Source organism: Providencia sp. PROV261, from assembly GCF_028477945.1.
In the GTDB taxonomy this organism is placed as follows: Bacteria; Pseudomonadota; Gammaproteobacteria; order Enterobacterales; family Enterobacteriaceae; genus Providencia; species Providencia stuartii.
The window spans coordinates 1-103,237 of the sequence record NZ_JAMPMC010000002.1; the positions used below are offsets into that span (position 1 = coordinate 1).

88 protein-coding genes, 4 tRNA genes and 5 pseudogenes are annotated in these 103,237 nt (G+C 39.5%); 45 read left to right on the forward strand and 52 right to left on the reverse strand.

Translation table 11 applies throughout. The features are described 5' to 3' along the window. Positions 1-443: pseudogene (locus PR675_RS00020) on the forward strand (RHS repeat-associated core domain-containing protein); the annotation flags it as partial. A 413-nt stretch (positions 444-856) separates the two neighbouring features. After that, entirely contained in the window at positions 857-1,351 is a 495-nt protein-coding gene (locus PR675_RS00025; RefSeq protein WP_104873386.1) for a hypothetical protein, read from the forward strand. Between the two features lie 160 nt (positions 1,352-1,511). Here the strand turns inward: PR675_RS00025 and PR675_RS00030 are convergent, their stop codons facing one another. The 11 genes from PR675_RS00030 to PR675_RS00080 all read right to left on the reverse strand — a co-directional run bounded on the left by PR675_RS00030 (position 1,512) and on the right by PR675_RS00080 (position 11,379). Continuing rightward, entirely contained in the window at positions 1,512-1,700 is a 189-nt protein-coding gene (locus PR675_RS00030) for a SymE family type I addiction module toxin (protein WP_272582647.1), read from the reverse strand. Positions 1,701-2,419: 719 nt separating this feature from the next. Next, entirely contained in the window at positions 2,420-2,752 is a 333-nt protein-coding gene (locus PR675_RS00035; RefSeq protein WP_004918538.1) for a helix-turn-helix domain-containing protein, read from the reverse strand. Between the two features lie 969 nt (positions 2,753-3,721). Further along, the gene (locus PR675_RS00040; protein ID WP_004918537.1) at positions 3,722-4,495 is read right to left on the reverse strand and encodes a DeoR/GlpR family DNA-binding transcription regulator; all 774 of its coding nucleotides are present in this window, start codon (positions 4,493-4,495) and stop codon (positions 3,722-3,724) included. A gap of 19 nt (positions 4,496-4,514) precedes the next feature. Beyond that, positions 4,515-5,144 carry an epimerase gene (locus PR675_RS00045; protein WP_014658027.1) on the reverse strand — a complete coding sequence of 210 codons (630 nt, stop codon included), beginning with the start codon at positions 5,142-5,144 and terminating at the stop codon, positions 4,515-4,517. 21 nt (positions 5,145-5,165) lie between these two features. Further along, positions 5,166-5,600: a PTS sugar transporter subunit IIA gene (locus tag PR675_RS00050; protein WP_141173464.1), complete on the reverse strand. Its 435-nt coding sequence runs from the start codon at positions 5,598-5,600 to the stop codon at positions 5,166-5,168. Positions 5,601-5,723: 123 nt separating this feature from the next. Next, positions 5,724-6,530 carry a BtpA/SgcQ family protein gene (locus tag PR675_RS00055; RefSeq protein WP_004918534.1) on the reverse strand — a complete coding sequence of 269 codons (807 nt, stop codon included), beginning with the start codon at positions 6,528-6,530 and terminating at the stop codon, positions 5,724-5,726. Between the two features lie 11 nt (positions 6,531-6,541). Beyond that, positions 6,542-7,855, reverse strand: a complete 1,314-nt coding sequence (sgcC, locus tag PR675_RS00060) for a PTS sugar transporter subunit IIC SgcC (protein WP_004918533.1) — start codon at positions 7,853-7,855, stop codon at positions 6,542-6,544. Between the two features lie 17 nt (positions 7,856-7,872). Next, positions 7,873-8,151, reverse strand: coding sequence for a PTS sugar transporter subunit IIB SgcB (gene sgcB, locus PR675_RS00065; RefSeq protein ID WP_004918532.1), 279 nt, complete (start codon positions 8,149-8,151; stop codon positions 7,873-7,875). Then, positions 8,148-9,269, reverse strand: a complete 1,122-nt coding sequence (locus PR675_RS00070; protein WP_004918530.1) for a M42 family metallopeptidase — start codon at positions 9,267-9,269, stop codon at positions 8,148-8,150. Before PR675_RS00070 ends, sgcB begins: the two co-directional genes overlap by 4 nt. 1,266 nt (positions 9,270-10,535) lie before the next feature. Further along, the gene (locus PR675_RS00075) at positions 10,536-10,910 is read right to left on the reverse strand and encodes a hypothetical protein (RefSeq protein WP_225829581.1); all 375 of its coding nucleotides are present in this window, start codon (positions 10,908-10,910) and stop codon (positions 10,536-10,538) included. A 396-nt stretch (positions 10,911-11,306) separates the two neighbouring features. Next, positions 11,307-11,379: transfer RNA gene (locus tag PR675_RS00080), tRNA-Lys, on the reverse strand. Positions 11,380-11,629: 250 nt separating this feature from the next. Between PR675_RS00080 and cycA the strand changes: the two genes are divergently transcribed. Both cycA and PR675_RS00090 read left to right on the forward strand, forming a co-directional pair. After that, positions 11,630-13,033, forward strand: a complete 1,404-nt coding sequence (cycA, locus tag PR675_RS00085; RefSeq protein WP_076914412.1) for a D-serine/D-alanine/glycine transporter — start codon at positions 11,630-11,632, stop codon at positions 13,031-13,033. Positions 13,034-13,452: 419 nt separating this feature from the next. Further along, positions 13,453-14,199, forward strand: coding sequence for a glutathione S-transferase family protein (locus PR675_RS00090; protein WP_272582642.1), 747 nt, complete (start codon positions 13,453-13,455; stop codon positions 14,197-14,199). 269 nt (positions 14,200-14,468) lie between these two features. On the opposite strand, the gene putP is transcribed toward PR675_RS00090, so the two are convergent. Continuing rightward, positions 14,469-15,953, reverse strand: coding sequence for a sodium/proline symporter PutP (gene putP, locus PR675_RS00095; protein ID WP_014658023.1), 1,485 nt, complete (start codon positions 15,951-15,953; stop codon positions 14,469-14,471). A 472-nt stretch (positions 15,954-16,425) separates the two neighbouring features. On the opposite strand from putP, the gene putA reads away from it, so the two are divergent. Beyond that, positions 16,426-20,391 (forward strand): trifunctional transcriptional regulator/proline dehydrogenase/L-glutamate gamma-semialdehyde dehydrogenase, encoded by a 3,966-nt coding sequence (gene putA, locus PR675_RS00100; RefSeq protein ID WP_404823888.1) that lies wholly within the window; start codon positions 16,426-16,428, stop codon positions 20,389-20,391. Positions 20,392-20,798: 407 nt separating this feature from the next. Here the strand turns inward: putA and fliZ are convergent, their stop codons facing one another. Further along, positions 20,799-21,311 carry a flagella biosynthesis regulatory protein FliZ gene (gene fliZ, locus PR675_RS00105; protein WP_004918523.1) on the reverse strand — a complete coding sequence of 171 codons (513 nt, stop codon included), beginning with the start codon at positions 21,309-21,311 and terminating at the stop codon, positions 20,799-20,801. A gap of 1,189 nt (positions 21,312-22,500) precedes the next feature. On the opposite strand from fliZ, the gene PR675_RS00110 reads away from it, so the two are divergent. Together PR675_RS00110 and PR675_RS00115 are read left to right on the forward strand one after the other, a co-directional pair. Then, a complete protein-coding gene (locus PR675_RS00110; RefSeq protein WP_004918520.1) occupies positions 22,501-22,815 on the forward strand; it encodes a DUF5339 domain-containing protein in 315 nt (104 codons plus the stop codon). 298 nt (positions 22,816-23,113) lie between these two features. Next, complete coding sequence (locus PR675_RS00115) at positions 23,114-23,908, forward strand: hypothetical protein (protein WP_239686473.1); 795 nt, start codon at positions 23,114-23,116, stop codon at positions 23,906-23,908. A 59-nt stretch (positions 23,909-23,967) separates the two neighbouring features. Here PR675_RS00115 and mgtA read toward each other — a convergent pair whose 3' ends face one another. The 4 genes from mgtA to cspE all read right to left on the reverse strand — a co-directional run bounded on the left by mgtA (position 23,968) and on the right by cspE (position 28,564). Continuing rightward, positions 23,968-26,679 (reverse strand): magnesium-translocating P-type ATPase, encoded by a 2,712-nt coding sequence (gene mgtA, locus PR675_RS00120; protein WP_040132993.1) that lies wholly within the window; start codon positions 26,677-26,679, stop codon positions 23,968-23,970. Between the two features lie 153 nt (positions 26,680-26,832). Next, positions 26,833-27,531, reverse strand: coding sequence for an MgtC family protein (locus tag PR675_RS00125; RefSeq protein ID WP_004918513.1), 699 nt, complete (start codon positions 27,529-27,531; stop codon positions 26,833-26,835). A 520-nt stretch (positions 27,532-28,051) separates the two neighbouring features. Further along, the gene (gene dsrB / locus PR675_RS00130; protein ID WP_004918512.1) at positions 28,052-28,243 is read right to left on the reverse strand and encodes a protein DsrB; all 192 of its coding nucleotides are present in this window, start codon (positions 28,241-28,243) and stop codon (positions 28,052-28,054) included. Between the two features lie 108 nt (positions 28,244-28,351). Next, the gene (cspE, locus tag PR675_RS00135) at positions 28,352-28,564 is read right to left on the reverse strand and encodes a transcription antiterminator/RNA stability regulator CspE (protein WP_008911725.1); all 213 of its coding nucleotides are present in this window, start codon (positions 28,562-28,564) and stop codon (positions 28,352-28,354) included. A gap of 471 nt (positions 28,565-29,035) precedes the next feature. Here cspE and PR675_RS00140 point away from each other — a divergent pair, with 471 nt between their 5' ends. Together PR675_RS00140 and PR675_RS00145 are read left to right on the forward strand one after the other, a co-directional pair. Then, positions 29,036-29,554, forward strand: coding sequence for a YlaC family protein (locus tag PR675_RS00140; protein WP_060561353.1), 519 nt, complete (start codon positions 29,036-29,038; stop codon positions 29,552-29,554). A gap of 122 nt (positions 29,555-29,676) precedes the next feature. After that, positions 29,677-29,752, forward strand: a tRNA-Asn gene (locus PR675_RS00145). Positions 29,753-29,789: 37 nt separating this feature from the next. Here PR675_RS00145 and PR675_RS00150 read toward each other — a convergent pair. Together PR675_RS00150 and PR675_RS00155 are read right to left on the reverse strand one after the other, a co-directional pair. Then, positions 29,790-30,977, reverse strand: a complete 1,188-nt coding sequence (locus PR675_RS00150; protein ID WP_004918509.1) for an anaerobic sulfatase maturase — start codon at positions 30,975-30,977, stop codon at positions 29,790-29,792. Positions 30,978-30,989: 12 nt separating this feature from the next. Next, positions 30,990-32,705, reverse strand: a complete 1,716-nt coding sequence (locus tag PR675_RS00155; protein WP_272582643.1) for an arylsulfatase — start codon at positions 32,703-32,705, stop codon at positions 30,990-30,992. Positions 32,706-32,923: 218 nt separating this feature from the next. Between PR675_RS00155 and PR675_RS00160 the strand changes: the two genes are divergently transcribed. Further along, positions 32,924-32,999 (forward strand) — tRNA-Asn (locus PR675_RS00160). 125 nt (positions 33,000-33,124) lie between these two features. Here the strand turns inward: PR675_RS00160 and PR675_RS00165 are convergent. From PR675_RS00165 to PR675_RS00175, 3 genes are read right to left on the reverse strand one after another with little or no spacing between them, the layout of a single operon-like run. Next, on the reverse strand, positions 33,125-33,409 hold the full coding sequence (locus PR675_RS00165; RefSeq protein WP_004918506.1) for a hypothetical protein: 285 nt from the start codon (positions 33,407-33,409) through the stop codon (positions 33,125-33,127). Positions 33,410-33,413: 4 nt separating this feature from the next. Further along, positions 33,414-34,001, reverse strand: a complete 588-nt coding sequence (locus PR675_RS00170) for a hypothetical protein (RefSeq protein WP_060561355.1) — start codon at positions 33,999-34,001, stop codon at positions 33,414-33,416. Positions 34,002-34,009: 8 nt separating this feature from the next. Next, positions 34,010-34,375: a hypothetical protein gene (locus PR675_RS00175; protein ID WP_060561356.1), complete on the reverse strand. Its 366-nt coding sequence runs from the start codon at positions 34,373-34,375 to the stop codon at positions 34,010-34,012. A gap of 297 nt (positions 34,376-34,672) precedes the next feature. Here PR675_RS00175 and PR675_RS00180 point away from each other — a divergent pair. The 4 genes from PR675_RS00180 (at position 34,673) to PR675_RS00195 (ending at position 37,293) form a co-directional block, all read left to right on the forward strand. Continuing rightward, positions 34,673-34,748, forward strand: a tRNA-Asn gene (locus tag PR675_RS00180). Positions 34,749-34,943: 195 nt separating this feature from the next. Beyond that, positions 34,944-35,993: a dihydroorotase gene (gene pyrC, locus PR675_RS00185; protein WP_060561357.1), complete on the forward strand. Its 1,050-nt coding sequence runs from the start codon at positions 34,944-34,946 to the stop codon at positions 35,991-35,993. A gap of 210 nt (positions 35,994-36,203) precedes the next feature. Continuing rightward, entirely contained in the window at positions 36,204-36,458 is a 255-nt protein-coding gene (gene bssS / locus PR675_RS00190; protein ID WP_004918503.1) for a biofilm formation regulator BssS, read from the forward strand. Between the two features lie 241 nt (positions 36,459-36,699). After that, positions 36,700-37,293, forward strand: a complete 594-nt coding sequence (locus tag PR675_RS00195) for a LuxR C-terminal-related transcriptional regulator (RefSeq protein WP_014658016.1) — start codon at positions 36,700-36,702, stop codon at positions 37,291-37,293. 33 nt (positions 37,294-37,326) lie between these two features. On the opposite strand, the gene trhO is transcribed toward PR675_RS00195, so the two are convergent. Beyond that, positions 37,327-38,373, reverse strand: coding sequence for an oxygen-dependent tRNA uridine(34) hydroxylase TrhO (gene trhO, locus PR675_RS00200; RefSeq protein ID WP_060561358.1), 1,047 nt, complete (start codon positions 38,371-38,373; stop codon positions 37,327-37,329). 259 nt (positions 38,374-38,632) lie between these two features. Here trhO and PR675_RS00205 point away from each other — a divergent pair, with 259 nt between their 5' ends. Together PR675_RS00205 and PR675_RS00210 are read left to right on the forward strand one after the other, a co-directional pair. Continuing rightward, the gene (locus tag PR675_RS00205; protein ID WP_060561359.1) at positions 38,633-39,265 is read left to right on the forward strand and encodes a DUF1007 family protein; all 633 of its coding nucleotides are present in this window, start codon (positions 38,633-38,635) and stop codon (positions 39,263-39,265) included. After that, entirely contained in the window at positions 39,256-40,281 is a 1,026-nt protein-coding gene (locus PR675_RS00210; protein WP_060561360.1) for a nickel/cobalt transporter, read from the forward strand. Before PR675_RS00205 ends, PR675_RS00210 begins: the two co-directional genes overlap by 10 nt. Positions 40,282-40,419: 138 nt before the next feature. On the opposite strand, the gene ttrA is transcribed toward PR675_RS00210, so the two are convergent. The 3 genes from ttrA to ttrB are packed head-to-tail and all read right to left on the reverse strand — an operon-like array spanning position 40,420 to position 45,264. Further along, entirely contained in the window at positions 40,420-43,506 is a 3,087-nt protein-coding gene (gene ttrA / locus PR675_RS00215) for a tetrathionate reductase subunit TtrA (RefSeq protein WP_060561361.1), read from the reverse strand. Then, a complete protein-coding gene (gene ttrC / locus PR675_RS00220; RefSeq protein ID WP_192840896.1) occupies positions 43,499-44,527 on the reverse strand; it encodes a tetrathionate reductase subunit TtrC in 1,029 nt (342 codons plus the stop codon). Before ttrC ends, ttrA begins: the two co-directional genes overlap by 8 nt. After that, entirely contained in the window at positions 44,527-45,264 is a 738-nt protein-coding gene (ttrB, locus tag PR675_RS00225) for a tetrathionate reductase subunit TtrB (RefSeq protein ID WP_004918495.1), read from the reverse strand. The genes ttrC and ttrB overlap by 1 nt, the downstream gene beginning before the upstream one ends. A 264-nt stretch (positions 45,265-45,528) precedes the next feature. Here ttrB and ttrS point away from each other — a divergent pair, with 264 nt between their 5' ends. The 13 genes from ttrS (at position 45,529) to PR675_RS00290 (ending at position 59,643) form a co-directional block, all read left to right on the forward strand. Then, entirely contained in the window at positions 45,529-47,274 is a 1,746-nt protein-coding gene (gene ttrS / locus PR675_RS00230; RefSeq protein WP_081045585.1) for a tetrathionate respiration histidine kinase TtrS, read from the forward strand. A gap of 128 nt (positions 47,275-47,402) precedes the next feature. Next, a complete protein-coding gene (ttrR, locus tag PR675_RS00235; RefSeq protein WP_004918493.1) occupies positions 47,403-47,999 on the forward strand; it encodes a tetrathionate respiration response regulator TtrR in 597 nt (198 codons plus the stop codon). A gap of 268 nt (positions 48,000-48,267) precedes the next feature. Then, entirely contained in the window at positions 48,268-49,212 is a 945-nt protein-coding gene (locus tag PR675_RS00240; protein WP_004918492.1) for a Kdo(2)-lipid IV(A) acyltransferase, read from the forward strand. A 71-nt stretch (positions 49,213-49,283) separates the two neighbouring features. Then, entirely contained in the window at positions 49,284-50,504 is a 1,221-nt protein-coding gene (mdtG, locus tag PR675_RS00245; protein WP_004918491.1) for a multidrug efflux MFS transporter MdtG, read from the forward strand. Between the two features lie 443 nt (positions 50,505-50,947). Further along, positions 50,948-52,480 (forward strand): peptide MFS transporter, encoded by a 1,533-nt coding sequence (locus PR675_RS00250; RefSeq protein ID WP_004918490.1) that lies wholly within the window; start codon positions 50,948-50,950, stop codon positions 52,478-52,480. 142 nt (positions 52,481-52,622) lie between these two features. Next, on the forward strand, positions 52,623-53,414 hold the full coding sequence (locus PR675_RS00255; protein ID WP_036943694.1) for a PhzF family phenazine biosynthesis protein: 792 nt from the start codon (positions 52,623-52,625) through the stop codon (positions 53,412-53,414). A 212-nt stretch (positions 53,415-53,626) separates the two neighbouring features. Continuing rightward, positions 53,627-54,037: an acyl-CoA thioesterase gene (locus PR675_RS00260; protein ID WP_014658007.1), complete on the forward strand. Its 411-nt coding sequence runs from the start codon at positions 53,627-53,629 to the stop codon at positions 54,035-54,037. A 265-nt stretch (positions 54,038-54,302) separates the two neighbouring features. Then, entirely contained in the window at positions 54,303-54,758 is a 456-nt protein-coding gene (locus tag PR675_RS00265; protein ID WP_014658006.1) for a DUF1097 domain-containing protein, read from the forward strand. A 435-nt stretch (positions 54,759-55,193) separates the two neighbouring features. Next, positions 55,194-56,240 (forward strand): aliphatic amidase, encoded by a 1,047-nt coding sequence (locus tag PR675_RS00270; RefSeq protein ID WP_004918358.1) that lies wholly within the window; start codon positions 55,194-55,196, stop codon positions 56,238-56,240. Between the two features lie 145 nt (positions 56,241-56,385). After that, positions 56,386-57,399, forward strand: coding sequence for an AAA family ATPase (locus PR675_RS00275; protein ID WP_060560717.1), 1,014 nt, complete (start codon positions 56,386-56,388; stop codon positions 57,397-57,399). Positions 57,400-57,402: 3 nt separating this feature from the next. Further along, complete coding sequence (locus PR675_RS00280; protein WP_272582644.1) at positions 57,403-57,888, forward strand: AmiS/UreI family transporter; 486 nt, start codon at positions 57,403-57,405, stop codon at positions 57,886-57,888. 563 nt (positions 57,889-58,451) lie between these two features. Then, positions 58,452-59,018: a tetratricopeptide repeat protein gene (locus tag PR675_RS00285; protein WP_004918352.1), complete on the forward strand. Its 567-nt coding sequence runs from the start codon at positions 58,452-58,454 to the stop codon at positions 59,016-59,018. A gap of 187 nt (positions 59,019-59,205) precedes the next feature. After that, positions 59,206-59,643 carry a universal stress protein gene (locus tag PR675_RS00290; protein WP_004918350.1) on the forward strand — a complete coding sequence of 146 codons (438 nt, stop codon included), beginning with the start codon at positions 59,206-59,208 and terminating at the stop codon, positions 59,641-59,643. Between the two features lie 183 nt (positions 59,644-59,826). Here the strand turns inward: PR675_RS00290 and PR675_RS00295 are convergent, their stop codons facing one another. Further along, complete coding sequence (locus PR675_RS00295) at positions 59,827-60,318, reverse strand: GNAT family N-acetyltransferase (protein WP_014658003.1); 492 nt, start codon at positions 60,316-60,318, stop codon at positions 59,827-59,829. A 153-nt stretch (positions 60,319-60,471) separates the two neighbouring features. Beyond that, positions 60,472-61,731: a bifunctional glucose-1-phosphatase/inositol phosphatase gene (gene agp, locus PR675_RS00300; RefSeq protein WP_004918346.1), complete on the reverse strand. Its 1,260-nt coding sequence runs from the start codon at positions 61,729-61,731 to the stop codon at positions 60,472-60,474. 289 nt (positions 61,732-62,020) lie between these two features. Here agp and PR675_RS00305 point away from each other — a divergent pair, with 289 nt between their 5' ends. Beyond that, positions 62,021-62,461, forward strand: coding sequence for a GNAT family N-acetyltransferase (locus tag PR675_RS00305; RefSeq protein WP_004918344.1), 441 nt, complete (start codon positions 62,021-62,023; stop codon positions 62,459-62,461). A 13-nt stretch (positions 62,462-62,474) separates the two neighbouring features. Then, the gene (locus tag PR675_RS00310; RefSeq protein WP_004918342.1) at positions 62,475-63,023 is read left to right on the forward strand and encodes a GNAT family N-acetyltransferase; all 549 of its coding nucleotides are present in this window, start codon (positions 62,475-62,477) and stop codon (positions 63,021-63,023) included. 10 nt (positions 63,024-63,033) lie between these two features. Here the strand turns inward: PR675_RS00310 and PR675_RS00315 are convergent, their stop codons facing one another. From PR675_RS00315 to PR675_RS00345, 7 genes are all read right to left on the reverse strand, one after another. Further along, on the reverse strand, positions 63,034-63,492 hold the full coding sequence (locus PR675_RS00315; RefSeq protein ID WP_036943686.1) for a YbaK/EbsC family protein: 459 nt from the start codon (positions 63,490-63,492) through the stop codon (positions 63,034-63,036). 127 nt (positions 63,493-63,619) lie between these two features. After that, the gene (locus tag PR675_RS00320) at positions 63,620-64,300 is read right to left on the reverse strand and encodes a hypothetical protein (RefSeq protein WP_014657999.1); all 681 of its coding nucleotides are present in this window, start codon (positions 64,298-64,300) and stop codon (positions 63,620-63,622) included. A 104-nt stretch (positions 64,301-64,404) separates the two neighbouring features. Continuing rightward, positions 64,405-65,058 (reverse strand): formate dehydrogenase-N subunit gamma, encoded by a 654-nt coding sequence (gene fdnI / locus PR675_RS00325; protein WP_004918336.1) that lies wholly within the window; start codon positions 65,056-65,058, stop codon positions 64,405-64,407. Further along, entirely contained in the window at positions 65,051-65,932 is an 882-nt protein-coding gene (gene fdxH, locus PR675_RS00330; RefSeq protein ID WP_004918334.1) for a formate dehydrogenase subunit beta, read from the reverse strand. Before fdxH ends, fdnI begins: the two co-directional genes overlap by 8 nt. A gap of 12 nt (positions 65,933-65,944) precedes the next feature. Continuing rightward, complete coding sequence (fdnG, locus tag PR675_RS00335; protein WP_102780659.1) at positions 65,945-68,992, reverse strand: formate dehydrogenase-N subunit alpha; 3,048 nt, start codon at positions 68,990-68,992, stop codon at positions 65,945-65,947. A gap of 533 nt (positions 68,993-69,525) precedes the next feature. Then, positions 69,526-69,849, reverse strand: a complete 324-nt coding sequence (locus PR675_RS00340) for a YnfA family protein (protein WP_014657996.1) — start codon at positions 69,847-69,849, stop codon at positions 69,526-69,528. Positions 69,850-69,877: 28 nt separating this feature from the next. Then, positions 69,878-70,783, reverse strand: coding sequence for a LysR family transcriptional regulator (locus tag PR675_RS00345; RefSeq protein ID WP_004918324.1), 906 nt, complete (start codon positions 70,781-70,783; stop codon positions 69,878-69,880). Positions 70,784-70,880: 97 nt separating this feature from the next. On the opposite strand from PR675_RS00345, the gene PR675_RS00350 reads away from it, so the two are divergent. Next, positions 70,881-71,321, forward strand: a complete 441-nt coding sequence (locus PR675_RS00350) for a PACE efflux transporter (protein ID WP_004918323.1) — start codon at positions 70,881-70,883, stop codon at positions 71,319-71,321. 464 nt (positions 71,322-71,785) lie between these two features. Here the strand turns inward: PR675_RS00350 and PR675_RS00355 are convergent, their stop codons facing one another. Further along, the gene (locus tag PR675_RS00355; protein ID WP_060560715.1) at positions 71,786-73,216 is read right to left on the reverse strand and encodes a 6-phospho-beta-glucosidase; all 1,431 of its coding nucleotides are present in this window, start codon (positions 73,214-73,216) and stop codon (positions 71,786-71,788) included. Between the two features lie 43 nt (positions 73,217-73,259). Next, positions 73,260-74,699 (reverse strand): PTS cellobiose/arbutin/salicin transporter subunit IIBC, encoded by a 1,440-nt coding sequence (gene ascF / locus PR675_RS00360; RefSeq protein ID WP_036943678.1) that lies wholly within the window; start codon positions 74,697-74,699, stop codon positions 73,260-73,262. Between the two features lie 356 nt (positions 74,700-75,055). Here ascF and PR675_RS00365 point away from each other — a divergent pair, with 356 nt between their 5' ends. Next, positions 75,056-76,069: a LacI family DNA-binding transcriptional regulator gene (locus tag PR675_RS00365; protein WP_014657993.1), complete on the forward strand. Its 1,014-nt coding sequence runs from the start codon at positions 75,056-75,058 to the stop codon at positions 76,067-76,069. A 220-nt stretch (positions 76,070-76,289) separates the two neighbouring features. Here the strand turns inward: PR675_RS00365 and PR675_RS00370 are convergent, their stop codons facing one another. From PR675_RS00370 to PR675_RS00390, 5 genes are all read right to left on the reverse strand, one after another. Next, positions 76,290-76,553, reverse strand: coding sequence for a DUF2798 domain-containing protein (locus PR675_RS00370; RefSeq protein WP_014657992.1), 264 nt, complete (start codon positions 76,551-76,553; stop codon positions 76,290-76,292). Positions 76,554-76,796: 243 nt separating this feature from the next. Continuing rightward, positions 76,797-77,333 carry an aminoglycoside N-acetyltransferase AAC(2')-Ia gene (aac(2')-Ia, locus tag PR675_RS00375; RefSeq protein ID WP_004918308.1) on the reverse strand — a complete coding sequence of 179 codons (537 nt, stop codon included), beginning with the start codon at positions 77,331-77,333 and terminating at the stop codon, positions 76,797-76,799. A gap of 102 nt (positions 77,334-77,435) precedes the next feature. Next, positions 77,436-78,023 (reverse strand): YcxB family protein, encoded by a 588-nt coding sequence (locus tag PR675_RS00380; protein ID WP_232074397.1) that lies wholly within the window; start codon positions 78,021-78,023, stop codon positions 77,436-77,438. 166 nt (positions 78,024-78,189) lie between these two features. Further along, positions 78,190-79,203 carry a LacI family DNA-binding transcriptional regulator gene (locus tag PR675_RS00385; RefSeq protein WP_004918303.1) on the reverse strand — a complete coding sequence of 338 codons (1,014 nt, stop codon included), beginning with the start codon at positions 79,201-79,203 and terminating at the stop codon, positions 78,190-78,192. A 75-nt stretch (positions 79,204-79,278) separates the two neighbouring features. Next, a complete protein-coding gene (locus PR675_RS00390) occupies positions 79,279-79,830 on the reverse strand; it encodes a D-lyxose/D-mannose family sugar isomerase (RefSeq protein WP_004918301.1) in 552 nt (183 codons plus the stop codon). Positions 79,831-80,041: 211 nt separating this feature from the next. Here PR675_RS00390 and PR675_RS00395 point away from each other — a divergent pair, with 211 nt between their 5' ends. The 5 genes from PR675_RS00395 to PR675_RS00415 all read left to right on the forward strand — a co-directional run bounded on the left by PR675_RS00395 (position 80,042) and on the right by PR675_RS00415 (position 86,219). Further along, entirely contained in the window at positions 80,042-81,079 is a 1,038-nt protein-coding gene (locus PR675_RS00395; RefSeq protein WP_040132983.1) for an NAD(P)-dependent alcohol dehydrogenase, read from the forward strand. A gap of 3 nt (positions 81,080-81,082) precedes the next feature. After that, positions 81,083-82,594, forward strand: a complete 1,512-nt coding sequence (gene xylB / locus PR675_RS00400) for a xylulokinase (protein WP_004918297.1) — start codon at positions 81,083-81,085, stop codon at positions 82,592-82,594. Further along, positions 82,591-84,093: a sugar ABC transporter ATP-binding protein gene (locus tag PR675_RS00405; protein WP_060560713.1), complete on the forward strand. Its 1,503-nt coding sequence runs from the start codon at positions 82,591-82,593 to the stop codon at positions 84,091-84,093. The genes xylB and PR675_RS00405 overlap by 4 nt, the downstream gene beginning before the upstream one ends. A gap of 42 nt (positions 84,094-84,135) precedes the next feature. Next, complete coding sequence (locus PR675_RS00410) at positions 84,136-85,176, forward strand: ABC transporter permease (protein WP_036943664.1); 1,041 nt, start codon at positions 84,136-84,138, stop codon at positions 85,174-85,176. Between the two features lie 83 nt (positions 85,177-85,259). Then, positions 85,260-86,219, forward strand: a complete 960-nt coding sequence (locus PR675_RS00415; RefSeq protein ID WP_376738367.1) for a substrate-binding domain-containing protein — start codon at positions 85,260-85,262, stop codon at positions 86,217-86,219. Between the two features lie 38 nt (positions 86,220-86,257). Here PR675_RS00415 and PR675_RS00420 read toward each other — a convergent pair whose 3' ends face one another. Continuing rightward, positions 86,258-86,623, reverse strand: coding sequence for a hypothetical protein (locus PR675_RS00420; RefSeq protein WP_004918288.1), 366 nt, complete (start codon positions 86,621-86,623; stop codon positions 86,258-86,260). 284 nt (positions 86,624-86,907) lie between these two features. Beyond that, positions 86,908-88,269 (reverse strand): alanine/glycine:cation symporter family protein, encoded by a 1,362-nt coding sequence (locus PR675_RS00425; RefSeq protein ID WP_004918286.1) that lies wholly within the window; start codon positions 88,267-88,269, stop codon positions 86,908-86,910. Between the two features lie 462 nt (positions 88,270-88,731). Between PR675_RS00425 and PR675_RS00430 the strand changes: the two genes are divergently transcribed. Further along, positions 88,732-89,922: a TPM domain-containing protein gene (locus PR675_RS00430; protein WP_060560712.1), complete on the forward strand. Its 1,191-nt coding sequence runs from the start codon at positions 88,732-88,734 to the stop codon at positions 89,920-89,922. A gap of 184 nt (positions 89,923-90,106) precedes the next feature. On the opposite strand, the gene PR675_RS00435 is transcribed toward PR675_RS00430, so the two are convergent. Next, the gene (locus PR675_RS00435; RefSeq protein ID WP_004918281.1) at positions 90,107-90,865 is read right to left on the reverse strand and encodes a YnfC family lipoprotein; all 759 of its coding nucleotides are present in this window, start codon (positions 90,863-90,865) and stop codon (positions 90,107-90,109) included. Between the two features lie 955 nt (positions 90,866-91,820). Between PR675_RS00435 and PR675_RS00440 the strand changes: the two genes are divergently transcribed. Further along, positions 91,821-92,201, forward strand: a complete 381-nt coding sequence (locus tag PR675_RS00440) for a nitrogen fixation protein NifS (protein ID WP_072197195.1) — start codon at positions 91,821-91,823, stop codon at positions 92,199-92,201. A 165-nt stretch (positions 92,202-92,366) separates the two neighbouring features. Here PR675_RS00440 and PR675_RS00445 read toward each other — a convergent pair whose 3' ends face one another. Together PR675_RS00445 and PR675_RS00450 are read right to left on the reverse strand one after the other, a co-directional pair. Further along, entirely contained in the window at positions 92,367-92,819 is a 453-nt protein-coding gene (locus PR675_RS00445) for a hypothetical protein (protein ID WP_014657982.1), read from the reverse strand. A 750-nt stretch (positions 92,820-93,569) separates the two neighbouring features. Next, a complete protein-coding gene (locus PR675_RS00450) occupies positions 93,570-94,238 on the reverse strand; it encodes a hypothetical protein (protein ID WP_014657981.1) in 669 nt (222 codons plus the stop codon). A 639-nt stretch (positions 94,239-94,877) separates the two neighbouring features. Between PR675_RS00450 and PR675_RS00455 the strand changes: the two genes are divergently transcribed. The 4 genes and pseudogenes from PR675_RS00455 (at position 94,878) to PR675_RS00465 (ending at position 97,762) form a co-directional block, all read left to right on the forward strand. Beyond that, complete coding sequence (locus tag PR675_RS00455; RefSeq protein WP_060560711.1) at positions 94,878-95,765, forward strand: PhzF family phenazine biosynthesis protein; 888 nt, start codon at positions 94,878-94,880, stop codon at positions 95,763-95,765. A 284-nt stretch (positions 95,766-96,049) separates the two neighbouring features. Further along, on the forward strand, positions 96,050-96,454 hold the full coding sequence (locus PR675_RS00460) for a DUF2251 domain-containing protein (protein ID WP_004918269.1): 405 nt from the start codon (positions 96,050-96,052) through the stop codon (positions 96,452-96,454). Positions 96,455-96,653: 199 nt separating this feature from the next. Beyond that, positions 96,654-96,853 (forward strand): annotated as a pseudogene (locus PR675_RS20945) (IS3 family transposase); the annotation flags it as partial. Between the two features lie 504 nt (positions 96,854-97,357). Continuing rightward, positions 97,358-97,762 (forward strand): hypothetical protein, encoded by a 405-nt coding sequence (locus PR675_RS00465; RefSeq protein WP_014657971.1) that lies wholly within the window; start codon positions 97,358-97,360, stop codon positions 97,760-97,762. Here PR675_RS00465 and PR675_RS00470 read toward each other — a convergent pair. The 3 genes and pseudogenes from PR675_RS00470 to PR675_RS00480 all read right to left on the reverse strand — a co-directional run. After that, positions 97,688-98,090: pseudogene (locus tag PR675_RS00470) on the reverse strand (tyrosine-type recombinase/integrase); the annotation flags it as partial. The gene PR675_RS00465 and the pseudogene PR675_RS00470 overlap by 75 nt on opposite strands. A 1,314-nt stretch (positions 98,091-99,404) precedes the next feature. Beyond that, a complete protein-coding gene (locus PR675_RS00475) occupies positions 99,405-99,692 on the reverse strand; it encodes a hypothetical protein (RefSeq protein WP_272582645.1) in 288 nt (95 codons plus the stop codon). Positions 99,693-100,426: 734 nt separating this feature from the next. Then, a complete protein-coding gene (locus tag PR675_RS00480; protein WP_036960459.1) occupies positions 100,427-100,615 on the reverse strand; it encodes a hypothetical protein in 189 nt (62 codons plus the stop codon). A 1,096-nt stretch (positions 100,616-101,711) separates the two neighbouring features. Here PR675_RS00480 and PR675_RS00485 point away from each other — a divergent pair. Next, positions 101,712-102,150, forward strand: a pseudogene (locus PR675_RS00485) (hypothetical protein). 71 nt (positions 102,151-102,221) lie between these two features. Here PR675_RS00485 and PR675_RS00490 read toward each other — a convergent pair. After that, a complete protein-coding gene (locus PR675_RS00490; RefSeq protein ID WP_060560708.1) occupies positions 102,222-102,689 on the reverse strand; it encodes a GyrI-like domain-containing protein in 468 nt (155 codons plus the stop codon). 348 nt (positions 102,690-103,037) lie between these two features. Next, positions 103,038-103,237 (reverse strand): annotated as a pseudogene (locus tag PR675_RS00495) (IS256 family transposase); the annotation flags it as partial.

Consider the following 103,237-nt stretch of genomic DNA (forward strand, 5'->3'; position numbering starts at 1 on the left):
CTCCCGTCTATGCCGACGGTACTGTGGCATATGATGCGGGTATTCAATGGCTTTATCAGCCGGTGGGCATCACCCCTACCGCTCGCTATCAAAAGGGGTAATTGCACTCTATAGTCACAGACCATCAAGGTACACCTCGAGAGATTTTTACTGAAAAAGGGATAGCCAGTTGGGCAGGACGCCTCAATACGTGGGAGAAAATGGCGTTTTGGCAGTCTCACGACAGTCGAGCCGACAATGACCCAAATTATACCGAATGCCATTTTCGTTTTGCCGGGCAATATGAAGACCGCGAAACGGGCTTGTATTATAACCGCTTTCGGTACTATGATAAGGACAGCGGGCAGTCTATTTCACCAGACCCGATAGGGCTACTGGGCGGGTTGAATCCGTATGGGTATGTGCACTGTCCGACAGGGTTTATAGACCCGTTTGGGTTGGCTGGTTATTGCTGTAATGAGTTACTAAAAGAAGATAGATTTAGAAGACATCATTCAAGTTCAGCTATATATCTTGAACACACCAAAGCTAAAACTCAGGAAGAAGCAATGATGTTTTCTAGTGGAGGAAAACCTGCTCAATATTGGGATATAGACGCCCCCAATGGCAAAGTAACCGGTAGTTCAATGACCAGTTTTAGAAATAAAACAGAGAAAGAAGCCTTACTAAATGGAGTATATTCTCCTCAAAAAGGTGGCTCCGATTATTATATATATGATGCAGGTAGAACAATTGGCTTTAATAATGGTCAACCTACACAATACATGAGAGTTGAAGTTACAAAATCTACTAATGAGTTTCATGTGCATCCAATCAGTAACCAAACTTACAATGACTACATGAGAAAGGTTGAGTAATGGATAACTTATATAAAAAATATTCACCTTTACTTGGATTATATGTTCCGAGTGACTGGTTAGTTGTTAAAAATAATATGTATGATGTTGCACCTGAGATATTAAACTTACCTCATACTGAAGATGAATTATTTTTAATAAAAGATACTTTCTTTGAAAATGATATTTTTATATCAAGATCAAACCTACCAATATCAACAAAAAAAAGAGCAATATCAATAGTATCCATATTTGCTAGATTGCAAGAAAATTTTAATGATAAGAATCATATTTATTGTATTTATGATATAGAGTTATCATTGATCTTAGATGATAAGGAGTTTTCATTCACTAATGAAAATGGTGCAACAAATCGATTTGATGCAGCCAAAATAGCTTCTGAATATATGATTATCTTTACACAATATATTATGCCAAATTTAATTTTAGGTAAAAAACTCACCCAAAATCTATTTGAATCATATATTAGAAAAGCTTATGAAGAAAGAAATTAAGTTTTAGGTTAATTTTAATAACCAGAAGATCTTCAAATCTTCTGGCTTCTTTGTTTTTAAGAGCTGCTCAGTTTACCCTTTAGCGGCTAATATACTCCACCATCCGCTCATGCATGATGTGGCGTACTGCATTCAACTACCCTTGCTGTTGTTGATTTTGTTACTTAATGACTCGAATGTCTTCGCTGTCGGGTATCAACACCAAACAACCGTTTAAAATCTTCACCGTGAACGTGAAACCGGTCTCAAAACCCGCGTCCTTCAACCAATCCCCTGTTAAGTGGATTGCCGACAGTGGGTTGGTTTTGCTGCCACTCAGGGCATACCCTACCGTGTAATAATGTTCTATTTTTTGAGATTTAAGGGCTACATTAGCCCCAGTTTTGGTGCATCAACACGGCTATCGCCCTAAAGAGTGGCGATATCACTGGAATATCTAACACCAATTGATGGCCTGTTTCTCTCCCCCTTCCCCGCTGTATAGAAGGAGTTTACTAACGTTTAGGTATTAATAATGACTGAAAACTTACCATTTAACACCGGTTTTATATAAAAATTAAATGAGTATGCATGAATGTTGATATCAGTTTTACTACAGCGATAAAAGCAGATTTAGAGAATATAAAAATACTGAATAGAAGTAATAATCACTAGCTTAATTTTTACTAAAAGAGAAAAAGATGAGTTTAGAATGGCTCTTGGGGACACTATTTAGTTACAGATATACCAATAAATTATCATAATAGGTTATTATTTTTATCGCTCAAATAAAACTCACACTCTAAATAAAAATGGAGGTCTGAGGTCTGAGTGCTTAGTGAAATTGAAGTATATTTAATATATTACTACTATTTATATGCTCTTTATGTACAAAATCACTTATCTGGTATCCCCCATATAAATACCACGAATACCTCCCCATCATGATCACTTAACATGATGGGGAAATTTAAAAATAACAATTAAACTCTACTTTATAACTTAAAGTAAAAATATAAAATACTTAAACATGCTAATAAGACTAAAAAATCATTAGATGAGTTTTATTTCAGGAGCACTTATGATTATTCAATGAGAAATAAAAACATTATAGTATTTATCTTGAACCATATTCATATCTATATCAAAAGCATTTAGATAAACCCCTTTAAAAAACTCAAACAGTGTAATTTTAAAAAAACCTAAAATTATAATCAAAACATCAGTAGGGATCGCACAAACACCGCACTCATATCTAGATATTTGCTGCTGAGATACATTCATAATCCCAGCTAATTCCCTACCACTTAAAGAATAACTTTTCCTCAATTTTCTTAATTCTATTCCTACAGCTTTAATAAACACTTCCCTATGGCTCAAATCTAATTCAATTTGTTCAAATTCTAAATTACTAATTTTCATTTTTATTTAACCCCGAGTACAGAACGAAACATAAAGTCTGAATCATTCAATATTTCTTCGGTAATTTAATCAATTATCCTGATTAAATCAAATTATCCTAAAACAATATCCATTGATTATAGAAACCCAAAAAACAACAAATAAGTGTAAAAACTAATGGATTCTCTTGAACTTATAAGCCTTAATAGCTCTTAATCCAAAAAAGACCATCATTATTGAATAGTAATAAAAACCAAAAGAAAACTCAGGAGGGAATATATTCAGATTAAATATTCTATTTTTACAAAAAAAAGCATTTAAATTTAATTGATAAAGTATATATTACAAAAAAAGGTAAAAATCATTAAGATTTATTCAATATCTTATAAATTAGGTTAAAAAACAGTCTACGGTGTAATACTTATATTAAAAAACGAAATATTACGAAACACTCAGCATCAAACTGACATAATACAGGCAGTTTACTCCCCTCTACGGCTTATTCAAAAATCTGATTTAGACATTCTCATTTATATTACTTTACTCATTTTATTAGATACATTTTTCTCTTGAAAAGAGTATTTCATCTCTTCATCAAATAAAATTTCAGCAACTCAGTTAGAGCAGAGCTTACTTCAAAATCAATATATATAAATTGTATTTTTTACCTCATAATAAAAAATGAAGGTACTTAAATTCAATTAGAAGATATATAATAAAATAAAAACCAAGTAAACTCGAAAACAATAAAATAGATATTGATCATCGAAAAAATTAAATCATGCTATATCTCAATGCTAACTGAGCGCATCATGATGATAGCTGAAAATTAATAATCATCTAAAATAATACTATAAATCTGAAATTATTCACTTACTACTTATCCTAAAATAAGACAGCGACAACTAGATTCACCCTATCCTTTTAAGTGATCATATGAACAGCAATTTTACGGAAACATATAGCCGTAATAAATACGCCTATTATTCCCTAATAACCACATTTTAATTCACAGCCTGCTTGGCGATACCGTTGCTGAGTTTCACTCGATAGCCCACTATCGCTAATAATTGTTTTAATACAAGATAGGGTTGCAACAGCATGAGGTTCGAACATATCAAACTTTGTGTGATCCGCTAGCAAAATAACCTCTGGTGAACGCGCTATTAGTTTGCGTTTAACTCCCACCTCAAACATAGTAGCATTCGTTATTCCCATCTCAATCGATAATGCATCACAAGACATAAAGACACGATCAACGGCAAAAGCATTTAACGTCTCTAATGCTAGGCTTTCACCTACCGTAAAATAACCAGGCCTGATTAACCCCCCAATGATATAACTTTCTACATTTGGAAACATTCCAAGTTGGTTAGCTATTTTGATGTCATTACAAATGACTTTAACGCTAATATCCCCCAGACACTTCGCTAATTCTAAACAAGTAGAGCCTGAGTCAAGAAAAAAACAGTCGCCTTCATGAATTAATTTGCGAGCAATGAGTGCGATTTCACGTTTAGATGCACAATTTAAAGAGCGTCTGACATCAAATTGAGACTCTTTATCTGTCGTACTGTCGTCGAAATTTAAGTGCCCATGAGTTCGCGTCATACCAGGATAATGTTCAGCGATATATTGAAAATCGCGACGAATTGTCGCTTCTGCACAACCAAACAACTCCACCGCTTGTTGTGTTGAAAGCTCTCGACATTTCCAAAGATAGTGCAGCATCTGTTGGATCCGATCAGATTTATACAGACTCATAAGCGACTTCTCTCCGAATTTAATTGCTAAGTTGTTTTATCGTATTTTCATAATCGTCAGTCGAAAACAGTGCTCTTCCTATGACAAGATTATTAATACCAACCTTTTTTAATGACTGAATTTTATCTGCACTGATCCCACCATCAGCCCAATACTCCAGTTGGCTAAAGAGTGGTGGTATTTGCTGAATTTTATCCACTATTGATGGTATAAATTGCTGATTTTCACCATCCGGCTCGCTAGTCATCAACATCAAAGCATCTAATTTATTAATGAGGTATTGATAAGGAGCAACTGGTGTACTTGGATTTAATGCTATGCCTGCTTTTGCCTTTATCTTTTTTATTTCAGCAATAATTTCTGAAGGGTTTTGCACCGCCTCAGGATGAAAGAAGATCCATTTGGGGCTAAAAGGAGCAAGCTCCCTTATCCAAAATAACGGTTGAGACACCATTAAATGAATAGATAATGCATGTTCTGTAGCTTGTGCAACTGCTTTTACCAACTTAATACCAAAAGTAATATTGTTGATAAAATTGCCATCTTCAATGTCCAGATGTAATGACCCAATATTCTGATTAGCCAGTTTATTAATAATTGAACCCAGCCAAAGTGGGTCAGCAGAAGCCAAAGACGGGTGTAATATCATCATCACTCCTTCATGGATAAATCAATATGAATTTAGCAACCGCAAAACATCATCATTGGTTTTAGCACAACGAATTTCATCAAGTAATAATGGATTATCAATAAGTTCAGCGATGTACTGTATGAGTCGAATATGATCATCACTTTGAGTTGCGCAAACAGTCATTAATAACCATACAGGGTCACAATCTTCATGACCGAATACAACGGGCTGTTTTAAGGTTGTGAGAGTAATTTGGTTATAGATAGCCCCTTGTTCCGGACGTGCATGTGGCATAGCAATGCCCGGAGCAATTAAATAATAAGGCCCCCAACTTTGGGTGTTTTTAATGATGCCTTGTAAATAGTTAGGCTCAGCAGCACCATGAATAATTAAAGGCGTACAAGCTATGCTAAGCGCTTCTTTCCAATCGGCTGCAACTTGATTTATTTGGATCCATTTAGCATCATCAATCATTGTATATTGACTCCTTTAAGGTTCGGTATATGCTTGATTATTGAGTCCTCGCCTAACTTTTGGCGAAGCTTGCGAGGACTCTTAGTATCACGAGGGAGATAAGTATTTTGCTTATCTCCTTTCTTATTGCCTTATGCTATGCACTTTCTCCATAAATCTTTCCACTCGAGTTTGATCAACAAAGTTGGCAAAAATGCCATCTTTTTTAAAAGTCGTCGCGGTGACACAGCCATCAGCAATACTCAGCTGCTCTTCAACGTTTTCGAGGCAAACCCCAGTGTTGGCAAAGACCACAGTATTCGGCACCGTATCTTTCACTTGTTTCAAAATTGCACTATCTGTTTTTGCTCCAGCAGTTAATCCCGAAACACATAGTGCATCTGGTTTATTATTAAAAACGGTAGACTTTGCTATTGAGCAGATATCTCGTCCACCTAGATATACCGCGGCTTCAGGTACAATATTAAAAAGCGTTTTTACATCCCCTGCCCCAATACGATGTTGATGGCGAATAGTTTCACCAACATTGGTATTCCATACGCCAAAATCACTTGCATAGGCACCCGTAAATATTTCTCGGATAAATTTCGCTCCTGTCGCCATCGCTAAATCGAACGAAGCGATCGGATCCCAAAGAACATTTACACCAAATGGTATACGGATCTCACTCATTAATTGACCAATGATCCGTGCCATTGCCGCAGTTGTCTCCGGCTTCACTTTAGTGAGATAAGGCAGGCTAAATTCATTTGAAAACATAACTGCATCAACACCGCCATTTTGTAATGCCATTAAATCCTCATATGCCCTATCAATTACCCATTGCATACTATGCTGCGCATTAAAATCAGGATCACCAGGTAATGCACGTAAATGGCACATAGCAATGACTGCTTTTTCTGTTCCAATAACATCCTTCAACCAACTCATTTCTATACTCCTTATTCAGGTAATTCACGATTACGTAAGAAAATAACGACACAGGCAACAATGCCAACAGTTAACACGACACCGATAAGACCAAATGACATTAATTCGTAAATAGACCAACCAAACATATTGCCAACTGACAGTGCGCTAATCTGCGCGCCATTTTCGGCAAAGTTAAATCCGCCATTACGTGCCATTTCGGTAAAGAAAGGGGCAAACTGCGTTGCGATGAGCAAAACGGTGCTCATAACAATCACACCACTCAGTAATGTGCGTAATAAGTCACCGCGGTGGATCACCGTGGCCATACAGATAAAGAAAGGAGCAACTGGCAAGTCAGCGAGTGGTAATACATTGTTCAATGGCAGGATACTTGCCAAAATCAACATGATAGGGATAAGAAGCAAACCCACTGCAATTGTGGTTGGATGACCCAGCGTTACGGCGGTATCTAGGCCAATAAACACTTCTCGATCATTAAAATGTTTCTGGAAAAATTTACGAGCGCCTTCAGAGATAGGAAGTAAGCCTTCAACAATTAAGCGGATCATGCGAGGGAATAGCACCATGATCGCGGCAACCGTAATCATTAAAGTCGCACAACCTTTAAAGTCTTCTCCTGCTGCAAGCCCAAATAATAATCCCAGTACAACACCGATAATAACCGGATCACCCACCATGCCATAGCGTTTTTGAATAGCTTGTGCATCGATATTCTTTCCTTTTAGGAAAGGGATCTTTTCATAGATAGCATCAAGAAGTACAAATAGAGGAACTGAGCTAGAGCCATACCCTTGAGGAATTGAAATACCCTCCAAACCAACAATCGTCTGCACGCGTTTTGCCGTCCAATCTGCCATTTTTAGCGATAAGATGGCATGACACATAGCACCAGCGATACCATAAACTAAACTCCCCGTCGCAATTTGAACAACTGTTCCGGTAATTGCATAGTGCCAATAATTATAAATATCAACGTTCATTGTTTTCGTTAGGCGAGTAAACAATAACGTGATATTAAGTAAGAAAATAACGGGAATAATGACTGCACCAATCGCCGTTGCATAGCCAACACCGGATGCTGGCCCTGCCCCTACATCAAGTACATGTAGCGATAAGCCAAAACGTTCAATCATAATTTTGATGGGGGGGCTTAGGCTATCAATAGCCATCACGATCACTAGCCCCATTCCGACAAAACCAATACCGACGGTAACCCCAGCTTTAATGGCCTGTAGCCATGGAATGCGAAAGATTAAGCCAATAATTATCATGACGATTGGGACAAATACTGTACCGCCTAGAGAAAGTATATAGTCAAACATAACGTCACCTATGAGGTTTATTGTGATAACAACGTTTTAATTTTTTGTTTTAATGCATCGTCATTAACTCCTGTTAGTAAAGCGGCTCCATTCAAAGTCGGTACGCCATAATCTGTATCCGTTTTCATTGCGGTGATGATCAAATCAACACCGTGGCTGTTTAGTGGGATTTCGTTTAAACAACATTGTGAAGTCGCCACTAAGATGCCTTCACTAGCTAAGTAATCTTGGAGTTTTTGAGCAATCATTGTGGACGTAGACATACCCGTTCCACATGCAACGAGGACTTTTTTCATTTTAATGTAACCTCTTGGTTATTGTCTGAGTCAGACTCGATAGGAAACTGATTAGCGGGAAGTGTCGCTAATGCAGCCAATAACCGGATGCAGTCACTGAGATCTCGTAAGCTAGCAACTTCAGCCGGTGAATGTGTGTAGCGGCAAGGAATAGATAGGCTTGCGCAAGGAATGCCATCTTGTTCAACCTGAATATATCCCGTTTCTGTTATGACACCTGGTGCAACTTCTCTTTGTACCGGAATATGATTTTTGGAAGCTGTTTTTTCTAACATATTGATTAAGCGAACAGGAGTTACTAATCCCGCAAGCGTGCCTCTACCGTGATAGTTTAAGCAAGTAATGCCGACACCCTTGTTAATCACTAAATCCGAATAGTCTTGAAGGTCGGGCGTATCACAAGAAGGCGTAATATCGATCCCAATAGCAAGGTCGGGTTTTACACGGCGTAATACTGGTAAAATCCCACGAATATTAAATTCCTCTTGCACTGACGCGACAATAAATAGTGCGATTTCTAGCTTTTTATCTTTAATCGCATCAGCTAAACCAAGTAAAGCAGTGCATCCAAGTCGATCATCTAATGCTTTACTACACACCATGTCATTACCTAATTCTTGAGGCGGGTTATACAGTGTGATTGGCGTACCGACTTTTATGCCCATTCTTTCAGCGTCAGCCTTATCTTTCGCTCCAACATCAATCCACAATTGATCAATCGAGGGTGATTGCGTACGTTCATCACCTTTAGCAAAGTGATAGGATTTAATACCGATACATCCAGGTATTGAGCCGTGCTCTCCCGCAAGACGGACAACAGATCCCGACATCGTCACCTGTGCAGGCCCACCGACTCGTTCAAAACGAATAAACCCCGACGGTTCAATTTTTCGCACCATAAATCCCACTTCATCCATATGCGCAAATACCATTAAACGCAGCGCTTTTGCGTCGTCACTTCCATAACGAGCAACTATATTACCGAGGCGATCCTGCCAAACTTCCTTAGCGCTCTCTGTAAAATGTTTTTGCATAACATTGGCAATAGGGGCTTCATGACCTGAAATACCGTCCAAGGTCAGTAAGGAAAAAAGTGTATCTCGAATGGAAAATACCATAATGATGATCCTTCATTGACTAAAACGACATAAAGATGAGCGATTTATATGTAAAAAAAGACGGGATTATTGTGATTAAAATCACAACAAACCATTAAAAATAACAAATAGAAACAATTTTGTGACAAATACATAACAATTTCGCTCATGCTGATTGCACTAAATTTTTAGGCATTGATGGCTTTTAAATACTTAACAATGGTGATAGTGAATAGATCTTAGAAGCATAAATGTCGATTTATCATGGACATAAAGCGCGTATATTGCCTTAATGGACTATGTTAGTTTACACGTCATTCCACACTGAAAGCTGATAACGTTTAACTATTGAGCTAAGTGAGCGTTTAAGCAGTGATATTTAATGAAAGGCAAATCGGCAGATTTATAGGGGATTGCATATCACTTTGTAGTAAATTTGCCTATCTTCATATTCATAAGTTGCGATGAAAATGTAATTACAAAACAGGGGTTTTTTAGTTAATTCATACTAAACCGCCTTTTAATATTTGTGTTAGTCATTTACCTGTAGTATTTTCTGTAAACCCATCCAATACTGATGATTATTTATGAACCCATTTAAAAAATTGATCACTGGATAATACCCTCTTATATCTGTTGCTATATTTTGGTTTATTTCTCAATTTTTAATTGGGGCGTTATTGAAAACGATCCCGTTGTGGTTGATTAAACACTCTGAAGAATCCCTTTTATATTCAATAATTGCGTCATACGGCTTAAAAGTTGTTCTCTCCGTTTGTGTTCTATCTGGGCTCATATCCTTTTTAAGAAGAGAATTCTCAATTATTTACTTGCTGACTACTATTTTTATCATTCTGCATATTATTTTTAATGGATATTTATTTTTTACATTCGCACATTCTATTTTGTCATCCCTCTAACATTGGGGTTCGTTATGGTTATCACAATAAATTAAGGCATTGAACACCCTTGGTGGTGGCTCGATACTTTTTCATAAAATTAATATTTAACGCTGACCATATATTGCAGCCGTAAACTAGCAGGCAAGCAAGCACGATTTCTATTGCTTCGTCGCCACCTAGCATTGAAGCTATCGAGAGCATTCAAATCGCAATAGAACCTGCAAAATCTAAATAATGAGTTAGAATGTGCCATACTTCGATTAATGCCCTCTGCCTCGATTTCGATACCACCGTGGAAATTGTGAAAAAGATACTCATCCACAAGATATATACGATAGAAGAAAATAAGGAAGATCACCTAATCTAAAAGCATGTTGGATTAATATTAATTCACACACCTTATCAAATCATCTACTAATTTAAAATTAGGGCGTACTGTAATTGGAATTCGAATCGAAGTGTCCATTCGTGCAGTAATAACAGCTCGATGATACTTTACGCCACTAATGTAAATATCTATTGTTTTTCCAGTGTTTTTAACAGAAAAATCACTCAGCCCAGTACCGCTTTTTAGCATAATAGCTAATGAGTCGTTTGTATCTATATATGTATTGAGTTTCGCTGATTCTATATTTTTACAAGCTATAGAGATTTCACTCTCACTGGTTTTAAAAGACAAGCACTCATTATCAGGTTTGCATTGATTAGCCGCTATTGTCGATGTAGAGAATAATAAAGCAGCAACAGCTAGTAACTTCATAATCATAAACTCATTTTTTTAAGTTACATGGATTATATCAGTTAATCATAGAGAGGGTATGATTAGAATCATTTGTAAATGGCATAGTGAGAAGTATTAGGAAAAGAAAATAACCGCAGAAAATGAGGAAGTTTACGCAGCGCATATATATTTATGGGCTATCATTCGAGCTAAGCGCTAGATATCCAAGAAATACATCAGCAGTAGCCTACCGCACCAACACACTTTCAACGAAGACTTACATCACACTTGGGCAATCTGGGGAGGCTCTATCCGCGCTTCAAGAAATGGGCGACTGGGAAAACATTGATGATATTTTAAATGCGAATGGCACGAATATGACACGCAAGATAATTTAAAAATACTCACTCACACATAACGCACTGATTTAATTAGTGGGTCGTGGGGGGTTCGAACCCCCGACCAATTGATTAAGAGTCAACTGCTCTGCCAACTGAGCTAACAACCCGATGCACTTATTTAACGCCTCTCATTTAGCACAGTCAACATTATTCTGCTAATTTTACTTAACCAATTAAATTTTGGTTGCTAATGTTAACTTGGTGTTATATTCAGATTAAGATATCACCACTCTGATTACAGTCAGTTAAGTTTTTCTTACACTGACTGAGATTTGTGTCACAATATTTTATGCAAACACTGTCACACAATTAAAAATACACTGTGACTGCACATAACCACTTCTTTGGATAGATACTATGGAAGAAAATCAACCCTCAACATCAACAAATCCTCCCACAGAGAGGAATCAGCTAAAACGTAGCCTCAGCAACCGACATATCCAACTTATCGCTATCGGTGGCGCGATCGGAACGGGCCTATTTATGGGCTCAGGTAAAACTATTTCGCTAGCTGGCCCTTCTATCATCTTCGTTTATATGATTATTGGGTTCATCTTGTTCTTTGTTATGCGAGCGATGGGTGAATTATTACTCTCCGATCTTAATTACAAATCATTCAGCGACTTTTCTGCCGACCTGATTGGCCCATGGGCTGGCTTCTTTGTTGGTTGGACCTATTGGTTTTGTTGGGTCATTACTGGTATTGCTGATATTGTGGCTATCACATCCTATGTCAGCTTTTGGGTGCCTGATTTCCCTGAATGGGTGACCTCTTTCATCTGTGTTGTGACGCTGTTAACACTCAATTTAGTCTCAGTCAGATTATTTGGTGAACTGGAGTTTTGGTTTGCCATGATCAAAATTGTCGCCATTATCGCGTTAATTATCGTTGGCGGCACTTTAATCGCAATGAACTTCCAATCACCGGCTGGTCATACGGCATCACTAAGCAATATCTGGAATGACGGCGGAATGTTTCCTATGGGGATTAGTGGCTTCTTTGCTGGTTTCCAGATAGCTATTTTCGCTTTTGTTGGTATTGAATTAGTGGGAACTGCTGCTGCGGAAACCCGCGATCCCGAAAAATCATTACCAAAAGCAATTAACGCCATCCCTTTTAGAATTATTGCTTTCTATGTGCTATCGCTGATAGTTATTATGGCGGTAACACCTTGGCGCACCATCTTGGCGGATAAAAGCCCATTTGTAGAGATGTTTGTCCTGATCAGCCTTCCTGCCGCAGCAAGTATTGTCAACTTTGTCGTACTTACCTCTGCGGCATCCTCTGCCAATAGTGGCGTTTTTTCTACGAGCCGCATGCTATTTGGCCTATCAAAAGAAGGCGATGCACCAAAACAGTTTAGTCGCTTATCGAAAAAAGCCGTGCCTGCAACGGGGTTAATATTTACCTGCATTTGCCTAAGTTTCGGTATTATTTTGATCTACTTTATCCCAGATATCATGCACGCTTTCACGTTGGTTACTACCGTGTCAGCAATCCTATTTATGTTTATCTGGAGCATGATCTTATATAGCTATCTCAAGTTCAGAAAAAACCGCCCACAACTTCATCAGGCCTCGCATTATAAAATGCCAGCAGGTATTGTGATGTCGTGGATTTGCTTGGCTTTCTTTGTCTTTATGGTGATCCTGCTCGCCTTCCAGCACGATACAAGGCAAGCTCTTATCGCAACGCCTGTCTGGTTTATTATTCTATTCATTGGTTACCAAGTAGTTAAACGTCGTAAGCAGACCCATTAAAGACCAGATAGCAAAGTGTTCCCATAAAATTAGATACTTTGTTCAAATAACTTATCAGGCCTGATTTCAATACACTTCTGAACTCAGGCCTTTTAACGTTTATCTGTGTCGTAATGGCTTATCCATTCATATCCATAGCCTACCGATATGGCATATTTCTGTGCCAAATATGCTCAGCTCAAACTTCTTCATTTGTGCGAGTACATTTTCAATGCACTTTTGCCTAGCCATGCAAGCACCTTCTGTTAATGACGCCATTGACTTAAATTAGCATAGAGAATTTATATCTACGGACTATTAAGAATTTGAGCTGTTATTTATTAATTTATTTTGATATTACTTTGAAAGAGGTAAGTCACGAACTTGCCAGTAAAGTTCACTTTATCTCTAATGGGCAACGTTAAATTAAAGGTAAAAAAATGGCAGATTTATCCACATTAACTCTTTTTCATGATCCTACTTCAGAGCCAAGCAGAGCCGTTCACTGGCTTTGTATTGAAGCTAATATTCCCATCAATATCAAATACACATGGTTGACGCGGGGAGAACATCTTTCTAATGAATTTTTAGCCGTCAATCCGTTGCATCAGATACCCGCAATGCAGCACGACGATTTTTGCCTTTCCGAAGCAACGGCAATCATGAACTATCTTACAGATATTCATGGTTACAGTGATAAATGGTTTGGAGCAACCCATCGAGCTAAGGCTGTCATCAATAAACATTTGTCTTGGTATCATACGAATCTTCGTAAAATATCAACATTGGAATATTTTCTTCCCGTACTGTTAATGCCTGCATATCTTGGGGTGGCAAAACCATCGGTCAATGAGATTGAAGCCAAATTAAATGCACTTCATGATATGTTTGCAAATTTAGATTTTCTGCTTGAAGGCAAAGACTTCTTAGCAGGAAGTGATATTTCCGCCGCAGATTTACTCTACGCTTGCGATATTTTTGCTTTAAGGATTGACCCCAATTTTAAGCAAATGATAGAAAAATACCCCAATATCCGTGGCTGGTTAACAAAACTTGAATCAAGGCCAAGTTATGAGCTTTCACATAAAGCATGGGATCATATTGTTCCGCAAATATTGGCACTAAACGGTGGGTCTAAGGGGTCTCCAGAGTGGATTGCGAATACTTGTGAAAAAGTCATCGGGTAACAAAAGCAGATAAGCGATTTAGACAAGCCTAGAGGAAGCAAGCTGAGCGCCTTACTCAAAGAAAATACTCAATTGGCTTATTTGTTCCGATTATTTTTACTGTCATTTACCGTGAAAAAACAACCAAAAGAACTCAAATTTGAATGCTCATGAAATGAGACTATTTAAAAAATAAAATCAATGAAAAAGATCCATTAGTCATTTTATATTTGCTCATAACCCCCCAATAGTTGGTTACCCAACTATTGGGGGTTACTTTATTTTATCAATTATTTCATTTTATATTCCGCTTCAGCCTCATCAAAGCGGGCTTGAGCAGCGGCACTTGGCGCTTTAGTTATCATACTGACCACAATAATTGCAATTGTTGCAAGGATAAAACCAGGGATGATTTCATACAGATCAAACCATTTATATTTCATCCAGACTAATACGGTAACGGCACCAACAACCATCCCCGCAAGTGCACCTGTACGAGTCATTCGTTTCCATAACACAGAAATCAAGACGACTGGCCCAAATGCGGCACCAAAGCCAGCCCATGCGTTACTCACTAATGCTAACACCTTGTTATTCGGGTCACGTGCAATATAGATAGCAATCGCAGCCACTACCAGAACCATGATCCGCCCTACCCAAACCAGCTCTTTTTGGCTCGCATTTTTACGCAGGAACGGCTTGTATAAGTCCTCGGTTAACGCACTTGCGCACACAAGTAATTGACAGCTTAATGTACTCATAACCGCCGCTAAAATAGCAGAGAGTAAGATACCTGCAACCCATGGGTTAAACAGTATTCCTGCAAGCTCCATAAAAATACGTTCGTTATTTCCCATCACCGATGAGGCTAACGCAGGGTTAATTTCGAAGTAAGCAATACCAAAGAAACCAACCGCAGTTGTTCCTCCAAGGCAAAGGATCATCCATGTCATACTAATACGACGCGCAGAGCGAATCGTGCGATGTGAATCAGCAGCCATAAAACGCGCTAAGATATGAGGCTGACCAAAGTAACCTAGCCCCCACCCTAATAATGAAATAATCGCAACAAAATTCAAACCCTTAAACATATCTAAATATTCAGGGTTTTTCGTTTGAATAACATCGATTGCAGTATCTAGTCCACCTAATGAGAAAATGATCACAATAGGCGTTAAAATAAGTGCAAATATCATCAATGAGGCTTGCACTGTATCAGTCCAACTGACAGCTAAGAAGCCACCAAGGAAGGTATAAGCGATAGTTGCTAACGCACCAAGCCACATAGCTTTTTCATAGCTAATATTAAAAGTACTTTCAAACAGTAATCCCCCAGCAACAACACCAGAGGCGCAATAGATAGTAAAGAAAACAAGAATTACAACAGCAGAGATAATGCGTAAAATTTTACTATTATCCTCAAAGCGACTGGTAAAGTAGTCAGGTAGCGTCAATGCATTATTATTTTTTTCCGTTTGAACCCGCAAACGCCCAGCAACAAATAACCAGTTAAGATATGCCCCCAAGCTCAGCCCGATAGCAATCCAACTTTCTGAAATCCCAGCGAGGAAAATAGCACCAGGTAGCCCCATCAACAACCAACCACTCATATCAGAGGCCCCTGCTGAAAGTGCTGTGACTACACTACCTAAACTTCGTCCACCGAGAATGTAATCATCGAAATTCTTCGTTGAACGATAAGCTAAATAACCAATAAGTAACATGCCAGTAATATATACGATGAACATAATGATCATCGGAGTGCTTACAGTCATCCGTCTTCTCCATAGAATAGTTATCTTCTTTGGTTGTTGCACTAAATTGCACGCAAGCAAATTAAATAATAAATATAGTGTGTGTTGTGTTTGTATTTAGTTGCACTTGATTAAAAATGCTACCTTAGCATGCTAGACAATCTCATTTCCGATTAACAAGAAATTAACGTTATTTTGTTCAATAAACGATATCCGTATCACAAATGTTAAATTTTTGATGCGAGAATTAATCAATTCACTCACAACTTACCTAGCAAAGAGAATTAATAACTTATTGATTTTCAATCAAAACCAGCAAAATCCATTTCTAACCATCTCATTTTACAAATAAAAATACGATATATTTCACAATTCCTTTAGAATAGGCTTTAACAACGTTGCACAAAGTTGCAACATCGTGCTATTGATGTGTAACTTTTTTGTTTCTAGTAGCTAATTATTTAGAGGAAATGGGATGAGTAGTACGACAACTATGGGTGTGAGACTTGATGAAGCGACTCGTGAACGCATTAAAACTGCTGCTCAACGTCTTGACCGCACGCCGCATTGGCTAATTAAACAAGCCATATTTAATTATCTTGAACAGCTTGATAATCAACAGTTCATCCCTGAGATTTCCTCGGGACAAGATAACAAAGATGGCCAAATATCAGAAGAAGAATCCGTTACTGAATCGAATTATCAGCCTTTTTTGGATTTCGCTGAACATATTTTACCTCAATCGGTTAAACGCTCAGCGATTACATCTGCTTATCGTATTCCTGAAACACAAGCACTGCCGATGTTGCTACAACAAGCACAACTCCCCGCAGAGCAAGCAGATGCCGCCCATAAGTTGGCTTATTCCATCGCAGAAAAATTACGTAATCAAAAAAATGGGATTGGCCGCTCTGGTTTAGTTCAAGGCTTATTGCAAGAGTTTTCACTCTCTTCACAAGAAGGTGTTGCACTCATGTGTTTGGCTGAAGCTTTATTACGTATTCCTGATAAAGCAACACGAGATGCACTCATCCGCGATAAAATCAGTACAGGTAATTGGCAATCTCATTTGGGCCAAAGTAGCTCCATGTTTGTTAATGCAGCAACTTGGGGATTACTATTTACAGGCAAACTGGTTTCGACTCACAATGAAGCCAAGCTATCTAGCTCATTGAACCGTATTATTAGTAAAAGTGGCGAACCATTAATTCGCAAAGGCGTTGACATGGCAATGCGCTTAATGGGAGAGCAATTTGTTACTGGCGAAACAATTGCACAAGCATTAGCGAATGCAAGGAAGCTGGAAGAAAAAGGTTTCCGCTACTCTTATGATATGTTGGGCGAAGCGGCGTTAACAGAAAAAGATGCTCAAGATTATATGGTATCCTACCAACAGGCGATCCATGCTATCGGTAAAGCATCGAATGGCCGCGGTATCTATGAAGGACCGGGGATCTCTATCAAGTTATCAGCCTTACACCCTCGTTACAGCAGAGCGCAATACTCTCGAGTAATGGAAGAGCTATACCCTCGTTTGCTATCACTCGTATTACAAGCCCATCAATATGATATTGGAATTAATATTGATGCTGAAGAGGCAGACCGTTTAGAAATCTCCCTCGACCTACTCGAAAAACTTTGCTTTGAGCCGCAACTTGCAGGTTGGAACGGTATTGGTTTTGTTATTCAGGCGTACCAAAAACGTTGCCCATTCGTGATTGATGCAATTATTGATCTTGCTGAACGAAGCAAACGCCGCTTGATGATCCGCCTAGTTAAAGGGGCTTATTGGGACAGTGAAATTAAGCGCGCTCAAATTGATGGTTTAGAAGGCTACCCTGTTTATACGCGTAAAGTGTATACCGATGTTTCATACCTCGCATGCGCTCGCAAATTGTTGTCAGTACCAAATCTGATTTACCCACAATTTGCAACTCATAACGCCCATACGCTGGCTGCAATTTACCAAATTGCAGGTAAAAACTACTATCCAGGTCAATATGAATTCCAATGCCTACATGGAATGGGTGAGCCATTATATGAACAAGTTGTCGGGAAAGTTGCTGATGGTAAACTCAACCGCCCTTGTCGTATCTATGCACCTGTCGGAACACACGAAACCTTATTGGCTTATTTAGTCCGTCGCTTACTCGAAAATGGGGCGAATACCTCATTTGTGAACCGCATTGCTGATGCGACCATTCCACTTGATGAACTAGTATCTGATCCTGTCAAAGACGTATTAGAGTTATCGAAAGCAGAAGGACAAATTGGGTTACCTCACCCTAAAATAGCCCTTCCTCGTGACTTGTATGGAAAGAATCGTGTCAACTCAATGGGGCTAGACCTCTCCAATGAACATCGCTTAGCATCGCTTTCTAGCGCACTTTTAACCGCAGCGATGCAAGAAAAATTAGCTCAACCACTACTTGGTGGGGAATATCAACTGGCTAAATCAGCCGAAAATGCGCTTCCAGTGATTAACCCAGCATGCCATTCTGACATTGTCGGTCATGTTCGTGAAGCAACGTTGGAAGAAGCAGAGCATGCATTAAACATCGCCAATGATGCAGGAGCTATTTGGTTTGCGACTCCACCGTCAGAGCGTGCAGCTATCCTCTTACGTGCCGCAGACATCATGGAGCAACAATTACAGCCTCTACTTGATGTACTGGTTCGTGAAGCGGGGAAAACCTACGCTAACGCGATTGCAGAGGTTCGTGAAGCCGTTGATTTCTTGAATTATTATGCAACTCAAGTCCGCGATGACTTTGATAACAATACCCATCGACCGTTAGGCCCTGTGGTTTGCATTAGTCCATGGAACTTCCCTCTAGCAATTTTCACCGGACAGATTGCGGCAGCTCTCGCAGCAGGTAACACGGTATTAGCGAAACCCGCAGAGCAAACACCACTGATCGGCTCAATTGCAGTATCAATGCTCCATCAAGCCGGTATTCCACATGAAGTATTGCAATTTTTACCGGGTAAAGGGGAAACGATTGGTGCGAAATTAGTGGGTGATGCAAGAGTTCGTGGTGTAATGTTTACAGGCTCTACGGAAGTTGCTGGATTGCTGCAACGTAATATTGCGGGAAGGCTGGATGCTCAAGGACGTCCAACCCCACTCATCGCAGAAACTGGCGGATTAAATGCGATGATCGTCGATTCGTCGGCCTTAACAGAGCAAGTCGTGACAGATGTTGTCGCTTCTGCTTTTGATAGTGCAGGTCAACGCTGCTCCGCCCTACGTATTTTATGTATCCAAGAAGATGTCGCTGATCGCACAATTCGTATGTTAAAAGGTGCGATGGAAGAGTGCCGTATGGGCAATCCAGAGCACCTTTCTACGGATATCGGGCCGGTTATCGATAATGAAGCTAAAGAGAATATTGAACAGCATATCCAGCAAATGCGTAGCAAAGGTAAAGAGGTCTTCCAAGCTGTATTTGACAATATTGATGACCTACGTGAGCAGTCCGAAGGTACTTATGTTAAACCAACACTGATTGAGTTAGACAACGTTGGCGAATTGAAAAAGGAAATATTTGGTCCTGTATTACATGTGGTACGCTACAAGCGCGAACAACTCACCGATCTTATTGAACAAATTAATGCGGCAGGATATGGGTTAACACTTGGTGTTCATACCCGTATTGATGAGACTATCAATCAAGTCGTTATGAAAGCAAAAGTCGGTAACTTATATGTCAACCGCAATATGGTAGGTGCTGTAGTTGGCGTTCAACCATTTGGTGGTGAAGGCCTCTCTGGTACCGGACCTAAAGCCGGTGGCCCACTTTATCTCTATCGGTTGTTAAGTGAACGCCCTGATAATGCGGTATCACGTACACTCGAAAGACAAGACAATGAGTTAGCAATGGATGCCAGCGCAAGACCACAACTCCTCGAACCTTTTGATGCCTTCTCGTCATGGTTGGAGAAGCAAGAAAATCGCATCGAACCGGCTATCTTTGAGCAGTTTGCACGTCATGCACAGGCGGGGACTTCGCGTTTATTACCTGGGCCTACAGGGGAAAGAAACACTTATACTTTAACGCCTCGAGGCACTATTTTATGTCTCAGTGATAACGAGAAAGACTGCTTAGTGCAATTGGCGGGAGTTCTTGCGAGTGGCTGCCAAGCATTATGGCCAGAAAGCGAAATACACCAAAAACTGTATAAGTCGCTACCTGAAAAAGTGCGTAACGCAGTTTCAATCACCAAAGATTGGCAAGAGTATAACGGACATATTGAAGCGGTTATTTACCATGGTGACAGCGATCAACTCAAAATCGTCTGTGAAACGGTTGCCAAACGTAAAGGCCCGATTATCTCTGTTCAAGGCTTTGAACGAGGTGAAACTAACTTACTGCTAGAAAGATTAGTTCATGAGCGCTCACTAAGCGTCAACACCGCTGCTGCTGGTGGTAATGCAAGCTTAATGACAATTGGCTAATTAACCACAGCCTGAGCCTAAAAAATATTGGGGTCAGGCTGTTTTTTTGGTTTTCAGAATACCTCAATTGATCAGACTCCCTACCCTCAATAACACGCTCCTATTCACGCTTTAATCACTTACCATTATTACTGGCGCTTTATGATATTGGTTAATTAAGAGCGAATTATACTCAATAAACAATAGTCATTATTGCTTATTCTTTATATGACTTAATTGGTCAAAATAATATCTATATTCTGATTCAGGAGTATTAAACTAATAAATATTTGGCAGTGTAATTGGTAATTGAATAATAAAAGTGGGCTTATTTAAAGGGAAAAGCAAAAAGGTGCCCAAAATGGACACCTGACATATTTTAACTATAACATTTTAAGCAAGCACTTGACTTGCTCTGATGCTATTGATTAATTTTTCTCTGATTCCCAGTATAAATATTGCTCATATTTACGGAGCGCAATATTATAATTACTGAAAGCCGATTCAGTCATTTTATCGCTTAATTGCTCTTGGATTTTGCTTGTAGTGAACTCTTTCATTGAGAAGTTTGATGATGAGAGTAGTTCATCTAGGCGGCGCAAACGAACAACATATTCACGAACGGTACTATGGCTCATTTCAGTCTGTAAAAATAAATACTGCTTAAATGACATAATATCAAAGAAGTCAGTATTACTATTGCAATAAATTTCGCTGCAGAAACGACAAAGTGCAGTAAATTTATCCTGTAACTCAAGCCAAGTATTTTCATCGACCAACTCAGTCATCTCAGCAATAGCTTCTTTATTCAAGATACTATCGTTAAAAACGAGAGAGATACGATCCAATGTTTTATGACAATGTGCACAATGTGTTTGGCTGTGTTTAAAGTCTTTAATATAACGACTCAGAGGCCGTTTCTTAACAATAGAAGCAGACATGATGATAAAGCCCTGTGTGTAAGTCTAAAATTAAAATTGTAGCGTGACATGTCACGTTACATTCTGATTATGCCCATAGCATTATTATTATCCGCTATGTTGCATAGTGATACAGATATACCTATATCAAGCTATTTACTTTCACTTAAGGTAAGCATTCATACTAAAAAAACACCGTATGCACTACTTCCCTCTGTGAAATGCATTCTATCGCGTCTATCGCTCTTTGGCGAATTTCTGCGAAGACTAGAGTTTGGTACGAATTTGATTTAGCGTCAACCTATTAAACCAGTCTTTTATTGTCTTTGCATAAAATCAAAGCACGATGAAATTTTATAAGACGCTCACCATACCAACCACTAGGACAGAAACTTTACTGATATTCACCAGTGCATTCAATGGAAATTTAATTTAAAAATCAGTTCTATAGATAAATTGACGCTAAAATAGCAAAAGTGTGACGCAAATCACTTAGCATAACTAAAATTTAACTATTTATGCCGTAGTTGTTTATTTTTTAAATAGTCCATAAGCTACTATAAACACTAAGATGTAAATTATTTTTTACATTTATATGACAATTACACATATGAATTTATTTTCTGATTATATGCAAAATAGTTATAGTTTATAGCAAAAAAGTCTATTAGGTTTATAGAACTTACTTAATGTTCTTCCAGAAAACCAGTAACTTAATGATATACAGCAAGTATATTCCTCTACGTACTTACTCATAGAAAAGGATAGTGAGTTCATCGAACGATGAAAAAAAGCATCATAGAAAATGTCACGCCATCCACATTTTCTGTGGGTAAAACCCCCTTCAATCTGTGGATAACTTTCTTGGTAAGTGATGAAATGGCACTTTGCATTATCTGAATGAAAAACAAGCGACTCGCGGCAACTGTTCTAACGGCTCTCAATATCCAACAAGTGGATCAGGTACACATATCGTACTTTCAATAACACATTTTCATTGTTCTTATTCCAAGCCTTATTTAATGAATAACTCGTATTATTTAGACTAAAAAACCAAATAGTAAATTTATAACGATAAAAATATTTATTTTTGATTAACTTATAAACGATTTGTCGAGTTATTTTTTAGGATTTGTCACGTTTGATATTGCAGCAATCTCTTATATACTCGATTTTGCTACTTCAATAACAAATAATTTTAAGGTTGATTATGAAAAAGTTAATTTTAGCTTGCGGTATGGGTTTAATGGCATTGACTATCACTGCTTGCTCTGAAGAAGAGAAAAAAGCAGAAGTAGTTGCAGGTGCAACTGAGACTTGTAACGCATATTTTGCTGAAGTGGATGGTTTAATCGCTAAAGCTTCTGAAGATCCACAAGCAAAAACTCAACTGGACTCAATGAAAGGCCAGCTGGAAGAAGGTAAAAAGCAAATTGCAGCATTACCTAAAGATCAGCAAGATAAAGCTTGCCAACAAGGTATTGATGCACTGAAACAAATGAAATCTGTATTAGGTCTGCAATAATCAGATATCTTTGAAAATATGGAGCCATTAATCCTTGGCTCCATCACTCATAGCGAATCTCTTCATATCTTCCAATCGATGACATCCACGAAACGTATTATTGTTTTTTGAAAGTAATTTCATCTCTATTTACCTACTATAAATTATACGGAAAAAACAGTCATTGCGTGGCTATTAGACGCTATTTTAGATAATACGAAACTAACCTATTAAGATTCATTTTAATCGTAATCTAAATAACCACGTAATGATTAGATTTAAGGTTCTTTTAAATAGAGATTATTCAAAAGGGGAAAATATGAAATTTTATCTAACATCCACACCCACTAAAGCCTACGAAAGTGATACCTTTTTAAGAAAAATTAACAGTAAAGATAAGTTTATTGTCACTGTAGAGTCCGATAATAATGAATTAAAAGTTACCCCTCAAATAGCACCTAAAATAAACTATATTAAAAACACCCCTTTTGAATTAAAGAAAACATTAGAATTTGATATTAATCATATTCATGATAGCGTGAATCATTCCATCTCAGCATCTTTCCAAGATACCCTATCGAGTTTGACACGTGGGAAGCTTCCGTTTTTTAATCAAAAAGAAAAATCGAAGATCTATGAAAAGATTGTTGATGAATTTATCTTGCAAGAACAAAAAACCTATGTTTGCTCAATTATTAACAAAGAAATAGATAAAATAAACAGTCAAATTTTAACAAAAAACCAAGTTAACGATAAAAAAGAAAATATTATTACTAAAGCGGATAAAGCCAAAATATTTTCACAGATAGAGCAGTCTCATGGCATATACCTTGGTGTCGACTTTGATACGCTAGCTCAACCCTCAATTAAGGGGGCCGTTATCTCTGTCAAAGAGCTAGAAAGCAAGCTACACATTCTCGCAAAAGAGTTCTCGGACGGAAATAGCCTAGTGAGAGGCCAAATTAAAGAACTATGTTTAAACACAATTAGTGATTATATTTTCTCACACTATTACCCGAATATCTCATTAAGCAAGATCAGAGAAGATACGGCAACCCTCATCAATAATATTGTTATCGAGAAGTCCAAGCAACAACCATTAATTTTTGTTTGATAAATAAAAAGCAGTAAAGTAATCTTATATCACTTTACTGCTTTATTATGCCCCTTATATTACAACCAATTACCAAACCGTTTAATATAAAACTGTTTCATTAACTGAGCGACAATACAATAACTGACTAGAGTTAACACCAGCCAAGGGAAATATTCAATTGGTAATGGCTGTAATCCAATCATTTCACCAAATGGCGAGAATGGAATATATAAACCTAGTACCATAATAAACCCGGTGGTTAATAATACAGGTAATGCTGCTGTACTTTGGATAAATGGGATCTTTTGAGTCCGTAACATATGAACGACTAATGTTTGTGATAATAATCCCTCGACAAACCAGCCTGATTGGAATAATGCTTCATGAGCAACCGTATTGGCCTGAAATACATACCACATCAGTGCAAATGTAGTGATATCAAATATGGATGATGTTGGCCCAATCCAAACCATAAAACGGCCAATGTTTTTTGCATCCCATTTACGGGGACGTTTTAAAAACTCTTTATCCATTTTGTCCCAAGGTAAAGCCAACTGGGAAATATCATACAATAAATTTTGCACTAACAGGTGGATGGCTAGCATCGGCAAAAAAGGAATAAATGCACTTGCAATCAATACCGAGAAGACATTTCCAAAATTGGAACTCGCGGTCATATTCAAATATTTAATGATATTGCCGAACGTTTCCCTTCCTTTAATTACGCCCTGCTCAAGAACCATTAAATCCTTTTCTAGCAGAATAATATCAGCGGATTCTTTCGCAATATCGCTACCTGTATCAACAGAAATTCCGACATCCGCATCACGAAGTGCGGGCGCATCGTTAATGCCATCACCTAAAAAACCTACTGTATGGCCATTCGCCTGTAGTAATTTTAAAATTTTGGATTTTTGTAAAGGTGTTAATTTACAGAATACCGATACCTGCTCTACTTTTTGTTTTAACGCCTCATCGGTCATTGCCTCAACTTCAAGGCCAGTCATAATTTCACTAATACTTATCCCAACGTCACGGCAAATTTTTTCCGTAATGATGGCATTGTCACCTGTTAATACTTTTACGGTTACCCCATTGTCTCGCAATGCGGCAATTGCTGAAATTGCACTTTCTTTTGCAGGGTCGAGGAATGTCAAAATACCACGTAATTCAAGCTGCTGCTCAGCTTGGGCTGAAAGAGGTAAACAAGCCTCATCTTCATTTAAGTGACGAGTTGCAAGTAATAAAACGCGAAAACCTTGACGATTATAGTCACTCACTAACTCACTGATTTGCTTCCTAGCTTGTGAATCTAATAAGAGCGATTGACCATTTTGCTGATAGCTTGTGCATACCGCTAGCATCTCTTCCGCCGCACCTTTGCATATCAACAGAGCCTCACCTTCCGCTGTTTTTACCGTGACAGAAAGTTTACGACGAATAAAATCAAACGGTAACTCATCGATTTTTTGATAAGCACGTAACTGTTCAATCTCCTGTTTCCCTCTTCCTCGGCGAATAATTGCCTGATCCATCATATTTTTCGTGCCGCTTTGATTAAAACTATTTAACCACGCGAGCTGAAGGATTTGGTTATCTTTCTGCCCTGCACTATCTAAATAATGCTCTAATATGATCTTATCTTGCGTTAACGTGCCTGTTTTATCTGTACAAAGGACATCCATTGCCCCAAAATTTTGAATCGCATTAAGCCTTTTAACAATCACCTTGTGTTTAGACATGGCGATCGCCCCCTTGGCTAAATTAGAGCTAACAATCATAGGCAGCATTTCAGGTGTGAGGCCGACTGCAACAGCAAGAGAGAATAGTGTCGCTTCAAACCAATCGCCTTTTGTAAAACCGTTAATCAACAAAACAATCGGAACCATCACCAACATAAAGCGAATAAGTAACCAACTCACACTACTGACTCCACGATCAAATGCAGTTTGTGCACGGGTTCCTACGATTGATTTTGCTAATGAGCCAAGGTAAGTTTTTGCCCCTGTGGCAACCACAATACCTCTTGCTGCCCCACTGGTAACATTGGTTCCCATTAAACAAATATTGGAAATCTCCAATAATTCATTTTCCGTTGGTGAAACCGTTTCAAGACTTTTAGCACTAACATCCCCCAAAGTGTCATATTTCTCTACAGGAATTGATTCCCCTGTTAATATGGCCTGACTGATAAAGAGGTCGCGAGACTCAACGAGTTTGAGATCTGCTGGAACCATATCCCCTGCCGATAACAGTACAATATCTCCCGGCACTAAACACTTTATTGGAATTTCTTTACGGACTGAGCGCCCTGTTTGGTTATCACGACGAAATACGGTTGCTGTCGTACGAACAAGTGACTTTAACGCCTCCGCGGCCTTATTAGTTCGATACTCCTGCCAAAATCGCAATAATCCGCTTAGCAAAACCATCGTGACAATAATAATCACGCCCGTTAAATCAGTCTCTTCACCGTGTCGTTCTGGGATCAGGTAATCGGTGAAAAAACTCACTACAGCCAACGTCATTAAAACAAAAATAAAGGGGTTCTTAAATGAAGAGAGTAGCTGTTTCCATGCTGGAGGGGCCTTTTCATGAGCGACTTCATTTTCCCCCACAGAGACTAATCGGTCGAGTGCTTCATTCTCGGATAAACCAAGTAAATGAGTTTGATACGCATTCAGCACTTGCTCTACTGTTTTGTTTGCTTGTTCGCCAACAATAAATTTTTGGCGTCCAGTCACTTTGGCATTTTTGCCAGTTCTGTGTTGATGCCTGATTTCAGTCATAACGTTTATCTCTACTAGGCACTTTGCGTGCGGCTTAAAACGCTATCTAACTGAAAATAAATTATTTATTCATAGTTAGATAGCTCCTGTATTGGCTCCATGACGGAGGGTGATCGTCCATTGCGGCTCCTTTTGTTAATGATGATCTGGCATTCAGGCTGGCAGCTCTGATGCGACTTTCCAATTGATTGCGCTAACACTCTGTTCAAGACTGATCCGACACACTAGCGCTTCAATTTCTTTCTGTTCCGCTGGCGTCGCTAAAAACTCCGCGAGCACCTCTAACTGTTCAGGTTTCAATGTATCGGCACTGCTTAATGACTGTAGACGAATATTTAACCCATTGATGGCCTGTAATATTAAAGTTCTCACTAAGATTTCGTCTTCTTGATGGCACATCACGCGGATCTTATAACGCTGCGCTATATCAATCGCCTGCTGCTGTGGCTGTTTGTTAATACGTTGTGCTGCCTCTCGCAGTAAGATATTGGCGCACAAGATAAGCATGGTTGCCATGGTCGCTAAAGAATATTGGCCAAGTCCACATAACACACCAATCCCCGCTGAGCACCAAAGGGTTGCCGCCGTATTCAAACCACGGATATTCATTCCTTCACGCATAATGACACCAGCGCCAAGAAAACCGATCCCTGACACGACTTGTGCCGCAATTCGTCCGGGGCTATCAGGTGAAGTTGTCACTGAGCTTAAAATAAATACAGCCGCCCCAGTTGCAACTAAGGCATTAGTGCGTAGCCCTGCCATACGTTGACGCCATTGACGCTCAGCGCCGATTAATGCTCCTAGGCACATTGCAGAAACTAAATTGAAAATATCAGGAGTAAATAACATGATTGTTCCTCCAAAAATAATTTGGATATATCAGTCATATTTCAAGCCACAGTGTTTTTAACAATATTTATTCACCGCAGAGGCATCATTAGCTATACCTCTGGCAATGTATTCTCTTGCTGCTTCACTGCATCTCAAATTATTTTGGGTAGATGAAAATATGGAAAATAAATTCCATATAGCCTTAAAGTGAATAATAAAATAATTATTCAGACGTTATAGGCATATACCCGGAGGAAATAATGAATAGAAATAGAGCTTCATGATTTTTACTCACAAAATAACAATAAGCTATTGATAGCTCATCACTTTATATTAAGGAGTATCGCGTGCATTTACGCTCGATACTGCCCGCCATGGTGGCAAGCAGTTAAATAGAAAGGTAATTAATTACTTGCCAATAAATTTAGTGTTTGTGTTACAACTCTGACTGTCCAAGTAATTATCTCCTAAGAAAATTTGCAAGAAGTATAGATTGCGTCATTTATGAAGTAAAGCTTTAAAAAAATATTTAACAAATTTAACTTTCAATAGGGCTGACAAATACGCCTTCACCACCCTCTTTTTCGTTAAAAAACCAAATACCGCCCGGGTACTCTGGCAAAGAAACTAAATACATTGTACCTTCATTAAAAGGCTCAATTAACAATATCTTCCCTTCACGACGACTCTGTCCGTCTGTTTTAACATAAACACGATCATGAATTTTCATTGATGGCGGTCTCCAGTAAAAAAAATCCTCTGAAGCCTAGTTTAGCGGGTATGAAAAAGCCCGTCATTAAAAATGACGGGCTTTAGAAAATCAGTTAAGCAATTAAGCTTAGATTGCAGTTACGTTAGCAGCTGCTGGGCCTTTCGCACCATTTTCAATGGTGAATTCAACTTGCTGGCCTTCTGCCAGAGTTTTGAAACCAGCGCCCTGAATGGCAGAGAAGTGAACGAAAACGTCTTTGCTACCATCAGCAGGAGTGATGAAACCGAAGCCTTTAGACTCGTTGAACCACTTAACTTGACCTTTCATTTTGTCGGACATTTGACTTTTCCTATATAACATCAAAAAAACTTGCCTTTTCGGCATATATGGGCCAGAGTCAACTATTTAATCAGGAAAAAACCAAGATGAAGCGTCACGGTCAAAGGCTATCTGGGATAACTTTCTTCTTTAGAACACAAACTCAGTAATCGTACATCAAATAGGACTGCTAAACAGGCCGAGACTCATTAACTCATGAGTTAAGGATAATAGCAACTATTTTATATAGATTACCCCTAAAAAAATGCTGTTTTTTAAGTTACGTCACTTTTCACGCGGTTAACCGAACAAATTTTTTCGCATTTTGTTGATAGATTAAAAGATTTATTGAACAAATATCCCATTTGTCAGTGAGATTATTCTTATACAGTGACAATTACACTCAAAATTTTTTACAACTGATATATAACAATTCAACTTACGCATGATACTCTTCAAGGTATAGATGCCTTTACAGAGAGCTATCACATTATGGATATCATCAAAAAAATACTTATTGAAGATTTAGACACCATCAATAAAAAAGAAAAACGCGATGGCAAACCTTACTTCAACAGTCAATTCATCGCAAATCATCCTTACCTGTGTATCGGTATGGTCGCGGCCTATATTCCATTAGCAATTTTGGTTTTATATGCCCCTTATTTTGGTCTGTATTGGATGCTAGGTTTTACCGCACTATTTGTTATATTAGCGGCTGTCTTATTATTTGATATTAAACCTGTTTACCGTTTTGAAGATATTGGCGTGCTCGACCTGCGTGTTTGTTATAATGGCGAGTGGTTTGTTACCGAGCAAGTTTCTGATGCATCAATTCAAAAGATACTTGATTCAAATGAAGTCAATCATGCAATTAAGCAAGAAATAACCCGTTTGCTAGAACTTAAAGGGATGCTTTCATTTTATGATATTTATCATATTGCCTATCCTGAGATCCCATCACAGGCAAAGCCCCCTTTAATGACTCAGAATAAAGCGCAATATCAATAAGCTAGTATGAAAATCAACCATAATGCACAGTCAGTAATCAAACAGATTATTTTTGTGTTTTTATCGTTGACAGTCTGAGGCGATACCGTTAATATTCGCCTCGTTCTCAGGAACACAACAATTCCTCCATAGTTCAGTCGGTAGAACGGCGGACTGTTAATCCGTATGTCGCTGGTTCAAGTCCAGCTGGAGGAGCCAAATTTTGAAAGCCCGCTTTATAGCGGGCTTTTGCTATTTAAGCAACCGCATTTTTTAAGAATGCATTACGCCAATGCTGAACCCCCTGCGCATTTCGCTGATATTGCCTTATCGGCGCTAGCACCAAACTAAAAAAGGCAAAGTAGCCTTCGCACAATTGGTTACGTCCAAATTGATTCAAATGAGCCGGGCAACCGCCTTGGCAAACCATTTTAACCGAGCATTGTTGGCACTCTTTGCGTCGACTCTTATTTTGCCCAAAAGGCAACGAGATAGATGCCTCAACAAAATCACTAAATCCTTGCTGCCCATTAAATTGACCAAGATAGTGACTTTGATTTGCTTGATGATCGCAAGCGTAAATCTCGCCTTGAGTTTCCATCATCATATTCGTGCCACAGCGTTCTGAATGAACACAAGTACTGCTCACCTGAGTAAAGTATTGGCTATATACCTGTTCAATGTTCATCACAAAAACACGCCCGATATGCCCTGACGCTTGCCACTGTTGATACACTGAGCTTAAAAATAGCCCCCAATTATTCGCACTGAGCGTGAATCCTTGATGGATAGCATCCCCCTCCAGCATAAGGGGTTGAAATTGAATATAGCGAATACCAAGTTGTACAAAATGAAGGTAAATCTCTTTGCCTAAATGAGCGACGCCATCGTGTACCACCGTCAATATATTGAATTCAATGTCAAACTGTTGCAGTAGTGCGATCCCTTTTATTACGGAGGCATAGCTGCCACTATTTCCCCTTCTATCATGACGGTATTGATCATGGATAGATTCGGGGCCATCAAGGCTCACGCCAATAACAAAATCATGTTGTTTCAAAAAACGGCACCAAGAAGGCGTTAATAACGTCGCATTCGTTTGCAACGTGTTAATAATACGCACTCCGTGAGGCGCATATTTTTGCTGTAACGCAATCGCGCGCTTATAAAAATCTAACCCCGCTAATAACGGCTCTCCACCTTGCCAGACAAAATTGATCTCTTTGGTGTAAGCCGGCTGGGCAGCTATATAATTTTTAATAAATGGCTCCAACATGGCTTTGAGCATTGGCGCCGCTTTCTGCTCATTATGCTGGGGGTAATAACAATAATCACACTTTAAATTACATCCCGAACCAACAGGCTTTAATAAAATATGAAAAGGAATTGCTGATTTTAATGATTTCCCCTGCAATCTGGGAGGGTCATAAAAAGAAATTTTCATATTAACCTCCCATCATTTCATATTTGCAGGCTCAATACGCTTATTTGTCTTCGGATCTATGCCGATATAGTTCCCTGTAGACTCATCGACACCGATGTAATCGATAGCCTCTCCTTTCGCTTCAATAATCATGCCGGTCTTGGCAAATTGTTCGTATTTCTTTTGCAGCTTTTGCACAATTTCAGGGTGTTTTGCCGCTAAATCACGGGTTTCAAGTGGATCTTCTTTTAAATTGAAAAGTTGCCAAGGAGCCATTTCTGCTTTTGGAGAGGCTTTCACTAAACGCCTTAATTTCCAATCGCCTTCGACTAACGCCGCTTGATTATGTAATTCGACACCAAATAGCTGCCGTGGATTAACAGTCGATTTGCCAAGGAAATGGGATTTAAAGCTCGTACCTAACATCGGTAATGGATGGATATTTTTGATCTGCTTATTAGCATCAATACCAGCAAATTCATATAGCGTTGGGGCAATATCGTAAACCGCCATCGGTGTTTTATCTATACTCCCCGCCTTACCAATACCCGGCCCAGTGATAATTAAATCGGTATTGATCCCCCCTTGAGCACTGGTCGTTTTATGGTAATTGGCATAAGGTGCATTACTGACATTCGCCCATTGAGGCCCCACAGAGACAAACGAATTCTTACGCCCAAGATTTTCATAGCTATTATCAAACTGTTTCCAATATTCAGGGTCTGACTCATAATAAAAACCGGATGCAGGGTTTGCACCATTATCTGTCGCAAAAATAATAATCGTATTTTTATCTCTCCCCGTCTCTTTTAGCGTATTAATAACGCCACCAATTTGATCGTCCATATAGGCAATCATTGCAGCATATACTTGCATCGTTTTAGCTGCATAGCGCTTTTCTTCAGGGGTTAATTGTTCCCATTCCTTATCCAAATTTAATTTCGGCATCGGTGTTTTATCGTTAATAATCCCTAATTCTTTCAAGCGATTTATTCTTTGCCGATAAATTTTGCCAAATCCTTCGTCATATTTTCCGTCAAATTTACGGATCCAGTCATCAGGCGCTTGGATAGGATCATGAGGTGTGGTGAAAGCGAGGTAAGCAAATATTGGTTGATCACTCGGAGTCTGTTTAATCCACTGTTCCAATTGCTGCGCATAGTTTTTACTTGAATAAAAATCGCTCGGCAACGAAACTTTCTCGCCATTTAACGTATAATACGTATGGAAACTTTCAACCGTTCCAAGCGGTTTAGCATCATCAAAATGACTGGTTCCTCCTCCCATAAAAGCAAATGCTTGATTAAAACCTCGGTCTGTTGGCCTCGCACCTTTGGTATAACCTAAATGCCATTTGCCTGACATCAACGTGTTATAACCCGCATCTTGGAAGCGTTCAGCCATGGTTACCACTCTATCCGTTAAGCGTAATTCATAACCTGGCTTGCCGACCGTATTTTCATACCACCACATCCCTCCCATTCCCGCTTGTTGGTTTGTGGCTCCAGTCATTAACATTGAGCGTGCAGGAGCAGACATCGGCGAAGTGTAATACTGGCTCATCCTGACACCTTGCTCAGCCATTTTTTGCAAATTTGGTGTTGGGATTTCCCCTCCAAAAGGGCTAATGTCCGAATACCCCATATCGTCGGCAATGATGATCAGAACATTAGGCCTATCATCGACTTCCCCCAATGCCACACCCGACATCACGGAACTTAATGCAATTGCTAGCAGTGTTTTTTTCATCACATCACCATATTGTTAATTTATTGTATCATTAACGTTAAATATAGTTTTGCTTTATGACTATCGTTCTTAGGTATGATATCTACAGGTAATGTTTTTCGCCGACATAACCACCGCATTGCTCACTTAGCAATCACTTGGCATTTTTTTTCATATTTATACTTTACAAGCATGAACAGGATGGGTAATATGCGCCTCGTTCTCAGGAACACAGCAATTCCTCCATAGTTCAGTCGGTAGAACGGCGGACTGTTAATCCGTATGTCGCTGGTTCAAGTCCAGCTGGAGGAGCCAAATTTTGAAAGCCCGCTTTTTAGCGGGCTTTTTCGTTATGCAGACTTGTTCTAACATTATTTGAATAAATCGCGTTCGTTAGCTAATAACTCTTTATTTCCCTTCTCTATGGTTTGCCTAAAACGTTATGAGAGATCTAAGAAATCAATAATGGTCAAGTGCTTTTTATTCATTTCTAACACTCGATTTTGTAAATATTGCTGAGTGATTTCATAACGGTCATTGTTAGCATATTTCACATAAACCATTCTTAGTAAAAAATAGAGCACAAAAAGTGCCAAGTTGAGCCCTAAGAATAACAACAGAATATGTAGATTAGCTATAAGCTCAGGAGCAAGGGAAAAAGAAAAAGGCATTAGTGAGAATGTCATAGTGAAACCAAAGAGAATGGCGAATTTTAATGAAAACATTACGCTATATCTTTTGAAGAAAAAAATATATTGAAGTAAATAGGTAAGCTGATTGACTCGTATTATTAATGAGACCAATCACCGCTTTTTTCTCATCATGGATAATCTCAACATCATCCCCTTTTGCAACAATAAATGGCGCTTGGCTCCTCATAAAGATACTATTTTCCTTTCTTCGTTCATGAGTACCACAATAGTAAATATTGCCCTTACTGTGAATATAATGGTAATTATTGGATACATCAATTTCTACCCTTTTATCAGCAACATAGTTACTTATATGTACATTCTTATTAGTAGTTTCCTTTTCCTCAACTTCAAAATGACTAACATGCAAACCTAATTTTTTTATACGATTAATATTTATATCAGAATTACTTTCTATATAATAATGCTCAGTGAAACTCAATTTATTAATTATCTTTCTTAACAGAAAAAACATATAGAAATAGGCTTTTTTATTGAATATTCCAGTTTCACTTTGTCCCTTTTCTTTTTGTAAATTTAGAATCGCCGAATTAAAAGGAGAACATAACATTATCCACAATCCTTTTACCCCATAAATCAAACCTATGTAAACAATTGCCATCATAATAAATGCTATTCCTGATAGGAATATATCTGCTTTATAATCATTATCAGGATCGCCATGATAATTAGCACAAAAAAATTAAAGATAAATACAAAATCTCCCTCTCCTCGCTCGTAATCAGTCGTCAATTCACATCCATTTTCAGCGATTAACCAATATAACCAATAATCACCACTATCGAGTTGACTAACACAAACCTTTAATTTTTCATTTTTTTTGATACTGTCTAATTTGGGAAGTATTTGGGGAAATTGAGAGCTATAACAATATAAAACCTTATTTGATGCTATGATCCTTATAATGTCATCACCACAAATTTGTTGAATATCATATCGGTCAAACTGTACCTCAATGACCGTAGTATCCTTTGGCACATGCTCCTCCTTGTTCTATTCCATTTTTAGTTTTATCGTACGTTAAGATAACGTGCCTACTATTATTAAATCAGTTATCCATACTAAAATATGCAAACCAAGCCACAAAAATAGCAATGACCATTCATCGCAAATACCACAATTATAGCGATCAGTTTATTTTTAGCACCTGTCAGATCCCTTATTCGATGAAAGTTACAGCAATTCGATCACATAACAAGCAATCGAACTTTTATTGCTGTTTCTTCTTTGACTTTTAGAATCAGTAACGCTAATATTCCTCTCGCTTTAAGGCGTTCCTCCATAGTTCAGTCGGTAGAACGGCGGACTGTTAATCCGTATGTCGCTGGTTCGAGTCCAGCTGGAGGAGCCAATCTCTTCTTATTTAATTCATCTTAATTCACCCAACCTTATCTTAAATTTATATTTGTTCTGTCCTATAATCAAACCATTCTTTTTCAAGATAATTGTGAATTAACATAGCTATTTTATCGTTTTCGTTTTATCATTCTGCTCCGGCTTGAGCATTTCGCTCATTACTCTATTTACCCTTTACGGAGCCGGTTTCATGACAACTGCAACAACTTTAACGATCCGCCGCCCAGATGATTGGCATGTTCATTTTCGCGATGGTGATATGCTAAAAACTGTTGTGCCTTATACCAGTCAATTCTTCGGTCGCGCCATTGTCATGCCAAATCTCGTTCCCCCTGTCACGACAATAGAGATGGCTAAAGCATATCGTGAACGTATTATTCAAGCAGTTCCTGAAGGTGATCGCTTTACGCCATTAATGACGTGTTATTTAACTGACACCACGAATGCTGATGAACTAATACGCGGCTTTCATGAAGGGGTATTTACTGCTTGTAAACTGTACCCTGCCAATGCAACAACCAATTCAAGCCGCGGAGTCTCTGATATAAAAAATATCTACTCTGTACTTGAGGCAATGGAGCAAGCAGGAATGCCATTATTGATCCATGGAGAAGTCACATCCAGTCAGATTGATATCTTTGATCGCGAAGCTCGTTTTATTGAGCAAGTCATGGAACCTCTTAGAAAAACATTCCCTAAATTAAAGGTGGTTTTTGAGCACATCACCACTAAAGAAGCTGCCCAATATGTACTAGGGGGCGATGACTATCTAGCAGCTACATTAACACCACAACATTTAATGTTTAATCGCAATCACATGTTAGTTGGCGGTGTGCGCCCACATTTGTACTGCCTGCCTATTCTAAAACGCAATGTTCACCAAGAAGCATTGCGTGCAGCCGTTGCTTCAGGCAGTGATCGTTTCTTCTTAGGAACGGATACAGCACCTCATGTTCAACATCGTAAAGAGTCCTCCTGTGGCTGCGCTGGGGTTTTTAATGCTCCAACAGCACTTGCAGCTTATGCAACAGTTTTTGAAGAACTCGGCGCACTTGCTCATTTTGAAGCCTTCTGCTCATTAAATGGTCCTAAGTTCTATAATTTACCTGTTAATGATGGCTTTATTCAGTTAACTAAAGAAGAAAATATAACCACCTCATCCATTGAGTGCGGCCATGATGCACTGATCCCTTTCCTTGCAGGTGAGGATGCTCGCTGGTCTGTACGCGTTGTTGACTAGTCATATCGACGGGAAGCTCATCACTTCCCGTTAGTCCTTTTCCCTTTTTTGTCACTTTTTTGCATAATCTGTCATTTGGATGCAAAAAAAAGCGTATTTTTCTTTTCAATTGGCAAAATCCCCTTATACTGATTGATACTCGTTATGAGTTTTTCGCTCTTAGTCAGTTATCGATATATATTTATCACGCAGTATGATTAGGAGGTGTTTATGAATAGAAAAAATGAAGTGATTCAGACTCACCCTGTTGTTGGCTGGGACATCAGTACTGTTGATGCCTATGATGCAATGATGTTGCGTTTGCATTATCTCCCAGAAAAAAGTGAAAACAGTGAGAACGCCATTGTTGATAAAACAATGTGGTTAACAACCGATGTAGCCAGACAACTTATTGATATTCTACAAGCCGGTATTGATAAAATAGAGTCCGGTGATTATGTAGAGCCTGACTTTAAAACGCACTAGTGAAAATAATGGATATTTGGTAATAACCAAATATCCATTAACACCATCAATAATTCATATCTTTTTAGTATATTAAATCTTTATACTTCTAATAATTAACATTCATAATATAAAAATAATAATAGTTATTTTTATATTAATTGCAAAAACAAACTAAATTAATTATTTTTTATCACTAGTTTATTGACTTTAATATCCATTCCAATTTATTGTAATCCTCTTTCGAACAAGGATGTTCCTTATGAGAATACTCATTATTGATGAATGTTATTATACTCGAATTGGTATTACTGAATACTTATCTTCAAATAAAAAACTTGAGTTTATTAGTGTAGGATGTATTGATGAAGCTATTCATTGTATTAACAATAGTAAACCCAATATCATACTCGTGAATTTAACTTATTATTGTCACCATTCCAATTACTGTTTAACTTTAAAAAAGCTATTAAGCACATCAAATGAGATTAGATTCTATATCTACATTAATGCCCCTTATCCAATATCTGATAAGCCACTATTACTTAAAGATAATTATTTTATTATGTCTAAGAAAATCATTATCCCTACGTTAGATAAAGTGATCAATGATGCGGAACAAATAGAAAAAACAATAAGGCTAACTAATAATTCAAACTCATCAATATTTACACTAAAAGAACAATGCATTATTAATAGTTGGATGAATGAAACACCGAATCATATTATTTCAAAAAAACTGGGGATCAGTAATAGCACCGTTTATTCACAAAAAAGACATATTGTCACCAAAGTCTATGTTAAAAATCGTATTGAGCTATTTTTTATTTATAATATTTTTAAATATCTCTATTAAAAAAAGCCCTTAATCGGGCTTTTTTATGAGTGACTAATTATCGTTATTTAATAGGCCATCACTTAAGCGATGACGTGATTTATTAAATATTTTATTGCTGACTTCACGCCCTGCTCGACGTGCACGTTGCACTTCTTCTGGCAGTTTCATCTCCTCAGTACAGGCAACACTACAGCAGCCTTCATATTTTTCTGCGCATGAAGGGCACTGAATAAATAATAAATGGCAGCCATCATTACGGCAGTTCGTATGCGTGTCACAAGGTTCACCACATTGATGGCAGTGAGCCAATACTTCATCAGTAATGCGCTCCCCCATGCGGTTATCAAACACAAAGTTTTTCCCTTTAAAACGTAACGGTAAACCTTGCTCTTTGGCTTTACGCGCATATTCAATAATACCGCCTTCAACGTGGTATACGTTCTTAAAGCCATTATGCAGCATGTAAGCACTCGCTTTTTCGCAGCGGATCCCACCTGTACAATACATGACTATATTTTTATCTTTTTGTTCCTGTAGCATATCTACAGCCATTGGCAGCTGATCTCTGAAAGTATCAGAAGGCACTTCAATCGCATTTTCAAAATGACCAACCTCGTATTCATAGTGGTTACGCATATCTACAAATACGGTATTCGGGTCATCAATCATCTCATTCACTTCATGTGCTTTAAGATATTGCCCTGTCTTTGAGGCATCAAATGAATCGTCAGTAATCCCATCCGCAACCACACGATCACGGACTTTCATGCGTAAGACCCAGAAAGATTTACCATCATCATCAATAGCGATGTTAAGACGTAAATTATTCAGTTCAGGGCTAGTGCTATAAATCAGTTCGCGCAACGCTTCGACATTTGATGATGGCACGCTGATTTGAGCGTTGATACCTTCTTTAGCGATATACACACGACCAAACACATTAAGTGCTTTGAACTTCACATACCAATCGTTGCGAAATTCTACTGGGTCGTGGATGTTGAAATATTTATAAAACGAAATCGTGGTACGTGGCTCAGTCTCCGCCAACATACGCTCTTTAAGAATTTTATTTGAAATTTGATTATGTAACACTGGCATGGTGTTCTTTAAACCCTTATAACTCATTGATATTAATTTAATAAAATGTACCAGTGTCCACATAGTGTCCACACTAGCCATTATGACTATTATCGCTGTTATTTTGTGAATAAAAAACCCTGAATGTTAAAAGGTTTTATATTGAATATTACAATGCCCTCTCGATAGTAAGTTGCACCATAAATTTATTTCACATTGAAATTAAGTTATGTTATAACATTTTCTGCCTATTTGACTTACTCGTTGAAATGTGCCGCTTATGAAATTCAATGTGTTATTCCTCAGTTTGTGTTTAGTCTTTTCTTTCAAGAGTTTTGCTCACCCCCATAGCTTTATCGATATGCAGGTCATACCCGAAATCAACCAACAGCAAGTTATCGGCCTGACATTCACGTGGAAGATGGATCCAATGACCTCTGCGGATATTGCTTATGAGTTAAAAAATAGCCAAGAAGATGACATTCAATGGAAAACGCAAGCGGCAACATTAATGGCAAATATTCTTGCTCAGGACTATTTCACCGACTTTTATTCACAAGGTAAAAAAATAGCTTTTCAAGCGATACCAAGCCATTACCGCTTACAACGTGAAGGGCTACAGCTTATTTTTTCATTTACTGCGCGATTAAAACAACCCGTGCCGATAAAAGGATTGGATATCGAGTTTATGACTTATGACCCGACATTTTTTGTCAGCATGACCTATCCCAATCAACAGGCGGTTATTCTATCTAACACGCTAGACTCCCAATGTAAAATGACGCTCAACGAGCCTAATGTCACTGATGAGTTACGCTTTTATGCCTACTCGCTCGATATCAATCAAACACCTGAAGATGACACCACATTAGGGCTGCAATTTGCTCAAAAGGTGAAGATTGCATGCCAGTAATTCAACATAATAAGCCCAAGCACCTAAACTTAATCATCATTGGTGTAGTTTTCATCGCTCTCTGCGCCGCCGGCGCTTATCTCTACCAAAATTGGTCAGTTTGGTTACAAACCAGTGTTGCTTGGCAGCGCCAGCTCAATCTTTTACTCTCGGAATTACTGCAATCGACTCAGCACGACCCATTACAAGCAGGTAGCTTGCTAGTCGCTGTCAGCTTTTTATATGGGCTCCTTCATGCACTAGGCCCAGGTCATGGTAAGCTGATCATTAGCACCTATATCGCCACCCACCCAACACGTTTAAAACAAAGTGTTATCCTTAGTCTACTCGCTTCTTTATTACAAGGTGCCGTGGCGATTGTGTTAGTTTCAGCTGTATTAGTGGTTTTCCAGCTCTCTACTCGCCACTTGAATATGGTTAGCTTATACAGCGAAAAACTCAGTTATGGTTTCGTTGTTTTGCTGGGTGCCTTATGTTGCTACAAAGCATTTCATCAATGGCGAAAAGCCAGAAATAAACGGACAGCATCAGTCTTACATATCCAGCGCCTTTTGCCGTTAAATTCAACCTCAATATCCGCTATCAAGCCACCGCCTAAAATGGCTCCTCTTTGCCAGTGTGGTCACCAACATGTTGTCTCAAGTCAGCAGTTACAAGCCTCTTTACGCACCCAAGCCATTTTGGTGCTATCTATGGGGCTGCGACCTTGCTCCGGTGCATTATTGGTATTGCTTTTTTCTTATGTGATTGGGGTGTATACGTGGGGGATCTTCGCTGCACTAGCCATGGCAATGGGAACCGCATTCACCATCAGCCTTATTGCTTTGTTTGTCTATTTTATGCGTCATCACGCAATGCGGCTGACCAAAACTCAGGGGATCTCTTTTTCGCCTTACTGGCGCGCGCTCCTTTATTTGTGTACAGGGTTAATTTTTATTCTGTTAGGTGTCTTGATGTATCAAAGTGTGATGCTCACTGAAACAGCGTCACCTTTGCTATCGCCACGAATACGCTGATCAAAAGACGAAAAAAAGGAGGGCTCCCCCTCCTAGGCATCTGCCGAAGTTACGATGAGGTAGCCACATCGTAAAGCGCAATGTCAACTGTCTAAACTTATGGTGACCAGCGCAAAGTGCGCTGGTCTGTTATTACTTTTAACCGATTAATTCAATTCGAGCCGGTAAGCCTTGTCTCACTGAGGCACCGGATACCCAATCTAACCAAGTATTCGCCACTTCACGCGTCGGGTCGGCAAAACCTAAATCATTTAGGTTAATGCCTGAACCATTCGCAGCGTTCATTGGCATTGGCTCACCATCAAGGTAATGCTGTTTAGCCCCCATTTCTTTATGACCATAACCATGTTCGATGGCTAAAACCCCTGGCATAACACCGTCTAACACACTGATTTGTGCTTCAACATGACCGCCTGGCGTAGTTATCTTGACCCAATCTCCATGCTTAACCCCCATTTTTTGGGCATCATCAGGGTGAATAGCCACAAGATTGGTAGGTTTCACATGGCGTAAACGTTCAATCATTGTCGTTGAGCTACTCATGACATGGGATTTAAATGACATAAGCTTTAACGGCCATTCTGTTGGTGGGAAAACCTTATTCACATCTTCCCCATTCGCTAAACGAGGTGGATAGTAAGTTGGACAACCACTATAGCGCTCCCCCGTAATCGCATGACGGTTCACCGCCACCGTTGGGTTCCAAATCTGCAACCCTTTCTTCCACTGAGGCCCTGTTGCATCACCATCCCACGCTTTTTCATAAGGCGCAAAACGACCACCGCGAGTATAGATATAGGCAACACGACGGATCTCTTCCGGTTTGAGTGTTTTTTCCATTGCAGGCAAAATCCGTTCCACACCACTGATTTGGATGTCTTCATTTGCTGCTTCTGGCACTGGTTTTTCACCTAACCATGCCATATTTGCAGCGACACGTAGGTAATAATCTTCAGCACAATTAAGTGGATATTTATTTCCATCCATATCTTCAATCACGTTGTCACCAAACCCAGGAAGGTCGAGCGCTTTCGCCACTGCGATACAAAATGCTTCCATTGAAATAGGCTGACCGTCGGCCGTTTTCGCGGTACGTGCTCCAACAATTGGCCAGCGAGCAGTACTGGCTTTCACTTGAACCCCCGACCAAGCCCCACTAAAGCCCCAACTTTCAAAGTTATGGGTATCCGGCACAATATAATCCGCCAGCGCTGTTGTCTCATTCATAAAGGCGTCAATACCAATGATAAGTGGAAGATGTTTTGGGTCTTTCAGCTTTTCTTCCATCACCTGACGAATGCCTGCAATACCGTAAACAGGGTTAGTCATGTTGGTGATCCATGCCTTAAGTGGATACGGATAACCCATCAACGCTGACGCTAATTGTTCAGTTAACTGACCTTTAGCAAACGGATACCATGGTGCTTTTGCAGGATAAGGATTTTCACCAGCAGCAACGCGAGTCTTGAATTCATCTGATTTTTCATAGGATTCGTTACTACGGGATAACACAACACCTTTTGGTTTCACTTTGCCAGCGTAGCTCGTTATCTTGTAACGAGGACCATCGCTTTCACCGTTGAATTTACCACCACCTACTGATACCCCACCTTTCAAATTCAGGTTACCAATAAGCGCATTCAGCATAATGACCGACCACGCGGTATAGAATCCATTACCCCCCATCATACCGCCATGCGAGATCACCGCAGCTTTACGATCATAAGAGGTTAATGCACGCCCCAGTGACTCAATGGTTTTAACTGGAACTTGGCAGCGTTCGCTATACTCTTCCAACGTCATGCGCTCAGCCGCTTCTTTCAAACATTGGAAACTAGATTTAACCGTGACTTCGCTACCATCGTGCAATGTCACCTGACGCGTGACAAACAGCTCTGCCTGCGTCACATCATCTGCGGGTTTTAGCTCACCTGACGCATCCTGAACCAAATATGCTTTTTTGCTGTCATCATCTTCCGCCATCTGACCATTAAGATGTGAAGCGATCAATAATTGCCCTGCTAATGGATGCTCGTCATCAGTGATCACTAAATGAGTAGAGTTGGTCCAGCTCTTTTCGCCAACTGCTTTCATCGATTTTTCGCTTGGTACGCGCAAATATGCGGCATTGTAACGCTCATTTTCGATGATCCAACGGATCATTCCCATGACTAATGCCGCATCCGTTCCCGGCTGCACAGGAACCCAATGCCCATGATCATTCGCCAGAGTCGTTGTAAGTGGCAATGCAGGGGCAACCACAACATAGTTAAAATTGTCACGTAAACGTGCAGATGCCAGTTGGCGACCTTGGCGTTTAAATGGGTTACCCGACTGTGCTGGCGATGTTCCAATAAATAGCGCAAAACGAACATTATCCCAATCCGGTTTGACGTGCGCATTTTTATCCAGATCATCCATTAGTGCCCCAGAGCCAGCACGGTATGCCAGACCACAATAGGAGCCATGGGCACCAAAGTTTTTACTGCCAAAAGCATTTTGGGCAAAGCGGCGTATAAAACCATCACGACCATCATCCCCCGCGTTAGTCACCAGCAGTTGGTTGGCTTTGGGGCCTAATTTAGGTTGTGATGGATCGAGAGGCGTTTCAAGGTCACGGATCGCCCGTAAGCCATCAACATGCCCTTCACCAAATAAATCGCCCCCTTCAACCACTTCTTTGATTAATTGTTCAAAACTGATACGTTCCCATTTACCTTCACCACGTTTACCAACACGTTTCATCGGCTCTAGGATACGCAATGGGCTAGTTAACCCTTCCATTAAGGTTGCACCGCGAGCACACGCCGTGGAGCGATGTTCTAACCCACTTTCGCCGCCCATTTTATTAAACGCCGTTTTCAGTGGCATACCATACGGGAAATGTTTTTCGTGAGACAGAGGGTGATATGGATTCCCCGCAATACGTAGCACTTCGTTTTTTGCCGTATCGACACGAGCACGGATCCCACATTGAGTCCAGCATCCAAAACATTGGGTCATCGCAATAACTTGGCTAGGATCCTCTTTCCAACCACCGTTAGCTTGCCCCTCTGGGCGCAATGAGTTGCCATGAATACGATCTAATGTGACTTTACCGGAAGTGCCATTGGCGAGGCCATCAACTGCACGCTTAGCCACATCACGGTAACCTGCACCAAATAGTGCTAAACCACCGACAACTAAACCACCTTTGAGCCACTGACGTCTTGAGAATTTAGCCATGTTGCACTCTCCTAGCAAACCAACGAACACCTTCACGAATAATAATAATCAGAGCGATCCACAAACCAAACGTACCAAGTAGAGCTAACAGTCCGTCCGTTCCCATCGGGAAGTGATATGGATTAACTAACACGTTATATTTTGGCACCGCTTGAACTTCCATTAGGAAAACCCAGCGCAAGCTCCACGTTAGCCCCATCGCCACTAATGCCGCTACTGTGATATAAACCATTGAGCGTGTAGCCTTTAATGTCATGATTGACATTGCCAATGCCACAACCCACAGTGCGCATATCCCCATGAGCATCCACCAGCCAGGGCTTGCGACCTCTAGTTGATGACGAACAGCAATACCCGAAACAGTGTCACCCGATAACCACAATGCAAAGCAGACAGCTAACAGAAGCAAGCTAATTGCCTGAAGACGTGCTAAGCGCTGCTGGTATTGAGGTTCACGACGAGCCCCCAAGCTAATTAACGCAGGAACCGCTTGCATTGCACTAAAGAACAGCAGTACAGGGATCCACCAGCTAAACCAAATAGGTCGTGCGATCAGCACCGAGGCTTCACGACCGGTATATAACAATAAACCTACCGCAGACAGCGCTGACAGTAAGGCCACCCAACGTGTTGCTTTAAATTCTTTTTTCCAAATTAATTTCACCAACAATGCAACAAAGTAGAGGCCGCTAAAAGTGGTAAACAATGGCAGTAAAACTGAGCCCCACCACATCCATGACCAAATAGTTGGATGAGCATAGAAGTGCCAAACACGCGCCGTTTGGTGTAAGTCGGCGGTCAGCGCTAATGGAGCCGTGATCCCCATCGTTATCGTGATAAAGACGGCAGTCATCTCTAATCGGCTATTTTCACTCTTACCTTGCCAGTGCAAGTAACAAGCATAAAGTGTCGCGCAAGCCGCGATACCGATAAAAAAGAAGTATTGAACGGCCCAAGGCAACCAGAAAAACTCTTGTGGCTGTGCCATAATTTCCGAAATATAGGTCACTTGTTCGCTCATCAGAATACCTCCTGCCATAATGCGGGTTGCCCTTTACCGGCTAGCGGTTCAACAAAAGCATCATCCAAGCCTAAATAAAACACTTGAGGTAATGTGCCACTTTCCGGTTTCAGCACTTTAATTTCGGCTTTATGTTCTTCGAGCATTTTCCGGATCGTACTGTTTGGATCTCTTAAATCACCAATAATTCGCGCGCCACCAACACAGGACTCAACGCAGGCTGGTAGTAAGCCGACTTCAAGACGATGCGCACAAAATGTACATTTATCTGCGGTTTGGGTCGTATGGTTGATAAAACGCGCATCATATGGGCAAGCTTGTACACAATAAGCACAACCAACACAGCGCTCATTATCAATAACCACAATTCCGTCTTCCCGTTGAAACGTGGCTTGTACTGGGCAAACGGGCACACAAGGCGGGTTATCACAGTGGTTACACAAACGTGGTAATAGGACGTTTGCCACGCCCTCCTGCCCTTTTAAAGAAACTTGATATTGGTTAACCGTCGTACGAAACTGACCTTGCGGTGTCTGATTTTCAACAGAACAACTAACGGTACAGGATTGACAGCCGATACAACGGCGTAAGTCAATCAGCATGCCATAACGTTTTTCAGGGTTACCTTCGCGGCGAGTTGGGGAGAAATTGAGTCCAGCTTCGGCAATCGGTATTAACGATGCCCCCGCGGTGACTGCCCCTAATTGTTGTAGAAATTTTCGTTTACTCAGATCCATAATTGGCTCCAGTAGGACATTGCTAATGCAAAAACAGATGGTAAATATTAGTATGCTTTTGGTTTTACAGGCTTTATTTACCGTTACCTCAACCTATTTTTGATAACCACGGTAATTCTTATTTCTCTTTAAAAACGGTGTGTTATCTTTAATTAGCTTTATTGTATGAGGGGCTGCGTAACGACCCTATTGTGGTTTACCACATACCCGTAACTAAATTGATCTAACGCAACGAATAACCCAAATATGTTAAAGAAATCATCTATGTCTTTGTATCGCCTACTGTTCATCTTGCTTCTTACTGGCAGTTTTCCTGCTATGGCGGCTGAGTGGAAAATCGGGGTGCTTGCACTACGCGGTGCAAACTCAACACAATCCCACTGGCAAATATTAGCCGACACATTAAATGAGTCTCTACCGGGTGAACATTTCACGTTACAGCCACTTAACTTGGATGAGATGCGTGACGCAATTGCAGAGCGTAAGATAGACTTTCTGCTGACAAACCCTGCTCAATTTATCCAACTCGATAGTCGCTATCATTTACGCTGGTTACTTTCATTGCGTTCATCCGTAGAGCCTGATAGCGCCACTCGTAACGTTATCGGAAGCCTTATTTTAGTGCGGGCAGACAGTGATATTAACGAGGTAAAAAACCTAATTGGTAAAAAAGTGGGGGCAATTTCTCCAGACGCTTTCGGCGGCTACCTTTTAGGTTATAAGGTACTCAGAGATATGGGGTATGACGCAGAAAAAGATTTTCGTATGCAGTTTCTCGGTTTCCCCGCCGATGCGCTCTTATATGCCTTACGCGATAGCTCACTTTCGGCTGCTATCATCCCTGTTTGCTTATTGGAAAATATGGACAGTGAAGGATTAATTGATAAAAACCAGTTTCGGCCTTTAATTGAGCATGCGAGCACTCTACCTTGTAAGACCAGCACTGAGCTTTACCCTAACTGGTCATTTGCTGCCTTGAATGATGTCCCCGATAATTTAGTTGATAAGGTGACCAAAACATTACTTTCATCCGATAAATCTGGAATGCGTTGGGGCGCCCCAGCATCAGTGAACCAAGTCGAAACCTTGTTACGTGATGTAAACCAACATCCACAGCAACGGCAAATTTGGCAAGACATTATGAGTTGGTTGATCCAGCATCAACTGTCGCTAGGCCTCGTCTTACTCTTTTTTATCTTACTTGGGGTCAATCATGTTTGGATAGCCTTCCTAGTTCGCCGCCGTAGCCGCCAATTAGAAGAGGCTCACAATCGCTTACGCCAACAGGAAGCGAATTTAGAAAAAGCTCAGCGATTAAATATATTAGGTGAAATGGCCTCAGGGTTTGCCCATGAGCTTAACCAGCCACTTTCCGCGATCCGCCACTACGCACAAGGTTGTATTTTACGTCTCAAAAAAGAGTCAGATGATCATCCCCTGATTAATGCCTTAACAAAAATTGATAATCAAGCGCAACGCGGGGCCGATATTATTCGTAATCTTCGCCTATGGGCTGGGAAACCTCACCAAGAGGTCGCACTGCAACTGAGTGAGCAGCATGTTATACCGACGATACAACATATTTGGCAATTACTACGGGTATCGCAACATTATCCACAGGTCAAACTCATGTTACCGGATAGCCGTGACGTTTCATTGAAGCTACCTGAAACACTGCTGGATCAACTGCTATCAAACCTCATTAGTAATAGCTTGCAAGCCGGCGCGACAACATTATGTTTTAGCTTTCACTTTGCCCCAGAACGGTTTTTACTCGTACTACAAGATGATGCAGGCGGCATGCAGCCTGAACAACTGACTCAAGGGATCACGCCTTTTGCAACCACTAAAAAAGAGGGATTAGGGCTAGGTTTAGTGATCTGCCAGCGATTGATCCAAAGCCAAGGGGGCGACATTCGCATTGAAAATAACGTGAGTGAGGCTGGCTTAAATGGGCTAAGAGTAACCCTCATTTTCCCGTACCATCATGGAAAATCGAGCGAAACATAGCCTTATTCAGTAACGATAAATAGGACTTTCGCATACTATTGATAACATTAACTATGTTAATATGTAAAAATACATTCATCATGAATTTAAACATTGATATCCCAATTTGATGAAGTGAGGTTCTATTCATGCCTGTTATCCATCTGGTGGACGACGATCCGGCAGTTACCGATGCTTGCCAATTTCTCCTTGAAACGCTCGGTTATACCGTCGTTGTTTGGAATGACAGTGAACAATTTGTTCAACAAGCCGACCTTCACCAAGAGGGCGTGGTACTCCTCGACATGCGTATGCCAAAACTGGATGGTCGCCAAGTTCACCAACTGCTCAAAGCCCAACAAAGCACATTAGCGGTGATCTTTCTCTCTGGTCATGGCGATATTCCTATGGCCGTCGAACAAGTCAAACTAGGCGCTGTCGATTTTCTACAAAAACCAATTGATAGCCAGCTATTAGCAAAAACACTTGAGCAAGCACAAGAAAAAACCCAACAAGCCACGGCAAGTTATCTTATTCAGCAGCGTTACCAAACACTGACACCAAGAGAAAAAGAGATTTGCAAATACGTTTTGCAAGGCTTAATTAACCGGGAAATCGCCGATGTGGCCTGTGTTTCTGTTCGAACCGTCGAAGTGCATCGTTCTCGCATGATGGAAAAAATGGCAGTACGGAATTTGGCCGAACTGATGAGTACCCTACAGACGGCCAATTTATTAAATGAATAATTTGTTATACTCACCATACTTTAGGTGGCAACGCTGTTAATTAAGTGAATTTACTCAAATTACAGCCTTAGGTCTCTACTGACCTGCCCCTCAAATTATTTAGAGTATATAATAGATACTATTGATAATTTGATTGCTTTTAGCACTGGCTTGCTTGCTCATCTCATGGCCTTCTAGTCGCTAAAATCAATCTGTTAATCGCTGTTGTCATAAAAATTTAAACAACTCACAACGGCCTTCAGTCACTAACCTAATTTTTTGGAAACCAATGATACAAGCTCCAAAGTTTGATAAAAGTTTATTACACCCACGTTACTGGCTCACTTGGTTTGGTATCGGTCTGCTTTACGTACTGGTTCTTTTGCCCTATCCCATGATTTATTGGATGGGAACCCGTTTAGGCTTATTGTCCAAACATTTGCTAAAAAAACGCGCCCAAATTGCCGATCGCAACCTAGCGCTCTGTTTTCCTGAAATGAGCTTAGAAAAACGCCAACACTACATTGATAAAAATTTTGAGTCCGTGGGTATGGGGGTTTTTGAAACAGGCATGGCATGGTTTTGGCCTGAATGGCGCATACGCCGCTGGTTCAAAATCGAAGGGCGTGAACATATGATTGCGGCTCAATCGACAGGCCGTGGCATTATTGTATTAGGGATCCATTTTCTGACATTAGAGCTTGGTGCAAGAGCTTTCGGTATGCTTAACCCCGGCATTGGCGTTTACCGTCCAAATGATAATAAATTAATGGACTGGCTTCAGACCCGAGGACGCCTACGCTCTAACAAATATATGTTGGACCGCAAAGACGTCAAAGGGATGGTACGCAGTCTCAAACAAGGGGAAATATTGTGGTATGCCCCCGACCATGATTATGGTCCTCGAAATAGCTCGTTTGCCCCACTATTTGCAGTAAAAAATGCAGCAACCACCAATGGCTCAGCGATCTTATTGCGCTTAGCGAATCCGCTTATTGTTCCTTTTATTCCGCGTCGCTTACCCGCAGGAAAAGGTTATGAGTTGGTTATTCAACCTGCTGTCGATGATTTCCCTATCGATGATGAAGTCGCGGTTGCAACCAAAATGAATCAACTTATTGAGCAAGCGATATTATTAGCCCCCGAACAATATATGTGGCTACACCGACGTTTTAAAACGCGCCCCAAAGGAGAAACTTCTTTGTACGGTGATTTAGACAAAATCCATCATTAGATAAAACACAACGGCTGTCAGTTATCTGGCAGCCGTTGTGTTTTAAGCATAAACAGTTGAGCAAGGAGTCTATGTTAAACAGAAACAGTTATTGGAAACGTAATCTTTATGTCGTTTGGTTCGGTTGTTTTTTAACCGGTGCGGCATTTAGCCTGATCATGCCTTTTCTTCCGCTTTATATTGAGGAGTTAGGGGTTACCGATCACAGCTCATTAAACCTATGGACAGGAGCCGTTTTCAGTATTACGTTTTTGTTTTCCGCTATTGCCGCTCCATTTTGGGGGCGTTTATCTGACCGCAAAGGCAGAAAGTTGATGCTACTACGCTCAGCACTCGGTATGGCAATAGTGATGGTGCTCATTGGTTTCGCTCAAAACATTTGGCAATTATTGATACTAAGGGCCTTATTAGGACTACTCGGTGGATTTGTGCCCAATGCAAATGCCCTCATCGCCACACAAGTTCCCGTGAAAAAAAGTGGTTGGGCAATGGGCGTATTAGCGACGGGCGCCGTTAGTGGTGCCCTGATCGGTCCATTGATTGGCGGGTTACTTGCTGACCAATATGGCTTACGCCCCGTTTTCTTTATTACTGCAACGGTCCTCTTTATTTGTTTTATTGTGACCTTATTCTATGTTCGTGAACGTTTTACCCCTGTTTCACGTAAAGACGCGCTGAATAACAAACAAGTATTTGCCTCCCTCAAAAATAAGAATTTGGTGATTAGCTTATTTTTTACCACCATGATTATTCAAGCTGCGATTGGTTCCATCAACCCTGTCATTACACTCTATGTTCGTGATCTTGCAGGCACGACTGAGAATTTAGCCTTTATTAGCGGGGTAATTGCCTCAATTCCAGGGGTTGCAGCGCTACTCAGTGCGCCTAGATTGGGGAAACTAAGTGATCGTATCGGGCCAGAAAAAGTGCTACTTGCAGTATTAGCGGCCTCTATTTTCGTTTTATTCCCTATGGGATTGGTGAGTAATTACTGGGAGTTGGGGGCGCTGCGTTTCTTGCTCGGTGCATTAAACGCCGCTTTATTGCCCGCAGTACAAACATTAATTATCTATAACATCTCACATCAAGTGACAGGGCGCATTTTCAGCTACAACCAAGCCTTGCGGGATGTTGGGAACGTGACTGGCCCGCTAATGGGCTCGTTTGTGGCCGCAAGCTATGGCTTTAGAGCCGTCTTTTTCTTTACCGCTGCCTTAGTTCTATTTAACTTACTTTATTCATGGTACATCATTAAACGTCAATCTCAGGATTGTAAATCACCATCGGCCTAATAGAAAAGAGAGGGCTAAGCCTTCTCTCGCTGCTGAACAAAACATCCCATCACGTTCACTGTGAATAATCGGTAGAGTTATTTATTCATTTCCCTCATTTATTGTAGGTATAACAGCATTTTATGCAAAAAACACAGAAAACATAACATAAATTTATGTTTTATAAGACTATGTTTCTTTTATAATCACCTCTTTTCTTGTCAACAAAATTCCTGTATTGTCGCCTACCTTATCGTGAAAAATGCGAGTGATATCGACTTTTCACCTTAAAAAAACACTTTTCACAATAAATATATTCTGTTTTTCAGTGTTTTTATAATAATGTATGTTAAAAATATGTTTACAAAATGAAGTTAACATATCTCTAAATTTTGGCACCTACCACTTTGTCAGGTGTTTTTTCAAGCACAACTAATCAAAATATAATTTATCGGAGTTCACAGATGAGTCATTCTGCGACTAAAACAAAAACCTTTTTTGGGCATCCATACCCACTGAGTTCACTCTTCCTCACGGAAATGTGGGAAAGGTTCTCTTTCTATGGCGTGCGCCCACTGCTCATCTTGTTTATGAGTGCCGCACTGCTACAAGGGGGAATGGAGTTACCTATTGAGCAAGCTTCCGCTATCGTCGGGATCTTTGCTGGTGGGGTTTATATCACATCACTTCCTGGTGGCTGGCTAGCAGATAACTGGCTAGGGCAGCGCAGAGCGGTTTGGTACGGCTCGTTAATCATTGCATTCGGCCACTTATCAATCGCAATGTCTGCGTTTTTAAGCAATACCTTCTTCTTTGTTGGTCTCCTATTAATCGTGTTAGGAACTGGTTTGTTTAAAACCTGTATCACGGTTATGGTGGGAACACTCTATAAAAAAGAAGATACTCGTCGTGACGGTGGTTTCTCCTTGTTCTATATGGGGATTAACATGGGGTCGTTTATCGCTCCACTGATCATCGGCCCTTTGCATGAAAAATACGGCTGGCATCTTGGCTTTGGTCTTGGCGGTATCGGTATGCTGATTGCACTCTTGATTTTCCGTTTCTATGCCATCCCACAAATGCGCCGCTACGACAAAGAAGTCGGGTTAGATTCAACGTGGAACCGCCCAACTGTCGAGCGTAAAAATGTCGGTAAATGGGTAACGCTCGCTATGGCAATCCTCGCGGTGTTGGTGATCCTTATCGACAATGGCGTTATCCCCTTTAATGCGGCGACAATCGCAAAAAGCTCAGCCTACATCATCTCCACGTGTGTGGGTATCTACTTCTTTTTCATGTTCTTCTTTGCCGGCCTTAATAGCAGTGAGCGTTCACGTCTCCTCGCTTGTTTGATACTGCTCATTGCAGCAGCTTTCTTCTGGTCAGCGTTTGAACAAAAACCAACCTCATTTAATATCTTTGCGCGTGACTATACCGATCGCCAAATGGGCTCATTTGAGATCCCAACCATTTGGTTCCAGTCTATCAACGCATTGTTTATTATCCTGTTGGCACCTGTCTTTAGCTGGTTCTGGCCTTCTCTTGCCAAACGCAATATCAACCCAAGCAGCATGACTAAATTTGTCATCGGTATCTTATTTGCTGCGGCAGGCTTTGCGGTCATGATGATGGCAGCCAACCAAGTTCTTGCCACACAAACAGGGGTTTCGCCGTTCTGGTTAGTTTCGAGTATTCTTTTACTCACTCTCGGTGAGCTATGCCTAAGCCCTATTGGCTTAGCAACCATGACTCTGCTGGCACCACAAAAGATGCGTGGCCAAGTGATGGGGCTCTGGTTCTGTGCAAGCGCATTAGGTAACCTTGCTGCTGGTATCATGGGCGGGAATATCAATAAAGAGCAACTAAATTCAATGCCTGAGTTGTTCTCACATGTTTCAATCGCATTAGTTATCTGTGCAATCGTGCTAGCTGCATTAATCATTCCAGTCAGAAAAATGTTAAAAAATGCAGATGATAACGAAGTAAACGCAAAATAATTTTCCGTTAGTTATCAATCATCCCCACGCCCGATATGCAGAATTACCTATCGGGCGTTTTTATTTCATCCTTAAAACTATTATGTTAGTGATTAATTAACGCTATACTTTTCCCCTATTTAACCTGCTTTTGGAAACCGTTATGAGTCTTTCAACACTGCCTGTTTTCTATGTTGATGCTTTTACCAATACCCAGTTTCAAGGCAACCCTGCCGCGGTCGTATTACTTGATGAATGGTTACCAGATAACCAATTGATTGCGATTGCGGCTGAAATTAATTTATCAGAAACCGCATTTTTAGTTGGGGATCATATTCGCTGGTTCACACCGGCGGTAGAGGTCAATCTCTGTGGGCATGCCACATTAGCGGCTGCATTTGTCCTTAATCAGTTTAGACAACACCCCATTAACCCTTTTATTTTTAAATCCCTCTCAGGGGAGCTGACGCTTTATAAAAATGGCAGTGGGTTTACTCTCGATTTCCCTATTCTCAATACACAACCTGCTTCAATTGCAGATTACCCACAGCTAGCCGATATTTTGGGGGTTGAAATTGAAGCATTGTGGCTAGCTAAAGATCGCTATGTCTGTTTCTTAAGTAGCCCTGACCAAGTGGCACACTGCTCTCCAAATATGTCTGCTTTAGCTGCACTGCCTCTACCTGGCCTAACAATTACAGCAGCAAGTCATGAACCACATATCGACTTTGTTTCACGCTATTTTGCCCCAGCTAAAGGCGTGGATGAAGATCCCGTCACAGGTACCTCGCATTGTGCCATTGCCCCATTATGGGCGGCTCGCTTAAATAAAAATCAGTTAGTCGGCCATCAAATATCGGCTCGTGGTGGTGTCGTACTATGTGCGGTTGAAGATCAGCGGGTAAAATTAACGGGTGAGGCAACACTGTTTTTAACGGGTCATATACATCTATGATCACTAATATATTTACCCTTGAAATATCATCGGTGTAATTTATTTTAAAAGCATATTACACTGAGTTGATAGATGAAAGGCAGCTAGGCGACGACGCATATGCCACTAAATACATACAAATGTATGCCATTATTGCATCAATGCCGTCAGCAATGCTGCCATTTGAAGTATGACGAATATCGTCTCCACAGCAATTATTGTAAGGCCATATTATGCGTTCTGACGTTGATGAGATAATCACGCAAAAAATTGAAGGTTCTATCACAAGTGTTTCAAAGGTTATTTTTCCAACCACCACTAACCACCACGACACCTTATTTGGTGGTACCGCTCTCGCTTGGATGGATGAGGTCTCTTTTATTACCGCAACACGTTTTTGCCGTAAACGCTTAGTGACAGTCTCAACCGAAAAAATCAATTTCACTCACCCGATTCCTTCTGGCACCATCGTCGAATTAGTCGGTAAAGTTAGCCGCGTTGGTCGAACAAGTTTGACTGTCAATGTGTCGATATTCTTAGAAGATATGTATCGTGAAGGACGCGAAGAAGTGATCCATGGTCAATTTAATTTTGTTGCCGTTGATGATAACGGAAAACCAACACCGTTATTTGATATGGAATAGTGTATATCTAGGTAGCAAGCTGTCAATCGAACCCGTTCAACAGGCACTCACCTGCTACCTAGCTGTCTAAAAACAACACGTTCAATCTAGATAGGAAAATTTCCGCGTATATCTTGATCAAATGCTTTTTTTTACCTGATTAGCTAATGATAGAATCCCCTCCCTTCGATAACCTCTCCCGATAGATGGCTCGATAAACATGTCAAGAGAATGACGGGTTCATTTTCTATTCTGGTTTAACTTTAATCATTATTTAAGAATCACTGTGAAAATACTTTTTTCTATTTCTTTAACAACCGCGATTTTGTCAGCCGTTTGGGCGTGGTTAGCGAATTCGTTAGGGCTGATTGGGTGGGCTGGTTTTTTAGGCTGTACCGCTTATTTTGCTTATCCAAAAGAAGGCATTAAAGGGTTGTTCATTACCTTCTTCACTACCGCCAGCGGAGTCGCATGGGGTCTCATTATGCTCCACAGCGATACCTTGTTTAATGGTATTCCTAATTTATTGGAATATTTGATCACGGGTATTGTGGCTTTTATGATGTGCATTCAAGCAAGGCAGCAATGGCTATCATATATTCCCGGCACATTTATTGGCGCATGTGCTCTTTTTGCCTCTCAAGGCGAATGGACAGCCGCCCTTCCTTCATTATTGGTGGGGGTCTTATTCGGTTATTTAATGAAAAAAAGTGGCTTATGGTTATCTGAAAAATTAAAGTGACATTTCAATTTTACGGGGTTGCCGTTTTATCATGACATTGATCAGTTAGTTGTGCTGATTTTTTACAAATAAGAACGACAACCCTCTACTAAAGATTAAACTTTGAAAAACAGCTAAGCGCGCCCATCACCAACATTTATCATTAATTTAAATCAAAACCACAATATAAAAATAAATTTGTTACACAAATTTTCGTTATTATCCCCCATTACCTCTTCTGTGATTGACCAAGTAAAACCCCATATAAACGATAAAACACACTCTTTAAGAAAAAATTAGCTAATAAAATCAAACAATTAAATAACCCCACAAAATTCATTATAAAAATGCGACGTAAATCACATTTCGGCGCCATTTACTCCCCCCACTTGTAACTTAATAACTATATTTACTTAGTCGTAAAACGAACATCAAAATGACACAAAGGGGAAACTTATGAGACATGGTGATATTTCAAGTAGTCCAACATCAGTGGGTGTTGCGGTTGTGAACTATAAAATACCTCGTTTGCATAATCGAAAAGAAGTTATTGAAAATGCAAATAAAATCTCAGATGTTATTGCAGGAATGAAAACCGGTTTTCCAGGACTTGATCTGATTATTTTTCCTGAGTACAGCACTCAAGGCATTATGTATGATCATGAAGAGATGATGGAAACGGCAGCAACTGTACCGGGTGATGAAACACAAATTTTTTCAGCTGCATGTAAAGCAAATGGTGTGTGGGGCGTATTTTCAATCACAGGTGAACAGCACGAAGAACATCCCTTAAAAGCCCCTTATAACACACTTATCTTAATTGATGACAAAGGGAATATTGTACAAAAATACCGCAAAATTATCCCGTGGTGCCCTGTCGAAGGTTGGTATCCAGGCGATAAAACTTATGTTTCAGAAGGACCTAAAGGGTTAAAAATAAGTCTAATCATCTGTGATGATGGTAATTATCCTGAAATATGGCGTGATTGTGCAATGAAAGGCGCTGAGTTAATTATTCGCTGCCAAGGCTATATGTATCCTGCCAAAGAGCAGCAAATTATGATGGCAAAAACCATGGCGTGGGCAAATAACTGTTATGTCGCCGTGGCGAATGGAACAGGTTTTGACGGTGTTTATACCTACTTTGGTCATTCCGCTATTATTGGTTTTGATGGTCACACATTGGGCGAATGTGGTGAAGAAGAGATGGGCGTCCAATACGCGCAACTTTCTGTCACGGAAATTCGCGATGCGCGTCGATATGACCAATCACAAAACCACCTCTTTAAAATATTACATCGTGGTTATACCGGTATTTATCAATCAGGTGATGGTGATAAAGGTCTCGCAGAGTGCCCGTTTGAGTTTTATCGTAGTTGGGTTCTAGATGCAGAAAAAACTCAACAGCAAGTTGAAAGCATAACCAGAGAGACTATCGGTGTTTCAGAGTGCCAAGTTTACAATTTACCAACCGATGGCAATAAAATAAAAATTGTAGGCTAATGAATAAACTATAAATTTACTAAATATAAATTGTTATTTTTAAACGTTGTCGTATGCGTCAACAACGGGGAATATTATCGTATTTTATATAAATAGTTTTTCTTGATTTACTACTTAATAAATTATCACTATTTAGGAATAATCCATGCCCTTTATTAATGATATGCTAGCTGAAAGTCATAAAGAAAAACACATTTCAGAGCCCCAAAAAAAGATGGGCCATTTCCGGTTTATTTTTGATCCTGATAAAGTCATTCAATATATTGAAAATACTATTATTGGCCAAGAGGAGGCTTTAAAACAGTTAAAGGATATTCTTTATTGTATTAAAACCAATATTTTTGATCCCGAAAGGCCACTAAGTACCATGCTATTTCTTGGGCCAACTGGTGTTGGTAAAACAGAAACAGTGATCGCTTTAGCAAAAGCGCTTAATAATGGTAAAGCGCATTATTGTCGCATAAATATGAATACGTTGTCTCAAGATCATTATGCCGCATCTTTATCTGGTGCACCTCCCGGTTACGCCGGGAGTAAAGAATCATATTCCTTGTTTGATATAGATAAAATCGAAGGAAGCTATAGTACACCAGGTATTGTCTTATTTGATGAAATAGAAAAAGCAAGCAAAGAAGTGATTAGAACACTGCTCAATATTCTTGATACTGGTGAATTGAGCCTTGCAAATGGTCAGAAAGTTATTAACTTCAAAAATGCCATTATTATTATGACTTCCAATTTAGGCTCTAGAGATATTTTAAATGAAAAACAGGGGTTAGTACATTTATTCACTAAAAAATATCATCAGCAAAAAATACTAAAATTGTTAGAAAATAAATTCGAACCTGAATTTATTAACCGTATCGATAGAAAGATTAGCTTTAATAAAATAGATTCAGAACAAGCGAGTAAAATTATTGATATTGAACTTTCAAAACTCAATAAAAGAATCGCTAAAAACGCCGTCACAGTAGTACTGGATACTGCAACAAAAATGAAAATAAATTCAATGTGCGATCGTCGCTACGGGGTAAGAGATATCAAGCGAATATTTAAAATTCATATTGAACCATTAGTTGCCGATGTAATATTACATGAAAAAAGCAGAGAGCACATAGAATTTACTGTCGAAAAAAATCAATTCTCCCTCAAGAGGTGATAAATGAATGGCCTATTACTCATTTTTATTGGTAGCGTTTTAATCATTAACGGTATTTCTATCATTAAAGGATATGACAACAAAGAAACAGGAATATTCAATGGCATTATTGGTTTTTTCTGCTTAATTGGCAATATTGTTTTAATGGTAAATGCTAAAGAAAATACTGCATACCTTACCATTGCCCAATCAATGTTATTTACATTCACTTATATTTTTCTCAGTTTTATAAAGATATATTCACTATCAGGGAAACTATTTGGTTGGTACTGCCTTTTTGTCTTTTTTAATGCTTTATTCTACGCCTACTACACAAGTGCTGATGCTCGAATGATTGCACTATGGTTGCTTTGGGCTATTCTATGGTTTCTATTTTTCTGCGTATTTTCACTTAATAAAACCATTAAATATCTCGGTGAGTTAACTTTGGTAATCGGTATTGTGACTTGCACCTTACCTGGGCTAATGATGGTAACTAACACCTGGTAAAATAACATATAAATAACAACACCCCCTAAATTGCTAGGGGGTGTTAACGATTTTTAACTTATATTTAAATAATTATACGTTTAAGAAAATGCCTAAAAATAACCGGCTTTAAATGCCGTTTTTAAGGGGTTGTTAATTGATTTTTATTTATTCTTTACCATGCTTGATATTTCAAAAAAACTCCCCCAATCCAGCATTAGCAAAAAAAACCAGCATATCGAAAAATACTATATAATATGCTAATTACAATATAATAAACTTATAAAATACTCCCACTCCGTCACCATCTGAATTTAACTCACCCATGCCTTGTTTTATATTAAAAATACACATAATCTGCGTGATATCGCTTCATCACATTGAAATATCTTCCATCATATAAAAAACGTTAAAACACATTGATATTCTATGTTTGGCGACGTAGAGTATTTAACGTAAAATTTATTGGTTAACCCTAACAACGATTGTTGATAATGTTATTATTCGCTTGATCTATGTCTTCATATAAAAACGAATCACTATCTTTATCTTGCTCACTGACACAATAAGATATTAATAGCACTATGTATAAAATCTACTCATTACTGTTACTTTTCATTCTTTCTATTCACTCAAGTTTCGCGGAAGTTCCAAAAGAGACGTTAAGAATTGTGGAGAATGAAGCCAAAAAAGGTGATATCAAAGCGCAAGTTATGCTAGGTATTGGCTATTACCTAGGCAAAGAGATAAAACAAGATTACCCTAAAGCTAAAAAATGGTTAACTATGGCGTCCAATAAGGGTAACGCAGATGCACAGCTTTTTTTAGCCGACATGTACTTAAATGGTAATGGCGTTGAACCTAACATTGAAACTGCAATCAACTGGCTTGAAAAATCCGCCAATCAAGGCAATGCAGAAGCCCAGAATTACCTTGGGCAGATATACTATCAAGGCGTTGGAGTGAAACAAAACTACATTATTGCTTTTGATTGGTTTAAAAAATCAGCCGATAAAAAGTTCCCACCAGCACAATACCAAGTCGGTAAAATGTATGAAAATGGTGAGGGTACAGAAATGGATGATAAAGCAGCGAGCGAATATTTAAATAAAGCCTGTAAAGGTGGTTTAAAAGAAGCTTGTAAAAAGTAATCTATTCGTTTGATTCACTGCTACAAGCCGTAGCAGTGATACTTTCCTCCCCTACTTTCAACACAGAACAGCTATCCCCTTTCATTTTTAACCAAAATAGCTAATTACATTTAAAATATTAATGATTAATTTCAATATGCTTTGAAATGTTCTAAACTTATAAAATAAAAGATAAAAAGGAGGATTTATGTACAAAACTATTTTAGTTCCGATCGACGTTAGCGAAGATGCACTGACTGATCTCGTCATACCCCATGTTAATGCAATTCAGAAATTAAATGACGCTGAAGTTCATTTCCTTGCTGTCACAGCACCTATTTCTAACTATTTGCGCTATGGTGGAACCATTCTTCCTAGTGATTTCCCTGACGAAGAAAAGCAAGCCGAAGTGATTCTCGATGAATTAAAAGAAAAAGTTAAACGCTTCTCTATCCCAGAAAATAAGATCCACGTCACCTCTTCTGTCGGCTCCGTGAAAGATGAAATCTTGGCTATCGCTGAGGAAATCAATGCAGACCTCATTTTAATCGGCTCTCGCCATCCAAGTATGTCAACATACCTGTTAGGGTCTAATGCAGCATCTGTCGTACGCTATGCAAAAACTTCAGTTTTAGTCGTTCGATAATAAAAATGCGATAGCAAAAAATAGATTTTTTAATAAAATATTCAGCCTTTAAACTCATCAAGATCATCTTTTTACGATGATATCAAGAGATAATAAATACACACAATTTATAAGACTATTACACAAGATTATCAGTTAAATTGAAGGCTCATAAACATTTTCGTGGCTTTCACGCCCTGCTTTTTAGCAGGGTTTTTTCTTCATTAACGATGATAGTTTCAATCGAAAACGCTTAAAAGCCACCCCATCAAAATCCACCTCTCCCTCTTCGATAAAACCATAGCGCCTAATTGCGCCCAGTTTTTTTCGACTTAATGGGAGGTGGATAGTTATCGACGTTAATGACAGTTGAGCCGCCGCTTGCTCAACTATTTTTTTAGCAATATTTTTACCGTATCCCCAGTAATCTGGATGAAGCACTAACGCTAAATCTGCGTCTCCATTTTCATCTTGAAAACCACCCCAACCGCCAAATACGCCATCAAAAGTTAATGCCCATACACCAAAGCCATGTGTTTGCCAGTGTTGCTCTTTCTGTTTGACCCATTCCTTGCAAAAAGTCTCATCAAATTGATTATCACCTAGCGGCATATGCGCTAATACAAGCGGGTGAGTATTTAATGCGATGATGTCATGACAGTTAATTTGACTTAAACGTTGTAATTGGATATTCATTTTGTCCAGTTTTATCGATTTATCTTGTGTAAAAAACAAATGCTAACACACACACTGGGGTCCATTCCGTGAGTTTTAACATGCGAAATATAAAGTATATATACAGATGATATTTATTGCCCGCAAGACCACGGGCAATAAATAGAGGCTATTTTAGTTTGATTGATCTAATGCTGATTTCATCACTTTTTGAAAATCTTCCCAAGAGCAGTATCCATTTTTATCTATTGGGCAATTTTTCATTTCTAGCGTGACATGTTTTGGTGGCGTTTCTAAAGACAGGTAACTATTATTTCTAAGTTGCTCTGCTGTTTGATATACATACTCCACTTTAACATAGTCTTTCTTATCGCTCTTATCATGCCAACGTTGGAAGACCAATTTTCCACCAATAGGCGTATATTCATATTGATCAGGTAGTTTATAAGGTTTGAAATCCATTGCTGACATTAAGGAAGCAATATTTGAGTCATGCCCAACCAACATAATAAATTTAGCAGTCTCACCTTTATCAGCGGAAACAAAGCCCTTATTGATATAATTTAATAATGGGTGAGCCACATTCTTCGCAATCAATTTGGGGGAAAATAGCGTTTCCTGATAACCATTTTTAAGGGTATTTAATTTAGTCCATTTATCATCCGTGTTGACCATACCCCAAGCCACTTGTGATTCAGGAAAACCCTCATAGTATTGCAAATCGATAGCATCTACTGCCGAGTTCGCTATTTTAAGTGAGCCAACAACCCCCGGTTCTTTATTCGCTTCAATAATAAAACTGTTTGTTTGCGATGAAAGCTCGCAGAGTTTATCGGTCTTACATTTCTCCGAATTTTTAATGTCGAGCACGGTATCCAATTCATCATAACCAGGTTTAAGGTTGAGGCCCTTTAAATGCTCCTCCATGGCTAATAATGCTTTTTGTTTAAACTCAGGGCTATCGTTAGTAATGATTGGATTAAAAACAGGATCCATCTTACCTATTTCAGGTTGGTGGTGGATCTTCACTGTGCACCCAGGAAATGCGCCCGCAGTGAAAAATTGAGCCGTTGCAATGGTTCTTTGTAAGCTATTCGTGTAAACGAAAAGATCTTCATTACCCGTTGGGCATAATTCATCGGGAACTAATTTATTTTGCTCAATCCATTCTCTAAAGTAGTGCCCCATATACACTTCTAGTGCACCACCTTTTGTTGTTAAATAGCCACTTTGCGCATCCCAAGCTGGCCATTTTTTATCGGTAACTTCGGTTAAGATCCCCGTATTCACAATCGGTGTGCGCAAATTATGACGACTTAATAATAAAACTTGGTCAAGTTGCATATTTTCGACATTATCGGTATTTGCAAGTACTGGAGTCATTGGGGTAAGCAATGCGGCTGATAAACAAACTGTTAAAACTTTATATTTCATCGAAAGCTCCCTACCATTTTGTTGTTGTATATTATCGTTATGATTCCTGCCGTTAATATTCTATAAAAACAATCCCATTATGATTATTTTTCTATAAAATTAACATTCCGTTATAATGAAGTAACTGACTTTTTTTTCTGCGATTAATATCTCAAAAATAGACTTGGCCTGCTGTTTTTCCCTCAATTAAGGATAAATACGCTATTTCTATGAAAGCTATTTTAAAATTGCGCTACGGCATATTAATCAATACACTCAAAGAAACGACATTGGGCTAAAGGCATCATTCATGGGTATTCAACCTGCTACTCCTGCACAATACCAGCAAATTATGGCTGTTTGGGAGTCATCCGTCAGAGCAACGCACGATTTTTTACCTGAAAATATATTACAGACGTTAAAAGTGGCAATCCGTGAACAATATCTTCCCCAATTGGCAACTTATGTCTCAATAGATGAAAATAATCAAATAAGTGGGTTTATTGGCGTTGATCAACATAAACTTGAAATGTTATTTATTTCAGCGGCTCATCGGGGTAAAGGAATAGGTAAACAACTCCTCAATTTTGCCATAAAAGAGTTGGGCATTAATGAAGTTGATGTCAATGAGCAGAATCCACAGGCTGTTGGTTTCTACCAACATATGGGGTTTACACAATTTGCTCGTTCTGAAACGGATGGTGAAGGTAACCCCTTCCCCATTCTCCACATGCAATTAACCACAAAATAATACAAGGCTTCACATGTCAATCATAGAACTTGAAACGCCTCGCTTACGTTTAAGACGCTGGGCCGAACAAGATAAAGAGCGTTTTTTTGATATGAATAGTTCACCGGAGGTAATGCGCTACTTCCCTTCGGTATTAAATAAATCACAAAGTGATCAAATGATGGACACGATTATGGAACGATTTGCCACCCAAGGAGGATGGGGCATATGGGCCGTTGAATTAAAATCGGACCATTCACTGATTGGGTTTGTTGGATTAAATATTCCAGAATATCCGCTTCCTTGCTCCCCTTGCACAGAAATCGCATGGCGATTACTTCCGCAATATTGGCGGCAAGGCTATACAACAGAGGCGGCCAAGACTGTTATCCAATTCGCTTTTAATCAACTTAAACTAAAAGAAATTGTCGCATTCACTGCGGTCGCCAATACCCCTTCTGAAGGCGTGATGAAAAAATTAGGGATGACCAAGGAGGCTGAAAACTTCGCTCATCCAGCACTCCCTGAAGGCCATTGGCTACAAGAACATGTGTTATATCGCCTACAAAACCCTTATTTGTAAATCGATACAACTATTGGCAAATATCTATCCAAGCACCTTTGGTCAGCTCGAGCATCCGTTGAGGCGATATTCTCAGCGCACTGTTTACAGAGCCAGCAGCAGGCAGTACCTCACTGTATTGTTGCAATGAAATATCGCAATATACAGGGAGTTCGGAAGGCAAACCAAATGGACAAACACCCCCAACAGGGTGACTGGTTAGCTCTACCACCTCATCGGCTCTGAGCATTCTCGCTTTCGAGCCTAAAGCCTGTTTAACCTTTTGGTTATCTAATCGAGCTTCTCCAGCACAAACCACAAGCACAACCTCATTTTTCACTTTCAATGATAAGGTTTTCGCTATTTGGTTAGGCTCAACATTATGAACGATGGCAGCTTGCTCAACGGTAGCCGTCACGCCATCGGTTTCAATAATGTCGATATCCGGCGCATGTTGAGCCATAAAGCGTCTAACAGATTCAATACTCATAGTCGTACTCTTTTATTGTTGTTTGCAAGTGATTGTTAATGTATGTCGCTGACTTCGCTCCGATAATTGAAGTCGCTGTTCTAAGCTATGCTGCTTTTTATGTTTGTTTTTCAGAAAAAGTGCTGTTTCAGTTCAATGGGTCACACGCACATTGATTTGCTGAATAACGAAGCGCAAGGTTTATATGGTGATACAGTTCATTGGTTAACCTATCATATTCTGCTTCTAACCCTTTTTCATAAGCTAAAAATGGGGATGAATCATTCCATGACCCCATACCACCGAATACCCAAGCGCCACATGCCACATCAAATAATCGTTCACAAAGCATCTCATTATCTTCAACTGGCTTTTGGAGTTTTTCTGCTTGCGATTTAAAAATAGCAGCAAATCCTGTTTCACCGATTTGTTCAGCTAATTGTTCAATTTTTTGCAGCGTCAGCAAAAATGCCTGCAAGTTATTCCCTTCATTTTGCAATGATGACAGAGATTGCTCTGATACTGACTCAACAAATATGGCACTTTCATCTGCCCATTCTAAAGTTAAAACTATTGAAGTAGGCTTATCGCAAGTGATGACGATTTGTTGCTGTTGATTAAAATAGTATTGGCTGTTTCTTGTTATATTTAAATAACGGCGTAACTGTTCGATAAAATCATCCACCTGAGTTTCTCGGATAACTTCTGCGCCTTGTTGGTTACATAAAACCCAATATTTCACATAAGACATTTTACGTAATAATGAACGGTCTTTTTCTCGTTTTAATGCTCGAACGGAACAGTAAGCAATATATTGGTCAGCCCGCATGTTTTTTTCCTCTGCATATGCACGAACCATTAACACTAACAAAAAAATCGCCAAAAAAAAGCCACCGCATTATTGCAGTGGCTTTGAATTAAAAATGGAAAGCGTTACGATTTGTTTTTTTCCGTTTCCGCCTCTTTTGCTTCAATTTCTCGATACCAACGAGGGTGATGTTTTTTCGCCCAACGACGACTGACTTTCCCTTCAATCATCCCCTTAATCGAGCCTTTAACCCAAAATGCCATATACATATGAATCAGAATAGCGTGAATTAAGATGATTGCCGCCGCCGCATGGATAAATAAACTCCAGCGTACTAACCACATTGGGAATAAATGCGCAAAATATGGACGCCAGATAATGATCCCTGTTGCTAAGAGTACAAAAATCATACTCATGATGCTCCAGAACATCATTTTTTGTCCTGCGTTATATTTGCCTACATCTGCAACATGGTGTTCGTTACCTTTAAGAACCTCAACAATGTTCTTGATCCAAGGTAAATCTTGTTTATCTGGAATGTTATGTTTTACAAAACGGAAAAACATAAACATCAACACCACAAAGATTAATACACCAAAAAATGGATGTAGGATCCGCCCCATTTGTGGTGTACCAAAGGTTTCAGTCAACCATTGCAATGTTGGGAAAAAGAGCGCTATCCCAGACAAAGCAACTAAAAAGAAGCAGATAACCACGGTCCAGTGGCATGCTCGGTCAATAAACTTTGTCCGAACAATCATTTTGCTCTTTTTACTCATGACCATCTTCCTCCTCTTCATCATCCACTTCTTTATTAGGGCCAACTCCAACATAGTGGAAAATCAACCCTGCAAAAGTGGCAATAAAGCCGACTACTGAAAGTGGTTTCAAGACTGCCTTCCACAAGTTAATCGGTGTATCAATTTGTGGATCCTTTGGTAACCCATGATATAACTCTGGATTATCCGCATGTTGGAGTACATACATCACATGTGTACCGCCCACGCCTTTAGGGTCGTAGATCCCTGCGTTTTTAAAACCACGTTTTTGTAGTTTATCGACACGCTCAGAGGCATATTCCAACATCTCTTTTTTAGTACCGAAATGAATAGCCCCTGTTGGGCAGGTTTTCACACAGGCTGGCTCTTGGCCTACCGCGACTCTATCCACACACAAAGTACATTTATAAACTCGATTATCTTTCGGGTTTAAACGAGGAATATTAAATGGGCATCCCGCAATACAATAACCACAACCGATACAGTGCTCAGATTGGAAATCCACAATACCATTTGCATATTGGATAATAGCGCCTGCTGAAGGGCAAGATTTTAAACAACCAGGATCCGTACAGTGCATACAGCCATCTTTACGGATAAGCCATTCTAACTTGCCATTTTCAGTCGTTTCGCTAAAACGCATCACTGTCCATGACTTAGCGCTCAAATCCAGAGGGTTGTCATAAACCCCCACACAATGGCCGACCTCATCACGAATGTCGTTCCATTCCGAACACGCCACCTGACAGGCTTTACAACCAATACAGGACGTTACATCAATGAGTTTCGCAACTTCAAACTTGTCATCACGCGCTTGTGGTGGAGGCGTAATACTGTTGGTCGCGGAACGTTTAATAATGTCTTGAGATTGCATTCGTTCCCTCCCTTACGCCTTCTCTATATTAACCAAAAACGCTTTATACTCAGGTGTCTGAGAGTTTGCGTCACCAACGGATGGTGTTAACGTATTCGTAATGAAGCCTTTTTGCGTTGCACCTTCAAAGCCCCAGTGGATCGGTACCCCAACCGTTTCTATCGGTTTACCATCGACCATCAACGTTTGTAAGCGCTGTGTCACAACGGCTACTGCTTTAATGAAGCCACGTTGACTGCTCACTTTGACTCTATCGCCATTTGCAATACCTTTTGCCTTCGCCAAGGTTTCACTGATCTCAACGAATTGTTCAGGCTGCACAATCGCATTTAAACGCGCATGCTTCGTCCACGTATGGAAATGCTCCGTTAAGCGGTAAGTCGTTCCGACATAAGGGAACTGCTCATGGTTTCCAAGGCGCTTTTTATCGTCCTCAAAAATACGTGCCGCTGGGTTAGAAACGACATTTGGATGTAGCGGGTTCGTACCTAATGGGGTTTCAAACGGCTCATAATGTTCAGGGAATGGCCCTTCCGCCATTTTATCAATTGCAAATAGACGGCCTAAGCCTTCAGGTTGCATGATAAATGGCCCAGTACCGACTTCAGGTGCCGAAGCATTAAAGTCAGGAATATCATTACCGACCCATTTTTTCCCATTCCACTCGATCAACATCCGTTTTTTATCCCATGGCTTACCTTGTGTATCACAAGATGCACGGTTATAAATCACGCGGCGATTCAATGGCCATGCCCACGCCCAACCTAATGTATTTCCGAGTCCTGATGGGTCACTGTTATCACGGTTTGCCATCTGGTTCCCTTTTTCGGTCCAGCAACCAGTATAAATCCAGCAAGACGAGGCCGTAGAGCCGTCATCGCGTAACAGCGCGAACGAGCTAAGCAGTTCACCTTTTTTGGCTTGCAAATTACCGTCAGCATCATACAAATCGACCAATGCAACGCCATTGTTCTCTTTCGCAACTTCTTCTGATTCAGGATGGAATTGGCGTTTGTAATCCCAACGCATCTGCATTAATTGATCACGACCTTTCCCGCCTTCTTGCTCATAAAGCTCGCGGATTTTATATAAAATACCGGTTAAGATCTGACCGTCATTACGTGCTTCACCCGGTGCGTCTGCTGCCTTCCAGTGCCATTGCAACCAACGGCCTGAGTTAGCAATCGAACCATCTTCTTCGGCGAAACAGGTTGATGGCAAACGGAACACTTCAGTTTGGATAGATGCCGTATCAACGTCATTCATCTCACCATGGTTTTGCCAGAAATTAGCCGTTTCCGTCACCAAAGGGTCAACAATAACTAAGTACTTCAATTTACTTAAGCAGCTAACTACTTTGTTCTTGTCCGGGAACGATGCAACAGGGTTAAAACCTTGGCAAATATAGCCATTAACTTGATCTTTACTCATCATGTCAAAATACTTCATGACATCATAAGCCTGATCCCATTTTGGCAACCAATCATAGCCCCATTGATTATCTTTTTGCGCAGCATCACCATAGAAAGACTTCATCAAACTGACAAAGAATTTTGGATAGTTACTCCAATAGTTAACCTGATTTGGCAACGTTGCTTTTGGTGTATTAGCAGCTAAATAGCTGTCTACTGTCACCATTTTTTCAGAAGGCAAAGTGAGATATCCCGGTAGACTTGTTGATAACAAACCGAGATCCGTCAGCCCTTGAATATTTGAGTGACCACGCAGCGCATTCACCCCACCACCAGCCATACCCATATTGCCGAGCAGCAATTGGATCATCGCCATAGTACGAATATTTTGTGCACCAACAGTATGTTGAGTCCAACCTAACGCATATAAAAACGTTGTTGTTCTATCGGCAGCGCTGGTTGAAGCCAAAATTTCGCAGACTTTTAAAAAGTCATCTTTTGGTGTACCACAAATTTGTTCGACGATTTCGGGTGTATAACGAGAAACGTGCTGTTTGAGCAAATTCCATACACAACGAGGATGTTGTAAAGAGTCATCACGCAACGCATGACCATTTTCATCAAATTGATAGTTCCACGTGGTCTTATCATAAGCGCGTTTTTCCGCGTTATAACCACTAAATAGACCATCTTCAAAGCTGAAATCATCCCTTACCAAGAGTGCCGCATTGGTATAGTGTTGTACGTACTCTTTATTAATTTTGTTATTTTCTATCAGATACAGTAGTACCCCTGACAAGAAGGTAATGTCAGTACCTGAGCGAATAGGCACATAGTGATCAGCCACTGATGCCGTACGCGTAAAACGTGGATCAATGACAATCAGTGTGGCATCGTTGTTATTTTTCGCTTCAATTGCCCAGCGGAATCCAACAGGATGTGCTTCCGCAGCATTTCCGCCCATCACAACGACGACATTAGCATTTTTGATATCAACCCAGTGGTTGGTCATCGCACCGCGACCAAATGTTGGAGCAAGACTTGCTACCGTTGGTCCGTGTCAGACACGCGCTTGGTTATCAACCGCTAACATCCCGAGGGAGCGTGCAAATTTCTGAGTTAACATACCGGTTTCGTTGCTCGCCGCGGATGCACAAAGCATCCCTGTCGATAACCAACGATTTACCGTTGTTCCTTGTTCATTTTTTTCGATGAAATTTGCGTCTCGGTCATCTTTCATTAACCGAGCAATACGGGTGAAAGCTTCATCCCAACTTATACGCTGCCATTTATCAGAGCCTGGTGCGCGATATTCAGGATAACGTAGTCGATTTTCACTATGGATGTAATCAAGTAGGCCCGCCCCTTTAGGACATAAAGCTCCACGGTTAACAGGATGATCAGGATCTCCTTCAACATGGAAAATAGCGGATTTAGCATTCATGGCACCATCGCCCATGCTATAGATTAATAATCCACACCCTACAGAACAGTAAGTACAAGTATTACGAGTCTCTTTAGACCGTAGTAATTTATATTCACGTACATTGGCCATTGCCGTTGCTGGCATAAAACCTAACGCTGCTACAGTAGTACCTGCCATCCCGCCGGCACAGATTTTAAAAAACTTTCTGCGACTGACGTTCATTGCTTCCCTCTTTATATTTATTGTCATTACCCTAAATAATCCAAGCATGCGATAGGTGGCTAACAACGCTATTTCGAGACAAAGATAAATTCTATAACTCGAATTAATCGGTGCAGTCCAACACTAAGCAACTTGAAACAAAATGGGTATAAGTCGGTCGCAGAATATCAGCGTATGATAATTATATATTGCCTAAAATCAATGAATGTGAAAATAAAAGGTAAATTAATATTAACTGAGTAGTTAATCTCCAATTAAATATACTACCAATAGAGTAGCTATTTTAAATATTGACACAGATCAATTAACGATAAATTTATAAATTGCAAAAATACAATTCAGATCAAAATATAAAAACCACAAGACCAAACAAAAATAAAACTTAAACCAAATAACGCGCTATTTATCATTATTATTAAATTTAACTTTAGGAATACGTAATTTTACTTTAATTCAAATAATCATCCAACTAAAAACAAAAATCCCTTTTCATTAATAAGCGTTAACTAATTATATTAATTTAAAATTAAACGCTATTTCCAACCACTAATAATAATACCAGCACCAATAAATACTACTACAGCCCCCACCCAGTCCGTTGTGTTTAATGATACACCATCGACTATACGCAACCATATCAATGCAGTTGCAATATAGATCCCCCCATATGTTGCATAAATTCGCCCACTTGCTTCAGGATGGAGCGTCAGCAACCAAACAAACAACATTAAACATAGTGCAGCAGGCAAAAGTAACCATGCACCACCTTGCTTTTTCATCCATAAATACGGGAAATAGCAACCTGCAATCTCAGCTAACGCCGTTAAAAAGAATAAACCAATAATGTTTAGTGACATAAAAGTATTCTCTACATTAGAACCGTTTTCAAACACGGGAAGATTGCATTAATTGATTATTTGCCTTTAATAATTCAATACATTCCTGTGCACCACGCTTTAACACCTGACCTTTCAAGCAAACAATATGTATCGGTAGCTCTAAGCCATTCGGCGTATTTTTAAACTCTAATCGTTTCAGTGAACCCTGCTGTAATTTATCTTTAATTAAAGAGAGGGGTAAATTTCCCCATCCCATTCCAGCTTCAACTAATCCCAATGCCATTGAAAAATTATCTGTTCGCCAATAATTAGTCGCAACTACAGCACGAATATCGCTGAGCTGATGCTGAAAACTAGTAATAATTATTTGACGAGTTTGCACGAGATCTTCCATATATAAGGAAGCTGAATGCCCAATTGATGGATGTTTTGATGAGATGGTTGCGACTAAAGACTCATAGCCAATACAGTGAAACTGCTCTTGTGAATTGACCGATATACCACCAAATGCAATGGCTAATTGAATATGATTTTGATGCAATAAAGGTAAAATATCATCTTGAGGCGCGGTCATTAATTCCACATGCATTAATGGGTAGCGCTGACTCAATATTTTTAGCGCATCAAATAATAAATCAGGGTTAATTCCTTCCGCAATTCCAATCGTTAACGTACTTTCTACCCCTTGAGTCAACTCGCGAGAAAATACATTCAACTGCCATAGATTATCCACAATATTACGTGCATAAGGTGCTAAGGCCAGCGCTTTTTCGGTTGGTTTAGGCTCCCTTGTATGCCTTTCAAACAGCAAAAAGCCCAACTCCGCCTCTAAATTGGCGATAGCCATACTCACCGCGGACGGCACACGGTGTAATGCCCTTGCCGCTGCTGAAAAAGATCCTTTTTCTAATACCGTTAAAAAGATCATTAAATTATCACTGTTAAATGGCATCTCTAACCTTTCAATAATATTGATAGTAGCTGACTTTTATTATCATCAATCTTGATTTAATTTACCAGACCTGACGACACAGTAAATGAGATAAAACATGCAAGGTATTAAGCGTAAAATTGTTTTTATCACCGCCTATGAAGTGATTGGCTGGGTGATTTCATCATTAGCACTCGCATTTCTTTCGGGGAATTCAGCGGGTACAACTGGGCCATTGGCTTTGGTAATAACCACTATCGCCGTTAGTTGGAACTTTATTTTCAATGTCGCTTTTGAATATTGGGAATCCAAACAGAAATCCCGAATTCGCACATTTCGCCGCCGGTTTGCCCATGCGGTTTTATTTCAATTAACCTTGGTGATCTTTCTAATTCCATTGATTGCTTGGTGGCTATCAATTAGCTTGTTACAAGCTCTGATATTGGATTTTGCTTTAATTATTTTTATCCCTATCTACACATTCTTTTTTAATTGGGCCTTTGACAAGATATTTGGGCTTCCGGCATCTGCCTTGCCGCAACAGGAGCACAGTCATTAATGAGCTAACTCAAATAGCCATCCTAAATAAGGATGGCTATTTGGTTGTTGACGAAATAGTTAGAATAACCCGCAAACACTAGCCAATCATATTATCATTCACTGACCATCCCATCATTACTCCACCCACTTCTTCAATAGAGTGACTGTTGTCGTTCAAACAATGCCGCTTTCTACCTTCCAGCCAACTGAATGAGAGAGCGTTTTCCCTTCCTTTGAAGCGGATAACATTCCTCGCTGGTAACATGCCTCCATGATTTCATGGGTATACAGAATCAAACTCGCGCAATTCCTTGGCGACGATAACTTTGATCAACAACCATCGCTTCAAGGTAATTCACCGAAATGAGGCCATCATGAATTACCCTATTTCTCTGTAACGGTCATAAATGACTTTTTTGGCTACACTAGAACGTTTTTACCGTTTTAATAGCCCCTAGTTAAACACTGAACTAGGGGATTCTGTTATTCCAGATCCTCCCCATGACTCGCGATGACTTTTTGATACCAGTAGAAGGATTTTTTTTTCTTTCGTTCACGTGTTCCCCTACCTTGATCGTCAAGATCAACATAAATAAAGCCATAGCGTTTACTTAATTCCCCAGTGGACGCAGCAACCAAATCAATACAAGACCATGCTGTGTAGCCGATTACCGGAATACCATCCCCAATAGCCTCAGCCATAGCACGAATATGGCTACGTAAGTAGCTAATCCGATAATCATCATTAATTTCCCCGTCTTCCGTCACTTCATCTTTTGCACCGAACCCATTTTCGACTAAAAAAAGTGGTTTTTGATAACGGTCATACATCATATTCATCGTGATACGTAAGCCCAAGGGATCGATACCCCATCCCCAATCACTAACCTTGATATAGGGGTTTTTCAAGGACTTAACGACGTTGGCTTCGCTGCTATTCTGCTCGTTCATTTCTGCGGAAGTGCAACGGGAAGTGTAGTAACTAAAAGAGACAAAATCGACGGTATTGGTGAGAATCGCTTCATCTTCTGGCTCTACAACAAGCGAAATGTTCTTCTCTTTAAATAAGCGAGTCGCATAAGCTGGATAATATCCACGTACCTGTATATCCGTGAAAAAGAGGTTCTCGCGATCTTTATTCAGTGCCGCCCATACATCATCAGGACGACATGACCAAGGATAAAATCCCCCTCCAGCTAACATACAGCCAACTTGGTTGTCAGGATTAACTTCATGCGCAATACATGTCGCTAAAGCGCTGGCCACTAACACATGATGAGCCGCCTGATATTTAACCTGTTCAGGATCTTCATCAGCCTTGAAAACAAGCCCTGCGGCAGAAAAAGGGCTGTGCAGCATAATGTTGATTTCATTGAAAGTAAGCCAGTACTTTACTAAGCCATTAAACTCTTCAAAACAGGTTCGCGCATAACGGCTAAAAAAATCCACCATTTTTCGGTTACGCCATGAACCATACTCAGTCACCAAGTGCATGGGAACATCGAAGTGGCATAAAGTAACGAGTGGCTCAATATTGTATTTCTTACACTCATTAAACAGATCACGATAGAAAGCAATGCCTTCAGCATTAGGCGCCAACTCATCACCATTAGGATAAAGCCGACTCCATGCGATGGACGTTCTAAACACACTAAAGCCCATTTCCGCGAACAGTGCGATGTCTTCTTTATAGTGATGATAAAAATCAATAGATTGGTGACTGGGGTAATATTCATCCTTACGTAAGCTATAGCGTTGTTCCAACCCCAGTTTAACCGGCATCCGATGACTACCATAAGGGATCATGTCCACCGTGGTCAGCCCTTTTCCACTTTCACGGTATGCTCCCTCAGCTTGATTGGCTGAGATAGCTCCCCCCCAAAGGAAATTCTTGGGGAATTTTGCTGTGGACATACGTGTTTCTCCTGATTTATTCATTCACTCAGATAATTATTTGTTACGAACGAGATAAAGCCTGTGCTACCTGTTTTGGTTTATCATCCTGTTTTTCAACAGGAATATCTTCAAACCCAAGAAGCAGTGTCACAATAAATGACATTACCACCGACAAGATCATGACTCCAAATACCCAAACGATACTCATCGGATTTTGTGGATCAAAAAACTGTACGCTGGTGAATAGACCCGGAGCGGCCATAGAGTGACTTGCTAAACCACCGATTCCAGCAATTGCACCACAGAAAAATCCAGTGATTAAACAAGCGATTAAAGGTTTCTTAAGACGTATTACTACGCCATACAGTGCAGGCTCTGTGATCCCGGCGACAATCGCTGAGGCCGCAGCGGCAAGTGCCGTCTGACGTAATTCAGGGTTTTTCGTCCGCCAAGCAACCGCCAGCGATGAGCCACCCAATGAGAGGTTGGCACCAATTTCAGATGGCATCACCATGCCTTCTTTTCCTGTCTCAGCAATTGTCTGAATAATGGTTGGAGTAAATACTCGATGCATACCCGTCATGACAAGCAGTGGCCAAATAGCTCCCATAATGGCGACAGATAACCAACCAAGATAGTCATGAATAGTGTAAACCAGCGCTGAAATGCCACTCCCAATCCAGACCCCCATCGGCCCAATCAGGATAATGGCAATCGGCGAAGCTATCAGCACAATGAGCATCGGTTTAAGGAAATTTTTTGTAACCGCAGGGGTGATTTTATCAATCCACTTTTCAATATAAGAGAGGATCCAAGTCATGCATAATGCAGGGATCACAGTATAGGTGTATTTTACTGGAGTAATTGAAATTCCAATAAAATCGACAGGTTGACCTTGCGCTGCTTTAGCCATTAATTCAATAAATGCTGGATGCACCAACACCCCTGAAATAGCAATGGCGAGCGACATATTGGTTTTGAATTTCAGTGCAGCAGAGGCGGCAACCATAATCGGTAAGAAGAAAAATGCCCCATCACCAATGACATTGAGCAAAATAAATGTGGAGGAACTTTTTGTCAGAATACCAGACATCTCGAGGATCATGGCCAGTAATTTTACCATTGACGCGCCAATAATCGCAGGGATCAGCGGTGACATCGTGCTGATTAAAGCATCGAGAATACCGCTTCCTACACGGCGAAAGGACCAGCTTTTTTTAGCGATAAGTTGAGTTTCCTGCACAGCTCCTTCTGGTAGCAACTTGATCACTTGCTCATAAACCTTTGAAACTGTATTACCAATGATGATCTGATACTGTAAGTCCATCTTCACTACACCCAGCACACCATCGATACTTTTTAAGCGTGCAAGGTCAACAGGCTTATCGCTTTTCAATACAAGCCGCAGACGGGTCATACAGTGAGTAATAGCAGTGATATTTTCACTCCCGCCAATAGCATCAACAATTGCACGGGAAACAGCCACATAGTTCTTTGACATAATTAAATGCTCTCTTGTAATCACACTTTTCATTCAGCGGTATGCAGCTATACCCGTAACGAATACATATTCTGTTTTTTTGTAAACGCACCTAAGCCTATGTATTAATAGATATTTAATATCATTGCTTAAGTGTTTATATTACTGGGCAACAAATAGGTAACCGGTTACATATAATATTTAATATATTTGAAAGTAGTTCAAGATGTTTATTATTTTAATTGTTTTTATGTGACAGTTTTCACGTAATAGGATTGGGTTTTGGCTGGGATCCGCTTTGGTAGTGACATAGACCTCTGCATCTCCCTATATAAAAGTGTAAAATGATTTTGATATCAATTTGTCAGGATAAAGATATGTCTACAATGCAGGAAGTAGCGAAACGGGCAAACGTATCAAAAGCGACAGTTTCGCGAGTACTATCTGGAAAAGGCTACACCAGCGAGGAGACCAAAGTACGGGTCTATCAAGCCATTGAAGAAACCGGCTATCGTCCTAATTTACTAGCGCGTCACCTTTCAACCAGCAAATCCGCCTGCATTGGTTTGGTGGTGACCAATAATCTTTATCAGGGCAGTTATTTTAATGAAATCCTGTCACAAGCAGCAAAAAAACTAGAGGACAATGGCCGGCAACTGCTCCTTGTTGATGGAAAGCACAGTGCAGAGGAAGAGCATGCTGCGATTCAATTTTTGCTCGGATTGCGTTGTGATGCGATTATTGTTTATTCACGCTTTCTGAGTATTAGCCAGATAGATGAAATCATTGATCAACATACCCAACCGATTATGGTTGTGAACCGTAAACTGAGAAAAAATCACAGTCACTGTGTTGTCTGCGATCATAGGGGTGCCAGTTTTAATGCGACACAGTATCTCATTTCCCGAGGGCATAAAGAAATTGCCTTTATCACTGGTTCAATGGACTCGCCAACCGCGATTGAACGCCTGTCTGGTTATAAAGATGCCTTATCTGCCAATGGTATTGATATTAATGAGTCACTAATTATTTCTGGTCACTGGACACCATCTTGTGGTACTCAGGCCGTAATAAAATTACAGCAGCAAGCGACGCCTTTCACCGCTATTCTAGCCAGTAATGACGATATGGCCATTGGTGCAATCAAAGCGTTGGATGATGCAGGTATAACCGTTCCACAGCACGTTTCCGTTATCGGTTTCGATGATATTCCATTAGCCCCCTTCCTAAAACCTGCTTTATCCAGCATTAAAGATCCCATAAGTGCAATGATTAATGAGGCGATCCATCGCACTATTTCGATGCTTGATGGTGGCTATTTTTCAAAAGAAAACATCTTTACGTCTGAATTGAAAATAAGGGATTCAGTCGCTGATGGCCCTTATTTGTAGCGACTCACTATTGATCTCGTATGAATTTGGTGGCCATCAATGAGTTTGTTACAAGTTCTGATATTGGATTTGGCTTTAATTATGTGTATCTCTATCTACACATTCTTTATTAATTGAGCCTTTGACAAGATATTTGGCTTACCCAAAACCAGCATTACCACAAGAAGCGCAGATAACTTAATAATACCAATACGCCATCCATCATAAGGATGGCGATTACTTAACTCTTAACAAAAAATAGAGAGAATCTTTTCGCTAGTGGCAGAACGACCAGTACGGTAGGAAAAGCAATTATCCATGATAACATCCAAGAACTTAACCAAGGTGCTAGCATTTCACTATTCAACCCTAACGCTTTAACTGTACTGATTAAAGAAACAATACCACTCATCACTAATGACAAGAAAAAAGGGATCAAAAAGATCAGTGCTCTGGTGGGAAGTTTAGGTATTCCAAAGAGGGTATTTTTATTTTGTGAAGACATCGTGCAGACTCCAAATAAGACGAACACAACAGCATATAACTGTTGCATGACAAGTTATATGCGTTGATTAACGTAAACGCTTACGAGTCCTTAGACTAAAAATCAGCCTGTATTCTATATATAACAATTTTGTTGTCAAACTGGATTACCATTTAATGGTTTTATTTTTATCAATAAAATGAAAACTAACCTAAATATTATTAACAGTAATCCAGAATAATAACGCTATATTATCAATATTGATTACCACTGATCACCGCCACGAAAATCACAGTAAAGCGAAGCGGTAAAATCAACCTCACCATCCGCTTTCCAGCCCATGACTCCGCCTTCTTCTTCAATAGAACGGATATAGCTCCCTTGTTTCAATTCAAACAACTTACCTTTCCAGATTTGCCATCCAACCGAATGATACAATTTTTGTCCATCATCCGAAGCCGACAGCAGCCCTAATTGATAACACGAAGCTATAATTTTATTGGTTTGCAGCATCAATTGCCGCCCAATACCTTGGCGACGATAACTTTGTTCAACCACCATCGCTTCAACATACCCTACAGAGATAGGCGTATTATCTAGGGCCATATGGCGTTGAATAATTGCAACATGACCAACCAATTTTTGTTGATCAAAAGCCATGACGTGCATTCCACCTAAAGTGTGCGCGAAATCGTCATGCGAAAAATCGCCTTCAAAACCTTCAATTAATAAATCGTAAAGCGCTTCTTTTTCACTCAGTGTCAATTGGCTGGTATGCAGACTGCGGTATTCTATGCCCATAAAAACCTATATTAAAGTCGATTAAAGATACCGATACATTATAACGCCATTGAACCACCAAAAAGCGAAACAATCGTGCACTTTTCTTCACTTAACAGCTTATTATGGCACCGTATGTCGCTCGATTTGCTTTTTAATAAACGAATAAAGTTGCTGAAACTCTTCTTGTGAAGAAAACACTCGTGTAGGGAAAATAATAAAATCATTATCTCCAACATGGACAAATATCAAATCTTCTTGCACATCAACCTTGTTAACTCGAGGCCATAACACCTTATACATACTGTTATCTTGAATGGACTCAATAAAATAACGGTTAATTTTAATATGTCTAATATATGTCTCATCATTTTGCTCTTTGTGTTCATATTTTTTCATAAAATATTTTTCTAACACACTAGAAAGAAGGAGCGCCATCACTGCTATGACAATAAATGCTAGGGCTGTGCCACTCATTCTTTGTAAGCGAGCCATACTCGGGTCTATCTCTGTCGATAACAACAGCAATAATGCAATAGCAAAAAAGAATAATAAACCGATGACAAGACTATACAAGCTTAGATTGGCTATATTAAGGACCCAATGATAGGGTTTAGCCACGCTTATCACTTTGTTTGCTTTTATATACTTTTGTATTTTTCGTATTTCAGAAATAGAAAGTGAAAACTTGATGTCATAACGGTCTTTCATCTCACTAATGCCCCCAAACATTGGCTTTTAGTCTATCTTGGCAAGTATCACTATAGAGATATAAAAATGATATTTCCTCATGAAATATCACCCATAATAGTCTTATTCAGACACGTTAAGTTATGATAACAACAATATTTTCACCATTCTATGAAAGGAAAATTGACTAAACCGTATTGGTGAGTTTACCTCTAACAATAACCTTTGCTGGCTTCGCTGTTTCATCCGATGCCCTTCTCACCGCCATGTTAATCACTTGCCAAGAGATTTCTTGCAAATCGTGCGAGATACAAGGGAAGTTAAAACCATAAATTGATGAATAAGAGACCTCATCAATACTAAACAGTGAAACATCATCACGTAATGAAATTTGATGCTTAATACAAGCCTTGATGATCCCCAAAGAAATCTGGTTATTACAGCCGACAAAGAAATCAGGGGCACTGTTTTTTTGTAGATAGCTATCCGTTACTTTATAAGCTTCATCCATCAGAAAATCTGCATATAAAATTTCAACCTTATCGACACTTCCTTGTAATGCAGCTTTAAGCCCTGTCACCCTATCCCGTGCGACATTAGAATCTTCGGGTCCTGAAACAATGACAACACTTTTTGCCTCTTGTGACTGTATAAAACGCCCGGCTTGCAAACCACAGTCTAAATTATCAATATAAACACCACTACAGTGCTTAATATCAACTTCTCGGTCGACTAAAATAACAGGGATATTTAGCAGCTCAAGCTGCCGAAAATAATCGGGCTTATAAAAACGATCAGACGAAACCACAGAAAGAATGATGGCGTCAACATTATAGCCTATCAACTTTTCAATGATACGCGCCTCATTTTCCTTTGACTCATAAGAATCAAAAACCAATGTGTCGTACCCTACTTGATAGGCTTCTTGTGTCATCAACTTCGCTAAACCACCAAAAAATGGGTTCCCCATATCGGGGCTAACAATACCAATCGTTTTTGATGACTTAGCACGTAAATTGCGCGCTACGGCATTAACGACATAACCGATTTTGTCTGCCGCCTCTAAAATCCTTTTCAGCGTCTCGGGATGAACTTTATCTGGCTGAGAAAAAGCGCGTGATGCGGTGATTTTGCTGACATTAGCAAGCGCTGCGACATTTTCTAATGTCACTTTCTGTGACTTATGATCGGCCAATTTCATCTCCTTATTAAATTAAGTATCATTTCGTACCATTATAGTATCATTTAATCGTTTCAGTCATGCAAAACCGTAATATTATTCGACCCCTTCTAAACGTCGTACTCTTGGGTCGGTAAAAATATCAAATTCATCACGACTTTCACTTGAGAACTCAGAAACAACCGCTCCCATACTGCCAGCTTTAAACCAATGTAATGTATTAGGTTTTATCGTATACTGCTCTCCCGGTTTGAGTAAAATAAAGCGGTCACACTGATACCACTGCTCATCACCTTCTGGTTTAGGGCAAATCGGTTCCCCCGATTCATTTTTATTCAATGTTAACGAATCATCATCAACAAATAGGTATACTTCCCCCCACCGACAACGAAAAGTTTCTTGCTTACCCATTGAAGAGCCAAACGGTGGATGCCGATGCTCAGGGCAAACCTGATGGGGAAACAGCACCAACTCTTTAGCACAATAACGTTCGCTATTACAATAAGTTAACAGTTGTAAGCCTGAACGTGGATAGTCTGGTAATCCAAAACTGGCGATCTCAATTCGTGCTTTTTCTTCTTCTGTGAGACGGATATGTGCTTTTTCTAGGAAATTAACGACTTGCTGCCGATAGTGTGCTTTATTCATGCTCTGCTCTCCTCAATGATACCGATAACATTATAACGGCATCACCCCCTCAAAAAATGTGATCAGGTAGCCTATTCTTCCGCTTTTGTTTACAAAAATGCCACTCATTTAATGAAACTATAACCTGCGTCACATAAAAATAATAAAATTCGATCTAATATTCGCATCATAAAAATGATATCGATACCATAAAAATGAGCCAGAGGTAATCATGAAAGCATTAGTACTCGAAAAAGCAGGGAAAATTTCTATTCAAGATTGGCAAAGTCCTGAAGTCCTTGGAGAGGATGATGTCGAAATTAAAATTCATACCGTAGGCATTTGCGGTAGTGATGTTCACTACTACCAACATGGTCGTATCGGCCCCTTCGTCGTTGAAAAGCCAATGATTTTAGGCCATGAAGCATCCGGCGTAATTACCGCTGTTGGTAAAAATGTCACTCATCTAAAAGTTGGCGATCGCGTATGTATGGAACCTGGTATTCCTAATTTACAATCCACGCAATCGCGCGCTGGCCTGTACAACCTCGATCCCGCTGTACGCTTTTGGGCGACTCCTCCTGTTGATGGTTGCCTACGCGAGAGCGTTATTCATCCCGCTGCGTTCACTTTTAAATTACCTGAAAATGTCTCTTTTGCTGAAGGCGCAATGGTTGAACCACTCGCTATCGGTATGCAAGCCGCGACCAAAGCTGAAATCAAGCCCGGTGATATCGCACTCGTTATTGGTGCGGGAACTATCGGTATTATCACCGCGTTGTCTGCACTCGCTGGCGGCTGTTCAGATGTCATCATCTGTGACCTCTTCGATAAAAAACTGGAAGTCGCTAAACAATATCCAGGCCTACACCCTATCAATAGCAAAGATACTCAAGCTATCGCCGATAAAGTTAATGAACTCACTGAAGGTAATGGGGTGAATGTCTTATTCGAATGCAGCGGAGCGAAAGCGGTGATCGCTAATATCACTGAGCATATGGCACCGGGTGGAACTGCCGTATTAGTTGGTATGCCAATTGATCCTGCGCCTTTAGATATTGTTTCAGCGCAAGCGAAAGAAATTACGTTTAAAACCATTTTCCGTTACGCAAACATGTACCCACGTACTATCCGCCTACTCAGTTCCGGTAAGCTCAACGTAAAACCTTTGTTGTCAGCCACTTATAAGTTTAAAGACAGTGTTGAGGCTTATGAGCGTGCAGCTGAAGGCCGTCCAACCGATATTAAGATTGTGCTGGAAATGGAGTAATACATGACATTGTATGCTGGGATCGATTGCGGTACACAAAGTACCAAAGTCGTTATCGTGGATAGCGAAAGCGCACAAATTTTGGGTGAAGGCTCTGCGCCTCACCCACTCATTAGCGAAGCATCTGGGCGCCGTGAACAGCATGCTTCTTGGTGGACAGACGCACTTGTCAGTGCGTTTCACCAAGCGCTCAATAATGCCAGTATTGATGGTAAAGAGATAGCCGCAATCGCCGTTTCAGGCCAACAACATGGTTTTGTGCCTTTGGATGCCCAAGGCAAGGTGATCGCACCGGTTAAACTGTGGTGTGATACGGAAACAACGGCAGAAAACCAAAAGATCATTGATGCTTTAGGTGGCACTGACGGTGCGTTATCTCAACTCGGACTCATGCCTCAAACAGGTTATACCATTTCTAAAATTTTATGGTTGAAAACTCACCACCCTGAACTTTGGGAACAGTTAGAGACGGTATTACTGCCACATGATTACCTCAATTTTTGGCTAACGGGCGTTCGTGTGGCTGAATTTGGTGATGCATCTGGTACTGGCCTGTTAAATATTCGTACCCGTGAATGGGATGTTCATACCATCAATCTAATTGATGATTCAGGCCGTCTACAACGAGCTTTACCTCCACTTGTCACTGCTGAAACCTGCATTGGCACCGTACTTCCTGAAATCGCCCATAAACTTGGCATTTCGAGCCAAACGAAAGTGGCATCAGGCGGGGGTGACAACATGATGGCTGCAATTGGTACTGGTAATATTATACCGGGTATCATCACCATGAGCTTAGGTACCTCTGGCACACTATTTACCTATTCGAATACACCTGTTGTCGCCGATTCAGAAATGATTGCCGGTTTCTGCTCTTCAACCAATGGTTGGCTGCCTTTGATTTGCACAATGAATGTCACATCAGCCACCACGACGATACAAAAATTTTTGAATCTTGATCTTAATGGTTTTAATCAGGCCTTAGAGCAAACAGAGCCGGGTGCTAATGGGTTACAAATACTGCCATTTTTCAATGGCGAACGTGTTCCTCAACTGCCTCTCGCTAAGGCGAGCATCCATAATATTGATAGTAATAATTTAAATGCACAAAATTTGAGCCTTGCTGTCGTAGAAAGCGCCACTTATGGTTTGCGCTTTGGCATTGATTTATTCCGTAAACAAGGGATACAAACCAACGAAATCCGCCTAACTGGTGGCGGGGCTAAAAGTGCCAAATGGCGTCAAATTGTCGCGAACATTATGAATTCCCCTGTTATTTGTGTGACTAACAGCGAAGCTGCTGCACTGGGAGCGGCTATTCAAGCTGTTTGGTGCGACACCTTAACAGAGCAAGATAATAAAACAGAATTATTAGCAAAAATTTGCCAGCGTTTCGTTCACCTTGATGAGAGCACGCTGGTCAATCCTGATAGTGAAAAAGTTTCTCGCTATGAAGCTTTATATCAAGACTATCTTTCGTTACTCCAAACTGAATATCCAGAGGTGGCTGTATGACAAACTCAGCGGGCATTCAGGCGGATGAACTTTTACATATTACTGGGGTTAGAAAATCGTTTGGGCCAGTCGTTGCGCTGAAAAATGCGCAATTTAGCCTGAAAAAAGGATCTATTCATGCTTTATGTGGCGGCAATGGCGCAGGTAAATCGACCTTTTTAAGTATCCTAATGGGGTTCATTCAGCCTGACTCAGGCGACATTTTTGTGAAAGGAAAACGGTGTCACTTTCATCAACCAAAGGATGCACTCAATGCCGGTATAGCGATTGTTCAACAAGAACTGAGTTCGATTCCTGATCTGACAATTGCAGAGAATATTTGGTTAGGTCGCGAGCCTAAAAAACTCGGTTTCGTTGATTTCAAAAAAATGAATCAACTGACAGCAGATTTAATGGCTGACCTACATTTTGATCTTTCGCCAACAGAAAAAGTGCGCAATCTCAGCGTTGCTGAACAACAACTGGTGGAAATTGCTAAAGCACTTTCTCACTCAAATGCTGACATCATCATTATGGATGAACCAACATCCGCAATAGGTGAAGAGGATGCGCAAAAAATCTTTGATGTGATTACGCGTTTAGCTCAAAAAGGCAAAGGGATTATTTATGTTTCCCACCGCCTATCCGAGATATTCCAAATCGCGGACACTTTTTCGATTTTCCGTGATGGCACATTTATCACTGAAGGGGTGATTGCCGATATTACTCGCGAACAATTAATTGAGCATATTATCGGTGGCGAATTTAAAGATGAATTCGCCAAATTCAACCAACCAACTAATGAAACTATTTTAACTGTCGAACAATTAAGTTGGCTCAATAAAATAAAAAATATCAGCCTCACCCTGAAAAAAGGCGAGATCCTTGGAATATATGGGCTGGTTGGGTCCGGCCGTAGTGAGTTTCTTGATCTTATTTTTGGTATTGAACACGCCTCATCGGGAACCATTAAAATTAATGACATCCAATTAGGGAAACACTCCCCTCAAGATGCCATTAAAGCGGGCATTGCTTATGTCACTGAAGACAGGAAAGAAACGGGGTTAATGCTGGGTCGTTCAATTAACGAAAACATTAATATCGCTTCATTCTCTGATATTAGCAGAGCGAGTTTTATCAATGAAAAGAAAGAGCAAGCTCGTGCAGATGACATGATCAAACTCTTCAACATTAAAACACCAGATGCCGATCAACTTGCAGGAAATCTTAGTGGTGGTAACCAACAAAAGGTTGTCTTAGGCCGTTGGGCGCTTCTCGACCCTGAAGTGATGCTACTTGATGAACCAACCCGTGGAATCGATGTGGGAGCCAAAAAAGAAATCTATCGTTATATGTCGGAGTTCGCTTTAAAAGGCAAAGGGATCATCATGGTTTCTTCTGAACTGTCAGAAATTATCGGTATGAGCGACCGCATTATTGTATTCCGTGATGGTGAATTAGCTGGTGAGTTATCGGCAACTGAAGCAACTCAAACAGAATTAATGAAACTTGCTGTTTAATTCAGCACATTGGTTTTTATTCAAAAAATAAAGAGAAAAACTATGAATAGTACTTACTCTACGCCAACAACGGGGATGTCCTTTTTAGCCCGCAATAAGAAAAACATGCACAAGTACGGCATTATCATGGCTTTCTTTGTACTTTGCCTAATTGTTGCTGTGATAGGTGAAGTGCAAGTTGCGCGCGGCGAATGGACTAACAACTATTTTCTTAGTCAAGACAATATGTTGATTGTCTTACGCCAAATATCAATTAACGGTATCTTAGCGATTGGCATGACCTTCGTCATTATCACCGCGGGGGTTGACTTATCGGTTGGCTCAGTCCTCGCTCTGAGCGGTATTGTAGCAGCGCGTTTTGCAACCACAAATGCAGGCCTATCCATTGGCGACACCGCGAATGCCGTTATGATGCCAATGATCATCGCATTAGGCATTGGTATCATCTGTGGTCTCATTAACGGAACTATTTTAGCAAAATTCAACCTACAACCGTTTATCGTGACCATGGGGATGCTCTCCGCTGCCCGTGGCCTAACCCTATTAACTACCGACGGCAACCCCGTATCACAACTCAATAATGACTTTAGATGGTTAGGTAATGGCTATATCTTTGATATCCCCGTGCCCGTCGTCATATTAATCGTGATCTTTGCACTCGCTTGGGTATTGCTAAATAAAACAACATTTGGCCGTTATGTCTATGCGGTTGGTGGCAATCCTAAAAGTGCAAGAACATCCGGTATTAGTGTCATCAAAGTCAAAGTGCTGGTTTATACCCTGTGTGGTGCATTAGCGGGTATTGCTGGACTGATCCTTACCGCAAGAACTGGCTCTGCACAAACCAGTGCCGGTGGAGCCTATGAACTAGATGCTATCGCTGCCGTCGTTATTGGCGGAACCAGTATGTCTGGTGGCGTTGGTACACTGGTTGGCACCTTCTTTGGTGTGCTAATTATCGGCGTTATGAACAATGGATTAGATTTGTTGGGTGTTCCCTCTTATTACCAACAAATCATTAAAGGTGCGTTGATCGTCATCGCGGTTCTGCTCGACCCTTCACGTAAACAAAGACGTGACTAATTAAAACAACACTGACCCTCACTGTGAAAGGTATCATAATGAAAAAAATGACTAAAATTGCAGCTCTTACCACTGCACTATTCATGAGTAATATGGCGCTTGCAGCCAAAGAGGAGCCTGTCAAAATTGCTATTTTGATGTATGGCATGAAAGCTGAATTTGTTCAATTAATGGAAAAAGCCGCCAAAGAGCACCCTGCGGTTAAAGAGGGTGAAGCGGTGATCACCGTTTACGATGGTCGCTATGATCCGATGGTGCAAAACAACCAAGCGGAAACAGCAATTCAGACTAAAGCAGATGCTATCATCATCAACCCAATGGATTATGAAGCGAACATTGATGTCGTCACTATGGCAAATGATGCCAAAATCCCTGTGATCGTGACTAACGCACGCCTCAACACGGATAAAATGACCGCTGAAGTTGTTTCTGATGACGTTTTAGGTGGTTATATGGAAGCAAAAACCGTCCTCGATAAAATGAACTGTGAAGGTAATGTTGTGATTATCGAAGGCCCTAAAGGGGGTAGCGGTGAGATCCAACGCGGTGAAGGTAACGATAAAGCTATCGCTGAATGTGGCCCCGGAAAAATTAAAGTATTAGAACGCAAAACAGCTAACTGGTCACGTGCAGAAGCAATGCCACTCATGGAAAACTGGTTACAAAAACACCGTGGCAAAATCAACGGCGTCATCGCTCAAAACGATGAAATGGCTTTAGGTGCTATCGAAGCCATTAAAGGTGCCGGCCTTGATGTAAATAGCTTTGCTATTGCTGGTGTGGATGGTGTTTCTGATGCGATCCTAGCAGTGCAGAACGGAGAAATGGTTTCTATCCTACAAGATGCCAATGCTCAAATGCAGGGCTCGATTGATATCGCAATGAAGTCAGTCAAAGGCGACAGCTATCAACCCAAATCAGCTATTTGGAAACAATATGCCGATCAACTGCAATGGAATGACGGTAAAGATAAACGTTACCAAATCCCTTGGACTGTAGTCACAAAAGACAATGCGCAACAACTGTTAGACGCACGTAAGTAAGTTATTTTTATCGCCACTCATACTTTGGGTGGCGATATTCAGCTCACATTATGAACAATCGGTAATTTCGTTATTTCCAATTCCGCTTCCCCTATTTTCGTGCATTCGACCTTTTCCCCATCCTTATAAATAAAATAGTAACGTTTATGATCCCCTGCCTTTTTCACTAATGAATCACCATTTAAGAAATTATAAATTTTATAGTTTACATTGTGTTCGTTATAACTAATGGCCGGGTGAGAGACAATAAAGCGGCTTCCCCACTTCAATGTGCTAATTAAATAATTTGTATGTAGTACGGTCATCACTCCCCTTTCAGGGCATTTAAGATCATATTCTTTCATCGCTTGCACGGGTAAGCAAATCGCACACAACATCGCAATCGAAATCCCCTTTTTTAGCATTTTCCCTCCGTATTATTAGCTTATTAATATATTACTCGCATCACCACTCGGTTTTTTATGAAAACATTGCCTCTACACAATTGCAATATTTTTCCTGTGAAATCATAGTGCTATTCTATTTATAAATAGAAAAAATCGATATTACATATAAGAAATATAGGTCTAACAGGGAAAGGCGTTGGAAAAGAATTAGGGGCGAATAAGAGCAAAATAAAAAACGAAAATACCCTACCACCTAAATGTTGAGATGGCCTCACAGAGCGTGAGGCCATCAGTGATATTATTTATTTTTCCATATCAATGCTGTCGGCATTGACATCTTTAATATGATCCCGCGTTAAACGGTAAACAACCGGACTTAACAATAATAGAGCAATCAAGTTCGGTATCGCCATCATCGCGTTTAAGGTATCTGCAAGTAGCCAAACAAAATCAAGAGATTGGGTTGCACCAATCGGTAATGCAATAAGCCATAACACCCTAAAGACCTTAATTGCCCTCACCCCAAATAAATATTGCACACATTTTTCACCGTAAAAACTCCATCCTAGGATAGTGGTAAAAGCAAATATGGCTAACGCAACGGCAACAATATAATTCCCACCGGGGATCGCTGATTGGAAAGAAGATGCGGTTAGTGTCGCCCCTGTTTCACTTGTTAACCATCCACCAGTAATAATGATAGTAAGACCTGTTACCGAACACACGATAATGGTATCGATAAAAGTACCTAACATTGCGATCAACCCTTGGCGGATCGGGTTTTGAGTTTTTGCCGCAGCGTGAGCAATAGGTGCACTTCCCAAACCAGCCTCATTGGAAAATACGCCACGCGCAACACCAAAGCGAATTGCCGCCCATACAGCAGCACCTGCAAACCCACCCTGAGCCGCAACCGGTGTAAATGCTGAGGTAATCACTAAAGAAAATGCAGCTGGGATCTCCGTAAAATTGAGCCCTAATACCAATAAACCTGCACCAAAATAAGCCACGGTCATGAATGGTACGAGTTTCCCTGCAACATCAGAGATACGACGCAATCCACCAATTAACACAGCACCAACTAAGATTACAAGTGCCCCAGCAGTCAACCATTTATGCACGCCGAAGTTACTTTCCAGCACATCGGCAACAGAGTTCGCTTGTACAGTATTCCCAATTCCAAAACTGGCGCAAGCACCAAAAAGAGCAAATAATGTACCTAACCAAATCCATTTAGGCCCTAAACCATTTTTGATGTAATACATTGGGCCACCAACATATTGTCCATACTTATCGACTTCTCGAAAACGTACCGCAAGCACAGCTTCTGAGTACTTTGTGGCCATACCAACCAATGCCGTGATCCACATCCAAAACAGCGCGCCTGGCCCTCCCATCACCACAGCGGTGGCAACCCCTGCGATATTACCAGTACCGATTGTCGCCGATAATGCTGTCATTAACGCATTAAAAGGCGATATTTGCCCTTCACCCCTATCCTCATTTTTCTGAAACAGTAACTTAAACCCTGTACCCAATTTACGGATTGGCAAAAATGCCAATCGGAGCTGCATATAGATCCCAACACCGAGGATCCCAATCAACATGGGAACTCCCCACACAATACCGTTAAGTTCTCCTAACCAAGCTGTTATCAGTTCCATTCTGCCCTCACATAAGCTGTATTCACTTTATTCTTTATCCGTCTGTCACAATTCAATAACATTTCTGTATAAAATTTAATAAAGACGATAAATCTATTAAGTGCGAGAAAAAAATGTCTTAAATAGCAAGATAAGTTAAAGAATGTGAGTAATGTCACCTCGTTGCGATTAGAAATTAAGCTTTTGTTAGACAATATGTGAGCTTTGCTACTCAAGAGTTCAAGAGTAGCCTATTAACATTTAATGATATGAATGACAGGTTTTAACGAATATTCTTATTTTATCGGAACAATATTCAATGATTAAATTAATTTTAATTTAATCATTATTTCTCAAAACGCTATTCCATCCTATGAAAACGATTACAAATTAAATAAGATTATGTATTATTCAGTCAGTATATGCTGACGTTATATGACTATCGAATATAATGAAATTCACCCTTTCAGAAAGGATTCCACGATGATTGGCAAAATTCAGCAAACAAAACAATGGCTATGGGGATTGTTTTTCTTATTGTTCTCTATTCCCACTTTTGCGAATACACTTTCTATTCCCACGATGACCAGTCACGTCGTGGATGAAGCACATTTATTAACAACAGAACAGCGCGATAGTTTAGCTCGACGGTTAGCGCTATTTCAGCAACAAACTGGGTCGCAAATTGCCATTTTAATCGTAAAGAGTACTTCCCCATTAGATATTGAAAGCTATGCAGAAAAAGTATTCAATCAATGGAGGATTGGTCGTATAAATATTGATGACGGTGTTCTTTTACTCGTCTCTGTCAATGACCGTACAATGCGTATCGAGGTGGGTTATGGGTTAGAAGGGGCAATCAGCGATAGCCTTGCAAAGCGTATTTTAGAATATGATTTTATACCTGAATTTAAGCGCGGTAATTATGCAGGAGGTCTCAACCGTACTATTGATTCCCTAATCGCCTTAATAAAAAATGAGCCACTCCCTGACGCCAAAACTCCTAGCTTTTTTATTTCTAAACAACCTGCTCCCTTTGGTTTATTAGATGCTTCACTTGCTATCGTACTAGCGGCAAGCGCTTATATCTGGCTTTTTATCATATATCATCTTATTAAATTACATAAACTTAAGGCTGCAATTCCAATCGCTATCATTCTCTTGTTAACTGCTTACACTGGCGGCTTTAATAACCCCGCAGGTAATGGCATGAAGTTTGGAGAAGATTTTTTATATACAGAATTACCACGTTGGAGCCAATTCCTTTTTCTCAAAATACTACCCACCTGGATGGTGTTCATCCTCGCTTTCACTATGTTTGTTGCGATATTTCTACTTTTATTTTTGGCTGTTGCTATTATTTATAAAATACTTGGCCTCATTATTAAGTCAGAAAAAAAGCGTCTTTCGATTACTATTGCCTTCTTATTTACTGGTTTTATTTTTCTATTTGCACTCGTCATATCAGAAGGTGATTTTGTTATTTCATCCGTTATTTCAAGTAGTGTTGGTTGCATCATTGGCATTGGTCATTATTTTGGTTTTATCAATGTGTACATTGGTGGGAGCAATAATAATGGCCGAGGCGGCAGTGGTGGAGGCCGAGGCGGTGGCGGATTTAGCGGAGGTGGTGGCGGGAGCTCCGGTGGAGGCGGCTCTTCAGGGTCGTGGTAAATTTCCTTAAGACTACGCCATAGTAGCCATTCACGGGATACGCCTAACACGAGATTTCAAGTTAGGTTGCTAAAATAACAATTTATACCCTCTTATAACTGGCTTTTAAAAATTAAAAGCCAGTTATACTCTGAGAGGGCGATTCTTGGACACAGACTAAAGCTCCTTTATAAAAATTTCGCTATCAATAGAATGACACTTCCGTCGTACTATCTTTGATTAACTTAATGTCCTGACCATTTTCATTTATTGTTAGTTCAAAATGACACTTATGTGCAATATTTTGGCTATTGTAATCACATTTAGAGTCTACTTGTAAAATAGTCTGACCTAACACACGAATTTTCATTAACAGATCAAATGGCTTAGTGATATCTTTCCCATATGTAATAATGGTTTCAGATATTACTTTATTATCTTTGTAATATTTTATCGTTGTTGGTAGTTTAAACTCATTATAATTATTTTCGCTAAACTTTGTTTTATTATCTGCCAATACAGAGCCGATAATAATCCCTTCTTTGTTATATCGATATATCAGTTTTCCATTATTATCCTTTCTTGATAATATCGTACAGTTATTACCGATTTCCATTTCTACAGGGCCATTATTATCCCTACCAACTAATTTATTTTTAACTCTCTCAACAAAGAGATAATTATGTACACCACTGAGGTATTCATCCTTTTTTTGGTTTAAAGCAAAACTATCTATGCAGCCATCACGACCAATTTTTAACAATGACTCATAGTTAATAGACTTGTCTTTATTGTAAACGACGGACCTAATTTCTTTAACATTTCCTTTAACTGGATTAAAATCATAGAGTTGTGCCATGTTGAACACAACAGGATTATATTGTTGCTTTTGAAATGCCAAAGATTCAGAAGCGATAAAAAAAGTAATTAGCGGTGTAATTGCCAATAGGTATTTATTACTCATTTTTAATTTTATACCTCTAAACGACTTGTATGCTGTGGTTTATTTTCAATAATCATTAATTTAATTTATTATCAATATAATATTTTACATAAAAATCAGTTAGTTAATAAAAAACATTACACGTAATAATAGCATGTATGCTCCTAAATATGCTAATGGTAACCACCTAAATAAATAAGATTTATCTCATCTTTTCGAGCCATCCGATGAGCAAATTTGAGTAAAACTTAAGCAAAAAGACACTTGAATTAGGAAAAATAACTTTTAATTATATTATACTTACGAAATATTCCAAGCACTGTAAAAATATCTTTACTCTTATAAATCCGAAGTCATAGTATGCATAGAAACAGGTACTGTTGTTAAGGTTAAATGGCTTTAATTTTCACACCCCAGAATATTGATATAAGTAAAAATAACTATATTTTCATTTACTCACCATCAAGCGTAATAAAATAACTTATCGCTCATCATTTAATTTGATAAAAAAATTACTACTCATTAACATAAATGTTCAATGCACAATCATTATAAATCGATAACATCAGAACATGTGCAAAGTGAGATGAGTGATGATGGCATAGCGACAAAATCATCCTTTCCGCAATTCCCCGTCTTATCACACACCAATCTATATCATACGGTACTTTTTATGGTCGAAGTGATTTGCGCAGTTCAGAAGATTAGGTACCTAAATGTGAAGAAATTGCCATAACACTATTCACCTCTTTATATGGCAATATGGCGCCACCCGACGTTCATAGATGAAGAGCACACCGAGGACACGTCTTGAGCGCTTATGTATCCCCTCTTTAGCTATAGAGGTGATATTTTACAAGCAAAGGTCAAAAACAGTTATTTCAATCCATCAGTAGGGTTGAAACTAGCATAAATTTATATCAATGTTCCTAGTCAGTGTGGTACGTTTATATATTACGATATTGATAATTCAACAATGGAAAAGAAAAAAATATACTTTATCTATATGCCTAGCCCTATACTTGGCAGAAACCCTATACAAGGGGTAACAGGTTCCGGTATTTTCGGCGCTTTGTTTAATTTATATACCGAAGATAACTATATATTAGCCCTACAAAAAGCGATAGCACAGAAAAATTTAGACTGGCATGTTTACCGAGATGACACCGAATCAGATATAAAAAAACTTATTGAACAAGGTGCTAGACTTCTGGTCTGCGCCCCAGGTTTGAAATACATGTTTTATAGAAAAGGATTCGACAGAAAAAACATTATTTATCTCGACACTTTCGAATATGCGAATAATGTCACAACTCCTGTTATAGATAGAATTGTCGAATTAGAAAATTTGCAGTGAATATACGTTTATTCATCTTTATTTACGCATGTGGAAGTACCATACGCCGTCTCTAAATCAACATATAAATGTACTGTTTTTCAACAACATAAAACACCAACTCTATCAACACATTTATCATTAAGACCTTAAATTAAGGTTGTTTCTTAAGAAAATAAGAAGGAACTAGTTAAATTGAAAATACTGTTTCATTTTTTTTGAAAAACACAAAAATGCAGTTAACAGCAAACATAATGCAGTTTCCTCATACTTCCCCCAAAGTGCCCCCAACCTTTCAAGATCACTATCATAACGAATAGGACCTTCTGGGATGCTGGCCCACCCACCACTAAAATTAGAATATAAGAATGAAATAAGAAAACAAAACCATCCTAATAAGGTAAATATTCTGGCTAACCGATTTCTTTTAAATGATAAATACAAAGCAGCAACTTGAATGACTAATACTAATAACATGATTGCGTTAAGGAAGTAAGTTTCAATTTTCAAGTAAAGAGGAATGTTCATCTTGTAAACAACAAATAAAAAAGATGTGTTTTTTAAAAAATAAAACAAAAATGAAGATATATTAATTATAATAATTATCTGAATTATCCATAATGAAATAGGTTTTTTCACTTAATATCCTTATCAGCTTACTAAAAATTTTAGACAAGAATACATGATATTTAACTTACTGTCACCATTTCGTATTTCATAACTTCCTTTCATTAGTGGGCTGTAATTTTTTCATAATCTAGCTTCAATAAATGATAACTTTCATATTGAGCCAGTACATTCCTATAACATTTTAATTATCGTTATTTGACCAAAGGAGTATAAAATCAATTAGATAACCTACTGACTGGCATTCATTTAATATGTTTAAAAAAGTCGCTAGGAAAGATTTTATTCCTCTGCCCCATAGGTCATTATCAGATTACGTTTAAAAACACCAAACTTACATCATCTATAAGATACGTATATGAGATAACACGAAGATATGAATATACTCTACAAGTGACGGCTATTTGTTGTTGTAAACTTCAAGTCATGACCTATAACAGAAGCCCATGTGGTAGATTTATAAGGCCACTTCACTATAGTGACCTTTTGTTAAACTCTCTGAAAATTATTTTTGCTCGCTTTTTTCAGTAGGATCAAACGGTAGACCGTTAGCAAAAATAAAGGATAAAGCAACAATCAAAAATGTAGCGACCACGAATAATTTGTCTATCACTTTTTTCATATCGATCCCCCTAGTTTTAATCTATCAAAAATTATGACAAGTTCTATGATTTAGCAAGTAGCCTTTCATTGAGACAGCATTAAAGAAGATATATGCCAATAAGCCCGTTGTACGGGCTGTTTGACGAAAATAACTTGACGCTAAAAATGACTTAATACTTCATATGTTATTGATTGTTCTGAGCTATCAAGCACTTTAATTTTTGCGCCTTTGTATGAAATAATATTACTTTTCTTTAAATCATACTGGATATCATTATTAAAGCCTTGGTTTTCAATATTAGAACCTATTTGCCTATAGCCTATATTTACAGAGTCACCATTTTTCCCATTGAAAATTAATGCTTCTTCAAAGGAATTTCCTGCAGGATTACTTAATTTCACCTTATCAAATTTAGCCTTATCGCTACAGATAAAGACATTAAATTCGGTGACGACACATAGCTCATGACTCTCTTTTTTTACTAATAATGAAGTCCATGGTTGCCCAATAACTTCAACGACCACACTACCAGAATCATTCGTATTCGTAGGCATATAAAAATCACCTTTATCGCTTTCCCCTACCTTTTTAAAGGTTCCTGGCGTCACTTTATAGGCTAAATCTATCTGAGTTGAATCGAGTACTTTGATCCCATCAATCTCACTAATTACTCCATCCCTTACTAAGGGTTGCCCAATACTTATCGTGTTTACAGTTCCTATTTTTGGCTCGCTCACCTTATGTGAAGAAGGGGTATAGTTATATTCCGTAACTGCGCATCCCGATAAGGCAACCATACAAACACATAAGACTGATAATTTTCTCATTTAACTAAATACCTATATGGACAGAATAATAAAATATTTTACATACCGAATGTTACATTTATTAATAATGACCAACAAGTTATTGTCGAGTAACAGTAAAATGCGATTATCTTTTACCACCTAGTTATTCTTAATATTGCAGTTAATCGATGATTTTACCCCACTCTTTCATAGCAAAATTCCATTTATGTTAATTAATATACCGACAAACAATATGATGAAAGAGGTGAGTGACGCTGATATTGAGTTAAATGTTCGTTGTACTAGCTAATATTGCACCTCTCCCATAAATCGAGATGCTTTATATGTTACTTTAGCTGCACAAGTCCGAGCATTTTAGTTTTTACAAGCTTTCTTCCTAAAAAGATGATAGAAAGGGTTTCTGTCACAAGAATAAAAGGCTTGATGGTCAGAGAAAGCATTTAGCTGTCTGTGGCATTGAAAAATATCTGGGTATATTGGGGCAGAGGTTGCTTTGAAAATATTGGTACTTTTCCGAGCTACCGCAACGTCTATGTAATCTATTTTATGTTTTAGGCACGACACAAAAGCGACCATGCCCAACCTCACATTGAAGATATCCAACCTATTAACGATACACAAAACGTATAGAACCTATTTATTACACAGGAGCAGTTAATGCAAAACGAGGCAACATACTCGGTTGAGCACGGCGTCAAGGTATACCTTGTGAACTCATTTACCCAGAATAATTCTGGCGGTAATCCTGCTGGGGTGGTTCTCAATCCCCCAAACCTAAGCATTGCACAAAAAATAGCTATCGCACGTCAAGTTGGTTTTTCCGAGACTGCATTTGTCTATACTGGCGAGGAGACGGATTTTGAAGTGGATTTTTTCACATCGGAAGGGGAAGTCGATTTTTGCGGGCATGCAACACTAGCCGTTTTTTTCACTCTAGCCTCACTTAATTTGCTTACACCAGGCTCTTATACACAAAAAACCAAAGCTGGTATTCTAAACGTAACCGTCAGTCCTGACAGTATCGTTATGGATCAAGCTTTACCTATCACGCGGCATGGGCCTGATGTTGAAGATATCGCCGCTGCCATCGGTATACGACCCGAGGCTATTACAGGAACTGGCTTTCCCATTGAAATCATTTCAACAGGTTTGCCTGATATCATCATTCCCGTGCAGGCTGGCCAATTAGATATTCTGCACCCCGATCATGACGCTATCGCAAACTTAAGTCGTGAATTCGGTACTATCGGTTTCCATGTCTTTGAGCTGAGCCACCATGCCCCCATCACGGCCCACTGCCGAAATTTTGCCCCTCTATATGGCATAGATGAAGAATCGGCAACTGGCAGTGCCAGCGGCGCGCTAGGGTGCTATTTGGTCAATCATGTTTTACCTAATGAAACTCACTTTCTGTTAGAGCAAGGGCGAGCAATGGGCTGTTCTTCGATGATCCAAGTGACGATTGATAGACAAGCACAGGCGATTCGTCGTGTTAGAGTTGGAGGGCAAGCCACGATGATTGGTACAAAAATAATTAGTATTTAATCAAGCACATCACAATTATCGTCCAAGTAAACCGTCGATAACGTTTTGCACTAATGGAGAAACAGCCATAGGCATTTCCACTCATTACCAATTAAATTCAGGTATTAATAGATTTGAGCGATTATAATAAAATGAATCCCTAACAAAAACTGCCACCACTAAGACTAGCGCATTTATACATATGTAGGATTGTAAGATAAATATTTTTACATATGAAGAGCTTTTTCTATACTGAGTTTTGACAGTTTTTTTACTTTACAGGTGCATAAATTAAGGAACCGCATATGACAATACTAGTTACAGCTCAAGAGCAAATTATCGTGGGGCAGGAAAAAGTAATCGAAAGCTTGGCCCCTGAAGGTACATTTGCAGCTGTATTTGAAGATGATGGAGAAACAGGATACTTCTATGCGCTAGATGAATCTGCTGAAGGCAACCCAATTCAGGACGCCCTCCATATTTACAATGTAGAGGATATTTCAGATAGAAACATTCCATCTGATGTCAAAATTGGCTGGTCAGAAGATAGTCTTAAGTGCGTTCTGTTAATTAATAATTACCCACATGGTATATTTAATTTTGAGACTAAAAATGGGTATTGTCGTAGTGGTTTTCCGCCACCAACAAATCATAAATGGTCCATTTTAGGACACGAATGGAATGATACTGTTCATGATTTTTTTAAGTAACGCGTCTGGCATTTTTTAGTTATTACTTTTAAAAAAAACGATATCTCAACTGTCCACTTCCCCTAAAATAAGATAGCTATAATTAGAGTTTCTGCCCAAAAATTACAGAAGCCGTTATGAAAACGTTCGTTTTACTGAAACGCAAATTGTCAGCAACTAGAAAATTCTAAATGGGTGTGTCTCAATTAGTAGGGAGTGGACACATAGTCTTTACGCATGGATTAAAAAATAAGCCAGACTCTTCGCAATATCAAATTATATCTATTGAAAGTGATGACATTCTGCGACTTAAAAAAGAGTTACAAAGAGTCACTAAAAAGCAGGATACATTAAAAAAGCCGCGTTGTACTTTGCAAGTCAATCCGACTTAAATATGCCTTTATTAAAGCCAACCAACATGGTTATGAAAGTACGGACTACGCTTGTCACTCTCAGCCTGAATAGTCATTGTGGCCATAACTTTACCTGTAGCTGTTTTAACTCTCTCAGGGGATTTTATTACCGTTCCTGATGTGGTGATTCTGGTTGATTTCGCTTTTCTCATTTTTGATTTACTCACCTTCATACCATCATAGTAAATGCTGTATAACTTGCTTTAATTTGAAACCGAAGATGTACCTACTGCATACTCATAAAACACTAGTGATAACAAAGATATTAATCAATCCAATCTAATTTTGGTCAATGGCAAGCATTAGGTTTTATATAGCCCAATCAATAGTACCACCGTGGTTTATCACAGTACCATTTTGGTACGTTATTACTATGAGTCTTTTTGATATCAAAATAACCACACCGTGTTTGCTTATGGTTATTAAAAATAATTTTCCTATTAAAAGCCTTTTCTCAATTAATAGTATTTAGTAGGCTAAAATGAAAAACATGCTAGCTAGGGTAATATCTATGTCTCAAGATTTTAACGTTTACCTCTCTTCTAAGTCACTCCCATCACCTTTCGAGTGGCAGGCGGAAATAGCCAAGGTTAATAAATCACTGATTATGGATACTGATTTTGACTTACTCACCTTTTCTGGTTTTCTTCCTTATCAATTAGATAACGAGATTACCGGCTTTGAATACGGCTCATGGTTTATGGATGATGATCATAAAAAAGAAATTAATATACCTACAGCTGATTTCTGTATTTTATTCTCAGTTGGTAACCGACCGCTTGAATTGATAGCAGCTGTAATATCCGCATACTGCCTTGTAAAGCTAACTGATGGAGTCCTGTCAGATCCCCAAGCAGGTATTCATATACCGCCATCTCAGATTGACTCTTGGATGAAGGCGATGTTGGCAAAGTAGCCCTAGCACTCTACGCCCATCAATATACTGAGCATGATTATACGTTCCACGAATAGAGTTTATTAACGTGTGCTAGCTGTGTCTCAATCCATGCAGTGTTATAACCTTGTTCATGTAGGATGGTGCTCATTGTGTGCCTGAAGCCGTGGCCTGTGGCTCGCCCACTATAGCCCATGCGCCTAATCATCGTATTCAGTGCCATATCTGGTATGTGCTTTCTATAATCAGTGCGACTAGGGAATATATATTGATAACTGCCACTGATGGGATGTGTCTGTTTCAGCAAATCAATCACCTGCTCTGATAGCGGCACAATATGAGGTCGGCGTGTAAGCACACTTGATTAGCATATCTGTTAGCTTCATAAATCACTAATATTGTAGAGGGAATTCTATATAAAAAACTATGCAACAAATTATTGTAGAGATTTAGAAAGACGTTAGTAGACTTCGGTAGAGTGAGATTTCGCTGGAACGCTTGATTTAACTGAGGTTAGGAGACTTTAATAGACGTGATTGGGGGAGGAGAGAACCATACATAGCATCCAATACATTGATAATAAATAATTATTTAAATTCTAACTTTACAGATACCCCCAAATATACCCCCTGATATTTTTGTCATGCCTGTTTTGAGGTGATTTTTAATATCAATGTTAGCCCTACTCTTTCCAATAACATCATTGCATAAATATCATCAATGAAAACTTTATTGCAGATAATGAAACACCAACCAGAAATAACCCTGCCCGTCTTTTCACGACTCCGTTTCAAACGGAACGATAGCTACCGAAAAACATTTCACACTCAGTTTTTTCTTTTGCCGAAACTATCCAGATTGAAATGGCATTATTCAGTACATAAAAATAATACTCCACAATTCGGATAACTCAGTTTAACCTGCACGTTGTTTTTATGTTGTACTACATTGAGGGTTTCCATGGAACGGGCTGATTTTAATACTGTAAAAGCCTTGATTCATATGTTCATTGAACAAGAACATATCAAGAATCGATTAAATATGATTTGTACCAATAAGATAAGTGACTGGGAAAAATGGCTTCAGCTAGAACTGGAATTCTATATGTCTCATCACGAATCAATAAAAGAAATAGAACGAGAAGTTAGATACCCTTGCGATAGACGAAAGAATAAAACTAATATTAATATGTTTATTGACCTAAAGTTTAGGAAAAAACGGTGTAAAAAAATTCATATATTTTCATCGAATTAAAATGCGCTAAAAATGCTTGTTCACTACTATCAAAAATGGAAAACGATGTATCTAAGGTATTATCCATAAGACAATCTGCTAATGTAAGCCGCTCTTTTTGGTGTGTCGGTTTTTATACAGAATCTAGCGATACAGATAAAAATAAAGCACAAAATAAACTTAACGAATATGTGTACCAACATCACGATACCATCCATCTATCAAATAGTGAGGTTGGTTTAATGATTATATAATCACGCCATTTTCAACAAAATAATTTCGAATCACATTTGTTATCTTGTGCTAGTTAACTGGTCATCTTAAAAAGGGTCAGTTAGCGGTAGGTAACTAATTGTGGGTTAGTTTAAAGAGGTGAAATATCCTCTTTAGATTTCCCGACTTCAAATCGGTTTGTTGATACTAACTTTTACTAACCTGTAACTAGCTGCGCCCCTGTTAGCTGATAACCATTAAACCATTCATAACGACCTGTAGCAGTTACTTTGTTTCCTTTCTGGCAGGTCATTATCTCCAGCGCGTTAATATCGAATGCCACTATCTTTAATGGGTACGGGCTACGCTTGTCACTCTCAGCCTGAATAGTCATAGTGGCCATAACTTTACCTGTGGCTGTTTTAACTCTCTCAGGGGCTTTTATTACCGTTCCTGATGTGGTGATCCTGATTGGTTTTGCTTTTCTCATTTCTGGTTTGTTCATCTTGATACCATCACAATACAAGCCATCGGTTAAAATAAAATGCTAATGGAACTCTGGAATATTAGGTAATAATTCCAATTTCTAGGGGTGATCTAAACGTTAATTTATCCATGATGATACGGGATAATCCCGTATGTATCTATAAGCTATTGATTATGCTTAATTCCGTTAAATCGACGGAATCAAAATACAACTGACCACCTGAAACCTTAGCGTAACCTTAGTGTTAGCTTCCATTTGCTAAAGTGCGTTTTCACTGGAAACCATTGTGGAAACCTTACCGTAATCTCACCGTTATCGGCTTAATCCTCCCCGTAACATCCCCGTTTAACCTTGCCGTAATCTTGCCATTCAATCGCATTATACGGACCGTAATAGGACCGTTATTTTAGCTTTGGTTATTCATGTTCAGAGTAGATAACCCATTGATTTAATCGGTAACGCATATTTGCGTCACGGTAACTTATTGATTTTTATTCAGAGTGCTTATTTGCATTGTGGGATTAATTCCCAGAGGACAAATTTGTCCTGTGGTTACTTTTATCTCATGGCCATTATTAGAATATTGCCAGCCAGTGACGAGACTCCGATTTCAGAGCCTCATGACTCCTTAATATCAAGGAGTCCTATTCAATCGCCTTAAGTGCCCTTGATTTCAAGGCAACCTATAGCCTGTATACCGTCGCACTTTTTAGTGCTTCGCTTAATATTTGACCATTGCGATTATCTTCGCATCAACGTTTTGGTGCTGGCTTAGTCCATTGGTAGGTTGGCGCTGTCATTCTCCGTCTGTGACGTTCTTTAGCCTGTATTGTCTGCGCTACACCTGTTCTAATGGCTAACCTATCACGTCCATTGAGTGATTGACCTTGCTGGTGGGCTAACTCCATCATAACGGCTTCTATTGCTTCACGTTGTAACATAGCTATACCTCAAAGGTGTTGTGATTATCGCTATACCTTGATTGTGCCGAATTGGAACAATCAAAGCCTATCAATCCACTAGCATAAAACATGCTGTTTTGCTGGCAACCAGAGTGGCAACCGTCAAAATGGCAACCACGCTCACAGGTTAAAATACGCTATCTCAAGGCGAACCCAAAGTGATGGCCTCGGGTAAATCAATGGGTTATGTTTTACAGTGGCAACCAAGTTATATCCGTCAAGACTAGTCCAAACTTATTACCCTTGTTTTGCTGCGTACCATTCTGCGTACTTTTACACAACATCATGATTTTATTTGATTATAGCGAAATGCGAGAATTAAACACATACCTACTGCGTACCTATTTGATTTTGGACGGGGCTTATAAATTTGTTTGACATGATGTCAGGTTTTGTCAGGTTTGCGACCACAACAATTAATATGTTCTCATGTCTGGTTTTGTCTGGTTCTGATGTCAACAATTGTCAACATTCAGCGGATGGAGTATCCAGTAAAATATAGCCTTTTTGGTGGATACCTTACAATCACTATAGCAACACCATAGTACCACCGTGGTTTATTCCAGTACCATTTCGGTACGTTATTACCGCGATTCTTTTTGATATCAAAATAACTACACCGTGTTTTTTTGAGTGGTTAGCTGTACTGGCTAATATTTAGCTATTTTGGCTAAAGGCACTAATTTGTGGTTTTGATATGAGAGCTTCATTTCAAGCCGTCCTTAGTATCAAGGGTAGCATTTCAACTGTCACCCTTTCCGACTATGGCCATAATCACAATCGTTAACCCTCCTCAATTTTGAGGGCATTGTTTCTATTGATAAATACAGGCTCAAAAATGAGCCGATTGATTCTATTGATAAAATTAGACTGCGCTCAAGTTTGAGCTTTGCCATGCATTCAGTTAGTTACAAGGCGCAATAATACGCTTTGCTTGTTTTACAGTAAGTTACCCTAACTTTAAGTTATAGAGTTATTCGTTAAACCCACCAGCAATTTTACATTTTCTAATCTGTATAACACTGTTATACGCTGATATAATAAGCACTCACTGAGCTAATAACGGACTATTATCATGAGTAAATCTAATCTTATTGCCTTTTCGTATACCTGCTGAACTGCAAGCCCTGTTTAATGATGCTGTATCGAACTCTGGCAGCGATAAAACAGCGTGGATAGTCTCAGCTATCAAAGAGAAGTTAAACCACCCAGACAGTAATCCTGACGCTCGTATGTTATCGCTGGTGGGACGCCTAGAATCGTCTGTAGCGTCTTTAATTGCGGGTAAGGCAGATATTCCACTGTATACCTATAATGAGTCTGCTGTCGTTTCTGTGGTTAATTTGGTGCTACCAGAGGGAATAGATAACGGGCGCATTATCGCTGAACGAATTAATGAGGCTGGCTACCAGACTAAAGGCGGCAAAGCGTGGGATAAGGATATTTATTCAGCGTGGAAGCGTCACAAGGATATTGTGGGGGAAGTTAATTTCAGTATCAATCTTCTATTTTAATTTGCTTACCGTTAATAGGGCGAGCGGCTTGACGAACCCACTCGCTTAATGTGAATAACTTATTAATACTCCTATTTTTTTAAAATAGGCACTAGTAAGGTAAAGTATTCTTTCTCACAAAAATTGACAGGATAAACCTCTAGGCTTGCTTCCATGTAATTTAGTGCGTATTCATTTTGTTCATTTGCCCAGCGGCCATAAATATCTTGATAAGCATCGGCTAGTTTTGAAAGGTTGGGAACCGTTGTTTGTAAATATAATGTTTTTGGTAAAACAGATTTAATTAACCCATCGGTAACCATTCCATCAGCTACTTCTACAGCCGCCTCATAAATAAATCTATCCTCACCCAGCATCCTTGATACACCAAAACTTTCTACTTCTAAATCAGTTTTACTTTCCTTTTGTTGACTTAAAAATAACGTAAAAAATTTTTGCCATAAAGTAGGGCAATCGTCCATTGCTTTTCGCATATCTGTTTCAATTGAAATTCCTGCTATGGTGCGTTCTGGTAATTCGATTATTGAATAAGTAAACATCACAAACTCCTTGTGTATTGATCGTTTATTAGCCATTAAGCATATAACATAATTTTCAATAGTTAAAATAAAATCAATTAATCCAACTGATATTTATTTTCTACACTTGATTAGAATACAAAGTTCAATCTATACATTTTGCTAGTAACTAGCCTCTGTATTCCTCAGCTTAAAGCGTTAGGATGTGTTAGGGTTTTGTCATCAGAAAAACGTTAAGAATTGTTAAGATTGATGGGTGAGGCTAGATTAAAAAATATAAGGTTTTATTAGGTTGTCCTTATCTTAATACTCGACGTTAATTTATCAACAAAGGGGACCCTGTAAATAATTCGGTGTATTTGCCTTTTATTAAATGTGGTCGTTTAGGCGGTCACCGAACTCAATAATAAAACGACTCATTGCCTGTTTCCAGTTTTGAATTAGCATACTCCATTTTTTAGAGGCCGATTCAATCGCTAAATCAATCACTTTCCGTACAGAGTCATCGCTGGGGAAGACCTTACGTTTCTTAATCGCATGACGGATAACACTGTTTAATGACTCGATGG

What these genes read in the sequence shown, in the direction of transcription:
- PR675_RS00025 (WP_104873386.1), top strand. Translation starts at nt 857, where the DNA reads ATGGATAACTTATATAAAAAATATTCACCTTTACTTGGATTATATGTT.
- PR675_RS00035 (WP_004918538.1), bottom strand. Translation starts at nt 2,752, where the DNA reads ATGAAAATTAGTAATTTAGAATTTGAACAAATTGAATTAGATTTGAGC.
- PR675_RS00040 (WP_004918537.1), bottom strand. Translation starts at nt 4,495, where the DNA reads ATGAGTCTGTATAAATCTGATCGGATCCAACAGATGCTGCACTATCTT.
- PR675_RS00045 (WP_014658027.1), bottom strand. Translation starts at nt 5,144, where the DNA reads ATGATATTACACCCGTCTTTGGCTTCTGCTGACCCACTTTGGCTGGGT.
- PR675_RS00050 (WP_141173464.1), bottom strand. Translation starts at nt 5,600, where the DNA reads ATGATTGATGATGCTAAATGGATCCAAATAAATCAAGTTGCAGCCGAT.
- PR675_RS00055 (WP_004918534.1), bottom strand. Translation starts at nt 6,530, where the DNA reads ATGAGTTGGTTGAAGGATGTTATTGGAACAGAAAAAGCAGTCATTGCT.
- sgcC (WP_004918533.1), bottom strand. Translation starts at nt 7,855, where the DNA reads ATGTTTGACTATATACTTTCTCTAGGCGGTACAGTATTTGTCCCAATC.
- sgcB (WP_004918532.1), bottom strand. Translation starts at nt 8,151, where the DNA reads ATGAAAAAAGTCCTCGTTGCATGTGGAACGGGTATGTCTACGTCCACA.
- PR675_RS00070 (WP_004918530.1), bottom strand. Translation starts at nt 9,269, where the DNA reads ATGGTATTTTCCATTCGAGATACACTTTTTTCCTTACTGACCTTGGAC.
- PR675_RS00075 (WP_225829581.1), bottom strand. Translation starts at nt 10,910, where the DNA reads ATGAAGTTACTAGCTGTTGCTGCTTTATTATTCTCTACATCGACAATA.
- cycA (WP_076914412.1), top strand. Translation starts at nt 11,630, where the DNA reads ATGGAAGAAAATCAACCCTCAACATCAACAAATCCTCCCACAGAGAGG.
- PR675_RS00090 (WP_272582642.1), top strand. Translation starts at nt 13,453, where the DNA reads ATGGCAGATTTATCCACATTAACTCTTTTTCATGATCCTACTTCAGAG.
- putP (WP_014658023.1), bottom strand. Translation starts at nt 15,953, where the DNA reads ATGACTGTAAGCACTCCGATGATCATTATGTTCATCGTATATATTACT.
- putA (WP_404823888.1), top strand. Translation starts at nt 16,426, where the DNA reads ATGGGTGTGAGACTTGATGAAGCGACTCGTGAACGCATTAAAACTGCT.
- fliZ (WP_004918523.1), bottom strand. Translation starts at nt 21,311, where the DNA reads ATGTCTGCTTCTATTGTTAAGAAACGGCCTCTGAGTCGTTATATTAAA.
- PR675_RS00110 (WP_004918520.1), top strand. Translation starts at nt 22,501, where the DNA reads ATGAAAAAGTTAATTTTAGCTTGCGGTATGGGTTTAATGGCATTGACT.
- PR675_RS00115 (WP_239686473.1), top strand. Translation starts at nt 23,114, where the DNA reads ATGAAATTTTATCTAACATCCACACCCACTAAAGCCTACGAAAGTGAT.
- mgtA (WP_040132993.1), bottom strand. Translation starts at nt 26,679, where the DNA reads ATGACTGAAATCAGGCATCAACACAGAACTGGCAAAAATGCCAAAGTG.
- PR675_RS00125 (WP_004918513.1), bottom strand. Translation starts at nt 27,531, where the DNA reads ATGTTATTTACTCCTGATATTTTCAATTTAGTTTCTGCAATGTGCCTA.
- dsrB (WP_004918512.1), bottom strand. Translation starts at nt 28,243, where the DNA reads ATGAAAATTCATGATCGTGTTTATGTTAAAACAGACGGACAGAGTCGT.
- cspE (WP_008911725.1), bottom strand. Translation starts at nt 28,564, where the DNA reads ATGTCCGACAAAATGAAAGGTCAAGTTAAGTGGTTCAACGAGTCTAAA.
- PR675_RS00140 (WP_060561353.1), top strand. Translation starts at nt 29,036, where the DNA reads ATGGATATCATCAAAAAAATACTTATTGAAGATTTAGACACCATCAAT.
- PR675_RS00150 (WP_004918509.1), bottom strand. Translation starts at nt 30,977, where the DNA reads ATGAAAATTTCTTTTTATGACCCTCCCAGATTGCAGGGGAAATCATTA.
- PR675_RS00155 (WP_272582643.1), bottom strand. Translation starts at nt 32,705, where the DNA reads ATGAAAAAAACACTGCTAGCAATTGCATTAAGTTCCGTGATGTCGGGT.
- PR675_RS00165 (WP_004918506.1), bottom strand. Translation starts at nt 33,409, where the DNA reads ATGTTTTCATTAAAATTCGCCATTCTCTTTGGTTTCACTATGACATTC.
- PR675_RS00170 (WP_060561355.1), bottom strand. Translation starts at nt 34,001, where the DNA reads ATGATGGCAATTGTTTACATAGGTTTGATTTATGGGGTAAAAGGATTG.
- pyrC (WP_060561357.1), top strand. Translation starts at nt 34,944, where the DNA reads ATGACAACTGCAACAACTTTAACGATCCGCCGCCCAGATGATTGGCAT.
- bssS (WP_004918503.1), top strand. Translation starts at nt 36,204, where the DNA reads ATGAATAGAAAAAATGAAGTGATTCAGACTCACCCTGTTGTTGGCTGG.
- PR675_RS00195 (WP_014658016.1), top strand. Translation starts at nt 36,700, where the DNA reads ATGAGAATACTCATTATTGATGAATGTTATTATACTCGAATTGGTATT.
- trhO (WP_060561358.1), bottom strand. Translation starts at nt 38,373, where the DNA reads ATGCCAGTGTTACATAATCAAATTTCAAATAAAATTCTTAAAGAGCGT.
- PR675_RS00205 (WP_060561359.1), top strand. Translation starts at nt 38,633, where the DNA reads ATGAAATTCAATGTGTTATTCCTCAGTTTGTGTTTAGTCTTTTCTTTC.
- PR675_RS00210 (WP_060561360.1), top strand. Translation starts at nt 39,256, where the DNA reads ATGCCAGTAATTCAACATAATAAGCCCAAGCACCTAAACTTAATCATC.
- ttrA (WP_060561361.1), bottom strand. Translation starts at nt 43,506, where the DNA reads ATGGCTAAATTCTCAAGACGTCAGTGGCTCAAAGGTGGTTTAGTTGTC.
- ttrC (WP_192840896.1), bottom strand. Translation starts at nt 44,527, where the DNA reads ATGAGCGAACAAGTGACCTATATTTCGGAAATTATGGCACAGCCACAA.
- ttrB (WP_004918495.1), bottom strand. Translation starts at nt 45,264, where the DNA reads ATGGATCTGAGTAAACGAAAATTTCTACAACAATTAGGGGCAGTCACC.
- ttrS (WP_081045585.1), top strand. Translation starts at nt 45,529, where the DNA reads ATGTCTTTGTATCGCCTACTGTTCATCTTGCTTCTTACTGGCAGTTTT.
- ttrR (WP_004918493.1), top strand. Translation starts at nt 47,403, where the DNA reads ATGCCTGTTATCCATCTGGTGGACGACGATCCGGCAGTTACCGATGCT.
- PR675_RS00240 (WP_004918492.1), top strand. Translation starts at nt 48,268, where the DNA reads ATGATACAAGCTCCAAAGTTTGATAAAAGTTTATTACACCCACGTTAC.
- mdtG (WP_004918491.1), top strand. Translation starts at nt 49,284, where the DNA reads ATGTTAAACAGAAACAGTTATTGGAAACGTAATCTTTATGTCGTTTGG.
- PR675_RS00250 (WP_004918490.1), top strand. Translation starts at nt 50,948, where the DNA reads ATGAGTCATTCTGCGACTAAAACAAAAACCTTTTTTGGGCATCCATAC.
- PR675_RS00255 (WP_036943694.1), top strand. Translation starts at nt 52,623, where the DNA reads ATGAGTCTTTCAACACTGCCTGTTTTCTATGTTGATGCTTTTACCAAT.
- PR675_RS00260 (WP_014658007.1), top strand. Translation starts at nt 53,627, where the DNA reads ATGCGTTCTGACGTTGATGAGATAATCACGCAAAAAATTGAAGGTTCT.
- PR675_RS00270 (WP_004918358.1), top strand. Translation starts at nt 55,194, where the DNA reads ATGAGACATGGTGATATTTCAAGTAGTCCAACATCAGTGGGTGTTGCG.
- PR675_RS00275 (WP_060560717.1), top strand. Translation starts at nt 56,386, where the DNA reads ATGCCCTTTATTAATGATATGCTAGCTGAAAGTCATAAAGAAAAACAC.
- PR675_RS00280 (WP_272582644.1), top strand. Translation starts at nt 57,403, where the DNA reads ATGAATGGCCTATTACTCATTTTTATTGGTAGCGTTTTAATCATTAAC.
- PR675_RS00285 (WP_004918352.1), top strand. Translation starts at nt 58,452, where the DNA reads ATGTATAAAATCTACTCATTACTGTTACTTTTCATTCTTTCTATTCAC.
- PR675_RS00290 (WP_004918350.1), top strand. Translation starts at nt 59,206, where the DNA reads ATGTACAAAACTATTTTAGTTCCGATCGACGTTAGCGAAGATGCACTG.
- PR675_RS00295 (WP_014658003.1), bottom strand. Translation starts at nt 60,318, where the DNA reads ATGAATATCCAATTACAACGTTTAAGTCAAATTAACTGTCATGACATC.
- agp (WP_004918346.1), bottom strand. Translation starts at nt 61,731, where the DNA reads ATGAAATATAAAGTTTTAACAGTTTGTTTATCAGCCGCATTGCTTACC.
- PR675_RS00305 (WP_004918344.1), top strand. Translation starts at nt 62,021, where the DNA reads ATGGGTATTCAACCTGCTACTCCTGCACAATACCAGCAAATTATGGCT.
- PR675_RS00310 (WP_004918342.1), top strand. Translation starts at nt 62,475, where the DNA reads ATGTCAATCATAGAACTTGAAACGCCTCGCTTACGTTTAAGACGCTGG.
- PR675_RS00315 (WP_036943686.1), bottom strand. Translation starts at nt 63,492, where the DNA reads ATGAGTATTGAATCTGTTAGACGCTTTATGGCTCAACATGCGCCGGAT.
- PR675_RS00320 (WP_014657999.1), bottom strand. Translation starts at nt 64,300, where the DNA reads ATGCGGGCTGACCAATATATTGCTTACTGTTCCGTTCGAGCATTAAAA.
- fdnI (WP_004918336.1), bottom strand. Translation starts at nt 65,058, where the DNA reads ATGAGTAAAAAGAGCAAAATGATTGTTCGGACAAAGTTTATTGACCGA.
- fdxH (WP_004918334.1), bottom strand. Translation starts at nt 65,932, where the DNA reads ATGCAATCTCAAGACATTATTAAACGTTCCGCGACCAACAGTATTACG.
- PR675_RS00340 (WP_014657996.1), bottom strand. Translation starts at nt 69,849, where the DNA reads ATGTCACTAAACATTATTGGTTTATTCTTTTTAACGGCGTTAGCTGAG.
- PR675_RS00345 (WP_004918324.1), bottom strand. Translation starts at nt 70,783, where the DNA reads ATGCCATTTAACAGTGATAATTTAATGATCTTTTTAACGGTATTAGAA.
- PR675_RS00350 (WP_004918323.1), top strand. Translation starts at nt 70,881, where the DNA reads ATGCAAGGTATTAAGCGTAAAATTGTTTTTATCACCGCCTATGAAGTG.
- PR675_RS00355 (WP_060560715.1), bottom strand. Translation starts at nt 73,216, where the DNA reads ATGTCCACAGCAAAATTCCCCAAGAATTTCCTTTGGGGGGGAGCTATC.
- ascF (WP_036943678.1), bottom strand. Translation starts at nt 74,699, where the DNA reads ATGTCAAAGAACTATGTGGCTGTTTCCCGTGCAATTGTTGATGCTATT.
- PR675_RS00365 (WP_014657993.1), top strand. Translation starts at nt 75,056, where the DNA reads ATGTCTACAATGCAGGAAGTAGCGAAACGGGCAAACGTATCAAAAGCG.
- PR675_RS00370 (WP_014657992.1), bottom strand. Translation starts at nt 76,553, where the DNA reads ATGTCTTCACAAAATAAAAATACCCTCTTTGGAATACCTAAACTTCCC.
- PR675_RS00380 (WP_232074397.1), bottom strand. Translation starts at nt 78,023, where the DNA reads ATGAAAGACCGTTATGACATCAAGTTTTCACTTTCTATTTCTGAAATA.
- PR675_RS00385 (WP_004918303.1), bottom strand. Translation starts at nt 79,203, where the DNA reads ATGAAATTGGCCGATCATAAGTCACAGAAAGTGACATTAGAAAATGTC.
- PR675_RS00390 (WP_004918301.1), bottom strand. Translation starts at nt 79,830, where the DNA reads ATGAATAAAGCACACTATCGGCAGCAAGTCGTTAATTTCCTAGAAAAA.
- PR675_RS00395 (WP_040132983.1), top strand. Translation starts at nt 80,042, where the DNA reads ATGAAAGCATTAGTACTCGAAAAAGCAGGGAAAATTTCTATTCAAGAT.
- xylB (WP_004918297.1), top strand. Translation starts at nt 81,083, where the DNA reads ATGACATTGTATGCTGGGATCGATTGCGGTACACAAAGTACCAAAGTC.
- PR675_RS00405 (WP_060560713.1), top strand. Translation starts at nt 82,591, where the DNA reads ATGACAAACTCAGCGGGCATTCAGGCGGATGAACTTTTACATATTACT.
- PR675_RS00410 (WP_036943664.1), top strand. Translation starts at nt 84,136, where the DNA reads ATGAATAGTACTTACTCTACGCCAACAACGGGGATGTCCTTTTTAGCC.
- PR675_RS00415 (WP_376738367.1), top strand. Translation starts at nt 85,260, where the DNA reads ATGAGTAATATGGCGCTTGCAGCCAAAGAGGAGCCTGTCAAAATTGCT.
- PR675_RS00420 (WP_004918288.1), bottom strand. Translation starts at nt 86,623, where the DNA reads ATGCTAAAAAAGGGGATTTCGATTGCGATGTTGTGTGCGATTTGCTTA.
- PR675_RS00425 (WP_004918286.1), bottom strand. Translation starts at nt 88,269, where the DNA reads ATGGAACTGATAACAGCTTGGTTAGGAGAACTTAACGGTATTGTGTGG.
- PR675_RS00430 (WP_060560712.1), top strand. Translation starts at nt 88,732, where the DNA reads ATGATTGGCAAAATTCAGCAAACAAAACAATGGCTATGGGGATTGTTT.
- PR675_RS00435 (WP_004918281.1), bottom strand. Translation starts at nt 90,865, where the DNA reads ATGAGTAATAAATACCTATTGGCAATTACACCGCTAATTACTTTTTTT.
- PR675_RS00440 (WP_072197195.1), top strand. Translation starts at nt 91,821, where the DNA reads ATGGAAAAGAAAAAAATATACTTTATCTATATGCCTAGCCCTATACTT.
- PR675_RS00450 (WP_014657981.1), bottom strand. Translation starts at nt 94,238, where the DNA reads ATGAGAAAATTATCAGTCTTATGTGTTTGTATGGTTGCCTTATCGGGA.
- PR675_RS00455 (WP_060560711.1), top strand. Translation starts at nt 94,878, where the DNA reads ATGCAAAACGAGGCAACATACTCGGTTGAGCACGGCGTCAAGGTATAC.
- PR675_RS00460 (WP_004918269.1), top strand. Translation starts at nt 96,050, where the DNA reads ATGACAATACTAGTTACAGCTCAAGAGCAAATTATCGTGGGGCAGGAA.
- PR675_RS00465 (WP_014657971.1), top strand. Translation starts at nt 97,358, where the DNA reads ATGTCTCAAGATTTTAACGTTTACCTCTCTTCTAAGTCACTCCCATCA.
- PR675_RS00475 (WP_272582645.1), bottom strand. Translation starts at nt 99,692, where the DNA reads ATGAACAAACCAGAAATGAGAAAAGCAAAACCAATCAGGATCACCACA.
- PR675_RS00480 (WP_036960459.1), bottom strand. Translation starts at nt 100,615, where the DNA reads ATGTTACAACGTGAAGCAATAGAAGCCGTTATGATGGAGTTAGCCCAC.
- PR675_RS00490 (WP_060560708.1), bottom strand. Translation starts at nt 102,689, where the DNA reads ATGTTTACTTATTCAATAATCGAATTACCAGAACGCACCATAGCAGGA.